Source organism: Albidovulum salinarum (genome assembly GCF_025673475.1).
In the GTDB taxonomy this organism is placed as follows: domain Bacteria; phylum Pseudomonadota; class Alphaproteobacteria; order Rhodobacterales; family Rhodobacteraceae; genus Albidovulum; species Albidovulum salinarum.
Map to the genome: position 1 here is coordinate 55,798 of NZ_JAOVQO010000015.1, position 85,388 is coordinate 141,185.

General features: G+C 68.1%; 78 protein-coding genes and 1 pseudogene (1 of these 79 running past the window's edge). 34 read left to right on the forward strand and 45 right to left on the reverse strand.

Features of this window, described 5'->3' with window-relative positions:
• Nucleotides 1-69 carry the start of a rhamnan synthesis F family protein gene (locus tag OEZ60_RS15725; RefSeq protein ID WP_263338184.1) on the reverse strand. Its footprint begins 1,101 nt before the window's first position, so only the first 69 of its 1,170 coding nucleotides appear in the window; the start codon lies at nucleotides 67-69; its stop codon lies off the left edge, out of view.
• 515 nt (nucleotides 70-584) lie between these two features.
• Between OEZ60_RS15725 and OEZ60_RS15730 the strand changes: the two are divergent.
• Nucleotides 585-1,136 (forward strand): annotated as a pseudogene (locus tag OEZ60_RS15730) (IS5/IS1182 family transposase).
• Nucleotides 1,137-1,272: 136 nt separating this feature from the next.
• Here OEZ60_RS15730 and OEZ60_RS15735 read toward each other — a convergent pair.
• The 5 genes from OEZ60_RS15735 to OEZ60_RS15755 form a co-directional block, all read right to left on the reverse strand.
• Nucleotides 1,273-2,556, reverse strand: coding sequence for an OpgC family protein (locus OEZ60_RS15735; RefSeq protein WP_263338187.1), 1,284 nt, complete (start codon nucleotides 2,554-2,556; stop codon nucleotides 1,273-1,275).
• The gene (gene mdoH / locus OEZ60_RS15740) at nucleotides 2,543-4,339 is read right to left on the reverse strand and encodes a glucans biosynthesis glucosyltransferase MdoH (RefSeq protein ID WP_263338189.1); all 1,797 of its coding nucleotides are present in this window, start codon (nucleotides 4,337-4,339) and stop codon (nucleotides 2,543-2,545) included. The genes OEZ60_RS15735 and mdoH overlap by 14 nt, the downstream gene beginning before the upstream one ends.
• A 19-nt stretch (nucleotides 4,340-4,358) precedes the next feature.
• Nucleotides 4,359-4,535, reverse strand: coding sequence for a hypothetical protein (locus OEZ60_RS15745; RefSeq protein ID WP_263338191.1), 177 nt, complete (start codon nucleotides 4,533-4,535; stop codon nucleotides 4,359-4,361).
• A complete protein-coding gene (locus OEZ60_RS15750) occupies nucleotides 4,532-6,151 on the reverse strand; it encodes an OpgD/OpgG family glucan biosynthesis protein (protein ID WP_263338193.1) in 1,620 nt (539 codons plus the stop codon). Before OEZ60_RS15750 ends, OEZ60_RS15745 begins: the two co-directional genes overlap by 4 nt.
• A gap of 571 nt (nucleotides 6,152-6,722) precedes the next feature.
• The gene (locus OEZ60_RS15755) at nucleotides 6,723-8,045 is read right to left on the reverse strand and encodes a FliI/YscN family ATPase (RefSeq protein WP_263338195.1); all 1,323 of its coding nucleotides are present in this window, start codon (nucleotides 8,043-8,045) and stop codon (nucleotides 6,723-6,725) included.
• 80 nt (nucleotides 8,046-8,125) lie between these two features.
• On the opposite strand from OEZ60_RS15755, the gene OEZ60_RS15760 reads away from it, so the two are divergent.
• From OEZ60_RS15760 to OEZ60_RS15800, 9 genes are read left to right on the forward strand one after another with little or no spacing between them, the layout of a single operon-like run.
• A complete protein-coding gene (locus tag OEZ60_RS15760) occupies nucleotides 8,126-8,515 on the forward strand; it encodes a FlgB family protein (protein ID WP_263338198.1) in 390 nt (129 codons plus the stop codon).
• A gap of 15 nt (nucleotides 8,516-8,530) precedes the next feature.
• A complete protein-coding gene (gene flgC, locus OEZ60_RS15765) occupies nucleotides 8,531-8,923 on the forward strand; it encodes a flagellar basal body rod protein FlgC (protein ID WP_263338201.1) in 393 nt (130 codons plus the stop codon).
• A gap of 16 nt (nucleotides 8,924-8,939) precedes the next feature.
• Nucleotides 8,940-9,239, forward strand: a complete 300-nt coding sequence (gene fliE, locus OEZ60_RS15770) for a flagellar hook-basal body complex protein FliE (RefSeq protein WP_263338204.1) — start codon at nucleotides 8,940-8,942, stop codon at nucleotides 9,237-9,239.
• A gap of 3 nt (nucleotides 9,240-9,242) precedes the next feature.
• Complete coding sequence (locus OEZ60_RS15775) at nucleotides 9,243-9,509, forward strand: flagellar biosynthetic protein FliQ (protein ID WP_263338206.1); 267 nt, start codon at nucleotides 9,243-9,245, stop codon at nucleotides 9,507-9,509.
• A gap of 3 nt (nucleotides 9,510-9,512) precedes the next feature.
• Complete coding sequence (locus tag OEZ60_RS15780) at nucleotides 9,513-10,232, forward strand: flagellar hook-basal body complex protein (protein ID WP_263338207.1); 720 nt, start codon at nucleotides 9,513-9,515, stop codon at nucleotides 10,230-10,232.
• Between the two features lie 11 nt (nucleotides 10,233-10,243).
• The gene (flgG, locus tag OEZ60_RS15785) at nucleotides 10,244-11,029 is read left to right on the forward strand and encodes a flagellar basal-body rod protein FlgG (protein ID WP_263338209.1); all 786 of its coding nucleotides are present in this window, start codon (nucleotides 10,244-10,246) and stop codon (nucleotides 11,027-11,029) included.
• Nucleotides 11,029-11,454, forward strand: coding sequence for a flagellar basal body P-ring formation chaperone FlgA (flgA, locus tag OEZ60_RS15790; RefSeq protein ID WP_263338212.1), 426 nt, complete (start codon nucleotides 11,029-11,031; stop codon nucleotides 11,452-11,454). Before flgG ends, flgA begins: the two co-directional genes overlap by 1 nt.
• Nucleotides 11,455-11,469: 15 nt before the next feature.
• The gene (gene flgH, locus OEZ60_RS15795; protein ID WP_263338214.1) at nucleotides 11,470-12,195 is read left to right on the forward strand and encodes a flagellar basal body L-ring protein FlgH; all 726 of its coding nucleotides are present in this window, start codon (nucleotides 11,470-11,472) and stop codon (nucleotides 12,193-12,195) included.
• Between the two features lie 8 nt (nucleotides 12,196-12,203).
• Entirely contained in the window at nucleotides 12,204-12,716 is a 513-nt protein-coding gene (locus OEZ60_RS15800; protein ID WP_263338215.1) for a flagellar basal body-associated FliL family protein, read from the forward strand.
• A gap of 36 nt (nucleotides 12,717-12,752) precedes the next feature.
• Here OEZ60_RS15800 and OEZ60_RS15805 read toward each other — a convergent pair whose 3' ends face one another.
• From OEZ60_RS15805 to OEZ60_RS15850, 10 genes are all read right to left on the reverse strand, one after another.
• Nucleotides 12,753-13,130, reverse strand: a complete 378-nt coding sequence (locus OEZ60_RS15805) for a hypothetical protein (RefSeq protein ID WP_263338217.1) — start codon at nucleotides 13,128-13,130, stop codon at nucleotides 12,753-12,755.
• Nucleotides 13,127-14,212, reverse strand: coding sequence for an EscU/YscU/HrcU family type III secretion system export apparatus switch protein (locus OEZ60_RS15810; RefSeq protein ID WP_263338220.1), 1,086 nt, complete (start codon nucleotides 14,210-14,212; stop codon nucleotides 13,127-13,129). The genes OEZ60_RS15805 and OEZ60_RS15810 overlap by 4 nt, the downstream gene beginning before the upstream one ends.
• A complete protein-coding gene (locus OEZ60_RS15815) occupies nucleotides 14,209-14,985 on the reverse strand; it encodes a flagellar biosynthetic protein FliR (protein WP_263338223.1) in 777 nt (258 codons plus the stop codon). The genes OEZ60_RS15810 and OEZ60_RS15815 overlap by 4 nt, the downstream gene beginning before the upstream one ends.
• Nucleotides 14,982-17,069 (reverse strand): flagellar biosynthesis protein FlhA, encoded by a 2,088-nt coding sequence (flhA, locus tag OEZ60_RS15820; protein ID WP_263338226.1) that lies wholly within the window; start codon nucleotides 17,067-17,069, stop codon nucleotides 14,982-14,984. Before flhA ends, OEZ60_RS15815 begins: the two co-directional genes overlap by 4 nt.
• Nucleotides 17,066-17,869, reverse strand: coding sequence for a transglycosylase SLT domain-containing protein (locus OEZ60_RS15825; RefSeq protein WP_317852844.1), 804 nt, complete (start codon nucleotides 17,867-17,869; stop codon nucleotides 17,066-17,068). The genes flhA and OEZ60_RS15825 overlap by 4 nt, the downstream gene beginning before the upstream one ends.
• 74 nt (nucleotides 17,870-17,943) lie before the next feature.
• Nucleotides 17,944-20,367, reverse strand: a complete 2,424-nt coding sequence (locus OEZ60_RS15830; protein WP_263338228.1) for a hypothetical protein — start codon at nucleotides 20,365-20,367, stop codon at nucleotides 17,944-17,946.
• A 17-nt stretch (nucleotides 20,368-20,384) separates the two neighbouring features.
• Nucleotides 20,385-21,254: a flagellar motor stator protein MotA gene (gene motA / locus OEZ60_RS15835; protein ID WP_263338231.1), complete on the reverse strand. Its 870-nt coding sequence runs from the start codon at nucleotides 21,252-21,254 to the stop codon at nucleotides 20,385-20,387.
• Between the two features lie 85 nt (nucleotides 21,255-21,339).
• The gene (locus tag OEZ60_RS15840; protein ID WP_263338234.1) at nucleotides 21,340-21,936 is read right to left on the reverse strand and encodes a MotE family protein; all 597 of its coding nucleotides are present in this window, start codon (nucleotides 21,934-21,936) and stop codon (nucleotides 21,340-21,342) included.
• The gene (locus OEZ60_RS15845; protein ID WP_263338236.1) at nucleotides 21,933-22,298 is read right to left on the reverse strand and encodes a DUF6468 domain-containing protein; all 366 of its coding nucleotides are present in this window, start codon (nucleotides 22,296-22,298) and stop codon (nucleotides 21,933-21,935) included. The genes OEZ60_RS15840 and OEZ60_RS15845 overlap by 4 nt, the downstream gene beginning before the upstream one ends.
• Nucleotides 22,299-22,308: 10 nt before the next feature.
• On the reverse strand, nucleotides 22,309-22,788 hold the full coding sequence (locus tag OEZ60_RS15850) for a flagellar basal body-associated FliL family protein (protein WP_263338239.1): 480 nt from the start codon (nucleotides 22,786-22,788) through the stop codon (nucleotides 22,309-22,311).
• 123 nt (nucleotides 22,789-22,911) lie between these two features.
• On the opposite strand from OEZ60_RS15850, the gene fliF reads away from it, so the two are divergent.
• Genes fliF through fliP form a run of 4 tightly spaced genes read left to right on the forward strand, consistent with a single transcriptional unit; the run spans nucleotide 22,912 to nucleotide 26,121 of the window.
• Nucleotides 22,912-24,519, forward strand: a complete 1,608-nt coding sequence (gene fliF / locus OEZ60_RS15855; protein ID WP_263338242.1) for a flagellar basal-body MS-ring/collar protein FliF — start codon at nucleotides 22,912-22,914, stop codon at nucleotides 24,517-24,519.
• Complete coding sequence (locus OEZ60_RS15860; protein WP_263338244.1) at nucleotides 24,519-25,118, forward strand: FliH/SctL family protein; 600 nt, start codon at nucleotides 24,519-24,521, stop codon at nucleotides 25,116-25,118. Before fliF ends, OEZ60_RS15860 begins: the two co-directional genes overlap by 1 nt.
• Nucleotides 25,111-25,395: a FliM/FliN family flagellar motor switch protein gene (locus OEZ60_RS15865; RefSeq protein WP_263338246.1), complete on the forward strand. Its 285-nt coding sequence runs from the start codon at nucleotides 25,111-25,113 to the stop codon at nucleotides 25,393-25,395. The genes OEZ60_RS15860 and OEZ60_RS15865 overlap by 8 nt, the downstream gene beginning before the upstream one ends.
• Nucleotides 25,396-25,398: 3 nt before the next feature.
• Complete coding sequence (gene fliP, locus OEZ60_RS15870) at nucleotides 25,399-26,121, forward strand: flagellar type III secretion system pore protein FliP (RefSeq protein WP_263338251.1); 723 nt, start codon at nucleotides 25,399-25,401, stop codon at nucleotides 26,119-26,121.
• A 244-nt stretch (nucleotides 26,122-26,365) separates the two neighbouring features.
• Here the strand turns inward: fliP and OEZ60_RS15875 are convergent, their stop codons facing one another.
• From OEZ60_RS15875 to OEZ60_RS15900, 6 genes are all read right to left on the reverse strand, one after another.
• Entirely contained in the window at nucleotides 26,366-27,463 is a 1,098-nt protein-coding gene (locus OEZ60_RS15875; protein ID WP_263338253.1) for a flagellar basal body P-ring protein FlgI, read from the reverse strand.
• Nucleotides 27,460-28,476: a flagellin gene (locus OEZ60_RS15880; protein ID WP_263338256.1), complete on the reverse strand. Its 1,017-nt coding sequence runs from the start codon at nucleotides 28,474-28,476 to the stop codon at nucleotides 27,460-27,462. The genes OEZ60_RS15875 and OEZ60_RS15880 overlap by 4 nt, the downstream gene beginning before the upstream one ends.
• A 3-nt stretch (nucleotides 28,477-28,479) precedes the next feature.
• Nucleotides 28,480-29,934 (reverse strand): flagellar hook-associated protein FlgK, encoded by a 1,455-nt coding sequence (gene flgK / locus OEZ60_RS15885; RefSeq protein ID WP_263338258.1) that lies wholly within the window; start codon nucleotides 29,932-29,934, stop codon nucleotides 28,480-28,482.
• A gap of 39 nt (nucleotides 29,935-29,973) precedes the next feature.
• Nucleotides 29,974-31,284, reverse strand: a complete 1,311-nt coding sequence (locus OEZ60_RS15890) for a flagellar hook protein FlgE (RefSeq protein WP_263338259.1) — start codon at nucleotides 31,282-31,284, stop codon at nucleotides 29,974-29,976.
• Nucleotides 31,285-31,369: 85 nt separating this feature from the next.
• Nucleotides 31,370-32,221 carry an OmpA/MotB family protein gene (locus OEZ60_RS15895; protein WP_263338263.1) on the reverse strand — a complete coding sequence of 284 codons (852 nt, stop codon included), beginning with the start codon at nucleotides 32,219-32,221 and terminating at the stop codon, nucleotides 31,370-31,372.
• 119 nt (nucleotides 32,222-32,340) lie between these two features.
• The gene (locus tag OEZ60_RS15900) at nucleotides 32,341-32,865 is read right to left on the reverse strand and encodes an invasion associated locus B family protein (RefSeq protein WP_263338265.1); all 525 of its coding nucleotides are present in this window, start codon (nucleotides 32,863-32,865) and stop codon (nucleotides 32,341-32,343) included.
• Between the two features lie 166 nt (nucleotides 32,866-33,031).
• On the opposite strand from OEZ60_RS15900, the gene OEZ60_RS15905 reads away from it, so the two are divergent.
• Entirely contained in the window at nucleotides 33,032-34,027 is a 996-nt protein-coding gene (locus OEZ60_RS15905) for an asparaginase (protein WP_263338268.1), read from the forward strand.
• A 4-nt stretch (nucleotides 34,028-34,031) separates the two neighbouring features.
• On the opposite strand, the gene OEZ60_RS15910 is transcribed toward OEZ60_RS15905, so the two are convergent.
• The 4 genes from OEZ60_RS15910 to serB all read right to left on the reverse strand — a co-directional run bounded on the left by OEZ60_RS15910 (nucleotide 34,032) and on the right by serB (nucleotide 36,171).
• On the reverse strand, nucleotides 34,032-34,343 hold the full coding sequence (locus OEZ60_RS15910; protein ID WP_263338270.1) for a YciI family protein: 312 nt from the start codon (nucleotides 34,341-34,343) through the stop codon (nucleotides 34,032-34,034).
• 18 nt (nucleotides 34,344-34,361) lie between these two features.
• A complete protein-coding gene (locus tag OEZ60_RS15915; RefSeq protein WP_263338271.1) occupies nucleotides 34,362-34,799 on the reverse strand; it encodes an SRPBCC family protein in 438 nt (145 codons plus the stop codon).
• Nucleotides 34,799-35,128, reverse strand: coding sequence for an ArsR/SmtB family transcription factor (locus OEZ60_RS15920; protein ID WP_263338274.1), 330 nt, complete (start codon nucleotides 35,126-35,128; stop codon nucleotides 34,799-34,801). The genes OEZ60_RS15915 and OEZ60_RS15920 overlap by 1 nt, the downstream gene beginning before the upstream one ends.
• A gap of 170 nt (nucleotides 35,129-35,298) precedes the next feature.
• Nucleotides 35,299-36,171 (reverse strand): phosphoserine phosphatase SerB, encoded by an 873-nt coding sequence (gene serB, locus OEZ60_RS15925; protein ID WP_263338276.1) that lies wholly within the window; start codon nucleotides 36,169-36,171, stop codon nucleotides 35,299-35,301.
• A 154-nt stretch (nucleotides 36,172-36,325) separates the two neighbouring features.
• Between serB and OEZ60_RS15930 the strand changes: the two genes are divergently transcribed.
• Both OEZ60_RS15930 and serA read left to right on the forward strand, forming a co-directional pair.
• Nucleotides 36,326-37,483 carry a phosphoserine transaminase gene (locus tag OEZ60_RS15930; protein WP_263338278.1) on the forward strand — a complete coding sequence of 386 codons (1,158 nt, stop codon included), beginning with the start codon at nucleotides 36,326-36,328 and terminating at the stop codon, nucleotides 37,481-37,483.
• A gap of 86 nt (nucleotides 37,484-37,569) precedes the next feature.
• Nucleotides 37,570-39,165, forward strand: a complete 1,596-nt coding sequence (serA, locus tag OEZ60_RS15935) for a phosphoglycerate dehydrogenase (protein ID WP_263338280.1) — start codon at nucleotides 37,570-37,572, stop codon at nucleotides 39,163-39,165.
• Nucleotides 39,166-39,263: 98 nt separating this feature from the next.
• Here the strand turns inward: serA and OEZ60_RS15940 are convergent, their stop codons facing one another.
• Nucleotides 39,264-40,157 carry an NAD(P)-dependent oxidoreductase gene (locus OEZ60_RS15940; protein ID WP_263338282.1) on the reverse strand — a complete coding sequence of 298 codons (894 nt, stop codon included), beginning with the start codon at nucleotides 40,155-40,157 and terminating at the stop codon, nucleotides 39,264-39,266.
• A gap of 131 nt (nucleotides 40,158-40,288) precedes the next feature.
• On the opposite strand from OEZ60_RS15940, the gene OEZ60_RS15945 reads away from it, so the two are divergent.
• The 4 genes from OEZ60_RS15945 (at nucleotide 40,289) to OEZ60_RS15960 (ending at nucleotide 43,880) form a co-directional block, all read left to right on the forward strand.
• Nucleotides 40,289-40,897, forward strand: a complete 609-nt coding sequence (locus tag OEZ60_RS15945; RefSeq protein ID WP_263338283.1) for a dimethylsulfonioproprionate lyase family protein — start codon at nucleotides 40,289-40,291, stop codon at nucleotides 40,895-40,897.
• A 65-nt stretch (nucleotides 40,898-40,962) separates the two neighbouring features.
• Nucleotides 40,963-41,703: a metallophosphoesterase gene (locus OEZ60_RS15950; protein WP_263338286.1), complete on the forward strand. Its 741-nt coding sequence runs from the start codon at nucleotides 40,963-40,965 to the stop codon at nucleotides 41,701-41,703.
• A gap of 87 nt (nucleotides 41,704-41,790) precedes the next feature.
• Entirely contained in the window at nucleotides 41,791-42,669 is an 879-nt protein-coding gene (locus tag OEZ60_RS15955) for a metallophosphoesterase (RefSeq protein WP_263338289.1), read from the forward strand.
• 32 nt (nucleotides 42,670-42,701) lie between these two features.
• The gene (locus OEZ60_RS15960) at nucleotides 42,702-43,880 is read left to right on the forward strand and encodes an acetyl-CoA C-acyltransferase family protein (protein ID WP_263338292.1); all 1,179 of its coding nucleotides are present in this window, start codon (nucleotides 42,702-42,704) and stop codon (nucleotides 43,878-43,880) included.
• A 59-nt stretch (nucleotides 43,881-43,939) separates the two neighbouring features.
• Here OEZ60_RS15960 and pbpC read toward each other — a convergent pair whose 3' ends face one another.
• Nucleotides 43,940-45,973, reverse strand: a complete 2,034-nt coding sequence (gene pbpC / locus OEZ60_RS15965; RefSeq protein WP_263338294.1) for a penicillin-binding protein 1C — start codon at nucleotides 45,971-45,973, stop codon at nucleotides 43,940-43,942.
• A 3-nt stretch (nucleotides 45,974-45,976) separates the two neighbouring features.
• Entirely contained in the window at nucleotides 45,977-51,424 is a 5,448-nt protein-coding gene (locus tag OEZ60_RS15970; protein ID WP_263338297.1) for an alpha-2-macroglobulin family protein, read from the reverse strand.
• Between the two features lie 155 nt (nucleotides 51,425-51,579).
• On the opposite strand from OEZ60_RS15970, the gene OEZ60_RS15975 reads away from it, so the two are divergent.
• The gene (locus OEZ60_RS15975) at nucleotides 51,580-53,805 is read left to right on the forward strand and encodes a response regulator (RefSeq protein ID WP_263338300.1); all 2,226 of its coding nucleotides are present in this window, start codon (nucleotides 51,580-51,582) and stop codon (nucleotides 53,803-53,805) included.
• A gap of 138 nt (nucleotides 53,806-53,943) precedes the next feature.
• Here OEZ60_RS15975 and holA read toward each other — a convergent pair whose 3' ends face one another.
• From holA to OEZ60_RS15995, 4 genes are all read right to left on the reverse strand, one after another.
• A complete protein-coding gene (gene holA, locus OEZ60_RS15980) occupies nucleotides 53,944-54,966 on the reverse strand; it encodes a DNA polymerase III subunit delta (protein ID WP_263338302.1) in 1,023 nt (340 codons plus the stop codon).
• Complete coding sequence (gene lptE / locus OEZ60_RS15985) at nucleotides 54,963-55,460, reverse strand: LPS assembly lipoprotein LptE (protein WP_263338305.1); 498 nt, start codon at nucleotides 55,458-55,460, stop codon at nucleotides 54,963-54,965. The genes holA and lptE overlap by 4 nt, the downstream gene beginning before the upstream one ends.
• The gene (gene leuS / locus OEZ60_RS15990) at nucleotides 55,447-58,002 is read right to left on the reverse strand and encodes a leucine--tRNA ligase (RefSeq protein WP_263338308.1); all 2,556 of its coding nucleotides are present in this window, start codon (nucleotides 58,000-58,002) and stop codon (nucleotides 55,447-55,449) included. Before leuS ends, lptE begins: the two co-directional genes overlap by 14 nt.
• Nucleotides 58,003-58,121: 119 nt before the next feature.
• Nucleotides 58,122-58,649: a DUF3576 domain-containing protein gene (locus OEZ60_RS15995; protein ID WP_263338310.1), complete on the reverse strand. Its 528-nt coding sequence runs from the start codon at nucleotides 58,647-58,649 to the stop codon at nucleotides 58,122-58,124.
• Between the two features lie 254 nt (nucleotides 58,650-58,903).
• On the opposite strand from OEZ60_RS15995, the gene OEZ60_RS16000 reads away from it, so the two are divergent.
• The 3 genes from OEZ60_RS16000 (at nucleotide 58,904) to OEZ60_RS16010 (ending at nucleotide 62,832) form a co-directional block, all read left to right on the forward strand.
• Nucleotides 58,904-59,869, forward strand: a complete 966-nt coding sequence (locus OEZ60_RS16000; RefSeq protein ID WP_263338312.1) for a porin — start codon at nucleotides 58,904-58,906, stop codon at nucleotides 59,867-59,869.
• Between the two features lie 151 nt (nucleotides 59,870-60,020).
• A complete protein-coding gene (locus OEZ60_RS16005) occupies nucleotides 60,021-62,186 on the forward strand; it encodes a tetratricopeptide repeat-containing sulfotransferase family protein (protein ID WP_263338315.1) in 2,166 nt (721 codons plus the stop codon).
• A complete protein-coding gene (locus tag OEZ60_RS16010; RefSeq protein ID WP_263338318.1) occupies nucleotides 62,173-62,832 on the forward strand; it encodes a YggS family pyridoxal phosphate-dependent enzyme in 660 nt (219 codons plus the stop codon). The genes OEZ60_RS16005 and OEZ60_RS16010 overlap by 14 nt, the downstream gene beginning before the upstream one ends.
• A gap of 69 nt (nucleotides 62,833-62,901) precedes the next feature.
• Here the strand turns inward: OEZ60_RS16010 and OEZ60_RS16015 are convergent, their stop codons facing one another.
• Nucleotides 62,902-63,408 (reverse strand): L,D-transpeptidase family protein, encoded by a 507-nt coding sequence (locus tag OEZ60_RS16015; RefSeq protein WP_263338321.1) that lies wholly within the window; start codon nucleotides 63,406-63,408, stop codon nucleotides 62,902-62,904.
• The gene (gene ribA / locus OEZ60_RS16020; RefSeq protein ID WP_263338323.1) at nucleotides 63,405-64,493 is read right to left on the reverse strand and encodes a GTP cyclohydrolase II; all 1,089 of its coding nucleotides are present in this window, start codon (nucleotides 64,491-64,493) and stop codon (nucleotides 63,405-63,407) included. Before ribA ends, OEZ60_RS16015 begins: the two co-directional genes overlap by 4 nt.
• 159 nt (nucleotides 64,494-64,652) lie before the next feature.
• Here ribA and OEZ60_RS16025 point away from each other — a divergent pair, with 159 nt between their 5' ends.
• Complete coding sequence (locus tag OEZ60_RS16025; protein WP_263338325.1) at nucleotides 64,653-65,339, forward strand: response regulator transcription factor; 687 nt, start codon at nucleotides 64,653-64,655, stop codon at nucleotides 65,337-65,339.
• A gap of 108 nt (nucleotides 65,340-65,447) precedes the next feature.
• Here OEZ60_RS16025 and OEZ60_RS16030 read toward each other — a convergent pair whose 3' ends face one another.
• Nucleotides 65,448-65,990: a hypothetical protein gene (locus OEZ60_RS16030; RefSeq protein ID WP_263338328.1), complete on the reverse strand. Its 543-nt coding sequence runs from the start codon at nucleotides 65,988-65,990 to the stop codon at nucleotides 65,448-65,450.
• A gap of 130 nt (nucleotides 65,991-66,120) precedes the next feature.
• Here OEZ60_RS16030 and OEZ60_RS16035 point away from each other — a divergent pair, with 130 nt between their 5' ends.
• Complete coding sequence (locus tag OEZ60_RS16035) at nucleotides 66,121-66,909, forward strand: exodeoxyribonuclease III (protein ID WP_263338331.1); 789 nt, start codon at nucleotides 66,121-66,123, stop codon at nucleotides 66,907-66,909.
• A gap of 30 nt (nucleotides 66,910-66,939) precedes the next feature.
• Here the strand turns inward: OEZ60_RS16035 and OEZ60_RS16040 are convergent, their stop codons facing one another.
• Nucleotides 66,940-68,025, reverse strand: coding sequence for a Hint domain-containing protein (locus tag OEZ60_RS16040; RefSeq protein ID WP_263338334.1), 1,086 nt, complete (start codon nucleotides 68,023-68,025; stop codon nucleotides 66,940-66,942).
• Nucleotides 68,026-68,211: 186 nt separating this feature from the next.
• Here OEZ60_RS16040 and dapE point away from each other — a divergent pair, with 186 nt between their 5' ends.
• Entirely contained in the window at nucleotides 68,212-69,399 is a 1,188-nt protein-coding gene (gene dapE, locus OEZ60_RS16045) for a succinyl-diaminopimelate desuccinylase (RefSeq protein ID WP_263338336.1), read from the forward strand.
• Nucleotides 69,400-69,499: 100 nt separating this feature from the next.
• Here the strand turns inward: dapE and OEZ60_RS16050 are convergent, their stop codons facing one another.
• The 4 genes from OEZ60_RS16050 to OEZ60_RS16065 all read right to left on the reverse strand — a co-directional run bounded on the left by OEZ60_RS16050 (nucleotide 69,500) and on the right by OEZ60_RS16065 (nucleotide 77,585).
• Nucleotides 69,500-70,756 (reverse strand): lytic murein transglycosylase, encoded by a 1,257-nt coding sequence (locus tag OEZ60_RS16050; RefSeq protein WP_263338338.1) that lies wholly within the window; start codon nucleotides 70,754-70,756, stop codon nucleotides 69,500-69,502.
• Nucleotides 70,757-70,853: 97 nt separating this feature from the next.
• The gene (rnr, locus tag OEZ60_RS16055; RefSeq protein WP_263338339.1) at nucleotides 70,854-73,109 is read right to left on the reverse strand and encodes a ribonuclease R; all 2,256 of its coding nucleotides are present in this window, start codon (nucleotides 73,107-73,109) and stop codon (nucleotides 70,854-70,856) included.
• 117 nt (nucleotides 73,110-73,226) lie between these two features.
• Nucleotides 73,227-76,073, reverse strand: coding sequence for an error-prone DNA polymerase (locus OEZ60_RS16060; protein ID WP_263338340.1), 2,847 nt, complete (start codon nucleotides 76,071-76,073; stop codon nucleotides 73,227-73,229).
• A gap of 240 nt (nucleotides 76,074-76,313) precedes the next feature.
• The gene (locus tag OEZ60_RS16065) at nucleotides 76,314-77,585 is read right to left on the reverse strand and encodes a 4-aminobutyrate--2-oxoglutarate transaminase (RefSeq protein WP_263338341.1); all 1,272 of its coding nucleotides are present in this window, start codon (nucleotides 77,583-77,585) and stop codon (nucleotides 76,314-76,316) included.
• Between the two features lie 126 nt (nucleotides 77,586-77,711).
• Between OEZ60_RS16065 and OEZ60_RS16070 the strand changes: the two genes are divergently transcribed.
• Entirely contained in the window at nucleotides 77,712-78,281 is a 570-nt protein-coding gene (locus OEZ60_RS16070; protein WP_263338342.1) for a cupin domain-containing protein, read from the forward strand.
• A 141-nt stretch (nucleotides 78,282-78,422) separates the two neighbouring features.
• Nucleotides 78,423-78,650 carry a hypothetical protein gene (locus tag OEZ60_RS16075; protein WP_263338343.1) on the forward strand — a complete coding sequence of 76 codons (228 nt, stop codon included), beginning with the start codon at nucleotides 78,423-78,425 and terminating at the stop codon, nucleotides 78,648-78,650.
• Nucleotides 78,651-78,896: 246 nt separating this feature from the next.
• Here OEZ60_RS16075 and OEZ60_RS16080 read toward each other — a convergent pair whose 3' ends face one another.
• The 4 genes from OEZ60_RS16080 to OEZ60_RS16095 form a co-directional block, all read right to left on the reverse strand.
• Nucleotides 78,897-79,076, reverse strand: coding sequence for a hypothetical protein (locus OEZ60_RS16080; RefSeq protein WP_263338344.1), 180 nt, complete (start codon nucleotides 79,074-79,076; stop codon nucleotides 78,897-78,899).
• 64 nt (nucleotides 79,077-79,140) lie between these two features.
• Nucleotides 79,141-79,848 carry an orotidine-5'-phosphate decarboxylase gene (pyrF, locus tag OEZ60_RS16085; RefSeq protein WP_263338345.1) on the reverse strand — a complete coding sequence of 236 codons (708 nt, stop codon included), beginning with the start codon at nucleotides 79,846-79,848 and terminating at the stop codon, nucleotides 79,141-79,143.
• Nucleotides 79,849-79,990: 142 nt separating this feature from the next.
• Nucleotides 79,991-80,227: a hypothetical protein gene (locus OEZ60_RS16090; protein WP_263338346.1), complete on the reverse strand. Its 237-nt coding sequence runs from the start codon at nucleotides 80,225-80,227 to the stop codon at nucleotides 79,991-79,993.
• A 4-nt stretch (nucleotides 80,228-80,231) separates the two neighbouring features.
• The gene (locus OEZ60_RS16095; RefSeq protein WP_263338347.1) at nucleotides 80,232-80,393 is read right to left on the reverse strand and encodes a hypothetical protein; all 162 of its coding nucleotides are present in this window, start codon (nucleotides 80,391-80,393) and stop codon (nucleotides 80,232-80,234) included.
• A gap of 184 nt (nucleotides 80,394-80,577) precedes the next feature.
• Here OEZ60_RS16095 and clpB point away from each other — a divergent pair, with 184 nt between their 5' ends.
• From clpB to msrQ, 4 genes are all read left to right on the forward strand, one after another.
• Nucleotides 80,578-83,193, forward strand: a complete 2,616-nt coding sequence (gene clpB, locus OEZ60_RS16100) for an ATP-dependent chaperone ClpB (protein WP_263338348.1) — start codon at nucleotides 80,578-80,580, stop codon at nucleotides 83,191-83,193.
• 126 nt (nucleotides 83,194-83,319) lie between these two features.
• Entirely contained in the window at nucleotides 83,320-84,237 is a 918-nt protein-coding gene (gene msrP / locus OEZ60_RS16105; protein WP_263338350.1) for a protein-methionine-sulfoxide reductase catalytic subunit MsrP, read from the forward strand.
• The gene (locus tag OEZ60_RS16110; protein ID WP_432759517.1) at nucleotides 84,230-84,451 is read left to right on the forward strand and encodes a GDCCVxC domain-containing (seleno)protein; all 222 of its coding nucleotides are present in this window, start codon (nucleotides 84,230-84,232) and stop codon (nucleotides 84,449-84,451) included. Before msrP ends, OEZ60_RS16110 begins: the two co-directional genes overlap by 8 nt.
• Complete coding sequence (gene msrQ / locus OEZ60_RS16115; protein WP_263338351.1) at nucleotides 84,448-85,059, forward strand: protein-methionine-sulfoxide reductase heme-binding subunit MsrQ; 612 nt, start codon at nucleotides 84,448-84,450, stop codon at nucleotides 85,057-85,059. Before OEZ60_RS16110 ends, msrQ begins: the two co-directional genes overlap by 4 nt.
• Nucleotides 85,060-85,388 lie beyond the last annotated feature (329 nt).

Sequence of the window (85,388 nt, forward strand, 5' to 3'; positions counted from 1 at the left end):
CTGACGAACGAAGCGACGCAACTCGCGCCCGATCTTCCAGAACGGCAGCTGACTGGCTTTGCGTCCCAAGATGTCCCGAAGCTCCTCGATCACGCGCGGGGTTCGCCCCCGCGCGGGCGGCGCGCCCACCCGGCTGTTAGATGAGGAACCGGCCCGCCCGGCGCAAGGGCAATTTGCAACGCGACGAGCCGGAGAACCACCGTGACGAGCCCGCACGCGTGGTTTCTTGGCATTGGTCAGCCGAATGAGGGGCCGCTCGCAAAGACATGATCGGCACCTGTCTCGCAGAGAACTGTGCGAATAACATGAAGGGGCGTTGGAAACCACTCGCCTCGCCAACACCAATTAGATCGACACCGGCATCAAGCCGGCGATCGGAAGACAGGCTGCGGTCTCGCATGCTCATTCCGATACCGTGATGATGTAGGCGGACATTGTCGCAGGGACGGCCAAGAAAAGGAGGAGCCGCGGTGGCGTCCCCACGGGAGGCGCGGGCGTGGCGAGCCGCGCGGCCGTCATACTAGGCCGTGTCGACAAATGGGACTCACATGGCGCCATGATCGTCGCGCAAGCCGGCATCCGCAGTGGGGACAAGCCAGGCACGAGAGCTGATGCCTGACGAGGTGCGGGCGTTACACGAGCGCTTCATCCTTGCCGCCCGTGCCCCGAATGGGTGCAAACCCGCGAACAATCGTCTTGTTCTGGACGGGATACCTGGATCGCACACACCGGTTCGCCGCGGCGCGGTTTGGCCGAGGAGTCCGGCATGCGGTCGTCGGTCTGTCGTCAGTTCCGGCGCCGGACGCGGGCGGGGGCAGCGGGAGCGGATCATGGACGCACGAATGAGGCCGGGTTAGTGCCCGAGCCCTGCGTCACACTCGGCGACCGTGGCTATTTCTCTGACGACGTTCGCAAGATCAAGGGGGTGTGCAACTAGGCGCCGGTGATCCCCATGCGGATGACCCGCAAGCTGCGCGTCGTCGACTTTCGGATCTGCGCAACCTGGTCGAGCGCTCCTTCGAAATGCGGGAAAACGCCTGACGAGTGGTCACACATGCGGCAAAGCGGCGGAAAGCGTCCTCGACCTCAACGACATCACGCCGATGCGCCTATGGCTCCGCCGTTCGTCAACATGACCCGGCTTCGACTCCGTAACAGGTGGATGTCCTGACCGGCTCGCGCCCAGCCGTCATGAGTGCCCCGAAGCCATGCGATCTCGCTCGCCAAGCCGTCGGATCGCGTTGCTCAGAACGAACGCATCTGCCCGCAGGGTTATTCGGCCGCCACCGGAACATCGAATCCGGTAATTGCATCGGGTGAGGCGTGTCCGCGCTTATCGGAGCGCCGCTGACACGACGACGCTTTGATAAGCGGTTCGTCCCTTGCGAGGGGTGGTTGCCCCGCAGGCTGACTTGCGCGCCGTTTCCAGTCGCCGAGCCAGGCGATGCCCCAGAGCGCAAGCGTTCCGGCCGGGATGTAAAGCCACGGCACGAGTGCCACGCCGTCGAAATAGCGGAGCAACGCCTGCCCTGCGAGCGACAGCAGCGTGCCCGCGGAGAAGACCAGAAGTCCCTGGCGGCCCATCAGGCGCAGCGGCTCGGCGAACCTGTGGGCACTGATCCGCGCGATGACCGGCAGGCACGAGATGACGTAGATGAGCGACAGGACGTGCAGGAGGCGCAGCATCGGCAGATAGGTCTTGTCGTGGGAGGTGATGTGGAACGGCAGCCCGACGGACTGCAGCCGCGCCATGAAGCCGTTCATGGTCGATCCGACCTCCGGCACATAGCGCCAGGCAAACACGAAGACGAGCCAGCCTGCCGCCAGAGCGAACAACACCCGGCTCTTGCGCACGAACCGCTCGCCGTCGCGCAGGGCGACGCCCGTCAGGAGCCCGATGGTGAAGATGAGCTGCCAGGCGAAGGGGTTGAAGAACCAGCCGCCGGGGTTGGGATAGGCGGGGATGTTGAGGCGGAAGAGCCCGGTGGCGAACCACAGCGCAAGCGAGCCGGCCAGCAGTGCAAGCGGAGAGCGCAAGGCCAGATGGATCGCGAAAGGCGCGGCGAGGAGCAGCACCGAATAGGCCGGCAGGATGTTCACATAGCCGATCTGGTGCCCCATCGTCACGATGCCGAGCAGGGCCTGGGACGTGTTCTCGAACACCTGCCGCAGGTTGTTCTTGGTCAGAAGTTCGGTCAGTCCGAACGCCTCGGCCGCCGCCGCGAAGATGGCAATGCCGGCCATGGTCAGGAAGACATGGCTCAGGTAGAGCACCCAGGCCCGCTTCCAGACCGGAGCGATCCCGGACCAGACGCCGATCTCGCGCCAGCGTACGATGCCCGCGGTATAGGCCAGCCCGGCGGCCATGCCGGACATGGCGAAGAAGCTCTCGGCCGCGTCGGTGAAGCCGATGTTGCGGAGCGTGAGGTATTCGTACCAGTTGCCCGGCACATGATCGATGAAGATCATCACCAGGAGCAGGCCCCGGAACAGGTCGATCCGGGGATCGCGCGGGCGCCGGGTGCGGCCTGCGGTCTGCGTGTCAGGCTGGGACATGAAGAGCCTCGTTCGGCAGGGCCTCGGCGGCCGCTGAGTCATGACTTGTTGCGAGCCAGCGACCGTGAATCTCGCGGAAGCTGGCGAGGACCGGCGGCGCGGTGGTCTCTTCGGGAACGCTGAAGTGGCGCGCACCGACGGGTTGCGACGACCACGAGATCAGCAGCGGTGCGGCGATCATCGGCAGCGCCACCGGAAGCAGCCACGGCAGCAGGTCGGACGCGAACTGCCACGTCAGGCCGAGGACGATGAGCCCGGTCGTCACGATCCAGCCTGAGGCTCTTGCCGCCTCGGCGAAGGTCAGCGCGCCCTCACCGCGCGCATTGGCCGGCCAGCCGCCATCCTGCCCCGAGAGGACCTGAACGACGGCGCGCGACTGGAACATCAGCATGACCGGGGCGAGCGCCGAGGTCAGCAGGATCTCGACCGCCACCGACGCCAGCGCGCGCGCCGATCCGCCGAACTCGCGGGTGCGCCCGGTGATGGCGGATTTCGTCAGGATGGCGAACTTGGGCATGATCAGCAGCCCGATGATGCCGAGCACCAGGGCCGTGATCTCGCGGCTGCGGTCCGACGGGAAGACCGGGAAGAGCTGGTAGGTGTTGGGGAAGTAGTCCGGCTCGGGCGCCAGCACGGTACCCGCCACCGTGCTGATCAGGAACACCCCCCAGAGGACTGAGACAAGATAGGCGAAGATGCCCTGGACGAAGACGAAACGGCTCCATCCGGCCAGGCCTGGCGCGAAGAGAAGCCGCATGTGCTGGAGGTTGCCCTGGCACCAGCGACGGTCGCGCTTGGCGTAGGAGAGGATGTTTTCCGGCCCCTCCTCGTAGGACCCGCCGATGCCGCTGTCCACGAGGACGCGCCAGCCGCCCCGGGCCAGCAGGGCGGCTTCCACGTAGTCGTGCGACAGGATGTGACCGCCGAGCGGCGGCTTGCCGGACAGCTCCGGCAGGCCGCAGGACTGGGCGAAGGCATTGACGCGGATGATCGCGTTGTGGCCCCAGTAGGGACCGGTCGCACCCTGCATCCGTTCGAGCCCGCGGGTAAAGACCGGGCCGTGAAATGCCGCGGCGAACTGCATCGCGCGGCCGAAGAAGCTGCGCGCGCCGATGATCCGCGGCAGGGTCTGGAGGAGACCAAGCTTCGGATCCGCATCCATGCGCGCGATCATCGCGGCGAGCGCCTCGCCGGACATCAGGCTGTCGGCGTCGAGCGTCACCGCATAATCATAGGCGCCGCCGGACCTGCGGATGAAATCCTCGACGTTGCCGGCCTTGCGCCCGCGGTTGTCGCTGCGGTTGCGGTAGTAGATGTGACCGCCGCCGCCGGTTTCGGCGATCAGCAGGCGGAAGGCCGCGTGCTCGGCCGCCTGCCCCTCGGCGGAGCGCGTGTCGGACAGGATCACGATGTCGAGCTTCAGCCCCGCGTCCCGGATCGAGCGGTCCATCGCGGCGATCCGCGCGAAGGTCGCAACCGGATCCTCGTTGCAGATCGGGACGAGCACCACGGTCGCAGCGTCCGAATTCACCGCTGCGATCGTGGTGGAGCGCCGCCGCGGCCGGAGCCCGGTCAGGGCCAGCGCCGCGCCCCAGGCCAGCCAGCCGGTGGTCAGCAGGATCAGGACGGTGCGAATGGCGTCCCAGACCTGGAACCCGTCCTGCAAACCGGCATCCGTGATGAGGACCGACGCACCGATCGCGGCGGTGGCGGCGAAGCCGATCGCCAGCACCCGGATCCGGACCGTGGCGGCGTCCGGCGAGAGATGAGCCCGTGATGTCACGTCAGCCCCGCGCCGGGCGTCAGATGTGCTGACCCGGCAGGAACAGCCGGAACAGCTGGGCGAACTCGAAACGGCCGGAGCGGCGTTCGAGCTCCTGGCGCGGCATGTCGAGCGGCGCCTCGGGCGGCCCCCAGAACCGGGGGTCTTCGGGTATCAGGACCGTTTCGGCTCGTGCCTGATGCAACGTCTCGGTCATTCGGTCACCCACTGGTAGAGCCATATCTCGCTCAGGTTTTGTCCGTATCCGGTAATGGCGGCTTGGATTTCCATCGTGTTCTGGTCGCCCGCCGGCACCGCTTCGATGACGAGGCGCCAGTCGCCCGTGCCCGCGATCGGCGACAGGATCGCCTGCGTGAGCTCGCCGCGCAGGACCGTCACCTTGGGGGTGATGTCCGCGTCGCGCGGAAGGTCAGCGAGCAGGCCGCCCCGGAAATCGACGACGAACTTCTTCCCGTCGGTCGTGCCGGACACGCCGGCGACGCCGCCCTTGCCGACCCGCGTGCGCAGGATCCGCGCCCGTTCCTTCGAACGGTCGCCGGCGGGGGACAGGCCCCAGTGCAGGCGATAGGAGACTTCGAGGCTGTCGCCCTTCCGGGCGGGCGTGGCCGGAACCCAGTAGGCGACGATGTTGTCGTTGCCTTCGAGATCCGACGGGATCTCCAGCAACCGGACCGAGCCCTGGCCCCAGTCTCCGAGCGGTTCCACGATCAGCGACGGGCGCCGCTCGTAATGCGCCTGCGCGTCGAGATACTGGTCGAAATCGCGCTCGCGCTGGATCAGCCCGAAGGACGCGGGGTTCTGTGCGCCGAGGTAGGAATTGCCGAGCTGGGCGGGATTCACCAGCGGGCGGACGAAGGTCTCGCCGTCCCGCGTATTGAGCACGAGGTGGTCGCTGTCGTGCACCGCGGGCCGGAAATCGTCGAACGCGCCCGGATCGGCGCCGCCGAACAGGAACATCGACGTCAGCGGCGCGATCCCGAGCTGCTCCACGTCCTCGCGCAGGAACAGCCGCGCGGTCACGTCGACGACGGTCGTGCTGCCCGGCTTCAGGACGAGGCGGTAGGCGCCGGTGACCGATTTCGACTGAAGCGCCGCGTAGACGACGACTTCGTCGGCGCCGGGGGCGGGACGTTCGATCCAGAAGTCGGTGAACCGGGGAAACTCCTCGCCGCTCGACATGCCAGTATTGACCGCCAGCCCGCGCGCGGACAGACCGTAGACGGTGTCGCGTCCGAGCGCCCGGAAATAGCTCGCCCCGAGGAAGGCCGCGACCTCGTCATAATGGTCGGCGCGATTGAGAGGCGACATGAGCCGGAACCCGGCGACGCCCGGCATCTCGAAGTCGGCGGGGATCTCGGCCTTCACGTTGGCGTAGTCGAAATCGGCCGTCGAGAAACGCATCGGCGTGGCGGTGCCCTCGGTCACCTCGGAGAGGTGGACCGGTTCGTTGAAGAGCCAGCCGAGGTGAAAGGCGTTGAGGTGGAACGGCGCATTTTTCTGGTCCGCCCATCGCGTCCGCTCGCGGCGGAAGCCCACCCGCTGGTAGTCGTCGTAGTCAAACTCGGCGAGGAAGCCTTCGACGGCCTCCGCGGGCTTGGGTGCGGCCGCGGCGGCGGCGCGCATCTCGCCGGTCAGCCAGTCGAAGGAGAAGGCCACGCCCGCGGGCGCGGTGCCGGTGGTCCCGGTCGAGCTGTCCTGGGCGAAGGCCGGCAAGGAAGGGGCCAGTGCCGCCAGGGCGACAGATGACAGCAAGCCCGTGACGAGCTTGCGGCGCGTGCTGCAGGTGCGAACTTCGCGAATCGGCCTGACCAAGGAACACATCCCAACTTCCTGACTCAGCGCCGTATTTCTTCGCTGCGTCGTAGAATGCAAGAGGGAGAACATCACGCACGCGTGCATTTTCCTACGCCGGTGCAATTTGTCGGCGGCGTCCTGCTTAAAAACATGGCTTCAGCCCGCTCTCGGTATCAGATCCGGCAAGCGGGATCCGAGAAAACCGCACCGCCGGGTCTGTGTCTTGCCCGAGCTGCGGCGGGGTGACCCGGCGAAACAGGTTGATACCGTGGCGCGGCGGTCGCGCGGCGACCGCAGCCCGGTGCATGGAGAAAGCTCTCGTCGGGACCGGGGCGAGGTGACACATGCCGGGCGCAGGAGTTCGACGTCCATCAGAATCGGATCAAGCGATGACGCGGCTTGATTTGTCCGTCGTTGGTCTCCTTGCGGAACCGGAGCCATGCTCATGGCCTGGGATCGACGCGGCCTGCCCCTGGGAACAAGCCCGAGCGGTTACTCTCCGCGATCGCGCGCTGCCGCGACGGCTCGCGCGCTCACTTCCGCATGAACGAGGCCTCGGGAGTCGGCTGTTGTCGCGATTGCAACTGCGTCACGCGGCCCCGGCCCGGTCGAGGATCTGACGCAGCCGCGCGAAGCTTGCCGCGATGCTCTCCGGCTCGTCCTCCGAGAGAAAGGCGTCGAGCGTGGGCCAAACCCTGACCGCCGCGTCGATGAGCGGATCGGAGCCGCTCACGTAAAGCCCGGCCTGGATCATCATCTCCGCCCGGTCATAGGCGCCGAGCAGCCGCCGCGCGCGGGCGATGAGCGCGTTCTCGGCCTCGCTCGCCGCCTGCGGCAGGGAACGCGAGACCGACCGAAGCATGTTGATCGCGGGATAGCGGCCGCGCTCGGCGATCTCGCGCTCCATCACGACGTGGCCGTCGAGCACACCGCGCAGGATATCGGCGACCGGCTCGTCCATGTCCGAGCCCGCGACCAGGACGGAAAGCACCGCCGTTATGTCGCCCGCACCCTCCAGCCCCGGCCCGGCGCGCTCGGCGAGCGACATGATCAGGTGCGAGGTCGAGGGTGGAAAGCCCCTCAGCGAGGGCGGCTCGCCCGACGCAAGCGCCACCTCGCGATGCGCCTCGGCCAGGCGGGTGATTGAATCGGCGAGCAGCAGCACCTGCAGGCCGCGGTCGCGGAAGTGCTCGGCCACCGTCATCGCTGCCCAGGCGCAGCGGCGGCGGATCAGCGGCGACTGGTCCGATGTCGCGGCCACGACGACGCTGCGCGCCATGCCGTCGGGGCCGAGGACGCCTTCGACGAAGTCGCGAAGTTCACGCCCGCGCTCGCCGATCAGGGCGATGACGATCACATCGGCTAGGACTCCGCGGGCGAATTTCGCCAGGAGCGAGGACTTGCCGACGCCGGAGCCGGCGAAGAGCCCGATCCGCTGGCCGCGCACCAAGGGCAGGAGCGTGTTGAAGACCGCCGCCCCGGTCTCCAGCCGCGCGCCGAGCCGGCGGCGCCGCGACGGGGCTGGCGGCGCGGCACGCAGGGCCCTTTCCTCTGCTCCGCGCATTAACGGGCGGCCGTCGATCGGCTGGCCGAACGGATCGAGGACACGTCCGATCCAGCTGTCGTCGGGCGCGATCCCGCCCGCGCCGAGCAGCTCCACCCCGTCACCGATCCGCGCCCCGTCGACCGGTCCGTCGGTCAGCACCGTCGCGCCGTCCGGATCGAGTGCCACGACCTCGCCGCCGACCGCCGCGCCCTCGACGAGCCGGACCCGGTCGCCAAGCCGCCAGTCGGGGCCACAACCGCTCACCTTGAGCACGCCGCGGCCGATCTCGCGGATGCGCCCGAGCCGGCGCAGCGCGCCACATCCGCCGATTTCCGCCCTGAGCCGGTCGAGCCCGAGTGTCGCCATTCTGACCTCCCTGTGTTCCGCAACCGTTTCTAAAGGAATCGGGGTTAAGGCTTGATTGAAAGCTCGGAGGAGAAGCCCCGATGTTCGAGAAACCGGAGATCCTGTCGCTGGCCGCATCGCTCGCTGCCCATGCCGCCACGCGGCAGTCGGCGATCGCGCAGAACGTGGCGAATGCCGACACGCCCGGATACCGCCCGCGCGACGTCGCCGACTTCGCCGCGACCTACCGCGCCGAAAGCGCGGGCGGGCTGCGCCAGACCCGCGCGGGCCATCTCGGGGTGTCGGAGGCGGCGGAGCGGTTCACGCTCATCGAGCGGGTGGGGGGCGGCTCGCTCTCGCCGAACGGCAATGCTGTGTCGCTCGAGACCGAGATGGTGAAGGCCGCGGATGTGCAGCGCGAGCAGAACCTGGCGCTGGCCATCTACGGCAAGTCGCTCGCGATCCTGCGTGCGTCGATCGGGCGCCGGTAGGGACGGAGGCGCAGGATGAGTGATTTCAGCTCCAGCCTGTCGGTCGCGGCGAGCGGCATGGAAGCGCAGGCAATGCGGCTGCGCCATGTCTCCGAGAACATCGCCAATGCCGACACGCCCGGCTACCACCGCAAGACCACCGCCTTCGAGGCGGTGCTGGAACGGGGCCAGACCACCGGAGAGGTCCGGCTCGGCCCCGTGGAACTCGACCGGCGGGAGCTGACCCGGATCCTCGATCCCGGTCATCCGCTGGCCGATGAGAACGGCTACTACGACGGCTCGAATGTCGATCTGGTGGTCGAGATCGCTGACGCGCGCGAAGCGCAGCGCAGCTACGAGGCGAACCTCAGGATGTTCGAGCAGACGCGGCAAATGTCGCGCAACCTGCTCGAACTCCTGCGCCGCTGACAGGAAGAGGTCCGGAATGGACGTAAGAACCTCATTCGCCGCGCAGATCTACGCGCAGGCCCGGCCGGCCACCCAACCGTCGCCGAACGCGGCGGGGTCGGCCGGGACCTCGGGCGCCTTCAGCGCGCTTGCCGGCAGTTTTGCCGAGACCCTGCGGGCCGGCGAGGAGACCGCGAAGGCCGCCATGATCGGCGGCGCGGACCCCCACGCGCTGGTCGAGGCGCTGGCGGCGAGCGAGCTTGCGGTCGAGACCGCGGTGACCCTGCGCGACAAGGTCGTCGAGGCCTACCAGGAAATCCTGAGAATGCCGGTCTGAGCCATGGAGGAAGCGGTCTTCTTCGACACGATGCGCCAGGGGCTCTGGATCGCCGTGATCATCTCGGCGCCGCTCCTGGCCGTCGCGCTGGTGATGGGGGTGGTGATCGGCCTCTTCCAGGCGCTGACCTCGGTGCAGGAAATGACACTTACCTTCGTGCCCAAGGTCGGCGCGATGCTCGCCGTGTTCTGGGTCTCGATGACCTTCATGTCGGGGATGCTGGTCGCGTTCTTCACCGACCGCATCATCCCGCTGATCGCGGGGATCTGAGCGATGGACAACGCGAGCTACACGACGCTCAACCGCCAGTCCGGGCTGATGGCCGAGATGCGCGCGGTGGCCAACAACATCGCCAACCTCTCGACCACGGGCTTTCGCCGCGAGGGGGTGATCTTCGCCGAACATGTCGCGGCGCTCGAGGGCGCGGAGCCGTCGCTCTCGATGGCCACCGCCGAGGCGCGCAGCGTCAATCTCGCTCAGGGTGCGCTGGTCAAGACCGGCGGAACCTTCGACCTCGCGATCGAGGGCGCAGGCTTCTTCCAGGTCGAGACGCCGGACGGGCCCAGGCTGACCCGTGCCGGCGCCTTCACGCCCTCGCCCGAGGGCGAGCTCGTGACCGCCGACGGCGCCCGGCTCCTCGACCTCGGCGGTGCGCCGGTCTTCGTGCCGGCCGATGCCGGACCGGTCGCGGTCGCGGAGGACGGCACGGTCTCGGTCGGCGGCAATCCGGTCGCCCAGATCGGGCTTTTCGTGCCCGCCGGTCCGGGCGACCTCGTCCACGAAGGCGGAACCCGCTTCGCCGCCCCGGGCGGGATCGAGCCGCAGGAGGACGGCACCATGTTCCAGGGCTTTCTGGAACATTCCAACGTCGATCCGGTCGCCGAGATCGCCCGCATGATCGAGGTCCAGCGCGCCTACGAGATGGGCCAGGGTTTCCTCGACAACGAGGACCGGCGGATCCGCTCGGTGATCGAAACCCTCGGCCGGACATAGGAGACCGACCCATGCGTGCCCTCCAGATCGCCGCCACCGGCATGAGCGCCCAGCAGATGCGGGTCGAGGTGATTTCCAACAACCTCGCCAACATGTCGACCACCGGCTTCAATGCCCGCCGCGCCGAGTTCGCCGACCTGCACTACCAGCAGGTGACCCGGCCTGGCACGATCAATGCCAGCGACGGAACCGTCGTGCCGACCGGGGTCCAGCTCGGCCTCGGCGTGCGTCCATCTGCGGTGACGGTGAACATCTCGCAGGGCTCGCTGTCGGAGACCGGCGGCGATCTCGACGTCGCGATCGAGGGGCTCGGCTATATCGAGGTGGCCTTGCCATCGGGGCTCTCGGCCTATACCCGCGACGGGGCGCTGAAGCGGTCGGCCGACGGGCTGATCGTCACCTCCGACGGACACCAGGTCGCGCCGGGGATCACCATCCCGGCCGACGCCCGCTCGCTCTCGATCAACGCGGCCGGGGAGGTCTACGCCTATTTCAGCGACCGGGTGCAACCCGAGCTTCTCGGCCAGATCACGCTCGCGGGCTTTGCCAACGAGAAGGGCCTCGAGGCGATCGGCTCGAACCTCTTTCTCGAGACGGCCGCGTCCGGCCCCGCCGCGATCGCGGTGCCGGGCGAGGACGGGCTCGGTACGCTCCGGCAGGGGTTCCTCGAGGACAGTTCCGTCGATGCGGTGCGCGAAATCACCGAGCTGATCGAGGCGCAACGCGGCTACGAGCTCAATGCCAAGGTCATCACCGCCGCCGACCAGATGCTCGGCGCGACGACGCAGGTGCGGTGATGCGGATCTGGATCGTTCTGTTCCTCGGGATTGCCGCGATCCCGGCTTCGGCCGAAACCCTGGTCGCCGCCCGGACGCTCCGGGCGCAGACGATCGTCACGCCGGACGACGTGCTGACGCAATCGGGAACCGTGCCGGGTGTGCTGACGGACGCGACCGAGGCGATCGGGCTCGAGACCCGCGTCGCAATCTACCAGGGCCGCCCGATCCGGCCTGCCGATCTCGGCCCGCCGGCGATCGTCGATCGCAACCAGATTGTGGCGCTGAGCTACGTCGCCGGGGCGCTCACGATCACCGCCGAGGGCCGCGCGCTCGCGCGCGGCGGGGTCGGGGATCGCATCAGGGTGATGAATGTCGCCTCCCGCACCACCGTCTCCGGCGTCGTCGCCGCCGGCGGGTCGGTGCGGGTCATGGCGGAACGCTGAAATGGAGACGAACGAATGCGTTTGAGAGTGATGGCCGCGCTGCTTATTGCGCTGACCGGCTGTGCCCGGATGGAAAACGTCGGCAAGGCGCCCGCCTTCACGCCGGTCGAAGGCGGCAACGAGTATTACGCGATGTCGACCTCGGGCCTGCCCCTGACCGCCGAGCCGCGCTACGCGGGCGACGACGCTTCGCTCTGGTCGCGTTCGCGCGGTTCGCTGCTCGGCGACCGCCGCGCCGGCCAGCGCGGCGACATCCTGACCGTGGTGGTCGAGATCGACGACAAGGCCGAGATCTCGAATTCCAGCGGCCGCTCGCGTGAAGGCTCCGACGAGATGGGGATCCCCCACCTCGCCGGCATACCGCAGCGGCTCGACCGTCGGATGCCCGAAGGCGCGAGCGTCGCCAATGCCTACAGCACCTCGTCCGCGTCGAGCTATCAGGGCGACGGTTCGGTCAAGCGCAAGGAGAAGCTGACGCTTCGGATCGCCGCGACGGTCGTCGAATCACTGCCGAACGGCGTCCTGCGCATCCACGGATCACAGGAGGTGCGGGTGAACTTCGAGGTGCGCGAACTCATCGTCCAGGGCTTCGTCCGGCCCGAGGACGTCTCGCGCCAGAACGAGGTCACCTATGACAAGATCGCCGGGGCGCGGATATCCTACGGTGGCCGCGGCCAGATCACCGATGTCCAGCAGCCGCGCTATGGTCAGCAGGTCGCCGACATCCTGCTACCGTTCTGAGGCCGTCAATGCGCAAGGTCGTGCCACTCCTCCTCGCGCTTTTCGGGCTCGCCGCAGGCGGCGGGGCGGGGTTCTGGCTGCGCCCGGCACCCATGGAGAGCGTATCGATCGATCCCTGCGGCGAGGGCGGCGCAGAGCCGGCCGCTCTCGGCGAGGCGCATGCCGAACCGGAGGACGCTGCGGCCGATCCCGAACATCCCCCCGAATACGTTAAACTCGCCAACCAGTTCGTTGTCCCCGTGGTCGAGCACGGCGATGTGGCGGCCCTGGTTATCCTCTCGATCAGCCTGGAGGTTACGGCGGGCAGCACCGAGCAGGTCTTCGCCCGCGAACCGAAGATCCGCGACGCGTTCCTGCGCGTGCTCTTCGATCATGCGAATGTCGGTGGGTTTGAGGGCGCCTTCACCGAATCGAACAAGATGGAAGTCTTGCGTGGCGCTCTCCTCGAGGTCGCGCGCAAGTCGATGGGTCCGGCGATCACCGGAGTGCTCATCGTCGACATTGTCCGGCAGGACAGCTGACCGCCGCGCACCGAACCGCGTTCCCGCTGGTCCGTCCTAGCGATCGCGCCGGCGCATCGAGGTCTCGATGCGCGCCTCCGCCAGAAGCCGATCAAGCACCGTGCTTTGGCCGAAAGAGCGCGCGGCCGCGGCCCTCGCGGTCTGACAGTCCTCGGTCGCCCGCTCCAGTTCTCCGCCAAGAACCGTTCGCCGCGCAGCCATCAGGCGCGCGAAAGCCTGCTGGGCAACGAGCGTGCCGGCATCCTCGCTACGCTCGGCGGCGCACCATGCCTCGGTTTCGGCCTGGTCGAGGGCGCGGAGACGCGCCTCAATGGCGGCGCGGCGCGCACCGGCGGCCGACAACGCCATCTGGTTGGCCTCCTTCTTCAGCGTCGCGAGGCGGGCGAGCGCCGCGAGGCGTCCGGCGCCGCTCATCCGCCCCTCCTCGCGCGGGCCCTCTGGCGCATGTTTTCGGCGAAGCGGATCGCGGCGGCTACCGCGGCGTAATGTTCGGGCCGCACCTCGCGACCGATCTCGACCCCGGCATGGAGCGCACGCGCTGTCGACGGGTCGGACCGGATCGGCACCCCGGCCGTGGCCGCCGCCTCGCGGATGCGCGCGGCAACCGCATCGACGCCCTTCGCGACGCACATCGGCGCCCGCCCGCTCGCCCGGTCCCAGTGCAGGGCCACGGCGAAGTGGGTGGGGTTCACGATCACCACATCGGCTTTCGGAACGTCCGCGAGCATCCGGTTGGTCGCAATCGCCTCCGCCCGCTGCCGGCGCAGGCCTCGCATCTGCGGGTCGCCCTCGGACTGCCTAAGCTCGTCGATCAATTCCTGACGCGACATCCGGTTCCGGCGCAGATGCTCATGTCGCTGCCAGAGATAGTCGAGGGCGCCAAGCCCGCCCGCCACCAGCACGAGCAGGAACAGGAACTCAACGATCAACCGCACGAGTTCGGCCACCGCGAGGCCGGGATCGAGGCTCTGGCTGGTCAGCATTCGCGGCAGCCGGTCGATCAGAAAGACGGTCAACAGGGCCGCGATGATGACCAGCTTCGCCGTGCTCTTCGCGAATTCGAACAGCCCGGTGCGACCGAATTTCTGCCTGGCGTTGCCGAGCGGGTTGATCCTCGACAGCCGAGGCATGAGCTTCTCCGGGGCGAAGACCCAACCGCGCTGGGCAAAGATGATCGCCGCGACGGCGACCATCGGCGCGATCAGGAACGGCAGTGCCGGCAGCGCCGAGGCAAGGACCATGTCGCCGGCCAACTCGCCGCCCGACACGAGCAGCCTTGTGCCTAGCGTGTCGGCCTGATCGAGCACAGACACGCCCCAGTCGCCGAACCGCCGCAGAGCCGTGCTGCCGATCGCCGCACAGGCCAGGAAGAAACCGCCATAGCTCGCCGCGATCGCCAGTCCGGTCGAACGGACCAGTTCACCGCGTGCCCGTGCCTCGTCGAGCTTCTTCTGTGACGGCTCATGCTCCTTCTCGCCGCCGTCCTCTTCGCTCATCGCGCGGCTCCGAACGGATCGGCGAGAAGCGCATTGAAGCTGCCGGCCCAGAGCGAGAGCCCGACCGGCGCGACGATCGCCAGCAGGACCAATGCCCCGGCGGTCACGGCAGGGGCGCCGACGAAGGCCACCATCAGTTGGGGCATCGTCCGGTTGATCGCACCGAGTGCCAGGTTGTAGACGAACGAGGCGATGACGAAGGGCACGGCGAGGCTGAACGCCAGCGCAAAGGCTCGGCCGATGTGATCCACGCCCCAGTAGCGCATAAGAGTCGCGTCGGGAAACCGGCCCGGCGGCAGGGCGTCATAGGATAGGATCAGCGCCTCGGCCAGTCGCACATGCAGACCCGCCATCATCGCCAGAGCAAGGCTGCCAGCCACGAGGAGATGCGACATCGTCGGCATCGGCTCGCCCCCGGCTCCGAAAAGCTGTGACAGCGAGCTCGACTGCGCGGCGATCGTTCCGGCCATCTCGAGCGCGAGAGTCATCAGCCGCAGCACTAGCCCGAGAGCAAGGCCGATCACGCTCTCGGTCGCGAAGCAGGCAAGCAGGGTTCCGAGCCCCTGCGTGAGCGGAGCGACTTGCGTGCCCACAGCCGGCGAGACGATTGCCGTGAAGACGAGCGCCAGCGCCAGCTTCACGCGAACCGGCACGGAATGTTCGCCGAAGCCCGGAAGGATTGCCATCGCGGCACCGATCCTGAGCAAGACCACGAATCCCGCGAGCGCGCCGCCCTTGCCGGTCTCAAGTGCTGCGGACAGGAGCTCGTTCATGCCGGCACCAGCCCGACGATCGATGGCTTGGCGTCGAAACCGATTTCGTCGAACGACAGGACGGGCGCGCTGATTCCCTTGGCGCCGAGCACGGTCTTCAGGAACCTTCGGCGCCGGGCCGAGGTGACTACCGCCGGAAATTGCCCCTTCTCGCCAGCCTTCGAGATCCTGTCCGCGATGTTCATCGCCAGCCGGTTGAACTTGTCGGGCGGAAGGGCGACGTCGCACTGGCCGCGGTCGCCATCGACTTGGTGGGCGGCGAATGTCTCCTCCCATTCCGGGGAGAGTTGCAGAAGCGGCACGGTCCCATCCACTCGCCGGATCTCCGCGACAAGCTGGAAGCCGAGGCGGCGGCGGACATGCTCGCAGACCGCCTCGGGGCTGCCGACGCCGCGCCCCTCCGCGATCGCCTCGAGGATCAGCGGCAGATTGCGGATCGAGACCCGCTCGTCGAGCAGGAGCCTGAGTACTGCGAGCAGGAGGTCTACCGGCACCTTGTCGGGGATGAGTTCGTCGAGCAGCTTGCGGTTGGCTTCGCTCCGAACGGGATCAGAGAGGTTGGTGCATTCCTCGAGCAGCCGGCGCACCGACTTGAGCGACAGCAACCGCGCGAAGTTGCGTTTGATCATTTCGAGAAGGTGAGTGGCCAGAACCTCCGCCGGGCCGACCACGGTCGCACCGCTCAGCGCCACGTCCTCCTGCATGGCCTGCGATACCCAGCGCGCGGGGGCACCATAGACCGGCTCGCGGACGTCGCGCCCGGGCGGCACGCCCGTGTCGCCGCCCGCGAGCAAAGCCAGGACATGGTCGGGATATAACACATCGCGCGCCTGTTCGACGCCCTGAATGCGGATCCGGTAACTGCCACTGGCGAGGGTCGCATCGTCCGTCAGCCGGATTTCCGGAAGGATCAACCCGTACACCGCTGCGACATGGTTGCGCAAGTTGACGATGCGCGCGTCGAGCCCGGTTGCCGGATCGAGGACCATATTGACCAGGTTCGGCGCGAACTCGACATGGATCTCGTCGAGGTCGAGGATGTCGCCCAGCGACTTCTTGCGCGGCGCCGTGACCGGCGGCGAGTCAGCCCGGGCCTGGTCCAGCGCCGCGCGCGCGGCCTTCCGCCGCATCAGTTCCGCCGCCCCGCCGAGCACCGCCGCGCCGGCAAGGAAGGGAACGAATGGCAGGCCCGGCACGAGCGCGAAGAGCGCCATGAGGAATGCGACGGTCGCGAGCGCCGGCGGATAGTTCCCGAGTTGCCGGAACAGTTCCAGATCCGCCGCCCCTTTGGCCCCGCCGCGCGACAGGAGAAGCGCCGACGCGATCGAGATGATCACCGCCGGGATCTGGCTGACGAGCCCGTCCCCCACCGTCAGGATCGCATAGGTCTCGAGCGCCCGGCCGATCGGCATGCCATGGATCGAGACCCCGATGATCAGACCCATCACAAGGTTGAGCAGCGTGATCAGGAGCCCGGCCACCGCGTCGCCCTTGACGAATTTCGATGCCCCGTCCAGCGAGCCGAAGAAGGTGGTTTCCGCCTGTTCTCGTTCGCGCCGCGCCTTTGCCTCGGCATGGTCGATCGCACCCGCATTCATGTCGCTGTCGATGGCGAGCTGCTTGCCCGGCATCCCGTCGAGGGCGAAACGCGCGCCGACCTCCGCCATGCGGCCGGCGCCCTTCGTGATGACGATGAAGTTGACGATTAGCAGGACACCGAAGACCACGAGACCGATCAGAACGGATCCCGACATGATGAACATCGCGAAGCCTTCGATCACGTCGCCCGCGGCGCCGGTGCCGGTGTGGCCCTCGCCGATGATCAGCTTCGTCGACGAGACGTTGAGCGAAAGGCGCAGCATCAGTGACGCAAGAAGGATTGTCGGAAACGCCGAAAAGTCCAGCGGGCGCTCGATGAAGAGCGTCACCGTGAAGATCAGGATCGCGAGCGCAAAGGAGGTGGCGAGCCCGATGTCGAGCACCCAGGCCGGCATCGGCAGGATCATCATCACGATCACAGCCATGAGCGCGAGCGCAAGTAGGACGGTCGGACGGAACAAACTTGTAATCGTCAGACTCGTCATTGGTCGTCCTCCGTCAGGGGGGGCGGCGCGCCGAACAGGCTTGCACCGCCGCCGTTGCCAAGCGGAACCAACGAGCCGAGCCCGGAGGTGCCCCCGGTTTGGAGCAGCGGATAGCGGTTGACCCGCGCGACCGCCCCGACCATCGCGTCGGGATCGGTGCCCTCACTGCTTGGAAAGTCGTCATTTGCCACCCCCACGATGTCCGGGATCGCCGGGATCTCGTTGGTGTCTTGGGCCAGCAGCGAATTGCGGAAGCGATCGAAACGCGCCTGATAGCGTCCGGCGTATTCTGGGGTGCGCGAGTGGTAAGCGCCGGCGGCGCGGCTCCAGGACCCCTGCTCGGCATGCAGCGATTTCAGGAACCGGGCGGCGTAAAGCGCGTTGGTCAGCGGATCGAACATGTCGTCGATCGACCGGAACGCGGCGCCATGCCATTTGAAGTTGAGCTGGAAGCAGCCGACGTCGAAGCTGCGCGCGCCGCGATCGTACTCCTTGTAAACATATGTGCGTGCCTCACGTTCGGATTCGAACCATAGGCCTTTGCCCTCCATGTTTACCGTCCATGGCCATGGACGAATCGCACGGCCCCGTCGACGTCCGGTCTCGGTCAATGAAATCGCCCTTAACACCGAAACTGGCACGCCGGTGCGCTGCGACGCTTCCGCAGCCACCATGTCGCACACCGCAGATTGATCGACGGGTACACTTGCCGAAACTGATGACGACCAGCCGTCGAGCAGGCAAGTCGTGACGATACAGACAAAGACTGCGGCAGGTCGAGGCCATGAGCGCGCGGACATTCGGACGTTTCCCAAGCAGTTCTTGCCTTCGCATCCACGCTAGGGTGCGGGCGTTGAGATTCGGTAACCGCCGGTCATCGGCTGCCCGCATCCGAGGTCGCCGCGATCATGCTTTCGATTGCGGAGCGCGCGGCGCGACTCTGCTCGACAAGTGCCTTGCCGCGCGCGAGCGGTCCGGGCAATGCGAGTTCCTGGACGGAGTCTGACACCGGCTCGGCAGACAAGCCGGCTGCTCCGGCCGAACCGAATCCAGCCGCGTGCAGTGCGTTGAGGGCTGCTCTTAAAGGCTCAGGCGGGTTCGCGGCCGCGCCGGAAAAATCGCCGGCTCGCCAGAGTTCGCGTCCGGCCGCTTCAGCGTCGCCGGCCGAAACGTACGCGCGCGCGGCCGCAGCGTGATCGCCGGCCATTGCGAGCGCCTCTGCGCGAAGGGTTTCTGATGCCGTGTCCCGCAGTCCGGCGAGCTTGTCGATTGCTGCCGCCGCGTCGAACTCGACGGTAGCGGCGCGGGCAAGTAACCGCCGACCTTGCTCCGAACGGGCGGCGTCGACGGTTACAAGCTTGCGCACCTCTTCCGTGAAGCCAGACGCGGCTAGCCGTTCAGCGAGGGTGAGGCGAAGCGACGCATCCGGATCGGCGGCGTAGAGTTCGGACCGATTGGCGAAATACGCGGCGAGGAAATCCGGCTCGCTGTCGTGACCGGCAAGCATCGCAAAGAGTTTGAGCGCGGTATCGCGCTGAAAGTGATTGGGCGGATCCGAAATCCATCTACGATAGGCGTCGAAGGAACCGTCGAAGTCATTTGCCGATCCACGCGCAAGTATATGGAGATGCTGCAGCACCTCCCCGGACTCGGCGTCCTGCAATTCGAAAGCCAATGCTTCGGCGCTTTCGATCAACCCGGTTGGCACCGCGAGGCCGCGCGCCAGTCGCGACTTGATCGCCAGAATGAGCGCGTCGGTTGACAGCGAACCGTTGCTGAGGGCGAGGTCTTCGAGTTTTTCCAATTGTGCGCCAGCGTCGCCTAGCGCCAGCCCGAGCTGGGCATCGATGATCCCGAGGCTCTCGGTGGTGTTCTGCGGGGATCGCGCGACTGCGTCGCGGACGGCTCGTGCCGCCTGCTCCGATCCGACCGACAGGAACCGATCCGACAATCCGGGGCCGAGGAGGCGCCTGAGGTGGACCGGAAGGGCGGAGAAAGCCCGAAGCACGGCGGCTTCGTCGATATCGGTTCCCGGCAGCAATTGCGGTAAGGCGAGCACCGCCCACAATGCCGCGCTTGTATCGCAGCTTGTCAGTGCCGGCAGGGCCGAACCGGCTTCGGCCACGCCTCCGTCGAGGACCGCCCCGATATCGCGCAGGGTCGAACCGTCGGACGTTTCGACGGCAAAGGCGGACAGGACTGCGCCGGCCTCGGCCCCGAAACCAAGGTGAAGATACAGCCGCGCAAGGGACAGCACCGCCTCGGTCGAGGGGTGATCGAACTCTCCGACCAGGGGTCGTCGCCTTTCGGCAATCTGTGCCGCAGCCGGGCGATCGTCGCCCCAGCCGGCCAGATCGAAATTCGCGTCCGGCAGGCAGGCTGCGCCCGTGGCCGAGACCGGCGGGTGCGCCGCGGCCGAAGGCATGTCACGGTCGAAGCTGGTTTCCACATGGAGGGCAGGCTCCGGCGTCTCGTGTGCATCTACCTTCGGGCGCCGATCTGCGGCACTGGCGGTATCGTCAGACGCTACGTGTGCGGACGCACCCCGGGGCTCGGTTGGTGCGACCTCGACCAGTCCTTGCGCGGCCGCGCGGCTCAGTTGCAGAAGAAGCCGCTCTTGAGCCTCCGCCACGCTCGGATCGGTGTACATATGCAGTTTCGCGTCGCCGGAACCGCCGACATCTGTCCGGCCGGTATCCGGCATCTGCCGGTGTTTCCCGTGCACCTGGTCCGGCACGCCACGGCTTGCGAGGCCGGAGAGATTGTCGCCGCGCCAGAGGGGAGCGAGGTCTATGGTCTTCTCCACATCTTGTGCCCGATCTCTGGTAGCAGGATAAGACCGCGTTCGAATTGGTTCAGCCGCCTTCTTGTCCTGCCGGGGCGACACGGTCGGAGTCAGCTGAGACTCGAAAGGCGAACCCGCAGCGGGCGGGCCGTCAGCGATGTCGACGATGATGTTGCCGTTTCCGTCGGCGGAGGCGGTTGCGTGGCAGGCGCAGCCGATCCCGAACCGCAAAACTCCCGGGGTCGCGTCAAGTGCAAGGGTCGCGAGGCGCGTGCGCGTGATTCTCCTGAACACATCCGTTGCGTCGAATGTCACGTCGAGTCCGCTTACGCGCAGAATATAGCCGCTCCCATCCCGACCGAGTTCCCATCCCGACGGCGCACCAACATCGACCACGATCCGGGTGAAACCGGTGTGCTCGCCGGATCGCACACGAATCATCTCGGCGAAGGACGGGGAGACGCCCGCGCCAGTCAGGATCGCGATGAGCGTTATTGTAGTCCTGATGACCATGACCGAAGCGCCCATCCTCATGCGGCGTCCGACTTGACGGCCTTCAGGGCTTCTTCGAGCGCCGAATAGCTGGGGCGGATGTGATGCGGCGTGTTCTGCCTTCCAACCTCAATGCAGATGTTGGCCGCGTGGTTGTGAAGATTCGCCACCAGGACCTCTCGTATCAGCTTGTAGAAATGGCTGTCCTCATCGACGACTGCCTTCACCTTCGCGGCGAATGGCCCGACCAGCCCGTAAGCGAGAAACACGCCCAGAAAGGTTCCGACCAGCGCACCGCCGATCATCTTGCCGAGAATCTCCGGCGGCTGGTCGATCGAGCCCATGGTCTTGATCACGCCGAGCACCGCCGCGACGATGCCGAGCGCAGGCAGACCGTCGGCGATCGATTGCAGCGCATGGGTCGAATGCAGCGCATGCTGCAGGTTGGCCTCGAGCTGCTTCTCCAACACCTCTTCCACCTGATGCGGGTCGTCGTAGTTCATCGAGGCCGAGCGCATCGTATCGCAGATCAGATCCACCGCTTCGTGATCCTGCTGAATCTTTGGGTATTTCCCGAATATCGCCGAGGTGCCCGGCGCCTCGATATGCTCTTCGACGGCGACCGGGTTTTGTCGTGAGAGCCGGATCAGCTCGAACAGCAGACAGAGCAGGTCGCGGTAGTCCTCCGGCTTCCAGTGGGCGCCCTTGAACACCTTCTTCACGTCCTTCACCGTGTGCTTGATCGCGGCACCATCATTGGCGAGAACAAACGCTCCCACGGCAGCACCACCGATCATGATCATCTCGAACGGCAGCGACTTCAGGATGATGCCGAGTTTCCCGCCGGCGGCGATATAGCCGCCGAAGACCATGACGAAGATGATGACGATACCGACGATACCGATCATGAACCCGTTCCTTCCGTCCCTGTCCGATTGCCGCCCGGGACACGCTTCGACCCTTGCAGGGCGCCGTTAACATTCCGTCTGCGCGTCACTCCGTCGGCGCACTCGCATTGCGCCCGGCCAGGATGACGCTGATCGAATAGGCGCTCTTTGTGTCGAGCCCGGCCATCACAGCCGCGGCAGACTCTGGACGCATCCGGGCCAGGAAACCGGCCGCGAACTCCGGATCCATCTCGGCAAAAAGCGCCGCCGCTTCCTTGGGCTTCATCTTTTCGTAGACAGTGACCAGTCGCTGAACGTCCTGAGCGGCCGCCTCGTCCGCGAGCGCAAGCGTCTTTGCCAGCTCGTCCTCCGCCACCGTCAGCGCGTCGAGCTTCTCGTCGATCTCTGACTTGGCTAGCTCAAGGGCCTGTGCGCGGTCGTTGGCTTGCGCCTCGCGTGCCGCAAGTCGTGCCTCACGGGCGCGGAGCGCCTCAAGCATCGCCATCGCGCCGCCACCAGGTTCGCAGCTCACCGCGTCGGCTTGCGCCTCGGGCTCACTCTGCGATTCTCCCCCCGCGAGGGCCTGGCTCGCGCCTGCGCCGATCCGGATCAGGCCGGACATGCCCAGCAGCACCGCGATCAGGAACAGGGCGCCGCGGCCGCGGCGGCGGCGCCGTATCGTGGCCGCCTTGCGCACGCTCATTCGGCCGCCTCCGGACGCTCATAGCCATGGTTGCGCCGGCGCAGGACGCGCATTCGCGACCCGCTGCGCTCAGGCGGTTCGGGCAGGTCGTGGAGCGTCGCGAACAGCAGCTCGAGCTTTGCCGCTGCCTGCTCAGCCCGTTCGGTCATCTCGCGCAGTGATCTGGCCGAGTCGGTCGCGGTACCACGCGCCGTCTCAAGCGCGCGGGTCATGTCGTCGACCTGCGCCGACAGGACCGCGATCGCCCCCCCCATTCCGCCTTCGAGCTGGTTGAACGCCTTCAGCCGCCGCGAAAGGACGAGGCAGTAGATGCCGGCACCGATCGCGCCCGCGCTCATCAGGATATCGGCAATGAGTGCCATCGCGCCGCCCTCAGTTGATCACGAACTCGGTCACGAGCAGATCTCGCACCCGCCCGCCGCCCGCCACCATCTGCACCCGTCGCAGCATTTGTGCCCGAAGCCGCACCAGCGCGGTCGGATCCTCCAGCTCGCTCACTTCGACTGCGCGCAGATAGCCATTCAGGACATCGAGAACACGCGGCAGCAGAAGAACAACGTCCGACTCGTGGACCTTCGCGACTTCGATCTGGGCGGTGAAGTGCAAATACCGCCCCGACTCGCTGCCGAGCGATACGACCATCGGGGCGATCGGTACGAAGGCAATGTCCGGCAAAGCCTCGACGTGCGGAGGCCCCTTCTTCACTGCAGCGCCATGCCCGAGAATCAATCCCGAATAGACCGCGAAGAAACCACCGCCGCCAAGCGCGAGCATCAGCACGAAGCCGAACAGAATCGGCAGTTTCGAGACCTTCTTCGGGGCGTCGTCGGGTGTCGTGTCAGATCCGGACATAGCGCTCTTCGCGGTTTGATTGTCGGACCGGTATAGACCGGGGGTGACTAACCGATTGTTAAGGGCAATCGGCGAAGCATCGGGGAGACGACGGGCAGAAGCCCGCCCATTCGGAGATGCGCCGTGCAGCAGCTGACAGCCGTCTGGCAGGCTCTTGACCCTCGCCGCCGCGCGATCGTCGCGGTGACGACGCTTGCGATGTTCGCTGCGGTGCTAGCCTTGGCCAATCTCGTTGCGAAACCTTCGATGGCGCTTCTTTATGCGGGCCTCGACGGCAATCGTTCTGGCGAGGTTCTGGCCGCGCTCGACCAACGCGGTGCCGTCTACGAGGTGCGCGGCACAGCCATCTATGTCGAGGGCGTGCGGCGCGACGAGCTCAGGATGACGCTCGCCGCCGAAGGGCTGCCTGCGAACAGCGGCTCGGGCTACGAGCTTCTCGATTCGCTCACCGGGTTCGGGACCACCTCGCAGATGTTCGACGCCGCCTATCTGCGCGCCAAGGAGGGCGAGCTCGCGCGCACGATATCGGCGCTGCCGCAGATTCGCTCGGCGCGCGTTCATATTGCCGAGACCCGCGCCCAAGGGCTGCGTGCCCAGACGCGGCCCTCGGCCTCCGTCGCGGTCACGACCGCAACGGGCGGGATCACGCCGCCCCATGCCAAGGCCTTGAAATTCCTCGTCTCATCCGCAGTTGCTGGCCTTGCGCCCGAAGACGTGGCCATCATCGATGGCGCGGGCGGCCTTGTCATCGCGGGCGACGAACAGGCCGGACCCGCGGCCGGCGACCGCGCCGAGGAGCTTCGTCGCAATGTCGAGCGGTTGCTGGAAGCACGCGTCGGCTATGGCAACGCCGTCGTCGAGGTCTCGGTCGAGACGGTGACCGAGCGCGAGGCGATCACCGAGCGCCGGTTCGATCCCGACGGCCGGGTCGCGATCTCCACCGACACCGAGGAGCGGACGTCCTCGTCGAACGACCGGGGCTCGAGCGCCGTGACCGTCGCGTCGAATCTGCCGTCCGGCGATGCCAACGCACCGGCCGGAACGTCTCAGAGCCAGAACAGCGAGACCCGTGAACGCACTAACTTCGAGGTTTCGGAGACCACGCGCGAGGTTCTGCGCAACCCCGGAGCCGTCCGCCGCCTGACGGTTGCCGTTCTCGTCGACGGCGTCACCGTGGTCGACGACACAGGTGCGACGCGGGTCGAGCCGCGCTCGGACAACGAGCTCGCCGCCCTGCGTGATCTCGTCTCGGCCGCCGTTGGGTTCGATGCCGATCGGGGTGATGTGATCACCCTGAAATCGATGAGCTTCGAGCCGTTGGCACCGGCCGGTGAGCCAGCCGGAGCTTCCTATCTCGCCGGTCTCGGTCTTGATGCGATGAGCATGGTTCAGCTCCTCGTCCTGGCAATCGTCACACTGGTTCTGGGCCTGTTCGTGATCCGCCCGATCCTGACTTCGCGCGGTGGGCGCGTGCCTGACCTCGCGCCGCCGCGGGCGGACGATCGCCTGGCGCTCGATTCCGGGGCTCTGACCGGCGAAATCGCCGATGACGACGAGCCGCTGCAAAACCTCGCAGTGGTCTCCGGGCGGTCTGGCGACAGTGCCGGCCGCATTCCGGGGAGCGAGGTCGATCCGGTATCCCGGCTCCGCCAGATGATTGCCGAACGTCAGGACGAGACGGTCGAAATCCTGCGCGGCTGGATGGAAGATCCCGAAGAGGAGCGCGCCTGATGCCTCGCCGCGTGCAGCTTGAGGTTTTCGAACTGACCGACATGACCGCGGAGCGGGTCGAACTGGCGCAGGCTGAACTCGAGGAATGTCGGCTCGCGGCTTATGAGCAGGGCTACGCTGCCGGCTGGGATGATGCGGTTTCCGCGCAGGACGCCGAGGTGACCCGACTGCGCGCCGATCTTGGCCGCAATCTCCGCGACCTGTCCTTCACTTATCACGAGGCCCACAGCCACGTCCTTCGGACGCTCGAACCGCTCTTGCACGACATGGTGACCAAGGTGCTGCCGGCGGTTGCTCGCGAGTCACTGGGCCAGATGGTCCTCGAACACCTGCGCCCGGTGGCCGAGGAGCTTGCCGGTCAGCCGATCGCGGTCGTCTCTACTGCGGCCAATCGTGCGGTACTCGAACGGCTCGTGACCGAGGCGGCGCCGTTCCCGGTCTCCTTCCGCGAGGAGCCGTCGCTCGGCGACGGCCAGGTCTATCTGAGGTTCGGCCAGGAGGAGACACGCGTCGATCTCGATGGTGTCATCGATGCCATCTCGTCTGCGGTATCCGGGTTCTTCCAGATCGAGAAACATCAGGAGATGCGCCATGGCTGACGTCCGCAATCCCGACACGCCCGATGGAAATCCGTTCACCCAAGTTCCGATCGAGATAACGATTTCAGTCGGCCGCGCCCGCCCGCTCGTGCGCGAGCTGCTCAGGCTCAAGCGCGACGCCGTGCTGCCGCTCGACCGCAAGATCGACGATCCGGTCGAGCTCTATGTCGGTGACCGGCTGATCGCGCGGGGCGAACTGACCGAGCTTGACGGCGACCAGGCCGGCCAGCTCGCCGTGCGCCTCACCGAAGTCGCCGATCTCCAGAACGGGCTCTGAACGATGCGTCGCATCGCGCTGACCGCGGCAACCTGCCTCGTGATCGCGGCGCCCGCGACGGCGCAGGACCTGGCGCTCGGCCTCGGCGAGCAGACCTTGACCGGCCAGTCGCTGCTGCTCATCGCGCTGGTCACGGTGCTCAGCCTCGCGCCCGGTCTTGCGGTCATGGTTACGTGCTTTCCCTTCATCGTGACGGTGCTCGCGATCCTGCGACAGGCGATCGGGCTGCAGCAGTCACCGCCAAACATGTTGATCGTTTCTCTCGCGTTGTTCCTCACTTGGTTCATCATGGAGCCGGTCTTTACCGAGGCCTGGGCCGTCGGAGTCGATCCGATGCTTTCCGGGACGATCGATCTCCCCACCGCCTTCGAGCGCGGCATCGCGCCATTCCGCGACTTCATGGCGAACCGGGTCGATCCGGACACGTTCCGCTCGCTCGCTGCGCTCCGGCCCGGAACGGCGGAGCTCACGGGTGGCGCGGACGCGCCGCTGTCCTTGCTGGTGCCGTCCTTCATGCTCTCCGAGATCGCGCGCGCGTTCGAGATCGGCTTCCTGATCTATCTGCCGTTCCTCATCATCGACCTCGTGGTCTCGGCGGTGCTGATGTCGATGGGGATGATGATGGTGCCGCCGGCGGTGGTGGCGCTCCCCTTCAAGCTCGCGTTCTTCGTCGTGGCCGACGGCTGGTCTCTGATCTCGGGCGCGCTCGTGCGAAGCTATTTCTGAGGCTTGGCATCTCTGGCATCGTCCGTCGTCGCCTCATCCGGCAGACGCCATTCCGCCGGTACGAACGCGCGCTCTATACACAGGGCAGTGCCGGCGACTGGCGATCGTGATCGGCGGTGCAAAGCAGGAAACCGCGTTCAAACGAACATTCGCACGCAAGCGACCTGCCGAAGAGGTGCTTGATCGGAAGCGAGGCGACGGCTTGACAAGTATCCGTCAGTTTTCCGGAGCGCTTGGGCATGGCCTACTGAACCACGAACTCGGCGTGCAACGCGCCGGCGGTGTTGATGCTCTTGAGAATGTCGATCATGTCGCGCGGACTTACGCCGAGCGCATTGAGACCGGCCACCACCTCCGACAGCGACGAGGCTTCCCTGATCTCGGCCATGCCGATCCCGGACTCTTCCTGAATCGCGGCTGCGGAGCGCGGAACAACCACGGTCTCGCCCTGCGCGAACGGGTTGGGTTGGACGACGACCGGCGCCTCCTCGATGCGCAGGGTCAGGTTGCCCTGGCTCACCGCCACCCGGCCGATCCGAACGTCGGCCCCCATCACGATCGTGCCCGAACGCTGGTCGACCACTACCCTCGCCCGACGCTCCGGCTCGACCAGCAGGTTCTCCACCCGACCGAGCGCATGGGCTGGCGAACCCATCCGCGTCGCGCCGATATCCAGTGCGACCGTGCCGGCATCGATCATCACGGCGACGCGGCGCCCGAACTCGGCATTGATCACAGCCTCGATCCGGCCTGCGGTGGTGAAGTCCGGACTCCTGAGCGCCAAGCGCACCGCGTTCAATCCGCCGAAATCGAAAGCGATCTCGCGTTCAACCCGCGCGCCAGCGGGTATGGAGCCGGCCGTCGGAACGCCCTGAATGACGCTTGCCGCCTGACCCTCGGCCGCAACCCCGCCGGCAATGATCGTACCCTGCGCGACGGCGTAGATCTCGCCGTCGGCGGCGTTGAGCGGGGTCATCACCAGGGTCCCGCCGAGGAGGCTCTTGGCGTCGCCAATCGCCGAGACCGTCACGTCGATCTGGCCTCCGGCACGGGCGAAGGGCGGCAGCGTCGCGGTGACGAGGACGGCGGCCACGTTCTTCGGCCGGAAGCTCTCGCCGGTGACGTTGACGCCGAGCCGCTCGAGGATGTTCGACATGATCTCCTCGGTGAAGGGCGCGTTGCGGATGCCGTCGCCGGTGCCGTTCAGCCCCACGACGAGGCCGTAGCCCACGAGGTCGTTGCCGCGCACGCCGTCGAACTCGACGAGATCCTTGATCCGGATCGGCGATGCGGAGGCGGCGCTGGCGAGCGCGAACAGGAGAAGCGCAAGGAGAAGTCTCATCTCAGGTAATCCGCCAGGGTCAGGCGCGAAAGCCGCGCGGTGAGGGTGTAGAGCGTCTCGATCTGGGTCTGGATCGCCTCCAGCGCGGAGGCGGTCTCGTAGGGATCGGCGGCGACGATCGCGGTCCGGGCTATGTTCAGCGCCGAGGCCTCGGCGTCGTTGCGCGTGGTGGCATGGGCGATATGGGCCTCGACGGTGCCTATGCGGGTCCGGAGCCCGGCCATGCGGTCGTTCGCGGCGAGCAACGTTTCGCCCGCAGTCTTGACCAGCGCGGCGCGCCCCACCGGATCGCCGGCAAGCGCGCCTTCGGCGACGAGCGCCCCGAGGGCCAGCCCCCTGACGAGGTCGCGCAGGTCCGGATCGGCGGCGGTGATGTCCGGCGTGACGGTATCGCCCGGCCCGACCCGGAACGGTGCGAGCCCTGCCGCGGAGCCGCCGTAGACGGTATCCAGGTATCCGCCCCCGCCCGCGGGCGCGTCGAACCAGGCCTGGGCGGCCGCGGTGACGCCCGAGGCGGTGACCTCGCCGGCGGTGGCGGCCATCAGCGCATCAAGGATTTCCTGCGAACCGCTGATCGGTTTCCGGTCGGTCGCCGCGCCGGAGAGAAGGAACCTGTCGGCGATCTGGGTGTTCAGCGCCGAGACGGCGGCATGGAACTTCTGCCGCGCGTCGCCGGCGGCCGTGTCGACGAGCGTCGGCGCGCCGTTGGTTGCCGCCGTCAGGAGACCCGGCGCGAGATCTGTTGACAGGTCTTGCGCAGTCCCGAGTGCGGTTTGCAGGGTTTCGGTGAAAAGCGCCGCCTCGCTGGTCGCGGTCCGGTAGGCGGAGAGGGTCTCGAGCGAGCGGTCGATCCCGGCCAGCGCGGTGTAGTCGCCCGAGACAGCCGTCGCGAGGTCGGATTTGACACCCGAGGTCAGCTCCTCCGAAAGACGGGTCAGCGCGCGTTGCAGCTCGGTATTCTGGCGGCGCATCTGGAAGGCGCGGGCCATGTCGCCGATCGACAGGGTGGTCATGGTTCAAAGCCCGATCAGTTTCTGGATGAGGTCGTCGATCACCTGGATCACGCGCGCATTGGCCGAATAGGCCTGTTCGACCATGAGCAGGGTCTGCATCTCGGCATCGGTGTCGACGCCGTCGGCGAGCTGCAACTCGGTCAGGGCGCTCTGGCGCGCGACGGCGTAGCTCTGGCGCGACTCGGCCTGCTGGCGCGCCCCGGAAATACCCGAGAGCACGTCGGCGGCGAGACCCGATGCCGACCGTGCCGCGCCGATGAAACCGCCAGACGATGGAACGCGCGCCCGGCCGAGCGCGTCGCCGAGCGCGTTGAGGAGCGTCGCGTCGCCGACATCGCCCGCGCCCGCGGCGCCCAGACCGGCGCGCAGCCGCCAGAGCGCGCCGCCCTGGGACGGATCGACGAGCGCGTTGAGCCGGATCCGGCCGGCGAGTCCGGCCTCCAGCGTCGGGTCGAGCACGCCGCCCGCGTCGGTGAAGAGGCCGGGTTGACCCGGCGCACGCGTCGGATCGACGGCAGGGTCTTCGAACCGTTCGATGAGATCGCGCGCGAACGCGTCGATCTGCGCCTGGGCGCCGGGCGCGAGGTCGTCGCGGATCGCGAGCGCGGCGCCGAGCGTGCCGCCTCCGAGAACGCCCGGATCGGTCGCGGGCACCGGCATGCCGTTGATGGTGAGCTCCGACAGCGCCCCGGAGCCGATCGTCATGTCTGCGGTGATGACGCCCGCGGGTGTGAAGCCGATGACGGCGGGCTTGCCCTCCAGAAGAATCGCGCCGCCGGTGGTGAAGAGCGCGATCTGGTCGCGCTCGCGCGGCACCTCGCGGACCGGCACGATTTCGGCCACCCGGTCAACGAGGCGCTGGCGCTGGTCCATCAGCGCGGTTGCGTCCCGACCGGCGGCGCGCTGGGCGAGGATTTCGGCGTTCAGACGGTCGATCTGGACGAGGGATTCGTTGAGGGTCCTCACCTCCAGCTCGATCCGGTCGTCGGCCTGCATCCGCGCGGTCTGGATATCGTCGCTCAGGGCGCCGAGATGCGAGGTCAGCGCGCCGGCGGCGGCCACGACGTCCTGCAGGCGGGCCTGGCTGTCGGGCCGGCTCGACGCGGCGACCAGTGCCGATTCCAGCGCCGCGATCCGCGCCGAGAGCGAGCCCTCGTCCTGCGGTTCGCCGATGAGCCGCTCGATCCGGGCGAGGAAATCGGTCTTGAGCCCGGCATTGCCGGCCACGGCATCGGCGATCCGCCGGTCGGCGAGCAGCACGGAATCGACCGCGCGGGTCACGCCGTCGATCTGCACGCCCGCCCCGGTGCCGCCGAGCGACTGCGGCGACAGGTGCAGCTCGCGCCGCGCATAGCCCTCGGTCAGCGCGTTCGAGACGTTGGACGACACGACCTCGGCCCGGCGCGACGAGGCGGTGAGACCGGTGAGCGCATTGGCGAGGGAGGCAGAGAGGCTCATGGTTTAGTCTTTCCGGGTAACGGCCCCACCCGTCCGGCCTCAGCGCTTGATGTTGGTCGTCTCCTGCAGCATCTCGTCGACGGTCTGGATCACCTTGGCGTTCGACGAATAGGCGCGCTGGGTCTGGATCAGGGCCGTCAGTTCGGCCGCGACGTCGGTCGCCGAGCCCTCGCGCGCGTAACCGACGATCGAGCCGGTCGGCCCATCGCCGGCGTCCCAGAGGAAGAACGACCCCGAATCCGGCGAGACCTGGAAGGTCTGGTTGTTGAGCGCGATGAGCCCGTTCGGGTTCGGCACGTCGACGACCGGGATCTGGTAGATGCGCCGGGTGAATCCGGTGTCGTAGGTTGCGGTGAGATAGCCGTTCTCGTCGGCCTCGACCGTGGTGAGGTTGCCGACCGGCGAGCCGTCCTTAGTGATCGAGGTCGGCGCGAAGCTGTCGGAGAGCTGGGTCAGCCCGTTCGGATCGCCGAGCTTGCCGATCGCCATGGTGATCGGCCCGCCCGCGACGCTCAAGGAGAGCGACCCGGTCGTCGCATCATAGGCGCCGCCCGACAGCGTCGTCACCGAGGCGAGCGTTCCGCCGTTGGCGCGGGTGTCGTCGAAGACCAGCGTGTATTCCCCGATCAGGGCGCCATTCTGCGCCGAGTCGCGGATCCGCATGGTCCAGGTGTTCGACGCCCCGGTTCCCGGCACGGTCGGCGCGAAGGTGATGTCGAGCGTGTCGGATGTGCCGAGATTGCCGAAATACTCGACCGAGAGCGGCAGCGCGTTGCCGGAGGCCCCGGCCTCGGTCGCGGTGGCGGGCAGGTTGACGCCAAGGTTCATCGTCGTCGTCGGGTCGCCCGCGGTCTGGTTGGCATTGATCACCACCGGCTGCAGCCCGGCCATCGTGTCGCGCGGCAGGACCGGGATCGAGCCGTCGGCATTGGCCGGCCAGCCGAGCAGCACGAGACCGGATTCGGTGCGCAGTACGCCGTCGGCATCGGGCCGGAAGGCGCCGGTCGTCGTCATCATCAGCGGTTGCTGACCGCCCGAGAAGGAGTTCAGCGAAACCGCCGATGTGACGGGAAGCATCCCGCGCCCCGAGACCGCGAGATCGAGCGCGTTCGAGGTCGCCACGAGCGCGCCGTGCTCGCCGATCAGGCGCGTCGACGAGGCGCGCACGCCGCCCGCCGAATAGGTGCCGGCGCCGCGCGCCTGGTTGATCACGAAATTCTCGAAATCGGTCGAGGCGCGTTTGTAGCCGTAGGTGCCGGAATTGGCGATGTTGTCGGAGATCGTCGCCAGGCGCGTCGCGTTGGCGCTGAGGCCCGCAACACCGGCATTGAGCGAGGACGAAATGGACATGGGTGCGGCCTTTCTGCTGCTGCGTCCGTCAATCGCAGCCACAATGGCGCACGCCCGCTTAACATCGCCCTAACGCGACCGACCCTCAGCGTTTCGAACGCAGGAGCACGATCTCCAGCCGGTTGTTGCGCGCCGCCATGGGATTCTTCACGGCAGGCTGGCGATCGGAATGGCCGGTGACCCGCTCGATCCGTTCGGGGTCGAGGCCCGCGTTCTCCAGCATCTTCCGAGCCCGCATCGCCCGGGCGGTCGACAGATCCCAGGACGGGTTGTCGCGCAGGACGGCGGGCAGGGCGCGAATGTGGCCGTTCACGGCCACGTTGTTGGCGGCAAGTCCGAAGACCCGCGCCACCATCGCGATCAGATCGGTCAGGATCTGTTCCGGCGTGTCGCTGTCGGTGACGAACAGCGGCGCATCGTCCTGATCGAAGATCTCGACGATCAGACCCTCGTCGGTGACGCGCGCGACGATGTGGCGCGCGGCCTTGGCGCTGACCATGCTCTCGCCGCCGATTCCCATCAGCGCCTCTTCGATCCTGCGCGCCTCCTCGGCGAAGGCGGCGGCATCGGCGGCGCGTTCGCTGGCCTCGGTGCCGGTCTGGCCGAGGGCCTGCCGTTCCTTCGATGGCTTGAGGCTCGACGCGCCGGTGCCGTTCTGGGCGATCTGGTCCTCCGAGAAGACGCTGTCGCCGCCGAACGAGCCGTCGCCGCCGCCCGAGATGCGGCTGAGCGGGATCGTCGGGCTGAAATAGTCCGCGATGCCCTTGCGCTGTTTCTCGGTCGTCGCGTTCAGCAGCCACATCAGCATGAAGAAGGCCATCATCGCGGTCACGAAGTCGGCATAGGCGACCTTCCACGCCCCGCCGTGATGCCCGCCACCGGCGACAACCTTCTTACGCTTGATGATGACCGGCGCGGCATTGGTTTGCCCAGCCATCCCATCCACCTTGTCTTTCACCCGTGAACAGGACTAGCAGCCGTGACTTAATGCGCGGCTAACGGGGAAGGGGCGGTTCCGGCGTGCGCGAGGCAGGCGGGCCTGAAGCTGAGCGCGCCTTATCCGGCGCAGCGCTTCTCGGCTTCGTCGAGTGCCGCGCTGATGCCGAGCAGCGAGAACGTGTCCTTGGTCTCGGTACCGCGGCTCGAATGGGCGGTCACGATGGCGGAGGCGCCGGCCTTCAGCGCGGCGATGATCTTTGCATCCTCGTCCTTCGAGCCCGACCAGGCCCATTCGCCCTCGGAGAAGAGGTCGAACTTGGTGCCGCCGATGTCGAGACCCACGGTCGAGCCGTCGGCGAAGGGATAGCCACCGGTGAACGAGACCTCACCGGCCGCGCCGGGCCGGTAGGTGACGAAGAGCAGGATGTCGCCGCGCCGCACCTCGACGGACTTGCCGTCCTTGGTGTTCACGGTTTCCTTCGGCGCCGAGACGCCCCAGCATTCCTTCGGGCTTTCCTCGACGAAGACGCTCCAGTCGGTGTCGGCCGCGACCCGGTTGGTGGAGACCTGGCCCAGGGCGGCCGTCGCCATGCCCAGCGTCAGGAGAGCGGCGCCCGCGATGCGCAGTTTCGATGAAATCATTGTCCTGCAGCCTCCAGCTGTCTGCCTCCGCGCAACCCGCCGCGGCGCCTCGCCGGCGCCATTTTCTGTGGCGGGACGCATCCCAACTCGATATGGACCTCTTATCCCAGTTCTGCGCCACGGGAAAAGCCCCGGCGGCAGAAAATCGCGCAACGGTGAGGGCAAGATGGCAGCGATCCCGATGATTGAGCTCTGGCGGGGTGGAATGCTCGAAAGCGTGCATTCCGGCCATGCGGTGATCACCGACGAGAAGGGCGAGATCGTCGAGGCCTGGGGCGATCCCGAGGCGGTGATCTTCCCGCGCTCTTCCTGCAAGATGATCCAGGCGCTGCCGCTGATCGAGAGCGGCGCGGCCGAGGCGGCGGGGCTCACCGACCGCCAGCTCGCGCTGGCGAGCGCCAGTCATTGCGGCGCGCGGATCCATACCGAGGCGGTGGAGAGCTGGCTCGCGGATATCGGGCTGTCGGAATCCGAACTGATGTGCGGCCCGCAACTGCCGGACGACCGCGAGGCGAGGAAGGGGCTGATCTGCTCGGAGACCGCGCCCTGCCGGCTCCACAACAACTGCTCGGGCAAGCATGCCGGGTTCCTCACGCTCGCGCGGCATCTCAAGGCCGATCTGCGCTATGTCGATGTCGCGCATCCGGTGCAGCAGGCGGTGAAGGCGGCGTTCGAGGACCTGACCGGGATGACCTCGCCCGGCCACGGGATCGACGGCTGCTCGGCGCCGAATTTCACCACCACCGTGCATGGCCTCGCCCGCGCGATGTCGCGGTTCGCCACCGCGCGCGAGGATGGCGACGCCCGGTCGCGCGCCGCCCACCGGCTGGTGCGGGCCACGACGGCGCATCCCGAGATGGTGCTCGGCGAGCGGGGGAGCTGCACGCGGCTGATGCGGGCGATGGAGGGGCGGGTCTCGGTCAAATACGGCGCCGAGGCGGTCTATGTGGCGGTGATTCCGGAAAAGCGCATGGGCATCGCGCTGAAGATCCTCGACGGGCAAGTCCAGGCGGCGCAATCGGCGATCACGGCGCTGCTGGTGCGCTCGGGCGTCCTCGACCGCGGCCATCCGGTGGTCGGCAGCTACCTCACCGACCCGATCCTGAGCCGGGCCGGCGAGGTCGTGGGCGAATACCGGCTCGGCGCCGGGTTCGCGGACTGAGGGCTCACATGTCCATCGCTTCGGCGACCTCGACCGAGCCGCCGGCCTCAAGGATCGGGCAGCCCTTGGCCATCGCGACGGCCTTGTCGATCGACGCGGCGTTGACGAGCGAATAGCCCGAAAGCGGGTTGGCGCCACCGTTCGGCGCGACCCCGGACGCGGAGACGGTCTGCGAAGGTCCCACCGGGTTGCCGCCGTCGACGACGGCGGAGCCCATGCCGGCGAACCAGTCGGTCCAGGCCTTCATCACCCTGGCGCCCTCCTCGGGCGTCTCGGGCATCTTGCCGCCGTGATAGGCGAATACGTATTTCGGCATCGTTTCCTCCCTTGGGTTTCAGGCCGGGGCGAAGCGGCGCTCCAGCTTCTTCAGGCTCGATGTCCAGCCTTCGGTGTGGCGCTGCGCCGCCTCGTCGTCCGGCAGGCCCACATGGTCGAGCACGAGCCGCACCCGGCCCGGTCCGAGCGGTTCGAGGCCGAGCGTGACATGGCTTTCGGGGCCGCGCCGGTCGGCCTCGTCATGCCAGGCCCAGGTGAAGCCGACCGAGGTCTGCGGCCGGACATGGGTGACCCGGCCCGAGACCTTGTAGCGCTGGCCCTCGGGGCCGGCCATGACCGAATACCACGGGCCCTCGCGGGTGAAGTCGAGCGCGTGTTCGGGCACGCTCAGGCCCTCCGGGCCCCACCATTGCAAGAGGCCGGCGGGGGTGGTGATGAAGTCCCAGATCTCGTTGAGCGTCGCGTCGAGGTCGCGGGTCAGGCGCAGGTCGGACATCAGCGGCTCTCCTTCCTTCGGTTTCGGATGGCGGCTTCCAGCCGGTCGAGGCTTCCTTCCCAGAAGTCGCGATGCGCGATCGCCCAGGCGGAGATCGCCTGCAGCGGCTCTGGCGTGACCGCGTAGATGCGCCGCTGGCCGTCGATGCGCTGGGTGACGACGCCGGCCTCGCGCAGAACCTTGAGGTGGCGCGAGATCGCCGGCGCGGTGATGTCGGCGATGTCCGCCAGCTCGCCCGCGGATTGCTCGCCCTCGGCCAGCAGGCGCTCGACGATGGCGAAGCGGGTCGGGTCGGCGAGCGCGGCGAAGAGGTCGGGAAGTCGGGTCATGGGTTGATTATTTCCGATTCTGTTAATTAACGCAAATGTTAATTACATGCGAACGTCCGGTGATCCGGCGGAGCGCCCGTTCCGGGCGCATGGCCTTCCTCTCGCGCCCGCCGCGGGGCGGCGGGCACTCGGATTGCCGCGGGCGGAGGGGGGGGCGGCAGAAGCGGCCGTCAGGTGAAGTCGGTGACGGCGTAGCCCTGGATGTAAAGGAGCGAGGTGAGATCGCCGTGGTTGATGCGGATCTCGCACTGGGCGGCGACCGAGGGCTTGGCGTGGAGCGCGACGCCGGCGCCGGCGAGGCCGAGCATGCCGAGATCGTTGGCGCCGTCGCCGACCGCCATCACCGCGTCATGGCCGATGCCGAGACGCGCCGAGATCTCGCGCAGCGCTGCCATCTTGGCCTCGCGACCGAGGATCGGACGGGCGACATCGCCGGTGAGCCGGCCGTCGGCGGCGAGGAGCGTGTTGGCGCGGTGTTCGTCGAAGCCGAGATGGGCGGCGACCGCCGTGGTGAAGGCGGTGAAACCGCCCGAGACCAGCGCTGCGTAGCCGCCGTTGGCCTTCATCGTCGCGATCAGCTCGCGCCCGCCGGGCGTGTAGGTGATGCGGGTCGCGAGCACCTCGTCGATCACCGATTCGGGCAGGCCCTCGAGCAGGCCGACGCGTTCCAGAAGCGCGCCCTCGAAATCCAGCTCGCCGTTCATCGCGCGAGCGGTGATCCCTGCCACGCGTGCCCCCACACCCGCCATGTCGGCGAGCTCGTCGATGCATTCCTGGCCGATCATGGTCGAATCCATGTCGGCCAGCAGCATCGTCTTGCGCCGCCCCTCGGCCCTTTGCACGACGAGGTCGAAGCCGAGCGCCTGCAGCCCCTCCCAGGCCTCCCAACGGTTCGCGGGCATGGCGGGCAGCGCGAATTCCGCGGCGATTCCGGGGTTGAGCCAGACCGCCTCGCCGCCGCCCCAGGCGTCGCGCAGGGCTTCGACCGTGGCGCGGGACAGGTCGGCGCGGGTGGGGTTGGCGAGAAGCGTTGCGACATGCATGGGCAAGTTTCCGATAGTGGATTATGGGTGTCGTTTTTTGTGGCTCAAGCGGCGCTTTAGATCACTTTTCCGGCTTGTGCCAGTCTCCGCACCTCTCTATCTCCGGCGGTGGGACACCCCTCCCCAACGAGGGGCGCTTATCTGGAAGGATACCATGAGCGATCTGACGACTCCGGCCGCGCGGCCGGCAAACCCGCGCTTCTCTTCGGGCCCCTGCACGAAGATCCCCGGCTTCTCCCTCGACATGCTTTCGGATGCACCGCTGGGCCGGTCGCACCGCGCTGCCGTCGGCAAGGCCAAGCTGAAAGAGGCGATCGACCTCACCCGAGAGGTACTCGGCGTTCCGGCCGATTACCGCATCGGCATCGTGCCCGCCTCCGACACCGGCGCCGTCGAGATGGCGCTCTGGTCGCTCCTCGGTGCCCGTCCGGTCGAGATGCTCGCCTGGGAGTCGTTCGGCGAAGGCTGGGTCACCGACGTAGTCAAGCAGCTGAAGCTCGATGCCACTGTGAAGAAGGCGCCCTATGGCGAGATCGTCGATTTCGCGACGGTCGATTTCGACCGCGACGTGGTCTTCACTTGGAACGGCACGACCTCCGGCGTGCGGGTGCCGAACGGCGACGCGATCCCGGCGACCCGCGCAGGTTTGACGATCTGCGACGCCACCTCGGCAGCCTTCGCGATGGACCTGCCGTTCGACAAGCTCGATGTGGTCACCTTCTCCTGGCAGAAAGTGCTGGGCGGCGAGGGCGCGCATGGTGTGCTGATCCTCTCGCCCCGTGCCGTCGAGCGGCTGGAAAGCTATGCGCCGGCCTGGCCGCTGCCGAAGATCTTCCGCATGACCAAGGGCGGCAAGCTGATCGAGGGCATCTTCACCGGCGAGACGATCAACACGCCGTCGATGCTCTGCGTCGAGGACTACCTCGTGGCGCTGAAATGGGCGCAAGGCCTCGGCGGGCTCAGGGCGCTGGTCGCACGGGCCGACGCGAATGCGAAGGCGGTGCGCGACTTCATCGCGCAAAAGGACTGGATTGCCGATCTCGCGGTCGATCCGGCGACGGCCTCGACGACGAGCGTCTGCCTGAAGTTCACCGACGCCCGCATCGCCGATGGCGCGGCCTTCGCCAAGGCGGTTGCGAAGCGGCTGGAAAAGCAGGGCGTTGCCCTCGATGCCGGCGCCTACCGCGACGCGCCGGCGGGCTTGCGGCTCTGGTGCGGCTCCACGGTCGAGACCGCGGACGTGACCGCGCTCATGCCCTGGATCGAATGGGCCTTCGAGACCGAGATCGCGGCACAGACCGTCGCGGCCTGACCCCCGAGCGATTGCCCCCCGCCACGGGCGGGGGTTTCCCCAAGGTTTTCCGCCCGCGTGGCGGACAGATGACAGGACCCCAGATCATGGCCCCGAAAGTTCTCGTATCCGACAAGCTCAGCGAAACCGCCGTCCAGATCTTCCGCGACCGCGGCGTCGAGGTCGACTACCTGCCCGACCTCGGCAAGGACAAGGACAAGCTCCTCGACGTGATCGGCCAGTATGACGGCCTCGCGATCCGCTCGGCGACCAAGGTGACGGAGAAGATCCTCGCCGCCGCCGGCAATCTCAAGGTGATCGGCCGCGCCGGGATCGGCGTCGACAATGTCGACATCCCGGCCGCCTCGAAGAAAGGCGTGATCGTGATGAACACGCCCTTCGGCAACTCGGTCACCACCGCCGAACACGCCATCGCGATGATGTTCGCCGTCGCTCGGCAACTGCCCGAGGCGAGCGTCTCCACCCATGCCGGCAAGTGGGAGAAGAACCGCTTCATGGGGGTGGAGCTCTTCAACAAGACGCTCGGCGTGATCGGCGCCGGCAACATCGGCTCGATCGTCTGCGACCGGGCGCTGGGCCTCCATATGAAGGTCGTGGCCTATGACCCGTTCCTCTCGGAGGAGCGCGCCAAGGCGATGGGCGTGACCAAGGTCGAGCTCGACGAGCTGCTCGCCCGCGCCGATTTTATCACGCTGCATGTGCCCCTGACCGACAAGACCCGCAACATCCTCTCGGCCGAGAACATCGCCAAGACGAAGAAGGGCGTGCGGATCATCAACTGCGCCCGCGGCGGGCTCGTCGACGAGGGCGCGCTGGCGGAGGCGCTGACCAACGGCCAGGTCGCCGGCGCCGCCTTCGACGTCTTCGAGGTGGAGCCCGCGACCGAAAGCCCGCTCTTCCACCTGCCAAACGTCGTGGTGACCCCGCATCTCGGCGCGGCGACGACCGAGGCGCAGGAGAACGTGGCGCTGCAGGTGGCCGAGCAGATGGCGGACTACCTCCTGACCGGGGCGGTGCAGAACGCGCTGAACATGCCCTCGGTCACGGCGGAAGAGGCCGCGGTCATGGGGCCGTGGCTGAAGCTCGCCCAGCATCTCGGCGCCTTCGCGGGCCAGCTCACCGACGAGCCGATCAAGGCGATCAACGTGCTCTATGACGGCTGCGTCAGCCACATGAACCTCGAGGCGCTGAACTGCGCCGCGATCGCGGGCATCATGGCGGCGACCAATCCGGACGTGAACATGGTCTCGGCCCCGATCATCGCACGCGAGCGCGGCGTCAAGATCGCCACGACCCGGCAGGAAAAGGGCGGTGTCTTCGAGGGCTACATGAAGCTCACCGTGGTGACCGACCGCCGCGAACGCTCGATCGCCGGGACGGTCTTCTCGGACGGCAAGCCGCGCTTCATCCAGATCAAGGGCATCAACATCGACGCCGAGATCGGGGCGCACATGCTTTACACCACGAACGAGGACGTGCCGGGCATCATCGGTACGCTCGGCCACACGCTCGGCAACGCCGGGGTAAACATTGCCAACTTCACCCTCGGCCGTGCGGCACAGGGCGGCGACGCCATCGCGCTGCTCTATCTCGACGAGGCGCCGAAGGTGGAGGTGCTGCGGGCACTGGAGGCAACCGGCAAGTTCAGCCAGGTCAAGCCGCTGGTGTTCGACGTGGCCTGAGACACCGGGCCGGCGCCATGTCGTGGCGCCGGCACATCGGATACCAGAGAAACGCCGCCGCCGTCACCGCCCTGAACGAGGCCGTGCGACCATGCGCGTCAGCGATCTTCCTGCCGCCCGCCGCGATCCCTCGCGCTCCGAAGCGCCTTGATCACGGCGGCGGTTTCCTCAGACCCGTACCCGGCGTCCTGCGCCCGCCGCACCCAGTTGCACAGCAGGTCTGGAAGTTCGCTGTTGATTCCAGCGTCCTTCGCCTGTTGCCGCATCCGGGTCACCGCGCTGCCGGCAACGTCGACCGTGGCGCCGCCCTTGCTGACATGCGCGAAGCTTTCCGCGCTGATGGTTTGCGTCAGCGGAACCGACCGGTCGCCCGCGGGCAGGAGCGCGGTGAACGCCTCAACCGGCACGCCTTCGGCCTCGCAGACCATGGCGCCATGAATCGAGCCGAAGATGATGCCCGTCAGTCGCGACAGGAATGCCAGATCGAGCGTCGACGCTGCCCGGATGTTCGCCCCCAGATAGCGCAGGTCGCCGGCAAGCGGCTGCAGGTCGGCCCGGCTCGCCTCGAACGCAGCCGCCGGGCCCGCGACCAGCATGAGCCCCTTGGGCGTTCCGATGTCGCCGGGCCAGCAGAGGATCGCGCCGTCCAGATAGGCGGCACCATGAGCGCCGAACCATGCTTCGCCTCCCGCTGCCTCTCGCGGTGTTCCGGTGCTCAGCTGGATGACGGTTCGGTCCTTGAGCGCGGAGCCGACGTCGGGCTGTTCGAACAGACCGGCGGTCGACTGGTAGTCCGGGATGCAGACGATGGTCCGGGGGCTGGCCGAGACGGCCGCGCCCAGTGTCGCGGCGCCTTCGGCGCCCGCCGCCACGAGGGGCCGCATCTTCTCGGGCGAGCGGTTCCACACGGTCACGTCCCGCCCTGCCGCAATGAGCGTTCGGGCAAGCGCCGAGCCCATCGCCCCCAATCCCACCACTGTAATGTCGCTCATCTCCCTCTCCCGATCATTTCCGCAGAAGATTCTAACAGATGCGACGCCTTTCTGTCGCTCGCGATGCAGCGGTGGCGCCGGTTCCGGCACAATGCTCGGTCCGTTTTACCCTCGCGAATAGGACGCGCCCGATGCACCCGCCCGCCTTCGACGCCCTTCTCGACGCCCTCGCGTCCATCTACCGGTCCGAGGGCCGCGAGGCGGCCGACCGTACCGCGCAGGCGCTGGTGACGACGCCTGCGCCCGAGGCTTTCGCGCTGCAGCCGCCCTGCGCGCTCGATGGGCTGATGCGCGACCTGCTCGCAACCTCCGCGCATCCGGCCGCCGCAGCGATCCTCGCCGCGCAGGACCTGATCCCCTGGGGCACCAACCCGGTCGCCGACCGGATGAGCGACTCTGCTGCGGCGATCTGCGCCGTGACCACGCTGATGGGCCCCGACGGGCCGATCCCCGCGCCCGACCTCCGGCTCGGCCTCTTCTACCAGCGGCCGAACAGCTATTACGCGCTCCACAACCACGATGCCGACGAGACCTATGTGATCCTCGCCGGACAGGCCTTCTGGACCGCGGGCGAGGACCGGCGGATGCGGGTGCCCGGTGACATGATTCACCATCCGAGCCTGATGCCGCATGCCTTCCGTACAGGCTCCGAAGGCGTCCTTGCGCTCTGGCGCTGGTCGGGCGACGTGAACACCCATTCCTACGCCTTCCTCGACGACCCCGAGGAGCTGATCGCCTGATCCGGCGATTGCCTCCCGGCCCGCGCCCGCGATAGGGTCCGCCCGAGGCACCCGGACGGACGACCATGCGGACCTATGCGATCGGCGACATTCACGGCCATCTCGACAAGCTCGAAGCGGCGCATCGGTTGATTGCCGAGGATCGGGCGCGGGTGGGCGACGCGGCGGCACCCGTGGTTCACATCGGCGACCTCGTCGACCGCGGCCCCGACAGTCGGGGCGTTCTCGACTTCCTGCTGCACGGGCAAGCCTCCGGTGCGCCCTGGGTGGTGCTCAGGGGCAATCACGACCGCATGTTCGCCGAGTTCCTCAACGATCCGGACAGTCACGATCCGGGCCTGCGCGTGAGTCTCCACTGGGTCAGCCGCAACCTCGGCGGAGCGGCAACCCTCGCGTCCTACGGCATCGAGAATATCGATGAACGGCTGCTCTTCGACCTCCACCGGGAGGCGTCGGCCCGCGTGCCCGGGCGTCACGCCGCCTTCCTGCGCGCGCTGCCGAACTCCTATCGGCGCGGGCGGACCGTCTTCGTGCACGCGGGCATCCGCCCGGGCATCCCTCTGGAGGAGCAGCGCGAGGACGATCTGCTCTGGATCCGGGGCGAGTTCCTCGACGATCCGCGCGACCATGGCGCGCTCGTGGTGCATGGCCACACGCCGGTGGATGTCGCGACGCATTATGGCAACCGGCTGAACATCGACACCGGGGCCGGCTACGGCCGCGCGTTGACCGCGGTCGTGATCGAAGGGGACCGGGTCTGGCGGCTCGGCGCCGACGGGCGCACCGAGATCGTGCCGACGTGTTGACACCCGCCGGATCAGGACGACGCGCGGCCGGGACGGGATCTTGCAGGCCGCGCCGCGTCGGGACCTGATCGGAGGGATGATGCCGGATTGTGCCTCGACGATTGCGACCGCAACGCCTGGTGGCCCGGCATGAAGCCGCGACGGTTTTTCGCACCGCTGACCGTGCGGTCGAAGCCGCGGCTGGTCCGCCACAGGATCGCCGATGCGCGCTGGACCCTGCCGGATCTGACCATTGCCGTCCTGGCCGACCTACACGTCTGCCGGCCTTGGACGCCGCTCCCGGCGCTTCGTCACATCGTCGCGATCACGAATGCGCTGGGCGCCGACCTGATCCTGTTGCCGGGCGACCTCATCGCCGATGCGAAGCTTCCCGGTCGCGGCGAGCCGGCGGATGCGGTGGTGGCCGAACTCAGCCGCCTCTCGGCGCCGCTTGGCGTCGCCGCCGTGCTCGGCAATCACGACTGGTGGGATTGCCGGCTCGCGCAGAGCAGCGGGTTTGCCCGCAACTCGGTTGTCGAGGCCTTGGAACCGAGTCCGATCGCCCTGCTCGGGAACCGCGCGATCTGTCTCGAACACGGCGGCGAGCGGTTCTGGCTGGCCGGGATCGACAGCCAGCATGCGCTGAGGCGGCACGGCCATCCCGGCCTGCACGACCCGGACGCCGCCTTCTCCGAAGTGCCCGCGGGCGCGCCGGCAATCCTCATGGCGCATGAGCCGGACTATTTCGCGCAAGGCGACGAACGCGCGTTCCTGCAGATCTCCGGCCATACGCACGGCGGCCAGGCGAACCTTCTTGGATGGCGACCGATGACACCCTCGGCCCATGGCGGGCGCTATGCCTGGGGCCATGTTCGCGAGGGCGGGCGGCACCTGATCGTCTCGGGCGGAATCGGCTATTCCGGTCTTCCGCTCAGAATCCTCCAGCCACCCGAAATCACGCTGGTCATGCTGCAGCGCGGCGCCTAGAGTTTCCTCGGATTTTACCCAGGAGGCTTTGAATGAGCGACGATATCGTGATTCTCTCCGGCGCGCGCACCGCGATCGGAACCTTCGGCGGTGCGCTGGCCGGCATGGCGCCCATCGACACCGCGACCGTGGCGGCGAAGGCCGCGCTCGAGCGCGCCGGCGTCGAGGGCGAGCGCATCGGCCATGTCGCCTTCGGCCATGTGATCAACACCGAGCCGCGCGACATGTATCTCAGCCGCGTCGCCGCGATGCAGGCAGGCGTGCCGAACGGGACGCCGGCGATGAACGTCAACCGGCTTTGCGGCTCGGGCGTGCAGGCGATCGTCTCCTGCGTCCAGTCGTTGAGCCTCGGCGATGCCGATTTCGCGCTGGCCGGCGGGGCGGAGAGCATGAGCCGATCGCCCTATGCGATGCAGGCCGCGCGCTGGGGCCAGAAGATGGGCGACACCAAGGCGCTCGACATGATGACCGGGGCGCTCACCTGCCCGTTCGGCACCGGCCACATGGGCGTGACGGCCGAGAATGTCGCCGCCGAGCATGACATCAGCCGCGCGGCGCAGGATGCCTTCGCGATGGAAAGCCAGAACCGCGCGGCGAAGGCGATCGCCGAGGGCCGCTTCAAGGAGCAGATCGCGCCGGTCGAGATCGCCTCGCGCAAGGGCACGATCGTCTTCGACACCGACGAGCACCCGAAGGCGACGAGTCTCGAGGCGCTGGCGGGGCTGAAGACCGTGTTCAAGAAGGACGGCACGGTGACCGCCGGCAATGCGAGCGGCATCAACGACGGTGCCGCCGCCGTGGTTCTGGCTCGCGCCGGGGCGGCCGAGAAGGCCGGGCTGAAGCCGCGCGCGCGGGTGCTGGGCTATGCCCATGCCGGAGTGCGCCCGGAGGTGATGGGGATCGGGCCGGTGCCGGCGGTCGAGGCGCTTCTGAAGCGCACCGGGCTGTCGGTCGGCGATTTCGACGTGATCGAGTCGAACGAGGCCTTCGCGGCGCAGGCGCTCGCGGTGACGAAGGGGCTCGGCTTCGATCCGGTCAAGGTCAACCCGAACGGCGGCGCGGTGGCGCTCGGCCATCCGATCGGGGCGACCGGGGCGATCATCACGATCAAGGCGCTCTACGAGCTCGAGCGGATCGGCGGCAAAAAGGCGCTGATCACGATGTGCATCGGCGGCGGCCAGGGTATCGCGCTCGCCATCGAGCGGATCTGAGGCGGAGAGGCCGGGGGCGCTGCCCCCGTACCCCCGGGATATATAGAGCAAGATGAAGATCAGGGGCGGAGGGTCACGGTAGACGTGGCGCTCCGCCCCTTCGCGTCGATTACCGAAAGCGTGAGGTAGCCGACTTCCGGGGCGGGCAGGGCTGACTCGCGAGTGCGGTCGGCGAGGATCACCGGCGCGCCGTTGGCGAGCCAGGTGAAGGGCGGTGTGCCGCCGCGGACCTTGAGCGTGAGTGCGCGCGGGGACTCGACTTCTGCGCCGTCGGGCGGGAAGGCAATTTCTGGCGCGTCGAGATTGACGGCGAAGACGGCACCGCGCGGGCGGAAGCGCTGCAGCGGTTGCGGCAGGCGGGCGTTCGCGACGATCAGCGTCGCAGGCGGCGGCGGAGGCAGGGGATCGGGGACGGGTTTGAGCCGGGCGAAGGTCTCGAAAAGAAGGGGGGCCGCGAGCTCGCCGCCGAAGGCGCCGGGGACCGAGGCGCCGTCGGCGCGGCCGATCCAGATCCCGGCGACATGGCGGCCGTCGAAGCCGATCGCCCAGGCGTCGCGGTGGCCGTAGCTGGTGCCGGTCTTGTAGGCCAGCCGGTGTGCGGGCGCGCCCGCGGGCGGGGCGAGGCCGGCGAGGATGTCGGCAGTGAGCCAGGCCGCCTCGGGTCCGAAGAGCCTACGGTCGAGCGGTTGGGCGGCGCCGGGAAGGGCCGAGATCCGGACCGGCGCGCCGAGGCGGGCGAGGGCGGCGTAGCTCTGGACCAGGTCTTCGAGCGTCACCCCGACGCCGCCGAGCGCCACGGCGAGGCCGGGCTGGCCGCCGGGCAGCGCGGGTTCCACCCCGGCACGGCGGAGCGTCGCGAGGAGGCGGGCCGGGCCGAGCGCCTCCGTAAGGCTGACGACCGGGATGTTGAGCGAGAGCTGCAGCGCCTCGCGGACCGGGGTCGTGCCGCGGAAGCTCCGGTCGAAGTTCTGCGGGGCGTAGGTGCCGAAGGCGGTCGGGCGGTCCTCGATCAGGGTTTCGGGATGCGCGAGGCCCTCGTCGAAGGCGAGCGCGTAGACGAAGGGCTTCAGCGTCGATCCCGGCGAGCGCGTCGCTCGGGTCATGTCGATGAAGCCGGCGCGGCGGTCGTCGGTCCAGTCGGGCGAGCCGACCGAGGCGAGTATCTCGCCGGTCCGGTGGTCGGCGACGAGGAGCGCGAGCGAGGCGCGGGGGAAAGCGTGCCGTGCGGCGCGGGCGGCGAGGGCTTCGAGCGCGGTCTGCAGGCGGGCGTCGATCGTGGTCGGGATCGTCCGGGCCTGGGGATCGGCGCGGCGCAGCCGCTCGGCGAGATGCGGGGCGCGGGCGGGGAAGGGTTTGCGCGTTGTCGGCACGGGTTCGGTGAGCGCGGCCGTGGCACGGTCGCGGTCGAGAAAGCCGGCCTCGGCCATCCGCGCCAGCACCCGGGCGCGGGCCGCGCGCGCGGCGTCGGGGAAGCGGTCGGGCCGCCGGGTCTCTGGCGATTGCGGCAGTGCCACGAGGAGCGCCGCCTCGGCGGCGGTGAGGCGGCGCGGCTCCTTGCCGAGCCAGGAGAGCGAGGCGGCGCGGAGGCCTTCGAGATTGCCGCCATAGGGGGCGAGCCGAAGGTAGAGGCCGAGGATCTCGGCCTTCGTCAACCGCCGTTCCAGCGCCATCGCGACCCGGACCTGGCGGAGCTTGCCGGCGATCCGCCCGGTGCCGCTTTCCTCGAGGAGCCGGGCGACCTGCATGGTCAGCGTCGAGCCGCCGGAGATGATCCGCCCGTTCCATGCCGCCTGAGCCGCGGCGCGGAGGAGCGCGCGGGGATCGACGCCGGCATGGGTTAAGAACCGCTTGTCCTCGTAGGCCACGAGCATGCCGGTGAAGAGTGGATCGACCGGGCCGGGTTCGAGCCGCCAGCGCCCGTCGGCGACGGTGAAGGCGCGCAGGAGCGTGCCGTCGCGGGCAAGCACCTCGGTTCCGGTCGCGACCGCGAGCGGTGGCAGCTCGGTCCGGTCGATCCAGAGGTCGGCGGCGTCGCGCGCCAGTGCTGTCGCAAAAAGCGCCGCCGCGAGGGCTATGGGCAGGGCGGCGCGCACCGGCTACTCGCTCACCACGACCCGGCCGGTCGCGGTCCGGGCGCGGTAGTCGGGGCGGTACATGTCCTCGACGCTTGCCGCCGGGTGGTGGAAGCTGCCGGGCGAGATCGCACGGACGAGATAGGCGAGCCGGAACGGTTCGCCGGTGGTCCAGTCCACCGCCGCGAGGAAGCGGTCCTGGCGGAACTCGGTCGTCCGTGTCTCGGCCACACTGTCGAGCCAGCCGAGGGTGGCAATGTCGCCGGCGCGGATAAGGCTCGGGTTGTCGATCTCGAACCCGGCGGGGAGCGGGTCGTCGACCATCAGCCGCGCCTCGCCCCTGCCGTGCGGCGTGACCTCGATCATCGCGACGAGCCTCGCGCCCTGCCTGACCGTGGCGATGTCGGCGGGCTCGCCCTCGAGCGTGTAGTAGCTACGTTCGATCGCGTAGCCCTTGCCGCCCGCGGGCTCCGGTTCTGCGGGTACGCCGAAGGTCGAAAGCGTCACAGTCGCGTCGCGGCCCGATCCGTTGGCGATGACCTGCGGCATGGCGGCGGCGGCTTCGAGCACCCGGACGAGCGGTCCCTCGACCGCCGCGCCGTTGACGGTGAAGCCGTCGGCGCCGGGCCGGTCGATCAGTGCGTGGGTGGCGAGCAGCGCCCAGGTCGCCTCCTGCGTCGAGAGCCGCTTTCCGGTCAGCGCGCGGGCCACGTCGTTGCCGAGCGTCTCGGGGCTCACGGCGGCGGAACCCGCCTCGGCGGCGAGCGCCAGAAGCGCTGTGGCGTCGCGCAGGTCTGTGCCGTAATCGGCGCGCCAGAGCGGGGCCTCCTCCGTTCCTGTCCGGGTGTCGATGAGCCGCGCGGCCGCGGTGAACATCGCGTCGGCGCGCCGCTGGTCACCGTAGGAGGCGAGCGCCGCGCCGAGCTGGGCGGCGGCGATCGGTGTGTCGAAGGCCTCGGTCTTGACGTCGGCGTAGTAGCGCAGGTCGCCCACCGCCGCCGCGCCCTCGCGCGCGAGCACCATCAGCGCATAGGCATAGGCGCCGCCGCCCGCGTCGAAATCGGGCGCGTAGTTGATCTGGTTCCTGAGGTTGTCGAGCGCGCTGCGGAACGCGGTGTCGGGCACCGCGTAGCCCTGCGCCTTTGCCCGGCTGAGGAAGTCGGTCACATAGGCGTCGAGCCAGAGGTCGCCGGTATCGGCGTGCCAGAGGCCGAAGGCGCCGTTCGACGACTGGTTGAGCAGGATCTCGGCGATGCTCTCCTCCACCCGCGTGCGGATGTCGCCGGACTGGCCGGTGCCCATCGCCCGCGCCACCTCCTCGAAATAGAGGAGCGGCAGCGCCTTCGAGGTGAGCTGCTCGGTGCAGCCGTAGGGATAGGCGTCGAGCGCGGCGAGAAGGCCCGGCGCATCGAAGCGGGCGATTGGCCCGACCGCGAGGGTGGCGCGGCCGGAGCCGGGGACGAGCCCGGCGAAGACGTTGGCGTCGAGCGTGAAGGCGTCGCCGGCGGCAAGGTCGAAGCGGCTCTGGCGGGCCACTTCGGGCTCGTTCGACTGGACCGGCAGGGCGAGATCCTTCACCAGTTGGCGCCCGTCCGGCGTCGTCAGCGCGACCCGGATGGTACCGGTGTCCTCGGTGCCTCCGGCGGTGACGGGCACCGAGACAACCGCCTTGCCGCCTTCGGTGAGATCGAGCCCGGAGGGTGCCGCGCCGAGGGTGAGCCCCTCGCCGTTCACGTCGAGTCCGATCCGCCCGGCCGGGCCGGTCGCGTGGACGATTTCCAAAAGCAGCCGGCTCTCGTCGCCGGGCGCAAGGAAGCGCGGGAGCGAGGCGGTCACCACGACCGGGTCGCGCACCAGTACCTCTGCTTCGGCCTGACCGATGGCGGATTTCGACCAGGCGACGGCCATGAGCCGCACCGTGCCGTTGAAGGACGGCAATGCGAACTCGGTCCGCACGTAGCCGTCGGCACCCACGGTCAGCGGGCCGGAGAAATAGGCGACGAGTTCCTCGGTCGGCGGCGGCGCCTGCATCTTCAGCCCCGAGGCGCCGTCGCCGCCGGAGCGCACCGCGCCCATCACGCCCGCCTGGCCGTCGATCAGCCGTCCGTACAGGTCGCGGATCCCGACGCCGAGCTTCCGCTGGCCGAAATAGTGCCCCTCGGGGTCAGGCGAGGAGAAGCCGGTGAGGTTCAGGATGCCGACATCGACGGCGGCGATGGTGGCGAGGACGGGTTCGCCCGCCGTCGCGCCCTCGACCTTCAGCGCGACCGGAAGCGGGCCACGCGGCGCGGCCTCGGGCGCGACTTCGAAGGCGGCGGCGAGCCTGCGCGGGCCGGGATCGACCGCGGCGTAGGAAAGCCCGAGCGCCCGCGCCGGAGCGCGGCCGGCATCGGCATCGAGCGGCCGGATCACCGAGGCCGCGACATAGGCGCCCGCGCCCCAGTCATCGGTCACCGGCAGTTCCACCAGCGTCTCGCCGGCGGTGACCGGCACCGCCTTCATATCGATCAGCCGGTTCGACATCACCGTGACCAGCGCCACGCCGTCGGCGCGCGGCTCCAGCCGCACCACCGCGGTGTCGCCGGGCCGATAGGCGGGCTTGTCGAGCGTCACCGGCACGGTGTCCGGCGTCTCGGTGGCGTCGGCGGGGGCGTACCAGCCGGCGTGGAACTCGACCGAGGCGGCGCTGTAGGTGCCGTCGGCGGCCTCGACGACCAGCTCGTAATTACCCCAGTCGACCGGGGCGGCGATGGCCTCGGCGCCGGTCGCGGTCAGCGCCACGTCACCCTCGGCGACCCGGTGGCGGGTGGTCGTCACCTCCCAGTTCCACTGGCCGTAGAGCGAGTACCACTGGTAGTCGGTCTCGATCCGGTTGAGCGTCCAGTGGGCGTTGCGCGTCGCCGGGGCCTCGTCAGGGCCGACCGCGATCAGCTCGAACCGGGCCTCGTCGCCTTGCGCCACGGTGCCGCCCTCGAAGAGCGGCTTGATGCCGATCACCGGGGCATCGGGCAGGATCCGCCGGGCGACCTCGCGCTCGACAGGGCGGCCGGAGCCCTCCTTCAGACGCACCGCGAAGCGCGCCTCCAGGGGCCGGTTCCCCGCTTCGCCGAGATCGGGGAGCGCCGCGGCTAGCGTCGCGCGTCCCTCGGCATCGGTCGGCCCGACCTCGGGCAAGGCGTCGCGGTAGGGCGAGAACGGTTCGTCATGGCGGCCGAAGCCGTACCCGGGAAAGGCGTCGAGCCTGTCGAGCGCGGCGATCCTCAGATCGCCCTCGACCGCGAGCCCCGCACCCGGCGCGCCGAAGAGATAGCGCGCGGCGATGCCGAGCGCGGGCGTGTCGGCAAGGCGCAGCGCGCCTTCGGGCAGCGTCAGGTCGAAGTCGATGCGTTCTGGCAGGAAGTCCTCGACGAGGAGGCTGTCGGCGGCAAGCACCTTGCCGTCCTCGACGAAGCTCTCGATCCGCCAGGTGCCGCGTGGCGCGCTCGCCGCCAGGGGGAGCGTCGCGACATGGCCGCCCGCGCCGACCGCAGCGGCGAGGATCCGGCTGTATTCGACGCCGTCGGGTCGGAGAAGCCGCACCGTCATCGGCAGCCCGTCGAGCGCCTCCATCCTCGAGTCGCGGGCAAGGATCGTCGCGTGGACCGTCTCGCCCGCGCGGTAAGCGCCGCGGTCGGTTGCAAGGAACACGTCGATCGGCGGCGCGGCCTCGCGCCCGGCGACGCCGCGGTCGGAGAGGTCGAACTCCGGCTCGGTCAGCGGCAGGAAGGCGAAGTCGCCGTCCTTCTCCACGGTGACGAGCGCGGGGACGGCGCCGCCGGTCCCGGCGGTCAGCCCGGCGGCGAACCGGGCAAGGCCCTCGGCGTCGGTCCGGGCCGTCGCGATCACCGCGTTGGCGCGGGACAAGAGCGTCGCGGTGGCACCTTCGGCCGCCGTCGCGCCCGAGAGCGCGCGCACGACGACGTGGAGCCCATCCGCGCCCTCGAAGGTGGTGAGCCCGAGATCGGAGATGACGAACCACTGCGTCGCCGGCGGATGGTCGTGGGGATCGAGCCCCGGAACCCCGGCCTGCAGCGCGTAGATGCCCGGCCCGAGGTCTTCCATCACCGCGTCGAGCGGCAGCCGCGTGGTCACGTCGCGGTTGACCTCCATCCCGACCTCGCCCGTACCAGCCCACACCTCCTCCGCGACCTGTCCCTTGAGGTTCTCCGACGACCAGTAGTCGAGCGGGCGGCCGAAATAGTCGCTCTGGATCGCCCGGATCAGGTTGCGGTCGGAGATCCGGAGGAGCGTGAGGTCGAGCCGGTCGGTATTGACGGTCTCGACCGGGATCCCGGCCCGATCGGTCCGGGGCAGCACATAGGCGCGGCCAGGGAATCGCACGGCAGGCGCCCGGTCTCGGACGTAGAGGTTGAGCGTCACGTCCTTCGCCAGCTCCTCGCCATCGGCGGCGGGCAACCCTTCGCGGAAGGTCACCGCGTAGCGGCGGCCGTGCTCGACCCCGCTCACGCAGATCTGCCGGCCCGAGGCGTCGACGGCGAGGCCCGCCGCGTCGAGCTTGACGAAGGGGGCGTAGTCGGTCCCGGCGCGGATCAGATCGGCGGTAAAGGTGGCGCAGATCCGCGGCATGGCGGCGTCGCTGTCGACCTGGGTCTCGGCGATGCGGAAGCCGTATTTGCCGATCGCGTCTTCAAGCGCCGCGGCGGTTTCGTCGCGCGGCTGCAGGCGCTGGGCAAGGCGCAAGGCGGGGATCATGTCGGGGCCGCGTTCGACGGTCTCGAAGGCGCGGGCGAGGGTCGCGAGAGCGGTGGCGCGGAGCGCGGGGGCGTCGGCCCGCAGGTAGGCGTTGATCGCGGCGGCGGCGGCGCGATCGGCGTTGTCCCGGCGCTTGCTTCGGTTGGCCGGAATTTCGAGAAGCGCTGCGGCATAATCGGCCCAGAGCCCGGCCGAGTCGGAGATGTTGAGCGCCGCGCCGGTTGCTTCGGCGACGCCGGGCCAGTCCTCTGCTTCGCGCGCCGCTCGCTCCGCCGCGATCAATTCTGTCTCGGTCGCAATTCCGGTTGGATGTGCTACAGAGAGGCCGTTTGCCTGCTCAAGCGCCGCATCGAAGTCCTCCTCCCTTAGAAATGAGAGATCCGTGGCCAAATTCCGCGCTTGTTCGGTGGCACCCTCCGCGGCGGCGATGATGCGGCCTGACACGGCGCCGGAATAGGGTTCTGCCGTGCCGGCTTCGGTTTTCAGGAAGCAGGATCCGGCACGGCGGTTGAAGGTGAAGGCCCGGCAGGCGCCGTCGGTGAGACATGCCGACGCGCAGGCGTCGTATTCGACGTCGAACAGGGCACGAAGGTCCGCGCCAGGGAAGTCGATACCTTCGACCAGGGCCGTGCGTCTGTCGGGAATGTAGTCGCGGTCCTGGGCGGTGACGGCGGAAACTGCGAGCAAGGCCACGAGAGCGGCGGGCAACACCCTGAGCATCGAAATCCCCTGTCCTTGGTAATGCGAGGATGCTCGCATGGCGCCGGCCGGCATGGCAAGACCGGCCCCCGATCGCGGAACGCTTAAACCTTCCTTCATGCCGGAGCGTCATGGTTGCCCTGCGCCGAAGCGGCGCGGTCGGACCGGAGGCGGGTTTGAGCATTGCCGAGAAACTGGCGAGGGAGCGGCGGGCGCGGCTCGCCGCCGAACGCCTGCTTGACCAGAAGCAAAGGGAGCTCTTCGCCGCGAATTCCCAGCTCTCGCGCCACGCCCGGTTGCTCTCCGACCAGATCGTCGAACAGCGCCACGGGCTCGAGGAGGCCCGGCACGAGGCCGAATCGCTGAAGGGTCAGAACAGCCGCTACCAGCACGATCTCGAACGCGCCAACGTGGAAGCGGAACTCGCCCAGCGGCGGCTCTGGGAGGCGATCGAGACGATCGAGGACGGGTTCGCGGTCTTTGACGCCGATCTTCGGCTGGTCACGGCGAACCGGGCCTATCTCGGGCTGTTCGGCAAGCACCGCGATTTCGGTGTCGGGTCCGACTACGACACGATTCTCGCGGCCTTCGGCGAGGCCGGATTCGGCGATCTCGGGGATGAAACAGTGCAGGACTGGTACCACGCGATGATCGAGCGCATTGGCCGCGACGCGATCGAGCCGACGATCGTCAGCCTTCCGGACGGCCGCCACATCAAGCTCATCGACCGGCGCGGCGACGCCGGCGATCTGGTGTCCATGGCGCTCGACATCACCGACGCGGTCGCGCGCGAGGCCGAACTGGAAGAGGCGCGGGCAAGGGCCGAGGCGGCGAACCGCGCCAAGTCCGCCTTCCTCGCCAACATGAGCCACGAGATCCGAACGCCGATGAACGGTGTCGTCGGCATGGCCGAGCTTCTCTGCGAGAGCGGGCTGAACGAGGAGCAACGGCTCTTCGCCGAGACGATCAAGTCGTCCGGCGAGGCGCTTCTGGCCATCATCAATGACGTGCTCGATTACTCGAAGATCGAGGCGGAGAAGCTGAAGCTGTATCCTGAGCCGTTCGATCTCGAGCGCTGCCTGCACGAAGTCATGCTGCTCCTGCAGCCTGCCGCACGCGACAAGGGAATCAAGCTTCTGGTCGATTTCGACCTGTTCCTGCCGACGCGATATGTCGGCGACAGGGGGCGGATCCGTCAGATCGTCACCAACCTGATCGGCAATGCGGTGAAATTCACCGACACGGGCCACGTCCTGTCGAGGGTTGTCGGGATCGAGGGGTCCGATGGACGGTTCGACCTTCACATCACCGTCGAGGATACCGGCATCGGCATTCCGGCGGACTTCATCGACCATGTCTTCGGCGAATTCAACCAGATCGAAGATCAGTCGAACCGCAAGTTCGAGGGCACCGGTCTCGGCCTTGCGATCAGCCGACAGCTCGTCGAGCTCATGGGGGGCGCGATCTGGGTCGACAGTGAGCCGGGGAAGGGGTCGTGCTTCGGTTTCCGCGTGACGCTGGCGCCGGCCGAGCCGCGCGATCCGGTCGACAAGCCTGACCGGCCGATCCTCCTCAAGCGGGCGCTGATCGTCGACGATGTTCAGATCAACCGGGTGATCCTCGAACGTCAACTCGAGACCTACGGGCTCGAGGTGACGATGTGCACCACTCCGGCCGAGGCATTGCGCGCCGCATCGGCGCATCCGTTCGACGTGATCCTGACCGATCACGAGATGCCGGACATGAACGGTCCCGCCCTGGCCGCCGCTCTCCGGTCGGCCGGGGTCGGCGCGCCGGTCGTACTGCTGTCGTCGGACCCCGCCGCCGTTGACGGCCCGTCCGCGGGTCTGGCGGCGGTGCTTTGCAAGCCGATCCTGCGCCGCGAGCTGTTTCGTACACTAGAGGACCTCTCCTATCCCGCCACCGGCGAGCCCGCACCCGCCAGCCGGGACGCCGCCGAGCCCCCAGTCGCGGGCGGTAGGCAGATGCGCGTGCTTGCCGCCGAGGACAACCGCACCAACCAGCTCGTGTTCCGCAAGATGGTCGCCGATTTCGACATCGACCTCACGTTTGCCCGCAATGGGCGCGAAGCGGTCGAGAAATGGCACAGTTTCAAGCCCGACCTGATCTTCATGGACATCTCCATGCCGGAGATGGACGGCCGCGAGGCCGCCCGGGCGATCCGGGCGATCGAGGCCGAGCAGGGCCTGCCGAAAGTGCCGATCGTGGCGCTCACGGCGCATGTCATGGAAGGCGACCGGGATGCAGTCAGTGCGGCCGGAATCGACGAGTACCTGACGAAGCCACTCAAGAAGGTCGCGATTTCCTCGAAGATCGACGCGTATTGCCCGCCCTCGGCGAGGCCAGCGCATGACTTGTCGGCGCGCCCCGGTCCGACCTGACCGCGCTGCGCGCTCGGCCTTGGGTTCAGCGCGCCGAGCGGACGGACCATCCGCCGGGGGCGGTGCGCGGTGTCCATGGCCGGGTCGCAAACGGGCTGATCGACGGTGCGGCGGACCTGGGAAGTGCCGACGTCCGGCTCAGCGCCGACCGAGCATCGCCAGCCGGATCAGCGCCCGCTCCATTACCGCCATCGCCGGCGCGCGCGAGGCGGAGCGCAGCGTCAAGTCGGTGTCGGTCAGGATGCCGATTGCGTTCTCCAGCCGGTGCATGCCCCAGTTCTGCGCCTGCCGGAGCATCCTGTCGCGGCGCGGTCCGAAAACCGGTGGCCGCATCCGGGCGATGCCCTCGCTCGGGCCGCCCGGCGCGGAGGCGGCCATATGCAGGGTGCGAAAATGGCGCATCGCGGCGATCGACAGGGTGACCGGGTTCACCCCCTGGCCTTCCAGCCGGCGCATGAGCGGTCCGACATCGGCTACGCGGGTCTCGGCGACGGCGTGAAGGACGTCGTCGACCTCCGCCTCGATCGTCGCGGGCGCGCAGGCCGCGACTTCAGCGGGCGCCAGCGGCGCGGAATCGCCGAACTTGTAGAGCGCAATTTTCTCCACCGTCTGCCGGAAATCGCCCGGATCGAGATCGCGGGCCAGCGCGAGCAGGTCGGTCATCGCCTCGCGGCCGATCTCGGTGAGGCCTGCCTTGGCAAGCACCGCCTCGATCTCGTCGCGCGAGGGCGGGTCGTCGTAGATCCCGGCCGCATAGGCGTTCGGATGCTCCTCGAAGGCCTTTTTCAGCGCCGAAGCCTTGGTCAGGCTGCCGGCCGTCACCACCAGCATCGCGTCGCCCGGCTTCCAGTCTGCGAGGGCGGCCTTCAGCACCGGCGCGAGCCCGTCGGCGGCGTCCTCGACGAAGGCCACGCGCGGGCCGGGGAAGAAGCCTTGCGCCTTCAGCGCATCCGCGACGAGGGCGGGATCCTTGCGCAGGTCGGCGGCCGGGATCCGCGTCAGCCGCATCTCGGCCTCGCCCTCGGGCCCGATAAGCGCGGCGATGACCTCCTGCCGTTTCAGCGCGACCCGCATTCCGTCGGCGCCGAAGATCAAGAGCCCCGCCCTGTCGGGCTCCGGCTTCGCGAAGAAGCGGGTGGCCGCGGCGCCCGCGAGCTTCACGGGCGCTTCCCGTTGCCCGAGGTCGCGATCAGTTGGGTAACGATCTGATCGGCGAGGACCCGCATCAGGCGGGTCCGGGCGTCGGCCTCGGCCGCTTCGGTGGAGACCGGCGTGCCGAAGGCGGAATAGCTCGTGAACGAGGTTACCCGGCCCGAGCTGACGGTCTCGTTGGTCTCCGCGTTGCGCAGGGTAAAGCTGGCGGAACCGATCACCTGGTATCGGTTGATCGCGTTGTCCGGCGCGACCGACTGTTCGACCGTCCGGGTGTCGATCCCGTAGCCGAGCTGGAACTCGGGAGAGCGGGTGCGTCCGAGCCGCTCCTCCAGCCGCTCGACAAGATCGAAACCGTCCTTGTCGCTGGGCGCGTCAACCGTCACCCGGTCGAGCAGCTCGACCGCGGCGCCGTTCGGGCCATAGGCCGGGGTGAAGCCGCAGCCGACGAGCGCGGCGGCGGCCAGGAGGGCAAGGATATGTCTGCGCTCAGACCACGACATTGACGATGCGGCCCGGAACGACGATTAGTTTCTTCGGCGCGGCCCCGGCCAGCGCCCGGATCACCGCCTCGTCCGCGAGCACGATCTTCTCGACCTCGGCGGGGGCCATGTCCTTGGGAACGCTGATTTCCGCGCGGCGCTTGCCATTGATCTGGATCGGCAGGACCACGGTGTCCTCGGCCAACATCGCCGGATCGGCTTTCGGCCAGGGGGCCGCGGCGACGAGCCCCTCGCCCCCGACCAACGCCCAGACATCCTCGGCCAGGTGCGGCACCATCGGCGCCATGAGCTGCGCAAGCGTCCGCATCGCGGTGCGCTTCGTCGCCGCAGAGGCGTCGGATTTCGAGAAGGTGTTGGTGAACTCGTAGAGCTTCGCCACCGCCTTGTTGAAGGCAAAGCCCTCGATCCCCGCCGTCACGTCGGCGACGGCGCGGTGCATGGCCTTCAGGAGCGCCTCGTCCTGCGACGTATCGGTGCCGCCGCGGCTATCGATCTCGGCGGCGAGCCGCCAGACGCGGGCGAGGTGCTTCTGCGTCGCCTCGGCGCCCGAGGCGGTCCATTCGACGTCGCGCTCGGGAGGGCTGTCGGACATGACGAACCAGCGCGCGGTGTCAGCGCCGTAGCGGGCGATGATGTCCATCGGGTCGACGACGTTCTTCTTCGACTTCGACATCTTGATGACAGGCCCGATCTCGACCGGAGTGCCGTCCTTGAGACGGGCGCCCTCGGCATCCCGAATCACGTCGTCGGGCGTGTGCCAGACCGGGCGGCCGTCCGGCCCGCGCGTCGCATAGGTCTCGTGCGTGACCATGCCTTGGGTGAAGAGCGCGTTGAAGGGCTCGATCGCCTTCCTGGGCAGGTGGCCGGTCAGGTGCATCGCCCGGGCGAAGAAGCGGGAATAGAGAAGGTGCAGGATCGCGTGTTCGATGCCGCCGATGTACTGGTCGACGTTCATCCAGTAGTCGGCGTCTTCCGCGCTCGTCGGGGTCGTGGCGCGCGGCGCGGTGAAGCGGGCATAGTACCAGGACGAATCGACGAACGTGTCCATCGTGTCCGTCTCGCGCCGGGCCGGCGCGCCGCAGTTCGGGCAGGCGCAGTCGCGCCAGGTCGGGTGACGGTCCAGGGGATTGCCCGGCTGGTCGAAGCTGACGTCATAGGGCAGCTCGATCGGCAGGTTCTCCTTCCTCTCCGGCACAACGCCGCAATCGGCGCAATGCACGACCGGGATCGGGCAGCCCCAGTAGCGCTGGCGGCTCACGCCCCAGTCGCGCAGGCGGTAGTTGGTGACGCCACGGCCGACGCCGTTGGCCTCACAGTGGGTGATGGCGGCATCGACGGCCTCGTCCCCGGTCTGAATCTCGGACCCGGCGAAGCCGCGAACGTAGCGGACGCGCTCGGACTTCATCGGGACGAAAGCCTCGGCGAGCGGCGCGTCGTCGGCGCCCTCAGCGACAAAGACCGCCGGGATCGGGAGGCCGTATTTTGTCGCGAAGTCGAAATCGCGCTGGTCATGGGCCGGGCAGCCAAAGATCGCGCCGGTGCCGTAGTCCATGAGAATGAAGTTGGCGATGTAGACCGGAAGTTCCCAAGTCTTGTCAAAGGGATGGTGGACGCGGATGCCGGTGTCGAGGCCCTTCTTCTCGGCCTTCTCCAGCGCCTCTTCCGAGGTGCCGATGCGACGGCATTCGGCGACGAATTCGGCGATCCTCGGGTCGTGCCGCTCAAGGTGTTTGGCGAGCGGATGGTCGGGCGAGATCGCGGCGAAGGAGGCGCCCATCAGCGTGTCGGGCCGGGTCGTGTAGACCTCCAGCCGGTCGAAGCCCTCGGGCGCGCCCGAGGTCGAGAAGGCGAATTGCAGGCCGCGCGATTTGCCGATCCAGTTGGCCTGCATCAGCCGCACCTTCTCGGGCCAGTCCTTCAGACCGTCGAGCGCCTCGAGCAGCTCGCCCGCGAAGTCCGAGATGCGGAAGAACCACTGGGTCAGTTCGCGCCGTTCCACCTCGGCGCCCGAGCGCCAGCCCTTGCCGTCGATCACCTGCTCGTTGGCGAGCACGGTCATGTCGACCGGGTCCCAGTTCACCACCGCGTTCTTGCGGTAGACGAGGCCCTTTTCCATGAAGTCGATGAACATCGCCTGCTGCTGGCCGTAATACTCCGGATCGCAGGTGGCGAATTCGCGGCTCCAGTCGATCGAGAGGCCGAGGGGCTTCATCTGGTCGCGCATCACCGCGATGTTGCCGTAGGTCCAGTCCTTGGGATGGCCGCCGCGCTCCATCGCCGCGTTCTCGGCGGGCATGCCGAAGGCATCCCAGCCCATCGGGTGCAGCACCGAATAGCCGCAGGAAGACTTGTAGCGTGCCACGACGTCGCCCATCGTGTAGTTGCGCACATGGCCGATATGGATGCGCCCCGACGGGTAGGGGAACATCTCGAGCACATAGTACTTCGGCCGCGCGGGATCGCGCCGTGCTGCGAAGCATCCGGCCTGTTCCCAGGCTTCTTGCCATTTCGGCTCGGTGACGGCGGGGTCGTAACGCGACATGTCTGTTTCCTCGGCGCTTGGCTCGGCCGGTTATACAAGCGCCGCGCGCAAGGTCCAGAGTTTCCCTCAGGACCCGCTTTACGGTGTTAACAGCTTTCAGCTGACAGGCGGCGCGGCGCTCAGAGTTTGCTGTCGCGGATGCGAAGTTGACGCGCCCGGGTCAGGATCGCGTCTTCGACGGCCTGGGCGGTGGCGGTGTCGACCGGCCCGGACTTAGACATCAGCGCGACCTTCAGCGACCGCGCATCAAGCGCCGGATCCTGCACGTAGATCGTGGCGCGGTAGGCACGTCCGCCGCCGGGCGGGGTTCCGAAGCCCGTCACGATCACCCCCGAGAACGGATCGACCGACTGCACCGGAAGGAAATCGAGCACTTCGAGCGAGGCTTGCCAGAGGTACTTGTTGACCTCCAGCGTGGTGTTCGGATCGGAGGAATTCGTGAACAGATCCCACACGGTGGAGCGCTCCGGCGCGGGCGAGATGCGGGCCAGATTCTCCCGCTGCGCATCGGCAGCGGCGCGGGCCTCGAGCGTGGCGAGATCGGTCGCGGGTGCGCGCGGTCCGAAGATGCCGCCGCTGCTGCAGGCCGCCAGAGAAGACACGATCCCGCCGAGAATCGCTCCGCGCACCAAGAACCGGATCTTCATGAGCACCCCGTGACTGTGTTGCTTCGCTGTCTAGCCGAGCCGATCCCTGCGAACAAGGCCTTTCCGGCAATGGGAACGGGGCCATGCGCGATGCCGCGCAGCAGGACTGTGGCAAGAACGCACCATCACGGTTCGGTATTTCCAGGCACTCCGCCCTTTCCGTTGCATTGCCGCGGCTAACTGGAGAAATAGACGCATACCCAATTCGGATTCCCCTGAGTTGGGCCCACCTTAAGACAACGAGGGAATACGAAATGAAAAAGCTTCTTCTCGCTTCCACCGCTCTCGTCGGCTTCGCCGGCGCCGCGGCTGCGGAAGTTTCGCTGTCGGGCTACGCCGAAATCGGCGTCCGCGGCGGCTCGGGCGACTTCGGCACCGTGACTGCGATCGAGACCCAGTTCCACAACGACGTCGTCATCAACTTCAACTTCTCCGGCTCGACCGACAACGGCCTCGACTTCGGCGGTAAGGTTCAGCTCGACGACTCGAACGGCTCGAACCCGAACGGCACCCCGGCGTTCGACGACGAAGCGTTCTTCGTTTCGGGCACCTTCGGCCGCGTCACCTTGGGTGAGACCGACGGCGCGTTCGACTGGGCGCTCTCGGAAATCTACTCGGGCACCTCGCTCAACGACGATCACTCGACCCATGCCGGCGCCTACTGGTTCACCGGTCTTGACGGCTCGTACGACAACCAGATCGCTCGCTACGAATACTCGTTCGGCGACTTCGGCGTCGCGGTTTCGGCCGAAAACGACGACAGCGGCGTGGGCGATGCCGTCTGGGGTCTCGGTGGTAAGTGGGCTGGCACGTTCTCCGGCGTTGATGCCGCCGCCGGCATCGCTGTCCAGGACAACGGCACCAACACCGTTTGGGGTCTGAGCGGCAGCGTCGCGATGCAGCAGGGCTTCTCGCTCTCGGCTGGCTACGCTGACCTCGACGGCACCGCGTTCCACACCTCGAACGGCTACACCACCGTTCCGCTGTCCGACTCGTGGTGGGGCCTCGGCGCCGCCTACACGACCGGCGCTCTGACCGTCGGCGCCAACTACGGCGCGTTCGACACCGACATGGGCACCGTCGATGGCTGGGGCCTCGTGGCGAACTACGACCTCGGTGGCGGCGCTGTTGCCATGGCCGGCTACGGCTCGGGCGACGCTGCTTCCTGGAACGGCGGCGGCAAGGACACCTGGTCGGTGGGTCTCGGCCTGTCGTTCTGATCGAACGCACGATCGATCAAATCGGAAAGAGCGGGCCTTGTGCCCGCTCTTTTTCTTTGGGCATCATTTGCCGATCGCTTCGTCCCGGCAACTCGACACTCCGCGGTGCTGGCGCTAAGGTCCGCGCGATCGTGTGGCCTTGGAGATAGAGATGGCGGTGCTGACGGCGACGGAAATCCAGAACACCTATGCCGAGGCGCTCAAGCTTCAGACTGCCGGCAATCGCGAAGCCGCGCTGAAGATCTATCTCGACATCATCAAGGATCACCCGCGCGTCGCGGAGGCGCAGTACCAGATCGGTGTGATCCACATGGCGGAGAACCGCTTCACGCGCGCCATCCCGCATCTCGAAGCCGCCGCCCAGCTGAAGCCGGGAGAAGGCGCGATCTGGAAGATCTGGACCGAGGCCGTGGCGCTCGGCGGCGACGCGGCGGCCGAGGAGACCTATCTGCGGCTGCTGAAATCTGCCCCGGTGCCGGTCAACATCAAGCTCGCACTGCAGGACCGCTTCGGGGCGCGACGCAGCTCGACGCGCCCGGCGACGCGGGGCGTGCCGCCCGCCGAGATGCGGCGGCTGCTCGGAATGATGGAGGCCTCGCGCCCGGCCGAGGCCGAACAGTTCGCCGCGCGGCTCTTGATCGCCCATCCCGGCTCGGCGCCGGTCCTGAACATTCTCGCGACGGCGCAGGCGGTCCAGGGCAAGGCCGCGCAGGCCGATGCGGCGTTCCGCAAGGCGATCGCGGCGGATCCGGGCTATGCCGAGGCGCATGACAATTTCGGGCGCTTCCTGATCGACCTGCGCCGCGAGGACGAAGCTGTCCGCCACTTCCGCGAAGCCGTGATTCTGGCTCCGGGCCTGCCCTCCGCGCTGGTCAATTTCGCAAGCGCCCTCACGCGGTCGGGCAATTCCGAGCCGGCACTCGTTCTGCTCGAACGCGCCGAGCGCGCCGGGGTCGATTCCGCCCCCCTGCATATGGCGATCGGCAATGTGCGGATGCGCACGAAGAACTACGCCGGCGCCGAGGAGGCGTTCGCGCGGGCGCTCGAGGTATCCAATGGCAAGGTGATCGAAGCGATCGGCATGCTCGCGCAGGCGCAGGCCCGCATCGGCAAGGACGACGAGGCGCTGGCGAACTTCAACCGCGCGCTGGAGCTCGACAAGGATTCGCCGGTCGCGACCGCCGGCAAGGCGACCCTGTTGCAGGCTTTCGGGGATTTCGAGGAGGCGGATGTCCTGTTCCGGCGCAGCTTCGAGCTCGATCCCGACAACGGCGAGAATTACCGGGTCTTCATCGCCTCGCACAAGACCAAGCCGGGCGATCCGATCATCGACCAGATGCTGCGGCAGTATGAGAACCCCCGACTGTCCGTCACCGACCGCATGAACCTCGGCTTCGCCCTAGCGAAGGCGCTGGAGGACACCAAGGACTACGGCCGCGTCTTCCACTATCTCGACGAGGCCAACCGGCTGATGTGGGCGGCCTCGCCGCACAACATGGCGGCGCGGCGCAAGGTCGTGGACATGACCAAGAGCGCCTACGCGGATTTTGACTGGCACGGCGCCTCGATCGAAGGCGCGACGGACTACGCGCCGATCTTCGTGACCGGCATGCCGCGCTCGGGAACGACGCTCGTGGAGCAGATCATCGCCAGCCATTCCACGGTCGCCGGCGCCGGCGAGGTGGGCGAGGCGGCGCAATCCGCGCACCGGTTTCTCGCGGACGGCAAGAACGCGCGGGCGGTCGGCGAGATCCCGGCGGCGGAGATCGCTGATCTCGGCCGCGAGATGGAGCGGATCCTGCGGGCGCGGCGCCCGGAGGCCGAACGGGTCACAGACAAGTCGATCCAGTCCTACATGCATCTCGGGTTGATCCGGCTCGCCATGCCGAACGCGCGCTTCGTCGTCGTCCGGCGTGACCCGCGTGACAACCTGCTGTCGATCTACAAGAACAAGTTCCCCGAGGACACGCACCAGTATGCCTATGACCAGCGCGAACTCGTGCGCTACTACGGCACCTTCGTCGAGATGATCGACTTCTGGCGCGAGCTCGTGCCCGACTGGTTCTACGAGGTCCAGTACGAAGAGCTCGTGGCCAATCCCGAGGAGGAGACGCGCAAGCTGATCGCGGCCTGCGGGCTCGACTGGGAGGATGCCTGCCTGAGCTTCCACGAGAACAAGCGCAAGATCGAAACCCTGTCGGTCTACCAGGTGCGACAGCCGATCACCAAGAGCTCGGTCAAGGGCTGGCAGCGCTACGAGAAGGAGCTGAAGCCGATGCTCGATGCGCTGCGGGAAGGCGGATATGTCGCTGACTGACATCGCCCGTCGGATCCGCGATGCCGCGCGGGCGGCGGGGCGGGACGAAGGCTCGGTGACGCTCATCGCGGTGTCAAAGGTGCAGCCGCTCGACCGTGTGGTGTCGGTGCTGGAGGAAGGCCACCGCGTCTTCGGCGAGAACTACGTGCAGGAGGCGGCGGGCAAGTGGCCGGACCTGCGCGAGCGGTTCGAGGGCGTGAAGCTCCACATGATCGGGCCGTTGCAGACCAACAAGGCGAAAGTGGCGGTCGAGCTTTTCGACGCGATCCATACGCTGGACCGTCCCTCGCTCGCCGAGAAACTCGCGCGGCTCGCCGATGCGCGCGGTGCGTGTCCGGAGCTCTTCGTCCAGGTCAATACCGGCGAGGAGCCGCAGAAGGCGGGCGTGCTGCCGGCTGACGCCGACGGATTTGTCGCCGCCTGCCGCGGGCTCGGCCTGCCGCTCGCGGGGCTGATGTGCATCCCGCCCGAGGGGGTCGATACCACGCCGCATTTTGCGTTGCTGCGGGCGATGGCAGAGCGGAATGGATTGTCAGGCCTGTCGATGGGGATGAGCTCGGATTTCGAGGCGGCGATCGCCGAGGGCGCGACGCATGTCCGTGTCGGCTCGGCGATCTTCGGCGCGCGGGATTACGGCGCGCGCTGAGGGGGCTTTCCGCCCCCTCTTGGCCTTGCGGCCAGTTTTCCCCCGAGGATATGTCCGGGCAAGATGAAATCAGCGGTCCGGGACGATCACCCGTGTTCCCGGCGCGGCGTGGCGGGCGACGAAGAGAAGGTCGCGGCGCGCGAGGGCGAGGCAGCCGGCCGTCGGGTAACCGGGGCGGCGCCACTGGTGGATGAAGATCGCCGAGCCGCGGCCCGGCGTGGCATCGGGCCAGTTCCAGTCCAGGGGCAGGATCAGGTCGTAGAGGGGATCGGCGCGGCGGAGGCGCTCGGCGCTCTTGCCGAAGGGTTTGCGGGTCAGGTGGTTGTAGTCGGGATGGTCCGGCGCGTCGCACCAGCGATCCTCGAGGTGGATCGGCCTGGCCCAGGGCGGCAGGCTGCTGGCGGCAATGCGGTCGGCCCGGTAGAGAAGGCCGATGACGCGGTGCGGGCCGGTCGGCGTCGCGCCGTCACCCTCGCGCTTGTCGGCGCGGATGCCGCCGCGCCCGGTCGAGACCGGGAAGGTCCGGCCGAGAAAGCGCAGGCCGGTCGGGGTCAGGACGAGGTCTTCGGGGCTCATAGCAGGTGGCCGGATTTCCGCGCCTTGGTGGCGAGATAGCCCTCGTTGTGGCGCGTCTGGCCGACCTTCAGCGGCACGCGCTCGGCCACCGCGATGCCCATCGCCTCCATCATCCGGATCTTGGCCGGGTTGTTGGTCAGGAGCCGGACGGAGGAGAAGCCGAGTTGCTTGAGAAGCCCGGCGCCGAGCCGGAAGTCGCGCTCGTCATCCTCGAAGCCGAGCCGATGGTTGGCCTCGACCGTGTCGAAGCCCTGATCCTGCAACGAATAGGCGCGCATCTTGTTGGCGAGGCCGATGCCGCGGCCTTCCTGGTTGAGATAGAGCAGCACGCCCGCACCCTCGGCGCCCATCTGGGCGAGGGCGGCGCGCAGCTGCGGGCCGCAGTCGCATTTGAGGCTGCCGAGGAGGTCGCCGGTGAAGCAGGCCGAATGCAGCCGCGCAAGGACCGGCTTGTCGCGCGGCGGGCGGCCGATCTCGATCGCGTAATGCTCCTCGCCACCGTCGTCGGGGCGGAACACATGTAGCCGGCCGGCCTCGGCCGCGACCATCGGCACGCGGGCGGCGATCACCGGATGCAGCGTGCTCGCGCGGGCAAGTTCCGGCGCCGCCTTGTCCCAGTCGATGAGCGTGAGGTTCTCGGTCGCGGCGAGGCGCAGGGCGCCGGCAGCCGGGACGAGCACGGCCGCGGGCAGCAGGCGGGCGGACTTAGCCAGCGAGATCGCGGCGCGGGCGAGCGTGGCGTCGCCGTCGCGCAGGCTCTGGAACGGTCCCTTCATCGGCGCGCGGAGATCGTCGGCCGGATCGGCGGCGGCGGCGATCCAGGCCGGGGTCGCATCGTCGGGGACGGCCAGCCGGGCGATGTCGCCGTCATAGGCGCGCGCCTTCAACGTCTCGGCGCGCCGGACGGTGATGGCGAGCGTGAGCGACCCCAGCGCACGGAGCGCGGCGAAGCGGTCCGGGTCCAGCGCCTCGGCCGCGAGCGCGAGTGCCGCCTCGCCGCCGGCGGTCAGGACAACGGGCACCCCCATGCGCAGGTCGGCACGGGCTCGATTCAGGCGTTCGATGATGTCGGGGCCGAGGGGCATTTGGTATCCGCGCTGCTGTCAGACCTTTAGATAATCCGGCGCCGCGGAAATTGAAACATTTCCCGTGAAGGCGACACGACCGCGTGAGAAAACCGTCGCATCCCTTGCCGGGTTCCGGGCGGCGGCACATCTTCGGAGACGGAAGCGGAGGGCAACATCATGGCCAATCTGAAGAAAATCCTGCTTGTCGACGATGACGACGATCTGCGCGACGCGCTGGCGGAGCAGCTCGTCTCGACCGAGGATTTCGACGTCTTCGAAGCCGGCAACGGCGTTGAAGGCATCGCGAAGATCACGGCGGGTATATACGATCTGATCATTCTCGACGTCGGCTTGCCGGACACCGATGGTCGCGAGCTGTGCAAGAAGATGCGCAAGCATGGCGTGAAATGCCCGATCCTGATGCTGACCGGGCATGACGGCGATGCCGACACGATCCTCGGTCTCGATGCGGGGGCGAACGACTATGTCACCAAGCCGTTCAAGTTCCCCGTCCTCCTGGCGCGGATCCGGGCGCAACTCAGGACGCACGAGCAGTCCGAGGACGCGATCTTCCAGCTTGGGCCCTACACGTTCAAACCGGCCATGAAGATGCTGATCGACGAGCGGGACCGGAAGATCCGGCTCACCGAGAAGGAGACCAACATCCTCAAGTTTCTCTACCGGGCAACCGAGGGCGTGGTGCCGCGCGACGTGCTTTTACACGAGGTCTGGGGCTATAATGCGGGGGTCACGACCCACACGCTGGAGACGCATATCTACAGGCTTCGCCAAAAAATTGAACCAGATCCGTCAAATGCGCGCCTTCTTGTGACCGAATCGGGCGGGTATCGTCTGGTAGCGTAGACCGAAGAATCCCCTGGCCGCGTCGGGGTTATGGCGCGGCATCCTCCCTGTTGGACTGGCCGGGCTTCATGCCCGGCCTTTTTTTTTGCAGGTCACGCCGCCGCGGTGTTACTCGACCGCCGCCGTTGTCGCCGGGGGAAAGCTCTTGTCGGCCAGGAACGGGTAGGCGATCGCCGCGAGCTGCTGGCGCTCGGGCCCGTCGATGCGCAAGAAATGCCAGCTATCGTCTTCGCGAACCGCGAGGAGCGGCTGTTCGTGGCGGGTCTTCTTGCCGCCGGCGATCGTGGTGAAGGCGGTGGGGATGAGAACCCAGGTCGCCTCGGAGCCGTCGCCGAGCGCCGCGTCCTCGGCGTCGAGCGCGTCGAGATTGGCGGTGACGTCGCGGTATTTCGTGCCCTTCATCAGGTCCTTCGTCTGCTCGATCAGCGTCGATTCGAGCTTGTTCGTCTCGAGCCCGCTGGCGCCGGCAAAGACGTTGAGAATGCGGGGCGGCAGGGCACCGACGATCTTCTCGGCGTTGCCGGCGGTGATCGAGCGCAAATAGGTGTCGAGCGACTTCTGCATCGCTTGCGCTTCCGCCGGGCTGAGCGGGCGGGCGGCGGCGGGAAGCGCCGCGAGGGCGGCAAGGGCGGCGGCAAGAACGATACGCATCGAAACCTCCTTCGGCGTCTGGCTTGCGGCCGATCTTGCACAGCGTCCACGCGGGCTCAAGGGCCGGGCGTGGACATTCGCGATCCTCCGCCGTTAAGGTCGCGCGGCGCACGCGAAGCAGGAGACCGACATGCCATTCACCATCGCCACCTGGAACATCAACTCCGTCCGCCTGCGCGAGGCGCTGGTGCAGCGACTGATGGCGGAGGAGGCGCCGGACATCCTGTGTCTGCAGGAATGCAAGTCGCCGGTCGAGAAGATTCCGACCGAGGGCTTCGCGGAGCTCGGCTACCGGCACATGGTGGCGCGCGGGCAGAAGGGTTACAACGGCGTGGCGATCCTCTCGAAACTGCCGCTCGAGGAGGTCGGCGCGCATGATTTCGTCGATCTCGGCCATGCCCGTCACGTTGCGGCGCGGCTTGGGAACGGGGTGACGATCCACAATTTCTACGTTCCGGCCGGCGGTGACATTCCCGACCGGGAAGCGAACGTGAAGTTCGGCCAGAAGCTCGATTACGTCACGGCGATGCGCGACTGGGCGCATGGCGAGAAGCCGGAAAAGGCGATCCTCGTCGGCGATCTCAACATCGCGCCGCGCGAGGACGACGTGTGGAACCACAAGCAGCTTCTGAAGATCGTCAGCCATACGCCGATCGAGGTCGAGCATCTCGGCGCGGCGCAGGAGGCCGGGGCCTGGGTGGACGTCACCCGCAAGGACATTCCCGAGGGGCAGCTTTACAGCTGGTGGTCCTACCGCTCGCCGGACTGGGACGCGGCGGACAAGGGCCGGCGGCTCGACCACATCTGGGCTACGCCCGACATCGCCAATGCCGGGTATGGAAGCCGGGTGCTGCGTGCCGCGCGCGGCTGGGAACAGCCGTCGGACCACGCCCCGGTCTTCGCGACGTTCGATCTGTGACTGAAGCGGTCTGGGGCCGTTATCGGCGCGTCACACTGCCCGCGGCGCGCGTCGGCGCAGCCGTGCGAGGCTGAGTTCGAGCGCCTCGAACTCCAGCAGCTCGCGGCGGACAGGACTGGAATGCAGCGGCAACGCGCCGCGCGCGGCGAGCGCGCCGGGGGCGGTGGTGCGCGCAAGCGCGGGGTTGGCAGCGATCCGGCCGAGATAGAGGCTCTCGGTCCAGACCCCGCCGGCGGCGATCAGCGCGTGACGCTCCAGCAACAGGCCGTGGCAGATCGCGGTCGCGCTCTCCGCCTCCCACACGGCGGTCTCCCCATTCACCAGGTGACGCGCCTCGACGAGAACCTCCTCCTCGCCGAAATGGTACTCGACGTCGGCGCCTGACAGCGCGATGCGTTGGGAGGGCTGCGCGACAAGGTCGCTTCCGAGGCCGAAATACGGCGCAATGAGCCGCACCGGCCTAAAGCTGCCGATCGCGGGAACCTCGACGCCGCCCTGCCAGAGCACGGGCTGCAGCCCCTCATCGGCCGTCAGGACGAGGTCACCGGGCCGGATTGAGGCGATCGGCCGCGGCCCGTCGGCGGTCACGATCTCGGTCCAGGGCGCGAGGCCGGGCGTCGGTCCCACCGTTTGCCAGTGATCGGCGAGCCCGAACCAGTCCAAGGCCGTATGGCGCGGGCCTTCGCGGTCGGTGTCGAACAGCGCGCCGATCTCGCCCGCCAGAAGCGGCAGCGCGACGTTCGCCTCTTGCTGGCGGATCGTGCCGCTCGTGAGGTTTTCGGCGGTGAGGAGGCTCCTCCCGCGGCGGTGGTCCCAGTGGTAGCTGAGCCGAAGCTGGCCTGAGACCGGAACCCGGCCGAGGCCGATGGAGAGATGGCTGACGTCAGGCCCGTGCCGGCGCAGGAAGTGCAGGCGCCCGTCGGTTGTCGCCTCGAGTGCGAAAATGCGCTGCGGCTCCATCCGCGGCGCGAGGCGCAGGACCGGGCCGCGGACGCGCGCGACCTCGTCGAGGTCAAGTTCGAAGACCAGCGTGCCAACGTCGAGGCGCACTGGAAGCCCCGTCGCCCCGATCCGCTGCGTCGGGCCGCCGATCTTGCGGAGTGCAAGCCAAGTCATGCCGCGTGACCTCCGCAGGCGGAGGCCGGCGCGGCCTTGTGTCTGCCCGGACTGCTCGTTCTTGCCATGTTCCCAATATGTCCGGTCGCGCCCGATTTGTGAATCGCCATTTTCATGAATGATTCTCGGCGACTCGAGGCCGGTGGCGGCGGCGCAACAGTCGCGCCGCATTGAAGGGCCGGGCGGATGCGGGTAACGCTGTGCCACCTTGATAAGGAGCGCACCTTGACCGATCCCATCGACGCCGTCCGGCTGACCGCCGACCTGATCCGCTGCCCCTCGGTCACGCCCGAGGAAGGGGGGGCGCTGGTGCTTCTGCAGACGCTGCTCGAGGGCGCGGGTTTTGAGTGCTACCGGGTCGACCGGGCGGGCACGCCCAATCTCTTCGCGCGCTGGGGGCGGAAGGGCGCGGCGCGGACATTCGGCTTCAACGGCCATACCGACGTGGTGCCGGTGGGCGACGGCGGAGCCTGGAGCCGCGATCCGTTTGGCGGCGAGATTGTCGACGGCTGGCTCTGGGGCCGGGGCGCGACCGACATGAAATCCGGGGTCGCGGCCTTCGCAGCTGCCGCGGTCGATTTCGTCCGCGCGACGCCGCCGGATGGCGCGATCGTCCTGACGATCACCGGCGACGAGGAGGGGCCGGGGACGGACGGCACGGTGGCGCTGCTCGACTGGATGGCGGCCGAGGGTGAGGCGATGTCGGTGTGCCTCGTCGGCGAGCCGACCTGTCCGGAGCGGATGGGCGAGATGATGAAGATCGGCCGGCGCGGCTCGATGAACGCGCTGATCGTGGCGCAGGGGGTGCAGGGCCATTCGGCCTATCCGCACCGGGCGAAGAATCCGCTCCACGCGCTGGTGCGGCTTCTCGACCGGATCGCCTCGGAGTCGCTCGACCACGGGACCGAGCATTTCGATGCCTCGACGCTCGCCGTGACCTCGGTCGATACCGGGAACACGGCGACGAACGTGATCCCGGCGCGGGCACGGGCGGCGCTGAACATCCGCTTCAACGATGCCCACAGCTCGGCGAGCCTCACGGACTGGCTGAAGGCCGAGGCGGTGAAGGTCGGCGCCGAAACCGGCGTTGGGTTCACGGTCGAGGTGCAGGTGTCGGGCGAGAGCTTCCTGACCCCGCCCGGCGATTTCGTGCGGCTGGTGGCGGGGGCGGTGGCGGCCGAGACCGCGGTGGAGCCGGTCCTGTCGACTTCGGGCGGAACCTCGGATGCGCGGTTCGTCAAGGACCATTGCCCGGTCGTGGAGTTCGGGTTGGTTGGCAAGACCATGCATCAGGTCGACGAACGGGTCGAGGTGGCGCAGATCGCCCAACTGAAGGCGATCTACGCCCGCATCCTTCAGGATTACTTCGCCTGACCTCGGGCGCGGCGGAGAGCGCGGGCGCCTCCGGCGGGGAGATTTGGGCCGGGATGCAGGGGAGTGGCGGGGCGCGAAGCCGCGCCATCCCCGGGTGCCGTCACCTCAACCGCTTGAGGATGTCGAGGCTCGCATAGCCGTCCGGGATCATGCCGATCGCGCGCTGGTAGGCGCGGATCGCGGCGATCGTGTTGGGGCCGATTTTGCCGTCAACGCCCTGGGTGTTGAAGCCGGCGCGGGTCAGGCGCTCCTGCAGCTCGCGACGTTCGGCGAAGAGAAGCGCCCGGTCGTCGCGCGGCCAGCCCGTCCGGATCGGGCCGCCGCCGGCGATGCGGTCGGCGAGGTGGCCGACGCCGATCACATAGGCATCGGCGGCGTTGTAGCGCTCGATCACCTGGAAGTTCTTGAAGATCATGAAGGCCGCGCCGCGGGCGCCGGCCGGCATCAGGATCGAGGCCGAGCCGTGGTTCGGCACCACCCGCCCGTCCATGTCGCGCACGCCGAGCGCGGCCCAGTCCGAAGGCGATTTCTTGATCCGGTCGCCGGTGAGGCCGAAATCGAAGCCGCGCGGCAGCTGCACCTCGACGCCCCAGGGCCGGCCCTTCTGCCAGCCGAAACGGGCGAGATAGGCCGCCGTCGAGGCCAGCGCGTCGGCGGGGTTGTCCGACCAGATGTCGCGCTTGCCGTCGCCGGTGAAATCCACCGCATAGGCGAGATAAGAGGTCGGGATGAACTGGGTATGGCCCATCGCGCCGGCCCAGCTTCCGGTCATCGCGCGCGGGTCGACATCGCCCGCCTGGACGATCTTCAGCGCCGCGATGAGCTGGCTTTCGAAGAAACCGCCGCGGCGCCCGTCATAGGCGAGCGTCGCCAGCGACTCGATCAGTGGCATCGTGCCGCGATGGGTGCCGTAGGAGCTTTCCAGGCCCCAGACCGCCACCACCACTTCCTTGTCGACGCCGTAGGTCGCCTCGATCCGTTCGAGGAGCTTGCGGTGCTCGGCGAGTGCCGCGCGGCCGTTGGCCACCCGCTTTTCCGAGGCGGCGCTGTCGAGGTAGTCCCAGATCGTCTTGGTGAACTCGCTCTGGTTGCGGTCCTTGGCGATCACGTCGGTATTGTATTCGACGCCCCGGAAGGCCCGGTCGAACACGTCCGCCCGGATCCCCTGCGCCTTCGCGCGGCCGCGGAAGCCGTTGATCCAGCGGTCGAAGCCCTGGTTGTAGGCGGCCGGGACGATCTTCTCCGGTTCCTCCACGAAGATCCCTTCCCTGGCTGGAACGCCCGGCACCGATCCGGCCGCTTCCGCCACCAGCGGAAGCAACGTGCAAAGCGTGACGATCCCGGCTGTCTGTCGCATGTCTCACCTGCCTCGTTCGTTTCTTTGCCCGAAGTGTAGCGCCACGGCGCGCTTCGGGAAAGACTCGCCTGAACCGGTCGGCGGCGCGGCGCAATCCTCAGCGCCGCTTGCGCTCCACTCGCCGCTTGGTCCGCGCGGATTTCGCCTTCGCCTGGCCGGGCCGGCGCCCCGTGGGGCGGCCGCGCCGCGCCGAGGCGCCGGCGGCCATCGGCCGCCCCTCGATCTCCAGAAGCTCCAGCATAAGACCACCGGTGACCGGCACCGCCTCGGCAAGGCGCACCGTGACCCGCTGGCCGATGCCGATCTCGGTTCCGGTATCGGCGCCCATCAGGGTTTGGCTCTTGGGGTCGTAGTGGAAGAACTCGCGGCCCAGCGTACGGATCGGGATGATCCCGTCCGCTCCGGTCTCGTCGAGCTTCACGAAGAGCCCGAAGCGGGCGATGCCGCTGACGCGGCCGGCGAACTCGTTGCCGACGCGTTCGGAGAGATAGGCTGCGAGGTAGCGGTCGGTCGTGTCGCGCTCGGCGGCCATCGAGCGGCGCTCGGTCTCCGAGATATGCGTTGCCGTCTCCTCCAGCATCTCGATGTCCTGCGGGGAGAGCCCGTCCTCGCCCCAGCCGTGGCCGAGGATCAGCGCCCGGTGCACGACCAGGTCGGAGTAGCGCCGGATCGGCGAGGTGAAATGGGCGTAGCTCTTCAGCGCGAGGCCGAAATGGCCGAAATTCTCGGCGTGGTAATAGGCCTGGGTCATCGAGCGCAGAGTCGTGATGTTCAATAGCTCGTCGAAATCGGTGCCCTCGGCCTGCGCCAGAAGCCGGTTCAGGTGCTCGGTCCTGAGAACCTGCCCCTTGGCCAGCGTGAATCCTGAGGCTTCCGCGACCTCACGGAGCGCGTCGAGCTTGTCCGGCGAGGGTTCCTCGTGCACCCGGAAAAGGAGCGGGCGGCGCAGGCGGATCAGTTCCTCGGCGGCGGCGACATTGGCGAGGATCATGAATTCCTCGATCAGCCGGTGCGCGTCGAGCCGCTCGCGGAAGGCGACCGATAGAACCTCGCCCTCCTCGCTCAGGACGATCTTGCGCTCCGGCAGGTCGAGGTCCAGCGGCTGGCGCATCGCGCGGGCGGTCTTCGTCGCCTCGTAGGCGGCGTAGAGCGGCTTGATGACATCGCCCAGAAGTGCTTCGCAGCGCTCGTTCGGGCGGCCGTCCTCGGCCTCCTGCACCTCGGTGTAGTGGAGGCTCGCCACCGACCTGATCATCGCCCGGGTGAAGCGGTGCGAGACCTTGCGGCCTTTCGAATCGAGCTTCATCCAGACCGCGAGGACCGGCCGCGCGACGCCTTCGTGCAGCGAGCAGAGATCGCCCGAGAGCCGGTCCGGCAGCATCGGCACGACCCGGTCGGGGAAATAGGTCGAGTTGCCGCGGTGCCGCGCCTCGCGGTCCAGGGCCGAGCCCGGTGTGACGTAATGCGCGACATCGGCGATGGCGACCCAGACGATATGGCCGCCCTCGTTCTTCGGATCCTCGTCGGCATGGGCATAGCAGGCATCGTCATGGTCGCGCGCATCGGCCGGGTCGATGGTGACGAAGGGCAGATGGCGCAGGTCCTCGCGGTCGCCGAGCGGCGCCGGCTTCCTGCCGTCCGCCTCCTCGATCGCCGCGTCGGGGAAGTCGTCGGGAATGCCGTGCTGGTGGATCGCGATGAGCGACACCGCCTTCGGCGCCGACGGATCGCCGAGCCGCGCGAGGATCCGCGCCTTGGGCAGGCCCATCCGCCCCTTCGGCCCGGCCTGCTCGGCCTCGACCAGTTCGCCGTCCTTCGCGCCCTGCGTGGCGTCGGCGGCGACCAGCCATTCCTTTTCCGAGCCCTTGTCGATCGGCACGATCCGGCCGCCTTCGGTTGCCTTGCGGAAGATGCCGATGACCTTGTGCGGATTGGCACCGATCTTGCGGATCAGCCGCGCCTCGTAGTGGTGGTCTTCGCCCCTCACCTCGGTGACGCGGGCGAGGATGCGGTCGCCCTCCGCCACCGGCGCGTCGGCCTTGCGCGGCTGGAACAGCACCCGCGGCTCCGGCCCCTCGCCCTGCCATTCCAAGGGCCGCGCGAACTGGTCGCCGTTGCGGTCGGGCGGCAGGATGGCGAGGATCGTCACCGGCGGCAGCTTCTCGGGGTCGCGGTAGGTCTTGCGGCGGCGCTCCAGATTGCCCTCCGACTCGAGCTCCTTCAGGAGCCGCTTTAGCTCGATCCGGTCGCCTCCCTTGATGCCGAAAGCCTTCGCGATATCGCGCTTGGCCGAGAGGCCGGGATTGTCGGCGATCCAGTCGAGGATCTCGGTCTTGGAGGGAATACGCGCCATGCGCATCAGCTAGCACGCAAGCGGGACGGCGTCATGCGGAAAGCGATGGCGCCGGGTGGCTTCGGCAGTGAGCCGGAGGCGCAAGAAGAAGCTTCTCGGGCCGGTCGGTGGAGCTGTTCAGGTCAGATGAAGCGGCTGACGCCGCCGAGGCGTGAGCCGTGACCTCAGCAGCGCCATCGGATGGCTCCGGAGCGTGAGCCGCATCGCGGCGTAGTCCTCCACCACATGTTCGCCCTCCCCCATCTCGGCGAAGCTCACGACCGGCTCCACGATCCCCTCGCCGTCGATGTCGTCCGCAAAGAGCGGCAGCGGCCGGTCGGTCGTGGCGCGCGCGGCCCAGAGCGCGTCGCGGCGGCTGAGCCCGAGGCCGGCGAAGGCATCGGCCTCGGCCAGGAGCGTCAGCGTGCGGGGGGCGATGCCGGCGCGGCGCCAGACATCCTCGACCGCGCGGTAGCCGTTGCCGCGTGCCGCGGTGATCCACTCGCCCTCCTCCTCGGCCAGGCCGCGGATCTGGCGGAGGCCGAGGCGGAGCGCGAGCCCGCCCTCGCGCAGCGCCTCCATCCGGTTGTCCCAGGTGCTCGCGTTGATGCAGACCGGCAGCACCGTGACCCCATGCGCGCGCGCGTCGCGCACGATCTGGGCCGGGGCGTAGAAACCCATCGGCTGGGAGTTGAGGAGCGCGCAGGCGAAGATGCCGGGATGGCGGTATTTCAGCCAGGCCGAGGCATAGACCAGAAGCGCGAAGCTCGCCGCGTGGCTTTCGGGGAAGCCGTAGCTGCCGAAGCCCTCGATCTGGGAGAAGCAGCGTGCGGAGAAGTCGTCGTCATAGCCGTTCGCGCGCATGCCCTCCATGAAGCGTTCGCGGAACTCCGAGACATTGCCATGCTTCTTGAAGGTGGCGAGCGAGCGGCGGAGCCGGTCGGCCTCCTCGGGCGAGAAGCCCGCGCCGATGATCGCGATCTGCATCGCCTGTTCCTGAAAGAGCGGCACGCCGAGGGTCTTTTCCAGCACCGCGCCGAGCGCGTCGGAGGGGAAGGTGACCCGTTCCTGCCCGTTACGGCGGCGGATGAAGGGATGCACCATGTCGCCCTGGATCGGGCCGGGGCGGATGATCGCGACCTGGATCACGAGATCGTAGAACTTCCTCGGCTTCATCCGCGGCAGGAAGTTCATCTGCGCCCGGCTCTCGACCTGGAAGACGCCGATCGAATCGGCCTCGCAGAGCATGTCATAGACCTCCGGATCCTCGGCGGGGAGGGTGGCGAGCGTGTAGCCGGTCTTGTGGTGCCGGGCGATCAGGTCGAAGGCCTTGCGGATGCAGCTGAGCATGCCGAGCGCCAGCACATCGACCTTGAGGATGCCGAGCGCGTCGATGTCGTCCTTGTCCCAGGGAATGACCGTGCGGCCCTCCATCGTCGCGTTCTCGACCGGCACCAGCTCGTCGAGCCGTCCCTCAGTCATGATGAAGCCGCCGACATGCTGGGAGAGGTGGCGGGGAAAACCCTGGATCTCGGCGATGAGGTCGAGCGTCTGCAAAAGCCGCCGGTCGGCCGGGTCGAGCCCGATCTCCTGCAGCCGCTCGGGCGAGACTGCGCCGCCGCCCCAGCCCCAGATCTGGCTCGACATGGCCGAGAGCGTGTCGTCGCTGAGCCCCATCGCGCGGCCGACCTCGCGCACGGCGCGCTTGCCGCGGTAATGGATCACGGTGGCGCAGAGCCCCGCGCGGTGACGGCCGTATTTCTGGTAGATGTGCTGGATCACCTCCTCGCGCCGCTCGTGCTCGAAATCGACGTCGATGTCGGGGGGCTCGTCGCGCGCCTCGGAGACGAAGCGCTCGAAGACCATGGTGCCGATCTCGGGGCTGACCGAGGTGACGCCGAGCGCGTAGCAGACCACCGAATTGGCCGCCGAGCCGCGGCCCTGGCAGAGGATGCCGCGGGCTCTTGCGAAGGCGACGACATCGCGGACGGTGAGGAAATAGGGCTCGTAGCCCAGCTTGGCGATGAGGGCGAGCTCGTGCTTCGCCATCGCCCGCACCCGGTCCGGCGTGCCGTTCGGATAACGCCAGCGCAGGCCCTCATGGGTCAGGCGCGCGAGGCGGGCGGCGGGTGCCTCGCCGTCCGAGACTTCGGAAGGATATTCGTAGCGCAACTCGTCGAGCGAGAAGGCGAGGCGGCCCGCGATCTCGCCCGAGCGGTGGACGGCATCCGCGTGGCCCGCGAAGATCCGCAGCATCTCGGCCTCGGGCCTGAGGCGCTGTTCGGCATTGGCAAGCGCCGCGCGGCCGAGATCGTCGACACGGATGCCGGTACGAATCGCGGTCAGCACGTCGGCGAGGCGGCGGCGCGCGGGCTGGTGCATGAGCGGGCGGGCGGAGGCGACGGTCGGCAGGCCGAGGTCGTGGGCGAGGGTGGCGAGCCGATCGAAGCGGGCGCTATCCGCGCCGTCGTAAGAGGGCGCCATCAGGAGCGCGAGCCGGTCCCCGCCAAGGCGGCGCGTCAGCCGTTCCGCCCGTGTTGCCCATGCGCCCGCGCCGCCCCCCGGCCTGTCCGCCCGTGTCAGCGTCTCGGGTGGCGGGTGGAGGAGCAGCTCCATCCCCGTCGCGCCCCAGGCGAGGAGGTCGTCGAAGTCGAGATGGCACTCCCCCTTCGGCGCCCGGAGCCGACCGGCCGAGATCAGCCGGCAGAGCCGCCCCCAGCCGGCGCGGTCCTGTGGCAAGGCGGTGACTGTGAACCCGTCGGTCAGGCGGATCAGCGCGGCGGGGATGAGGCGCGGCACCGTTCCCGTCTGGCGCCGGATCTCCCGCGCCGCGACATGGGCACGGACGATCCCGGCCACGGAGTTCTGATCGGCGATGGCGAGCGCCTTCTGGCCGAACTCGGCCGCCGTGCCCATCAGCTCCTCGGGATGCGAGGCCCCGGTGAGGAAGGTGAAGTTCGAGGTGGCGGACAGTTCGATGAACATGCGGGAACCCTGACAGCCGCATTATCATATTCATGCTTTGTTCTCATTGCGAGTCCCCAAGGGGGCCGCCTCCGGCGCCGCCATTTCGGACAGAGATCGCTGTTCTCACTTTCTGTCCGAAAATACTCTCGGGGGTGAGCCCCGGATCTCATCCGGGGCGAGGGGGCGGAAAGCCCCCTCAGCCGAAAACGGTAACGGCCGCCCGAAGGCGGCCGTTCCAGAGGGTCGGGTGCGGGTTTCTCAGCCCTTGCGCGCGGCGCGGACCGCTTCCTCGAGCTTGCCGAGCGCCTCGGTGAAGACGCCGTCCTGGATGGTGATCGGCGAGAGGAAGCGGATCACGTTGCCATGGACGCCGCAGGTCAGGAGCAGGAGACCACGGTTCAGCGCTTCGGCCCGGACCTTGTTCGCGAAATCGGCCGAGGGCTTGCCGCCGAGATTGAACTCGACCGCGTTCATGAAGCCCGGGCCGCGGATGTCGACGATCTCGGGCACGTCGTCGCGCAAGCTGGCGAGGTGCTGCTTCAGCCGCGCGCCGAGCTGGTTGGCGCGGTCGCAGAGCCCCTCTTCCTCGATCACGTCGAGGACCGCGTTCGCAGCCGCGATGCCGAGCGGGCTGCCGCCATAGGTGCCGCCGAGTCCGCCCGGCGCGGGGGCGTCCATGATCTCGGCGCGGCCGGTGACGGCGGCCAGCGGGAAGCCGCCGGCGAGCGACTTGGCCATCGTCGTGAGATCGGGCGCGACGTCGTGATGGTCCATCGCGAACATCTTGCCGGTGCGGGCGAAGCCGGTCTGCACCTCGTCGGCGATCAGGAGGATGCCGTGCTCGTCGCAGATCGCGCGAAGCGCCACCATGAACTCGCGCGGCGCCTCATAGAAGCCGCCCTCGCCCTGCACCGGCTCGACGATGATCGCGGCGACGCGCTTGGGGTCGACATCGGCCTTGAAGAGGTAGTTGAGCGCGTCGATCGACTTCTCGACCGTCATGCCGTGCATCGGCACCGGGAAGGGCGCGTGGAACACATCCGCGGGCATGCCGCCGAAGCCGACCTTGTAGGGCACGACCTTGCCGGTGAGCGCCATGCCCATGAAGGTGCGGCCGTGGAAGCCGCCGGTAAAGGCGACGACGGCCTGGCGGCCGGTCGCGGCGCGGGCGATCTTGACCGCGTTCTCCACGGCCTCGGCGCCGGTGGTCACGAAGATCGACTTCTTCTCGCCCCTGCCCGGAACCATGCCGTTCAGCCGCTCGGCAAGGCGGACGTAGTTCTCGTAAGGCACGACCTGGTGGCAGGTATGGGTGAAACGGTCGATCTGGTCCTTCACGGCCGCGATCACCTTCGGGTGGCGGTGGCCGGTGTTCAGGACCGCGATGCCGGAGGCGAAGTCGATGTAGCGGTTGCCTTCCTTGTCCCAGATCTCCGCATTCTCGGCCCGGTCGGCATAGATCTGCGTCATCACGCCGACGCCGCGCGACATGGCGGCCTTGCGGCGGGTTTCGATCTCGGCGTTCAGCATGGTGGCTCTCCTCGGAACGTTGTCCGCCTCCAATAGTCCTTCGGCAGGAAATGATCAATATTGCGAATTGCTGCACAATAAATTTATCGCTATGGGGTGGAGCGGGCAGGAAAGGGATCGCCGGGCATGGATTTCGACACCGGATCGCGGCTGAAGGAAGAGCGCGAGAAGCTGCGCCTGTCGCAGCGCCAGCTCGCGACGGCGACCGGCGTCACGAGCGGCATGATCTCGATGATCGAGCAGAACCGCACCAGCCCCTCGGTGGCGACGCTGAAGAAGATCCTCGCCGGGCTCGGCATCTCGCTGGGCGACTTCTTCGCGGGCGGCGGCGATGGCGGGACGAAATGGCATTTCCGGCATGACGAACTGCGCGAGATCACGCCCGCGGCGAAGCTCGGCGAGGCCGGCGGGGGGGTGGTCTTCCGCCAGGTCGGGCGGCCCGGCGCCAGCGCGGTGCAGATGCTGTACGAGACCTATGCTTCGGGTGCCGATACCGGGGCGGAGCTTTACAGCCACGACGCCGAGGAGGCGGGGATCGTGATCTCGGGCCGGGTGCTGGTCACGGTCGGTGCGGAAACGCAGCTTCTGACCGCGGGCGACGGCTATCTCTTCAACAGCCGCACGCCGCACCGGTTTCACAATCCGGGGCCGGATGATTGCGTCATCGTCTCGGCCTGTACCCCGCCGACCTTCTGATCCCGCGTCGCCGTCGGCGGAATCGTGCGGACCGCGCGCGGCGATTTCGGCCAGGCTTGGCCGAGTGAATCCCCGCTTATGGCCAGACCGGCTGCGAGGGGCGATCCTAGGGGCCCTAGTCCCAAAGGAAAGGAGCCTCTCATGGACTATGAACAGCACATGCCGGGCCGCTCCTCCTACGATCCCTCCCGCGCCCGGCCGCAGATGCCCCGCGAGGGCGGGGCAGGCCGCGTCCTGCTTGTAACCGCCGTCATCATCGTGGCACTCGCGCTGGTGCTCGGGATGGCGGGCGGTGGCGGGGAGGTCGCGCCGGCCGATCCGGCCGCTGCGCCCGCGGCGACGGAAACCGCGCCTGCGGCGACCGAGTGACGACACCGACAGGACCGAAGGGGCGGGCGCTCAGGCGCCCGCCTTCGATTCGAACAGCAGCTGGCGGCGGGCTGGCGCCGTATGCGCGCGGCCATTCGTAGCCACACGGCGGCGAAGGCAGGATCTCGGGATGGGCCGAGGCTCCGCCGGTGCGGACCAGCCATCTGTCCGAGTCGCGCCAGTCGGGTTCGAAGCCGCGACAGCTGAGAAAGAAGATCCCGAGGCGGCGAGAGCGCCTGTCAGCACTCAGCCCGTCGGCGTGTCGCAGAAATCGCTGATCGAGACTTCGAACCGGTTGCCGGGAAGCGCCGCACAGGCGAGGAGCGCGACCGGAAGGAAGAGGCCGAGATAGCCGAGCGCCCGGCGCAGCGCCATGCAGGACAGGACGAGATCGGCATCGGGCGATTTCGGGGCCGGGTCGGTCATCGGGGGCGCCGGGTTTCTCCGGCGGCGACGCTAGGCCAGACAAGGCGGGTGTTGCGCGCGGCGCTTACACCCCGGCGAGTTCGGCCAGCACCGCCTCGGCGGCGGCGGCCGGATCCTCGGCCTGCCAGATCGGACGGCCGACGACGATATGGTCGGCGCCGTCGGTGATCGCCCGGGCCGGGGTCGCGACGCGTTTCTGGTCGCCGAGTGCGGCGCCCGCCGGGCGGACGCCCGGGGTGACGATGAGCCGGCCCGCAGCCTCGGGCAGGGCGCGGATCATCGCGGCTTCCTGCGGGCTCGCGATGACGCCGTCGGCGCCGGCGGCGAAGGCGCGTGCGGCGCGTTCGGCGACGATCTCGGGGATGTCGCCCGGCCGGATCAGCGCCGCGTCGAGATCAGCGCGGTCGAGCGAGGTCAGGATCGTGACGGCGAGGATCTTGAGGTCCTTGCCGGCCGCGCCTTCCTTGGCGGCGCGGACGACATGCGGGTCGCCGTGGACGGTGAGGAAATCGAGGTCGTATTGCGCGATACCCCGGACCGCGGCCTCTACCGTCGCGCCGATGTCGAAGAGCTTCATGTCGAGGAAGATGCGCTTGCCGAGGTCCTGCTTGAGCTCGTTGGCGAGCGCGAGGCCGCCGCCGGTCAGCAAGCCGAGACCGATCTTGTAGAAGCCGACCCGGTCGCCGAGCCTGCTGGCGAGATCGAGCCCCGCAAGGGCGTTGGGGACATCGAGGGCGACGATCAGGCGGTCATCGGCTTTGGGATGGGGCACGGCGGTCTCCTTGGCGCAGAGTCCGCGGCGGTTTCGGACGCCACGCCCGCGCTGTCAAGCGCAGAGCCGTATATCATCGCTTGAGGTGCCCGGTACCGGGCCATCGACGCGGCAGGAAGCGTCGGGACTCAAGCGGAACCCATCAGGCGGCGCGGCGGCTGGCCCGGCCTTTCGGGTCGGCGGCGAAGGCCAGTTTCGCCGCGCCGAGCAGCCGGGCGCGGAGCGGCGCGGCACCGGGAGCCCGGGCCGGCGCCGAGATCCGGACGAAGGCGCTCAGCCTGTCGTCGTTGAGGAGCACCGTGAGGGCGACGACCGCCTCGACCCGGCCGGTCCGGCGGTCGCGCCGTGCGTGGGCGATGCGGGCAGACAGGACGCGCATCGGATCACCGCTTTTCGCGGAACGGGCTTGGCACGCCGGGCATCGGGCCGTCGCGGTGGCTCGCGAGCGCCATCCATTGCGGCGCGAGCAGCGATTGCCGGCCGCGGGTCCAGAAGCTGGCAGCGCGGACAAGGGCACTGGCGAAGCGAACAGCCGTCTCACTCATCACGAATCCTCCGTTAAGGTTAAGTCCGATTAGGACCGAATCTCCTTTCGAAATCGTTTCCCGCGCGGCGGCCGCACGTCCTTGAAATCTCTCGCGCCGATGGCCAAGTCACATTCGAGATCCGGGATGTATCGTGCTGCAGAAGCGGGCGATCGGACCCCGGGGGCTAGCAAAGGAGAAGCCGATGAACATGGAGAAGTTCACGGAACGGTCTCGCGGTTTCCTTCAGGCCGCCCAGACCATCGCGATGCGCGAGGGACACCAGAGGGTGATGCCGGAGCATCTCTTGAAGGCTCTGATGGACGATGACCAGGGGCTCAGTGCCAACCTGATCAAGCGGGCGGGCGGCGAACCGAAGCGCGTGGCCGAGGCGGTCGACGCGATTATCGCCAAGACGCCGAAGGTCTCGGGTGGCGATGGCCAGGTCTATGTCGACACCTCGCTTGTTCGCGTGCTCGACGAGGCCGAGAAGATCGCGAAGAAGGCGGGCGACAGCTTCGTTCCGGTCGAGCGCGTCCTGATGGCGCTCGCCATGGTCAACACGAAGGCGAAGGACGCGCTCGATGCCGGGGCGGTCACGGCCCAGGCGCTGAACGCGGCGATCAACGACATCCGCAAGGGGCGCACCGCCGACTCGGCCTCTGCCGAGGAGGGCTATGAGGCGCTGAAGAAATATGCCCGCGACCTGACCGAGGCCGCCGAGCAGGGCAAGATCGACCCGATCATCGGCCGCGACGAGGAGATCCGCCGCGCGATGCAGGTTCTCAGCCGCCGCACCAAGAACAATCCTGTCCTGATCGGCGACCCCGGCGTCGGCAAGACCGCGATCGCGGAGGGGCTCGCCCTACGCATCGTCGATGGCGACGTGCCCGAGAGCTTGAAGAACAAGCGGCTGATGGCGCTCGACATGGGCGCGCTGATTGCCGGTGCCAAGTATCGCGGCGAGTTCGAGGAGCGGCTGAAGGCGGTCCTGAAGGAGATCGAGGCGGCGGCCGGCGAGGTGATCCTCTTCATCGACGAGATGCACACGCTTGTCGGCGCGGGCAAGTCCGATGGTGCGATGGATGCGGCGAACCTGATCAAGCCGGCGCTGGCGCGGGGCGAGCTGCACTGCATCGGTGCCACCACGCTCGACGAATACCGCAAGTATGTCGAGAAGGACGCGGCCCTTGCCCGGCGCTTCCAGCCGGTTCTGGTCGATGAGCCGACGGTGGAGGACACCGTCTCGATCCTTCGTGGCATCAAGGAGAAGTACGAGCTGCACCACGGGGTGCGGATCTCGGATTCGGCGCTCGTCGCGGCGGCGACGCTCAGCCAGCGCTACATCACCGACCGCTTCCTGCCCGACAAGGCGATCGACCTCGTCGACGAGGCGGCGTCGCGGCTGCGCATGGAGGTGGATTCGAAGCCCGAGGAACTGGACGCGCTCGACCGCGAGATCCTGCAAAAGCAGATCGAGGCCGAGGCGCTGAAGAAGGAGGACGACACGGCGTCGAAGGACCGGCTGGAGCGGCTGGAGAAGGAACTCTCCGATCTTCAGCAGCGCTCCGCCGAAATGACCGCGAAATGGCAGGCCGAGCGCGACAAGCTCGAATCCGCGCGCGGGCTCAAGGAACAGCTCGACCGGGCGCGGATCGAGCTCGACCACGCCAAGCGCGAGGGCAACCTGGCGCGGGCGGGGGAGCTGTCCTACGGCGTGATCCCGCAGCTCGAAAAGCAGCTTGCCGAGGCCGAGGACCGCGATGACGCGCTGATGGTCGAGGAAGCGGTGCGGCCCGAGCAGATCGCCGAGGTGGTGGAACGCTGGACCGGCATCCCGACCTCGAAGATGCTCGAAGGCGAGCGCGAGAAGCTTCTCAAGATGGAGGAGGAGCTTGGGCGCCGGGTCGTCGGCCAGCATCGCGCGGTCGAGGCGGTGTCGAAGGCGGTGCGCCGGGCGCGCGCCGGGTTGCAGGACGAGAACCGACCCTTGGGTTCGTTCCTCTTCCTCGGGCCGACCGGCGTCGGCAAGACCGAGCTGACGAAGGCGCTCGCCGAATATCTCTTCGACGACGAACACGCGATGGTCCGCATCGACATGTCGGAGTTCATGGAGAAGCATTCGGTCGCCCGGCTCATCGGCGCGCCTCCGGGCTATGTCGGCTATGACGAGGGCGGCGTGCTGACCGAGGCGGTGCGGCGGCGGCCCTACCAGGTGATCCTCTTCGACGAGGTCGAGAAGGCGCATCCGGATGTCTTCAACGTGCTGCTGCAGGTGCTCGATGACGGGGTGCTGACCGACGGGCAGGGTCACCATGTCGACTTCAAGCAGACGCTGATCGTGCTGACCTCGAACCTCGGCAGCCAGGCGCTGAGCCAGTTGCCCGACGGTGCCGATGCCGCGCAGGCGAAGCGCGACGTGATGGACGCGGTGCGCGCCCATTTCCGCCCCGAGTTCCTCAACCGGCTCGATGACCAGATCATCTTCGACCGGCTGACGCGGGGCGACATGGGCGGGATCGTCGAGATCCAGCTTCGCCGGCTTGAAAAGCGGCTCGCGCAGCGCAAGATCGCGCTCGACCTCGACGAGGCCGCCAAGGTCTGGCTGGCCGAGGAAGGCTACGATCCGGTCTTCGGAGCGCGGCCCCTGAAGCGGGTGATCCAGCGCCACCTGCAGGACCCGCTTGCCGAGATGCTCCTGGCCGGCGACGTGAAGGACGGCGACACGGTCCACGTCAGCGCCGGGACCGACGGGCTGATCGTGGGCGAGAGGGTCTCGAAATCCACCCGGCCCCGGCCCGAGGACGCGGTGCTGCACTGACACGAAGGGGGCGGAGCGATCCGCCCCCTTTGTTTCAATCGGCCAACGAAACTTTGAGCCGGCTTTATTGGGCGATTTCCGGGACCGGGTGTAGGGTCTCCGTCAAATGAAGTTCCGGAGGCCCCGATGCGCCGTTTTAGCCCTGATCTGACCTGGTCCGACGTCACGCCGAAGGCGGCGTTCCTGAACCGCCGCCAACTCATCGCCGGAGCGGCGGCTCTGGGCTTTGCTGGCCCGGCCACGGCGAAGCTGTCCTATGCGCCCTCCTCCTATTCGACCGATGCCGAGCCGAACACCTTCGAGCAGATCACCCGCTACAATAACTTCTACGAGTTCGGCACCGGCAAGGACGAGCCGATGGCCTATGCCGGGCAGCTGACCACCGACCCCTGGGCGGTGAAGATCGACGGTCTGGTCGAGAAGCCCGGCGACTACGACCTTGCCGACCTTCTCAAGGGCGTGGCGCTCGAAGAACGCATCTACCGCTTCCGCTGTGTCGAGGCCTGGTCGATGGTCGTGCCCTGGATCGGCTTTGAGCTGTCCGAGATCCTGGAGCGGGTGGGGGTCCAGCCCGGCGCGAAATACGTCGCCTTCGAGACACTGGTCAGACCCGAGGAGATGCCGGGCCAGAACTACCCGATCCTCGACTGGCCCTATCGCGAGGGGTTGCGGCTCGACGAGGCGATGAATCCGCTGACGATCCTCGCCACCGGGCTCTATGGGGAGGAGATGCCGAAGCAGAACGGCGCGCCGATCCGGCTCGTCGTGCCGTGGAAATATGGCTTCAAGTCGATCAAGTCGATCGTGAGGATCAGCCTGACCGAGGCCCAGCCGCCCTGCACCTGGAACATGCTGCAGCCGCGCGAATACGGCTTCTATTCCAACGTGAACCCCGAGGTCGACCATCCGCGCTGGAGCCAGGCGACCGAGCGGCGCATCGGCGGCGGGCTCTTCGCGGGGCGCGAGCCGACGCTGATGTTCAACGGATACGGCGACGAGGTGGCCTCGCTCTATGCCGGGCAGGACCTGACGAAGGATTTCTGAGGTGATCACCCGCCAGTCGACACTGACCTGCCCGCATTGCGGCACCGCCAAGACGGAGACCATGCCGCTCGATGCCTGCCAGTTCTTCTACGACTGCACCGGCTGCGGCGTCGTGCTGAGGCCGCGCCCCGGCGATTGCTGCGTGTTCTGCTCCTATGGCGACGTGCCCTGTCCGCCGGTCCAGGCCGGCGAAAGCTGCTGCGGGCGGACATGAGCGTCGCCGACCGGATCAACCGCGCCGCCCGGCGCCTGCCCGCCTGGCCGATCTATCTCATCGGGGCCGCGCTGCCGGTCTGGCTGTTCTGGCAGGGCACGACCGGCGGGCTCGGCATCGACCCGGTGAAGGCCATCGAACAGCGGCTCGGCCTTTGGGCGCTGAAACTGATCGTGGCCGGGCTGTGCATCACACCCCTGCGCCGCTTCGCGGGGGTGAACCTCATCCGCTACCGCCGGGCGATCGGGCTCGTGGCCTTCTTCTATGTCGTGCTGCATTTCCTGACCTGGCTCGTTCTCGACATGGGGCTTCTCTGGTCCCAGGCGCTGGGCGACATCGCCAAGCGGCCCTATGTGACCGTCGGCATGGTCGGGCTCCTTGCGCTGATGCCGCTGGCGCTGACCTCGAACGACTGGTCTGTGCGCCGGCTCGGGGCGCTGCGCTGGCGGCTCCTGCACCGGCTGACCTATCTCGCCGCCATCGCGGGTGCCGTTCATTTCCTCTGGCTCGTGAAGGCCTGGCCGGTCGAACCCTTCCTCTATCTCGGCGCGGTTCTCGGGCTCCTCGCGCTGCGTGCGATTCCGCGAAGAGGCCGCACTGCAGCCTGACCCGGCCCGGCCCTAGGGGCAGGATTCGACGCCGAAGCCGCTCCGGCAAGCCCGAGTCTGTGGATAACCCGGGATGTGGTGCCGACCTCGTGCGTGACCGCGCAATGTTGTTGCTGCGGTACGGGTCGAATTGTTGTCTTCATTACACTAACCCCCAGATATTGGGGTGGTTTCCGCGGGTGACGAAAAAAGTTCGCCGGTCTCGAAAAAACCGCTTGCGGAGATTGGTGGTGATCCGTAAATACCCCCTCACCGAAGCGGGACAGACTGCTGCGGGGGACGGAACGGCGGCGACGCCGGGAAGTTGAGACGGAAAAACGAGTGACATG

Bases quoted from the DNA above. Each gene is read 5' to 3' on its own strand.
- OEZ60_RS15735 (WP_263338187.1), bottom strand. From the start codon at position 2,556: ATGTCCCAGCCTGACACGCAGACCGCAGGCCGCACCCGGCGCCCGCGC.
- OEZ60_RS15745 (WP_263338191.1), bottom strand. From the start codon at position 4,535: ATGACCGAGACGTTGCATCAGGCACGAGCCGAAACGGTCCTGATACCC.
- OEZ60_RS15755 (WP_263338195.1), bottom strand. From the start codon at position 8,045: ATGGCGACACTCGGGCTCGACCGGCTCAGGGCGGAAATCGGCGGATGT.
- OEZ60_RS15760 (WP_263338198.1), top strand. From the start codon at position 8,126: ATGTTCGAGAAACCGGAGATCCTGTCGCTGGCCGCATCGCTCGCTGCC.
- flgC (WP_263338201.1), top strand. From the start codon at position 8,531: ATGAGTGATTTCAGCTCCAGCCTGTCGGTCGCGGCGAGCGGCATGGAA.
- fliE (WP_263338204.1), top strand. From the start codon at position 8,940: ATGGACGTAAGAACCTCATTCGCCGCGCAGATCTACGCGCAGGCCCGG.
- OEZ60_RS15775 (WP_263338206.1), top strand. From the start codon at position 9,243: ATGGAGGAAGCGGTCTTCTTCGACACGATGCGCCAGGGGCTCTGGATC.
- OEZ60_RS15780 (WP_263338207.1), top strand. From the start codon at position 9,513: ATGGACAACGCGAGCTACACGACGCTCAACCGCCAGTCCGGGCTGATG.
- flgG (WP_263338209.1), top strand. From the start codon at position 10,244: ATGCGTGCCCTCCAGATCGCCGCCACCGGCATGAGCGCCCAGCAGATG.
- flgA (WP_263338212.1), top strand. From the start codon at position 11,029: ATGCGGATCTGGATCGTTCTGTTCCTCGGGATTGCCGCGATCCCGGCT.
- flgH (WP_263338214.1), top strand. From the start codon at position 11,470: ATGCGTTTGAGAGTGATGGCCGCGCTGCTTATTGCGCTGACCGGCTGT.
- OEZ60_RS15800 (WP_263338215.1), top strand. From the start codon at position 12,204: ATGCGCAAGGTCGTGCCACTCCTCCTCGCGCTTTTCGGGCTCGCCGCA.
- OEZ60_RS15805 (WP_263338217.1), bottom strand. From the start codon at position 13,130: ATGAGCGGCGCCGGACGCCTCGCGGCGCTCGCCCGCCTCGCGACGCTG.
- OEZ60_RS15810 (WP_263338220.1), bottom strand. From the start codon at position 14,212: ATGAGCGAAGAGGACGGCGGCGAGAAGGAGCATGAGCCGTCACAGAAG.
- OEZ60_RS15815 (WP_263338223.1), bottom strand. From the start codon at position 14,985: ATGAACGAGCTCCTGTCCGCAGCACTTGAGACCGGCAAGGGCGGCGCG.
- flhA (WP_263338226.1), bottom strand. From the start codon at position 17,069: ATGACGAGTCTGACGATTACAAGTTTGTTCCGTCCGACCGTCCTACTT.
- OEZ60_RS15825 (WP_317852844.1), bottom strand. From the start codon at position 17,869: ATGTCCGCGCGCTCATGGCCTCGACCTGCCGCAGTCTTTGTCTGTATC.
- OEZ60_RS15830 (WP_263338228.1), bottom strand. From the start codon at position 20,367: ATGGTCATCAGGACTACAATAACGCTCATCGCGATCCTGACTGGCGCG.
- motA (WP_263338231.1), bottom strand. From the start codon at position 21,254: ATGATCGGTATCGTCGGTATCGTCATCATCTTCGTCATGGTCTTCGGC.
- OEZ60_RS15840 (WP_263338234.1), bottom strand. From the start codon at position 21,936: ATGAGCGTGCGCAAGGCGGCCACGATACGGCGCCGCCGCCGCGGCCGC.
- OEZ60_RS15845 (WP_263338236.1), bottom strand. From the start codon at position 22,298: ATGGCACTCATTGCCGATATCCTGATGAGCGCGGGCGCGATCGGTGCC.
- OEZ60_RS15850 (WP_263338239.1), bottom strand. From the start codon at position 22,788: ATGTCCGGATCTGACACGACACCCGACGACGCCCCGAAGAAGGTCTCG.
- OEZ60_RS15860 (WP_263338244.1), top strand. From the start codon at position 24,519: ATGCCTCGCCGCGTGCAGCTTGAGGTTTTCGAACTGACCGACATGACC.
- OEZ60_RS15865 (WP_263338246.1), top strand. From the start codon at position 25,111: ATGGCTGACGTCCGCAATCCCGACACGCCCGATGGAAATCCGTTCACC.
- fliP (WP_263338251.1), top strand. From the start codon at position 25,399: ATGCGTCGCATCGCGCTGACCGCGGCAACCTGCCTCGTGATCGCGGCG.
- OEZ60_RS15875 (WP_263338253.1), bottom strand. From the start codon at position 27,463: ATGAGACTTCTCCTTGCGCTTCTCCTGTTCGCGCTCGCCAGCGCCGCC.
- OEZ60_RS15880 (WP_263338256.1), bottom strand. From the start codon at position 28,476: ATGACCACCCTGTCGATCGGCGACATGGCCCGCGCCTTCCAGATGCGC.
- flgK (WP_263338258.1), bottom strand. From the start codon at position 29,934: ATGAGCCTCTCTGCCTCCCTCGCCAATGCGCTCACCGGTCTCACCGCC.
- OEZ60_RS15890 (WP_263338259.1), bottom strand. From the start codon at position 31,284: ATGTCCATTTCGTCCTCGCTCAATGCCGGTGTTGCGGGCCTCAGCGCC.
- OEZ60_RS15895 (WP_263338263.1), bottom strand. From the start codon at position 32,221: ATGGCTGGGCAAACCAATGCCGCGCCGGTCATCATCAAGCGTAAGAAG.
- OEZ60_RS15900 (WP_263338265.1), bottom strand. From the start codon at position 32,865: ATGATTTCATCGAAACTGCGCATCGCGGGCGCCGCTCTCCTGACGCTG.
- OEZ60_RS15905 (WP_263338268.1), top strand. From the start codon at position 33,032: ATGGCAGCGATCCCGATGATTGAGCTCTGGCGGGGTGGAATGCTCGAA.
- OEZ60_RS15910 (WP_263338270.1), bottom strand. From the start codon at position 34,343: ATGCCGAAATACGTATTCGCCTATCACGGCGGCAAGATGCCCGAGACG.
- OEZ60_RS15915 (WP_263338271.1), bottom strand. From the start codon at position 34,799: ATGTCCGACCTGCGCCTGACCCGCGACCTCGACGCGACGCTCAACGAG.
- OEZ60_RS15920 (WP_263338274.1), bottom strand. From the start codon at position 35,128: ATGACCCGACTTCCCGACCTCTTCGCCGCGCTCGCCGACCCGACCCGC.
- serB (WP_263338276.1), bottom strand. From the start codon at position 36,171: ATGCATGTCGCAACGCTTCTCGCCAACCCCACCCGCGCCGACCTGTCC.
- OEZ60_RS15930 (WP_263338278.1), top strand. From the start codon at position 36,326: ATGAGCGATCTGACGACTCCGGCCGCGCGGCCGGCAAACCCGCGCTTC.
- serA (WP_263338280.1), top strand. From the start codon at position 37,570: ATGGCCCCGAAAGTTCTCGTATCCGACAAGCTCAGCGAAACCGCCGTC.
- OEZ60_RS15940 (WP_263338282.1), bottom strand. From the start codon at position 40,157: ATGAGCGACATTACAGTGGTGGGATTGGGGGCGATGGGCTCGGCGCTT.
- OEZ60_RS15945 (WP_263338283.1), top strand. From the start codon at position 40,289: ATGCACCCGCCCGCCTTCGACGCCCTTCTCGACGCCCTCGCGTCCATC.
- OEZ60_RS15950 (WP_263338286.1), top strand. From the start codon at position 40,963: ATGCGGACCTATGCGATCGGCGACATTCACGGCCATCTCGACAAGCTC.
- OEZ60_RS15960 (WP_263338292.1), top strand. From the start codon at position 42,702: ATGAGCGACGATATCGTGATTCTCTCCGGCGCGCGCACCGCGATCGGA.
- OEZ60_RS15970 (WP_263338297.1), bottom strand. From the start codon at position 51,424: ATGCTCAGGGTGTTGCCCGCCGCTCTCGTGGCCTTGCTCGCAGTTTCC.
- lptE (WP_263338305.1), bottom strand. From the start codon at position 55,460: ATGTCGTGGTCTGAGCGCAGACATATCCTTGCCCTCCTGGCCGCCGCC.
- leuS (WP_263338308.1), bottom strand. From the start codon at position 58,002: ATGTCGCGTTACGACCCCGCCGTCACCGAGCCGAAATGGCAAGAAGCC.
- OEZ60_RS15995 (WP_263338310.1), bottom strand. From the start codon at position 58,649: ATGAAGATCCGGTTCTTGGTGCGCGGAGCGATTCTCGGCGGGATCGTG.
- OEZ60_RS16000 (WP_263338312.1), top strand. From the start codon at position 58,904: ATGAAAAAGCTTCTTCTCGCTTCCACCGCTCTCGTCGGCTTCGCCGGC.
- OEZ60_RS16005 (WP_263338315.1), top strand. From the start codon at position 60,021: ATGGCGGTGCTGACGGCGACGGAAATCCAGAACACCTATGCCGAGGCG.
- OEZ60_RS16010 (WP_263338318.1), top strand. From the start codon at position 62,173: ATGTCGCTGACTGACATCGCCCGTCGGATCCGCGATGCCGCGCGGGCG.
- OEZ60_RS16015 (WP_263338321.1), bottom strand. From the start codon at position 63,408: ATGAGCCCCGAAGACCTCGTCCTGACCCCGACCGGCCTGCGCTTTCTC.
- ribA (WP_263338323.1), bottom strand. From the start codon at position 64,493: ATGCCCCTCGGCCCCGACATCATCGAACGCCTGAATCGAGCCCGTGCC.
- OEZ60_RS16025 (WP_263338325.1), top strand. From the start codon at position 64,653: ATGGCCAATCTGAAGAAAATCCTGCTTGTCGACGATGACGACGATCTG.
- OEZ60_RS16030 (WP_263338328.1), bottom strand. From the start codon at position 65,990: ATGCGTATCGTTCTTGCCGCCGCCCTTGCCGCCCTCGCGGCGCTTCCC.
- OEZ60_RS16035 (WP_263338331.1), top strand. From the start codon at position 66,121: ATGCCATTCACCATCGCCACCTGGAACATCAACTCCGTCCGCCTGCGC.
- OEZ60_RS16040 (WP_263338334.1), bottom strand. From the start codon at position 68,025: ATGACTTGGCTTGCACTCCGCAAGATCGGCGGCCCGACGCAGCGGATC.
- dapE (WP_263338336.1), top strand. From the start codon at position 68,212: ATGCGGGTAACGCTGTGCCACCTTGATAAGGAGCGCACCTTGACCGAT.
- OEZ60_RS16050 (WP_263338338.1), bottom strand. From the start codon at position 70,756: ATGCGACAGACAGCCGGGATCGTCACGCTTTGCACGTTGCTTCCGCTG.
- rnr (WP_263338339.1), bottom strand. From the start codon at position 73,109: ATGGCGCGTATTCCCTCCAAGACCGAGATCCTCGACTGGATCGCCGAC.
- OEZ60_RS16060 (WP_263338340.1), bottom strand. From the start codon at position 76,073: ATGTTCATCGAACTGTCCGCCACCTCGAACTTCACCTTCCTCACCGGG.
- OEZ60_RS16065 (WP_263338341.1), bottom strand. From the start codon at position 77,585: ATGCTGAACGCCGAGATCGAAACCCGCCGCAAGGCCGCCATGTCGCGC.
- OEZ60_RS16070 (WP_263338342.1), top strand. From the start codon at position 77,712: ATGGATTTCGACACCGGATCGCGGCTGAAGGAAGAGCGCGAGAAGCTG.
- OEZ60_RS16075 (WP_263338343.1), top strand. From the start codon at position 78,423: ATGGACTATGAACAGCACATGCCGGGCCGCTCCTCCTACGATCCCTCC.
- OEZ60_RS16080 (WP_263338344.1), bottom strand. From the start codon at position 79,076: ATGACCGACCCGGCCCCGAAATCGCCCGATGCCGATCTCGTCCTGTCC.
- OEZ60_RS16090 (WP_263338346.1), bottom strand. From the start codon at position 80,227: ATGCGCGTCCTGTCTGCCCGCATCGCCCACGCACGGCGCGACCGCCGG.
- OEZ60_RS16095 (WP_263338347.1), bottom strand. From the start codon at position 80,393: ATGAGTGAGACGGCTGTTCGCTTCGCCAGTGCCCTTGTCCGCGCTGCC.
- clpB (WP_263338348.1), top strand. From the start codon at position 80,578: ATGAACATGGAGAAGTTCACGGAACGGTCTCGCGGTTTCCTTCAGGCC.
- msrP (WP_263338350.1), top strand. From the start codon at position 83,320: ATGCGCCGTTTTAGCCCTGATCTGACCTGGTCCGACGTCACGCCGAAG.
- msrQ (WP_263338351.1), top strand. From the start codon at position 84,448: ATGAGCGTCGCCGACCGGATCAACCGCGCCGCCCGGCGCCTGCCCGCC.